The sequence below is a fragment of the Mariniflexile maritimum genome, assembly GCF_009746565.1.
Taxonomy (GTDB): domain Bacteria; phylum Bacteroidota; class Bacteroidia; order Flavobacteriales; family Flavobacteriaceae; genus Mariniflexile; species Mariniflexile maritimum.
This window is the reverse complement of the sequence record NZ_WRPN01000001.1, coordinates 519,043-634,385: the sequence shown is the minus strand read 5'-3', so window position 1 is coordinate 634,385 and position 115,343 is coordinate 519,043. Positions and strand designations below refer to the sequence as shown.

General features: G+C 38.6%; 103 protein-coding genes (1 of these 103 running past the window's edge). 62 read left to right on the top strand and 41 right to left on the bottom strand.

The features are described from left to right. Positions 1–46: 46 nt before the first annotated feature. From deoC to clpB, 3 genes are all read right to left on the bottom strand, one after another. Positions 47–706 carry a deoxyribose-phosphate aldolase gene (gene deoC, locus GQO80_RS02750; protein WP_157206767.1) on the bottom strand — a complete coding sequence of 220 codons (660 nt, stop codon included), beginning with the start codon at positions 704–706 and terminating at the stop codon, positions 47–49. 269 nt (positions 707–975) lie between these two features. Continuing rightward, positions 976–1,383: a hypothetical protein gene (locus GQO80_RS02745; protein WP_157206765.1), complete on the bottom strand. Its 408-nt coding sequence runs from the start codon at positions 1,381–1,383 to the stop codon at positions 976–978. A 221-nt stretch (positions 1,384–1,604) separates the two neighbouring features. Further along, positions 1,605–4,211 (bottom strand): ATP-dependent chaperone ClpB, encoded by a 2,607-nt coding sequence (clpB, locus tag GQO80_RS02740; RefSeq protein ID WP_157206763.1) that lies wholly within the window; start codon positions 4,209–4,211, stop codon positions 1,605–1,607. A 225-nt stretch (positions 4,212–4,436) separates the two neighbouring features. On the opposite strand from clpB, the gene GQO80_RS15955 reads away from it, so the two are divergent. The 4 genes from GQO80_RS15955 to GQO80_RS02725 are packed head-to-tail and all read left to right on the top strand — an operon-like array spanning position 4,437 to position 6,968. Then, entirely contained in the window at positions 4,437–4,679 is a 243-nt protein-coding gene (locus GQO80_RS15955; protein ID WP_317163213.1) for a monothiol bacilliredoxin BrxC family protein, read from the top strand. Then, on the top strand, positions 4,673–4,825 hold the full coding sequence (locus GQO80_RS15950) for a monothiol bacilliredoxin BrxC family protein (RefSeq protein WP_317163212.1): 153 nt from the start codon (positions 4,673–4,675) through the stop codon (positions 4,823–4,825). Before GQO80_RS15955 ends, GQO80_RS15950 begins: the two co-directional genes overlap by 7 nt. A gap of 7 nt (positions 4,826–4,832) precedes the next feature. Continuing rightward, on the top strand, positions 4,833–5,222 hold the full coding sequence (locus GQO80_RS02730; RefSeq protein ID WP_157206761.1) for a gamma-glutamylcyclotransferase family protein: 390 nt from the start codon (positions 4,833–4,835) through the stop codon (positions 5,220–5,222). Positions 5,223–5,282: 60 nt separating this feature from the next. Next, entirely contained in the window at positions 5,283–6,968 is a 1,686-nt protein-coding gene (locus GQO80_RS02725; RefSeq protein ID WP_157206760.1) for an RluA family pseudouridine synthase, read from the top strand. Between the two features lie 9 nt (positions 6,969–6,977). Here the strand turns inward: GQO80_RS02725 and GQO80_RS02720 are convergent, their stop codons facing one another. Then, a complete protein-coding gene (locus tag GQO80_RS02720) occupies positions 6,978–8,159 on the bottom strand; it encodes a hypothetical protein (protein ID WP_232333100.1) in 1,182 nt (393 codons plus the stop codon). A 126-nt stretch (positions 8,160–8,285) separates the two neighbouring features. On the opposite strand from GQO80_RS02720, the gene GQO80_RS02715 reads away from it, so the two are divergent. Next, positions 8,286–8,942, top strand: a complete 657-nt coding sequence (locus GQO80_RS02715; protein ID WP_157206758.1) for a TrmH family RNA methyltransferase — start codon at positions 8,286–8,288, stop codon at positions 8,940–8,942. Positions 8,943–9,010: 68 nt separating this feature from the next. On the opposite strand, the gene GQO80_RS02710 is transcribed toward GQO80_RS02715, so the two are convergent. Continuing rightward, positions 9,011–9,502: an outer membrane beta-barrel protein gene (locus tag GQO80_RS02710; RefSeq protein ID WP_157206756.1), complete on the bottom strand. Its 492-nt coding sequence runs from the start codon at positions 9,500–9,502 to the stop codon at positions 9,011–9,013. A gap of 301 nt (positions 9,503–9,803) precedes the next feature. On the opposite strand from GQO80_RS02710, the gene aroC reads away from it, so the two are divergent. Further along, positions 9,804–10,865 (top strand): chorismate synthase, encoded by a 1,062-nt coding sequence (gene aroC / locus GQO80_RS02705; protein ID WP_157206755.1) that lies wholly within the window; start codon positions 9,804–9,806, stop codon positions 10,863–10,865. A gap of 89 nt (positions 10,866–10,954) precedes the next feature. Here aroC and GQO80_RS02700 read toward each other — a convergent pair whose 3' ends face one another. The 5 genes from GQO80_RS02700 to GQO80_RS02680 all read right to left on the bottom strand — a co-directional run bounded on the left by GQO80_RS02700 (position 10,955) and on the right by GQO80_RS02680 (position 14,650). Continuing rightward, positions 10,955–11,452, bottom strand: coding sequence for a mechanosensitive ion channel domain-containing protein (locus GQO80_RS02700; protein ID WP_157206753.1), 498 nt, complete (start codon positions 11,450–11,452; stop codon positions 10,955–10,957). A gap of 77 nt (positions 11,453–11,529) precedes the next feature. Beyond that, a complete protein-coding gene (locus tag GQO80_RS02695) occupies positions 11,530–11,802 on the bottom strand; it encodes a hypothetical protein (RefSeq protein WP_157206751.1) in 273 nt (90 codons plus the stop codon). A gap of 16 nt (positions 11,803–11,818) precedes the next feature. Further along, entirely contained in the window at positions 11,819–13,123 is a 1,305-nt protein-coding gene (nhaA, locus tag GQO80_RS02690; protein ID WP_157206749.1) for a Na+/H+ antiporter NhaA, read from the bottom strand. Positions 13,124–13,132: 9 nt separating this feature from the next. Beyond that, positions 13,133–13,792, bottom strand: coding sequence for a DUF2490 domain-containing protein (locus GQO80_RS02685; RefSeq protein ID WP_157206747.1), 660 nt, complete (start codon positions 13,790–13,792; stop codon positions 13,133–13,135). 96 nt (positions 13,793–13,888) lie between these two features. Beyond that, positions 13,889–14,650 (bottom strand): carbonic anhydrase family protein, encoded by a 762-nt coding sequence (locus GQO80_RS02680; protein WP_198037715.1) that lies wholly within the window; start codon positions 14,648–14,650, stop codon positions 13,889–13,891. Between the two features lie 166 nt (positions 14,651–14,816). Between GQO80_RS02680 and GQO80_RS02675 the strand changes: the two genes are divergently transcribed. The 6 genes from GQO80_RS02675 (at position 14,817) to GQO80_RS02650 (ending at position 20,198) form a co-directional block, all read left to right on the top strand. After that, positions 14,817–15,491 carry a TetR/AcrR family transcriptional regulator gene (locus GQO80_RS02675; protein WP_157206745.1) on the top strand — a complete coding sequence of 225 codons (675 nt, stop codon included), beginning with the start codon at positions 14,817–14,819 and terminating at the stop codon, positions 15,489–15,491. A 285-nt stretch (positions 15,492–15,776) separates the two neighbouring features. Continuing rightward, positions 15,777–17,225 (top strand): dicarboxylate/amino acid:cation symporter, encoded by a 1,449-nt coding sequence (locus tag GQO80_RS02670; protein ID WP_157206744.1) that lies wholly within the window; start codon positions 15,777–15,779, stop codon positions 17,223–17,225. A 76-nt stretch (positions 17,226–17,301) separates the two neighbouring features. Then, a complete protein-coding gene (locus GQO80_RS02665) occupies positions 17,302–18,120 on the top strand; it encodes a sulfurtransferase (RefSeq protein WP_157206742.1) in 819 nt (272 codons plus the stop codon). Positions 18,121–18,205: 85 nt separating this feature from the next. Next, a complete protein-coding gene (locus GQO80_RS02660) occupies positions 18,206–18,712 on the top strand; it encodes a hypothetical protein (protein WP_157206740.1) in 507 nt (168 codons plus the stop codon). Positions 18,713–18,717: 5 nt separating this feature from the next. Then, complete coding sequence (locus tag GQO80_RS02655) at positions 18,718–19,422, top strand: hypothetical protein (RefSeq protein WP_157206738.1); 705 nt, start codon at positions 18,718–18,720, stop codon at positions 19,420–19,422. Continuing rightward, positions 19,398–20,198, top strand: coding sequence for a sensor histidine kinase (locus GQO80_RS02650; protein ID WP_157206736.1), 801 nt, complete (start codon positions 19,398–19,400; stop codon positions 20,196–20,198). Before GQO80_RS02655 ends, GQO80_RS02650 begins: the two co-directional genes overlap by 25 nt. Here GQO80_RS02650 and GQO80_RS02645 read toward each other — a convergent pair whose 3' ends face one another. From GQO80_RS02645 to GQO80_RS02630, 4 genes are all read right to left on the bottom strand, one after another. After that, complete coding sequence (locus GQO80_RS02645; RefSeq protein WP_157206734.1) at positions 20,199–21,578, bottom strand: aldehyde dehydrogenase; 1,380 nt, start codon at positions 21,576–21,578, stop codon at positions 20,199–20,201. 26 nt (positions 21,579–21,604) lie between these two features. After that, positions 21,605–22,321, bottom strand: a complete 717-nt coding sequence (locus tag GQO80_RS02640; RefSeq protein ID WP_157206733.1) for an RluA family pseudouridine synthase — start codon at positions 22,319–22,321, stop codon at positions 21,605–21,607. Positions 22,322–22,415: 94 nt separating this feature from the next. Beyond that, entirely contained in the window at positions 22,416–23,234 is an 819-nt protein-coding gene (gene panB, locus GQO80_RS02635; protein WP_157206731.1) for a 3-methyl-2-oxobutanoate hydroxymethyltransferase, read from the bottom strand. A 127-nt stretch (positions 23,235–23,361) separates the two neighbouring features. Beyond that, on the bottom strand, positions 23,362–24,786 hold the full coding sequence (locus GQO80_RS02630) for an L-serine ammonia-lyase (protein ID WP_157206729.1): 1,425 nt from the start codon (positions 24,784–24,786) through the stop codon (positions 23,362–23,364). A gap of 355 nt (positions 24,787–25,141) precedes the next feature. On the opposite strand from GQO80_RS02630, the gene dnaK reads away from it, so the two are divergent. Continuing rightward, the gene (gene dnaK, locus GQO80_RS02625) at positions 25,142–27,046 is read left to right on the top strand and encodes a molecular chaperone DnaK (RefSeq protein ID WP_157206727.1); all 1,905 of its coding nucleotides are present in this window, start codon (positions 25,142–25,144) and stop codon (positions 27,044–27,046) included. A 112-nt stretch (positions 27,047–27,158) separates the two neighbouring features. Here dnaK and GQO80_RS02620 read toward each other — a convergent pair whose 3' ends face one another. Next, positions 27,159–27,656, bottom strand: coding sequence for a nicotinate-nucleotide adenylyltransferase (locus tag GQO80_RS02620; RefSeq protein WP_157206725.1), 498 nt, complete (start codon positions 27,654–27,656; stop codon positions 27,159–27,161). A gap of 282 nt (positions 27,657–27,938) precedes the next feature. On the opposite strand from GQO80_RS02620, the gene GQO80_RS02615 reads away from it, so the two are divergent. Next, a complete protein-coding gene (locus GQO80_RS02615) occupies positions 27,939–28,886 on the top strand; it encodes an NAD(P)H-dependent flavin oxidoreductase (protein WP_157206724.1) in 948 nt (315 codons plus the stop codon). On the opposite strand, the gene GQO80_RS02610 is transcribed toward GQO80_RS02615, so the two are convergent. After that, entirely contained in the window at positions 28,883–29,245 is a 363-nt protein-coding gene (locus GQO80_RS02610; protein ID WP_157206722.1) for a hypothetical protein, read from the bottom strand. The genes GQO80_RS02615 and GQO80_RS02610 overlap by 4 nt on opposite strands. A gap of 159 nt (positions 29,246–29,404) precedes the next feature. On the opposite strand from GQO80_RS02610, the gene GQO80_RS02605 reads away from it, so the two are divergent. The 4 genes from GQO80_RS02605 to GQO80_RS02590 all read left to right on the top strand — a co-directional run bounded on the left by GQO80_RS02605 (position 29,405) and on the right by GQO80_RS02590 (position 32,399). Continuing rightward, complete coding sequence (locus GQO80_RS02605) at positions 29,405–30,391, top strand: aldo/keto reductase (protein ID WP_157206720.1); 987 nt, start codon at positions 29,405–29,407, stop codon at positions 30,389–30,391. 137 nt (positions 30,392–30,528) lie between these two features. After that, positions 30,529–30,858, top strand: coding sequence for an ArsR/SmtB family transcription factor (locus GQO80_RS02600; protein WP_157206718.1), 330 nt, complete (start codon positions 30,529–30,531; stop codon positions 30,856–30,858). A 17-nt stretch (positions 30,859–30,875) separates the two neighbouring features. Next, positions 30,876–31,763 carry an arsenite methyltransferase gene (locus GQO80_RS02595; RefSeq protein ID WP_157206716.1) on the top strand — a complete coding sequence of 296 codons (888 nt, stop codon included), beginning with the start codon at positions 30,876–30,878 and terminating at the stop codon, positions 31,761–31,763. 18 nt (positions 31,764–31,781) lie between these two features. After that, positions 31,782–32,399 (top strand): arsenate-mycothiol transferase ArsC, encoded by a 618-nt coding sequence (locus tag GQO80_RS02590; RefSeq protein WP_157206714.1) that lies wholly within the window; start codon positions 31,782–31,784, stop codon positions 32,397–32,399. Here GQO80_RS02590 and GQO80_RS02585 read toward each other — a convergent pair. Continuing rightward, positions 32,367–32,945, bottom strand: a complete 579-nt coding sequence (locus GQO80_RS02585; protein ID WP_157206713.1) for a GNAT family N-acetyltransferase — start codon at positions 32,943–32,945, stop codon at positions 32,367–32,369. The genes GQO80_RS02590 and GQO80_RS02585 overlap by 33 nt on opposite strands. Before the next feature lie 112 nt (positions 32,946–33,057). On the opposite strand from GQO80_RS02585, the gene GQO80_RS02580 reads away from it, so the two are divergent. From GQO80_RS02580 to mnmE, 6 genes are all read left to right on the top strand, one after another. After that, on the top strand, positions 33,058–33,483 hold the full coding sequence (locus GQO80_RS02580) for a PaaI family thioesterase (RefSeq protein WP_157206711.1): 426 nt from the start codon (positions 33,058–33,060) through the stop codon (positions 33,481–33,483). Between the two features lie 4 nt (positions 33,484–33,487). Then, positions 33,488–34,603 (top strand): chorismate-binding protein, encoded by a 1,116-nt coding sequence (locus GQO80_RS02575; protein WP_157206709.1) that lies wholly within the window; start codon positions 33,488–33,490, stop codon positions 34,601–34,603. A 52-nt stretch (positions 34,604–34,655) separates the two neighbouring features. Next, a complete protein-coding gene (gene menD / locus GQO80_RS02570; RefSeq protein ID WP_157206708.1) occupies positions 34,656–36,416 on the top strand; it encodes a 2-succinyl-5-enolpyruvyl-6-hydroxy-3-cyclohexene-1-carboxylate synthase in 1,761 nt (586 codons plus the stop codon). A gap of 102 nt (positions 36,417–36,518) precedes the next feature. After that, entirely contained in the window at positions 36,519–36,857 is a 339-nt protein-coding gene (locus tag GQO80_RS02565; RefSeq protein ID WP_157206706.1) for a DUF2853 family protein, read from the top strand. 145 nt (positions 36,858–37,002) lie between these two features. Beyond that, positions 37,003–37,833 carry a CvfB family protein gene (locus GQO80_RS02560; RefSeq protein ID WP_157206704.1) on the top strand — a complete coding sequence of 277 codons (831 nt, stop codon included), beginning with the start codon at positions 37,003–37,005 and terminating at the stop codon, positions 37,831–37,833. Positions 37,834–37,837: 4 nt separating this feature from the next. Then, on the top strand, positions 37,838–39,250 hold the full coding sequence (gene mnmE / locus GQO80_RS02555) for a tRNA uridine-5-carboxymethylaminomethyl(34) synthesis GTPase MnmE (protein ID WP_157206702.1): 1,413 nt from the start codon (positions 37,838–37,840) through the stop codon (positions 39,248–39,250). 74 nt (positions 39,251–39,324) lie between these two features. On the opposite strand, the gene GQO80_RS02550 is transcribed toward mnmE, so the two are convergent. The 4 genes from GQO80_RS02550 to prfB all read right to left on the bottom strand — a co-directional run bounded on the left by GQO80_RS02550 (position 39,325) and on the right by prfB (position 44,091). Then, on the bottom strand, positions 39,325–41,763 hold the full coding sequence (locus GQO80_RS02550; RefSeq protein WP_157206701.1) for a TonB-dependent receptor domain-containing protein: 2,439 nt from the start codon (positions 41,761–41,763) through the stop codon (positions 39,325–39,327). 101 nt (positions 41,764–41,864) lie between these two features. After that, positions 41,865–42,206 carry an arsenate reductase (glutaredoxin) gene (arsC, locus tag GQO80_RS02545; protein ID WP_157206699.1) on the bottom strand — a complete coding sequence of 114 codons (342 nt, stop codon included), beginning with the start codon at positions 42,204–42,206 and terminating at the stop codon, positions 41,865–41,867. After that, complete coding sequence (locus tag GQO80_RS02540; protein ID WP_157206697.1) at positions 42,203–42,823, bottom strand: HAD family hydrolase; 621 nt, start codon at positions 42,821–42,823, stop codon at positions 42,203–42,205. The genes arsC and GQO80_RS02540 overlap by 4 nt, the downstream gene beginning before the upstream one ends. A gap of 157 nt (positions 42,824–42,980) precedes the next feature. Then, positions 42,981–44,091 (bottom strand): peptide chain release factor 2 gene (gene prfB, locus GQO80_RS02535; protein ID WP_157206695.1). Its coding sequence is split into 2 segments (ribosomal slippage): positions 42,981–44,027 and positions 44,029–44,091, totalling 1,110 coding nucleotides; the frame shifts between segments, so codons are not numbered across the junction. A 95-nt stretch (positions 44,092–44,186) separates the two neighbouring features. Between prfB and GQO80_RS02530 the strand changes: the two genes are divergently transcribed. Beyond that, entirely contained in the window at positions 44,187–45,209 is a 1,023-nt protein-coding gene (locus tag GQO80_RS02530) for a threonine aldolase family protein (RefSeq protein WP_157206693.1), read from the top strand. 31 nt (positions 45,210–45,240) lie between these two features. On the opposite strand, the gene GQO80_RS02525 is transcribed toward GQO80_RS02530, so the two are convergent. After that, a complete protein-coding gene (locus GQO80_RS02525; protein WP_157206691.1) occupies positions 45,241–45,564 on the bottom strand; it encodes a YbaB/EbfC family nucleoid-associated protein in 324 nt (107 codons plus the stop codon). 77 nt (positions 45,565–45,641) lie between these two features. Between GQO80_RS02525 and GQO80_RS02520 the strand changes: the two genes are divergently transcribed. From GQO80_RS02520 to GQO80_RS02510, 3 genes are all read left to right on the top strand, one after another. Further along, positions 45,642–47,702 carry a S9 family peptidase gene (locus GQO80_RS02520; protein ID WP_157206689.1) on the top strand — a complete coding sequence of 687 codons (2,061 nt, stop codon included), beginning with the start codon at positions 45,642–45,644 and terminating at the stop codon, positions 47,700–47,702. An 82-nt stretch (positions 47,703–47,784) separates the two neighbouring features. Beyond that, positions 47,785–48,825: a PLP-dependent cysteine synthase family protein gene (locus tag GQO80_RS02515; RefSeq protein ID WP_157206687.1), complete on the top strand. Its 1,041-nt coding sequence runs from the start codon at positions 47,785–47,787 to the stop codon at positions 48,823–48,825. 248 nt (positions 48,826–49,073) lie between these two features. Beyond that, a complete protein-coding gene (locus GQO80_RS02510) occupies positions 49,074–50,333 on the top strand; it encodes an aminotransferase class I/II-fold pyridoxal phosphate-dependent enzyme (RefSeq protein ID WP_157206685.1) in 1,260 nt (419 codons plus the stop codon). A 58-nt stretch (positions 50,334–50,391) separates the two neighbouring features. On the opposite strand, the gene GQO80_RS02505 is transcribed toward GQO80_RS02510, so the two are convergent. The 5 genes from GQO80_RS02505 to tsaD are packed head-to-tail and all read right to left on the bottom strand — an operon-like array spanning position 50,392 to position 54,505. Beyond that, positions 50,392–51,573, bottom strand: coding sequence for a THUMP-like domain-containing protein (locus GQO80_RS02505; protein WP_157206683.1), 1,182 nt, complete (start codon positions 51,571–51,573; stop codon positions 50,392–50,394). A gap of 12 nt (positions 51,574–51,585) precedes the next feature. Further along, positions 51,586–52,086 (bottom strand): TrmH family RNA methyltransferase, encoded by a 501-nt coding sequence (locus GQO80_RS02500; protein WP_157206681.1) that lies wholly within the window; start codon positions 52,084–52,086, stop codon positions 51,586–51,588. A gap of 14 nt (positions 52,087–52,100) precedes the next feature. Continuing rightward, the gene (locus GQO80_RS02495; protein WP_157206679.1) at positions 52,101–52,745 is read right to left on the bottom strand and encodes a DUF4159 domain-containing protein; all 645 of its coding nucleotides are present in this window, start codon (positions 52,743–52,745) and stop codon (positions 52,101–52,103) included. Between the two features lies 1 nt (position 52,746). Next, positions 52,747–53,451, bottom strand: coding sequence for a 16S rRNA (uracil(1498)-N(3))-methyltransferase (locus GQO80_RS02490; RefSeq protein ID WP_157206677.1), 705 nt, complete (start codon positions 53,449–53,451; stop codon positions 52,747–52,749). A 31-nt stretch (positions 53,452–53,482) separates the two neighbouring features. Then, positions 53,483–54,505 (bottom strand): tRNA (adenosine(37)-N6)-threonylcarbamoyltransferase complex transferase subunit TsaD, encoded by a 1,023-nt coding sequence (tsaD, locus tag GQO80_RS02485; protein WP_157206675.1) that lies wholly within the window; start codon positions 54,503–54,505, stop codon positions 53,483–53,485. 248 nt (positions 54,506–54,753) lie between these two features. Here tsaD and GQO80_RS02480 point away from each other — a divergent pair, with 248 nt between their 5' ends. The 10 genes from GQO80_RS02480 (at position 54,754) to GQO80_RS02440 (ending at position 66,267) form a co-directional block, all read left to right on the top strand. Further along, positions 54,754–59,139, top strand: a complete 4,386-nt coding sequence (locus GQO80_RS02480; protein ID WP_232333099.1) for a translocation/assembly module TamB domain-containing protein — start codon at positions 54,754–54,756, stop codon at positions 59,137–59,139. 276 nt (positions 59,140–59,415) lie between these two features. Beyond that, positions 59,416–60,402, top strand: coding sequence for a 6-phosphofructokinase (pfkA, locus tag GQO80_RS02475; protein WP_157206674.1), 987 nt, complete (start codon positions 59,416–59,418; stop codon positions 60,400–60,402). A gap of 17 nt (positions 60,403–60,419) precedes the next feature. Continuing rightward, positions 60,420–61,421, top strand: a complete 1,002-nt coding sequence (gene gap, locus GQO80_RS02470) for a type I glyceraldehyde-3-phosphate dehydrogenase (RefSeq protein WP_157206673.1) — start codon at positions 60,420–60,422, stop codon at positions 61,419–61,421. Between the two features lie 84 nt (positions 61,422–61,505). Next, positions 61,506–62,375: an N-acetylglucosamine kinase gene (locus tag GQO80_RS02465; protein WP_157206670.1), complete on the top strand. Its 870-nt coding sequence runs from the start codon at positions 61,506–61,508 to the stop codon at positions 62,373–62,375. A gap of 101 nt (positions 62,376–62,476) precedes the next feature. Then, on the top strand, positions 62,477–63,694 hold the full coding sequence (locus GQO80_RS02460; protein ID WP_157206668.1) for an ATP-binding cassette domain-containing protein: 1,218 nt from the start codon (positions 62,477–62,479) through the stop codon (positions 63,692–63,694). A 179-nt stretch (positions 63,695–63,873) separates the two neighbouring features. Further along, positions 63,874–65,031 (top strand): hypothetical protein, encoded by a 1,158-nt coding sequence (locus tag GQO80_RS02455; RefSeq protein ID WP_157206666.1) that lies wholly within the window; start codon positions 63,874–63,876, stop codon positions 65,029–65,031. 185 nt (positions 65,032–65,216) lie between these two features. Then, positions 65,217–65,459, top strand: coding sequence for a transposase (locus tag GQO80_RS15945; RefSeq protein WP_317163210.1), 243 nt, complete (start codon positions 65,217–65,219; stop codon positions 65,457–65,459). After that, positions 65,404–65,652 carry a hypothetical protein gene (locus GQO80_RS15940; RefSeq protein WP_317163209.1) on the top strand — a complete coding sequence of 83 codons (249 nt, stop codon included), beginning with the start codon at positions 65,404–65,406 and terminating at the stop codon, positions 65,650–65,652. Before GQO80_RS15945 ends, GQO80_RS15940 begins: the two co-directional genes overlap by 56 nt. A 60-nt stretch (positions 65,653–65,712) precedes the next feature. Then, on the top strand, positions 65,713–65,946 hold the full coding sequence (locus tag GQO80_RS02445; RefSeq protein WP_157206664.1) for a hypothetical protein: 234 nt from the start codon (positions 65,713–65,715) through the stop codon (positions 65,944–65,946). Between the two features lie 3 nt (positions 65,947–65,949). After that, positions 65,950–66,267, top strand: coding sequence for a type II toxin-antitoxin system RelE/ParE family toxin (locus GQO80_RS02440; RefSeq protein ID WP_157206662.1), 318 nt, complete (start codon positions 65,950–65,952; stop codon positions 66,265–66,267). 217 nt (positions 66,268–66,484) lie between these two features. Here the strand turns inward: GQO80_RS02440 and GQO80_RS02435 are convergent, their stop codons facing one another. Continuing rightward, entirely contained in the window at positions 66,485–67,525 is a 1,041-nt protein-coding gene (locus GQO80_RS02435) for a GMP reductase (RefSeq protein ID WP_157206660.1), read from the bottom strand. 126 nt (positions 67,526–67,651) lie between these two features. On the opposite strand from GQO80_RS02435, the gene GQO80_RS02430 reads away from it, so the two are divergent. Beyond that, the gene (locus tag GQO80_RS02430) at positions 67,652–69,067 is read left to right on the top strand and encodes an ATP-binding protein (protein ID WP_157206659.1); all 1,416 of its coding nucleotides are present in this window, start codon (positions 67,652–67,654) and stop codon (positions 69,065–69,067) included. A 9-nt stretch (positions 69,068–69,076) separates the two neighbouring features. Here GQO80_RS02430 and GQO80_RS02425 read toward each other — a convergent pair whose 3' ends face one another. Continuing rightward, positions 69,077–69,457 (bottom strand): Rid family detoxifying hydrolase, encoded by a 381-nt coding sequence (locus GQO80_RS02425; protein WP_157206656.1) that lies wholly within the window; start codon positions 69,455–69,457, stop codon positions 69,077–69,079. A 109-nt stretch (positions 69,458–69,566) separates the two neighbouring features. Then, positions 69,567–72,317: a putative LPS assembly protein LptD gene (locus GQO80_RS02420; RefSeq protein WP_157206654.1), complete on the bottom strand. Its 2,751-nt coding sequence runs from the start codon at positions 72,315–72,317 to the stop codon at positions 69,567–69,569. 186 nt (positions 72,318–72,503) lie between these two features. On the opposite strand from GQO80_RS02420, the gene GQO80_RS02415 reads away from it, so the two are divergent. The 13 genes from GQO80_RS02415 (at position 72,504) to bshA (ending at position 86,230) form a co-directional block, all read left to right on the top strand. Continuing rightward, positions 72,504–73,478: an N-acetylmuramoyl-L-alanine amidase family protein gene (locus GQO80_RS02415; RefSeq protein WP_317163207.1), complete on the top strand. Its 975-nt coding sequence runs from the start codon at positions 72,504–72,506 to the stop codon at positions 73,476–73,478. Then, positions 73,466–73,657: a hypothetical protein gene (locus tag GQO80_RS15935; RefSeq protein ID WP_317163206.1), complete on the top strand. Its 192-nt coding sequence runs from the start codon at positions 73,466–73,468 to the stop codon at positions 73,655–73,657. Before GQO80_RS02415 ends, GQO80_RS15935 begins: the two co-directional genes overlap by 13 nt. Positions 73,658–73,708: 51 nt before the next feature. Next, on the top strand, positions 73,709–74,662 hold the full coding sequence (locus GQO80_RS02410; protein ID WP_232333098.1) for an MlaD family protein: 954 nt from the start codon (positions 73,709–73,711) through the stop codon (positions 74,660–74,662). A gap of 10 nt (positions 74,663–74,672) precedes the next feature. Further along, complete coding sequence (locus tag GQO80_RS02405; protein ID WP_157206653.1) at positions 74,673–75,986, top strand: (Fe-S)-binding protein; 1,314 nt, start codon at positions 74,673–74,675, stop codon at positions 75,984–75,986. Positions 75,987–76,069: 83 nt separating this feature from the next. After that, positions 76,070–76,864 carry a (Fe-S)-binding protein gene (locus tag GQO80_RS02400; RefSeq protein ID WP_157206651.1) on the top strand — a complete coding sequence of 265 codons (795 nt, stop codon included), beginning with the start codon at positions 76,070–76,072 and terminating at the stop codon, positions 76,862–76,864. A 31-nt stretch (positions 76,865–76,895) separates the two neighbouring features. Then, positions 76,896–77,381 (top strand): ABC transporter ATPase, encoded by a 486-nt coding sequence (locus tag GQO80_RS02395; protein WP_157206649.1) that lies wholly within the window; start codon positions 76,896–76,898, stop codon positions 77,379–77,381. A 93-nt stretch (positions 77,382–77,474) separates the two neighbouring features. Further along, positions 77,475–78,698 carry a phosphoserine phosphatase SerB gene (gene serB, locus GQO80_RS02390; protein WP_157206647.1) on the top strand — a complete coding sequence of 408 codons (1,224 nt, stop codon included), beginning with the start codon at positions 77,475–77,477 and terminating at the stop codon, positions 78,696–78,698. Positions 78,699–78,855: 157 nt separating this feature from the next. Beyond that, entirely contained in the window at positions 78,856–79,299 is a 444-nt protein-coding gene (locus GQO80_RS02385; RefSeq protein WP_232333097.1) for a thioredoxin family protein, read from the top strand. Beyond that, positions 79,299–80,285 (top strand): FAD:protein FMN transferase, encoded by a 987-nt coding sequence (locus tag GQO80_RS02380; protein ID WP_157206645.1) that lies wholly within the window; start codon positions 79,299–79,301, stop codon positions 80,283–80,285. Before GQO80_RS02385 ends, GQO80_RS02380 begins: the two co-directional genes overlap by 1 nt. Next, positions 80,285–80,494, top strand: a complete 210-nt coding sequence (locus GQO80_RS02375; RefSeq protein WP_157206643.1) for a DUF4266 domain-containing protein — start codon at positions 80,285–80,287, stop codon at positions 80,492–80,494. Before GQO80_RS02380 ends, GQO80_RS02375 begins: the two co-directional genes overlap by 1 nt. 12 nt (positions 80,495–80,506) lie before the next feature. Then, positions 80,507–81,949, top strand: coding sequence for a DUF3570 domain-containing protein (locus GQO80_RS02370; RefSeq protein WP_157206640.1), 1,443 nt, complete (start codon positions 80,507–80,509; stop codon positions 81,947–81,949). 117 nt (positions 81,950–82,066) lie between these two features. Continuing rightward, positions 82,067–84,982, top strand: a complete 2,916-nt coding sequence (locus GQO80_RS02365; RefSeq protein ID WP_157206638.1) for a glycoside hydrolase family 3 N-terminal domain-containing protein — start codon at positions 82,067–82,069, stop codon at positions 84,980–84,982. Positions 84,983–85,096: 114 nt separating this feature from the next. After that, on the top strand, positions 85,097–86,230 hold the full coding sequence (gene bshA / locus GQO80_RS02360; RefSeq protein WP_157206636.1) for an N-acetyl-alpha-D-glucosaminyl L-malate synthase BshA: 1,134 nt from the start codon (positions 85,097–85,099) through the stop codon (positions 86,228–86,230). A gap of 166 nt (positions 86,231–86,396) precedes the next feature. On the opposite strand, the gene GQO80_RS02355 is transcribed toward bshA, so the two are convergent. The 3 genes from GQO80_RS02355 to rho form a co-directional block, all read right to left on the bottom strand. Next, on the bottom strand, positions 86,397–87,158 hold the full coding sequence (locus GQO80_RS02355; protein ID WP_157206634.1) for a carboxypeptidase-like regulatory domain-containing protein: 762 nt from the start codon (positions 87,156–87,158) through the stop codon (positions 86,397–86,399). Positions 87,159–87,259: 101 nt separating this feature from the next. Continuing rightward, positions 87,260–89,137, bottom strand: a complete 1,878-nt coding sequence (locus GQO80_RS02350; RefSeq protein ID WP_157206632.1) for a DEAD/DEAH box helicase — start codon at positions 89,135–89,137, stop codon at positions 87,260–87,262. Between the two features lie 386 nt (positions 89,138–89,523). Then, the gene (gene rho, locus GQO80_RS02345) at positions 89,524–91,215 is read right to left on the bottom strand and encodes a transcription termination factor Rho (RefSeq protein WP_157206630.1); all 1,692 of its coding nucleotides are present in this window, start codon (positions 91,213–91,215) and stop codon (positions 89,524–89,526) included. Positions 91,216–91,410: 195 nt separating this feature from the next. Here rho and GQO80_RS02340 point away from each other — a divergent pair, with 195 nt between their 5' ends. Next, positions 91,411–91,821 carry a DUF4293 domain-containing protein gene (locus GQO80_RS02340; protein WP_157206628.1) on the top strand — a complete coding sequence of 137 codons (411 nt, stop codon included), beginning with the start codon at positions 91,411–91,413 and terminating at the stop codon, positions 91,819–91,821. Between the two features lie 214 nt (positions 91,822–92,035). Here the strand turns inward: GQO80_RS02340 and GQO80_RS02335 are convergent, their stop codons facing one another. Then, a complete protein-coding gene (locus GQO80_RS02335) occupies positions 92,036–92,533 on the bottom strand; it encodes a metallophosphoesterase family protein (RefSeq protein ID WP_157206625.1) in 498 nt (165 codons plus the stop codon). A 90-nt stretch (positions 92,534–92,623) separates the two neighbouring features. On the opposite strand from GQO80_RS02335, the gene truA reads away from it, so the two are divergent. Beyond that, on the top strand, positions 92,624–93,367 hold the full coding sequence (gene truA, locus GQO80_RS02330; RefSeq protein ID WP_157206624.1) for a tRNA pseudouridine(38-40) synthase TruA: 744 nt from the start codon (positions 92,624–92,626) through the stop codon (positions 93,365–93,367). After that, positions 93,367–95,136, top strand: a complete 1,770-nt coding sequence (locus GQO80_RS02325) for an ABC transporter ATP-binding protein (RefSeq protein ID WP_157206622.1) — start codon at positions 93,367–93,369, stop codon at positions 95,134–95,136. Before truA ends, GQO80_RS02325 begins: the two co-directional genes overlap by 1 nt. On the opposite strand, the gene GQO80_RS02320 is transcribed toward GQO80_RS02325, so the two are convergent. The 3 genes from GQO80_RS02320 to folP are packed head-to-tail and all read right to left on the bottom strand — an operon-like array spanning position 95,133 to position 97,446. Further along, positions 95,133–95,918, bottom strand: coding sequence for a diadenylate cyclase (locus GQO80_RS02320; protein ID WP_157206620.1), 786 nt, complete (start codon positions 95,916–95,918; stop codon positions 95,133–95,135). The genes GQO80_RS02325 and GQO80_RS02320 overlap by 4 nt on opposite strands. A 36-nt stretch (positions 95,919–95,954) precedes the next feature. Further along, complete coding sequence (locus tag GQO80_RS02315) at positions 95,955–96,620, bottom strand: hypothetical protein (protein WP_157206618.1); 666 nt, start codon at positions 96,618–96,620, stop codon at positions 95,955–95,957. Position 96,621: 1 nt separating this feature from the next. Further along, positions 96,622–97,446 (bottom strand): dihydropteroate synthase, encoded by an 825-nt coding sequence (gene folP / locus GQO80_RS02310; protein WP_157206617.1) that lies wholly within the window; start codon positions 97,444–97,446, stop codon positions 96,622–96,624. 148 nt (positions 97,447–97,594) lie between these two features. Here folP and GQO80_RS02305 point away from each other — a divergent pair, with 148 nt between their 5' ends. The 7 genes from GQO80_RS02305 to GQO80_RS02275 all read left to right on the top strand — a co-directional run bounded on the left by GQO80_RS02305 (position 97,595) and on the right by GQO80_RS02275 (position 103,340). Beyond that, positions 97,595–98,143 (top strand): DUF1599 domain-containing protein, encoded by a 549-nt coding sequence (locus tag GQO80_RS02305; protein WP_157206616.1) that lies wholly within the window; start codon positions 97,595–97,597, stop codon positions 98,141–98,143. 86 nt (positions 98,144–98,229) lie between these two features. Continuing rightward, complete coding sequence (locus tag GQO80_RS02300) at positions 98,230–99,345, top strand: BT_3928 family protein (protein ID WP_157206614.1); 1,116 nt, start codon at positions 98,230–98,232, stop codon at positions 99,343–99,345. Positions 99,346–99,443: 98 nt separating this feature from the next. Continuing rightward, on the top strand, positions 99,444–100,520 hold the full coding sequence (locus tag GQO80_RS02295; protein WP_157206611.1) for an ABC transporter permease: 1,077 nt from the start codon (positions 99,444–99,446) through the stop codon (positions 100,518–100,520). Between the two features lie 43 nt (positions 100,521–100,563). Beyond that, positions 100,564–101,055: a TlpA family protein disulfide reductase gene (locus tag GQO80_RS02290; protein ID WP_157206609.1), complete on the top strand. Its 492-nt coding sequence runs from the start codon at positions 100,564–100,566 to the stop codon at positions 101,053–101,055. Positions 101,056–101,094: 39 nt separating this feature from the next. Further along, the gene (gene tpiA / locus GQO80_RS02285; RefSeq protein WP_157206608.1) at positions 101,095–101,844 is read left to right on the top strand and encodes a triose-phosphate isomerase; all 750 of its coding nucleotides are present in this window, start codon (positions 101,095–101,097) and stop codon (positions 101,842–101,844) included. A 245-nt stretch (positions 101,845–102,089) separates the two neighbouring features. Continuing rightward, complete coding sequence (gene prmA, locus GQO80_RS02280) at positions 102,090–102,926, top strand: 50S ribosomal protein L11 methyltransferase (protein ID WP_157206606.1); 837 nt, start codon at positions 102,090–102,092, stop codon at positions 102,924–102,926. Positions 102,927–103,064: 138 nt separating this feature from the next. Then, entirely contained in the window at positions 103,065–103,340 is a 276-nt protein-coding gene (locus GQO80_RS02275; RefSeq protein ID WP_157206604.1) for an ATP-dependent Clp protease adaptor ClpS, read from the top strand. A gap of 74 nt (positions 103,341–103,414) precedes the next feature. Here GQO80_RS02275 and GQO80_RS02270 read toward each other — a convergent pair whose 3' ends face one another. The 4 genes in view from GQO80_RS02270 to GQO80_RS02255 are tightly spaced (at most 58 nt apart) and all read right to left on the bottom strand, a layout consistent with a single transcriptional unit that may run on beyond the window. Further along, a complete protein-coding gene (locus GQO80_RS02270) occupies positions 103,415–105,328 on the bottom strand; it encodes an OmpA family protein (protein ID WP_157206602.1) in 1,914 nt (637 codons plus the stop codon). A gap of 58 nt (positions 105,329–105,386) precedes the next feature. Beyond that, positions 105,387–107,303 (bottom strand): OmpA family protein, encoded by a 1,917-nt coding sequence (locus GQO80_RS02265; protein WP_232333096.1) that lies wholly within the window; start codon positions 107,301–107,303, stop codon positions 105,387–105,389. 11 nt (positions 107,304–107,314) lie between these two features. Then, a complete protein-coding gene (locus GQO80_RS02260) occupies positions 107,315–108,235 on the bottom strand; it encodes a PorP/SprF family type IX secretion system membrane protein (protein ID WP_157206598.1) in 921 nt (306 codons plus the stop codon). 10 nt (positions 108,236–108,245) lie between these two features. Then, positions 108,246–115,343, bottom strand: the 3' portion of a protein-coding gene (locus GQO80_RS02255; RefSeq protein WP_157206596.1) for a gliding motility-associated C-terminal domain-containing protein. The gene runs 2,595 nt beyond the window's last position; only the last 7,098 of its 9,693 coding nucleotides appear in the window; its start codon lies off the right edge, out of view — the gene reads right to left on this strand; its stop codon occupies positions 108,246–108,248.

Here is a 115,343-nt window from a genome sequence, read left to right as displayed (position 1 = left end):
TTACGCCAATTTTGGTTTGTTTGTTTGTTTGTTGAGCTATATGTTGTTAGCTTACAATGCGAACCGCTCTGGGCGGTGTTTTGGCAACAGCCGATAAACCCACACGGTGCACACCCGCTTCCACAAATTTAATGCTGGTTTCCATGTCTTTAATGTCGCCAGCAACTTGAATTTTAACGGCATCCCTCACGGTTTTTTTAATGATTTTTGTTGCGGTAAGCGTAGCGCCGCTTTTTGAGAAGCCACTGGAGGTTTTAATGTAGTCAATTTGGGCATCCAAGCAAATTTCACAGGCTTTTATAATTTCGTTTTTATTCAATTCTGAAATTTCCAAAATCACTTTCAAAGGTGTTTTTTTTGTGGTTAATCGTACGTCGATGATGTCTTTTAGAACCGACACATAATTTTTGCTTTTAAGGAAGCCTAAGTTCATTACCATTTCAATTTCATCGGCACCATCATCAATGGCCTGTTTCGCTTCATAAACTTTTGCGGCGGTGGACATGGCACCCAATGGAAAACCAACAACGGTACATATTTTTACATTGGAGTTGGTTAATAATTGTTTCGCCAAGGCTACATAGGCAGAATTGATGCAAACGGCATAGAAATTATGTCGTTTTGCTTCACGGCATAAGTCAATAATTTCGCGTTCGGTTGAGGTTGATTTTAAAAGCGTATAATCAATATAGCTCGATATATCCATTATTTTAAGTAGGTTTTAGGGGCTTGTTAAGTTGTTAACAAGATAAATTAATCTTTTTGCTATTATTTTTTTTGTATGGTTTTGGGGACTTACAAGGGCACAAATTTAAGTGTTTTAATCGATATAATAAGACCATTTGTCGATAATAGAATAAATTTTATGAACGAGGTTATTAACTGTTTAACATTCAAAATATTGTCATGGTAAATTTTTATTGCGATGCTGTAAAACAGAACGTTTTTTCTTCTTTTAATTGCTGAATACGTTTTTTAAACAGAAGGTTGGCTGCTAATTTGCGAACGATACTCTGCAACCAGTTGATGCGCCCAAAAAATGGCTTCACCCAATGTTTCAAAAATTTCGTAAGGTTTATCAAAAAAGGTTCTTTCATATTCTGCATTTTTGCGCATGGTGTCCGTTTCTGGTATCATGGCAATAGCAATGAGGTTTGGTATTTTTTCGGTTTCATTGTAAATTAATGGGTTTACCGTATAGGAATTAACGCGGTTGGAGATATATACCATTTCCCTGTTTCTAAAATAGCGGTGAATGATAGTGTTCAATATATCGTTATGGTGCGATTCCACCAGCACACCTTCCTTAACTTGGTTGATAATGAAATTAGGGAAAATGAATAATTCAGAATCTTTTTCATTCAAATAGGTAATAATGCCCATGGCTTCTTCAATTTAATTGTTGCTTATTGCTGGTTTTCAAAACGCGGTTAAGTGATTAAAAACCACATTCGCTTAAAAATAAAAACTTGTTTAGATTGGCATGGGGAACCCTCTAATATAGCAAAAATCAACAAAAAAAGCAACATTGTTTACATAAACAAATGTTGCTTTTTAAAAATGGTAAATCGAGAAACTGATAAATATTTGGGCAGCTTCGGTTGTTATATGTCTTTTGAAACCAAATTATTCTGATTTCTAAACACTAATTTATCATCAAAGGCATCCAATAAAATAATACTATCGGTGGTTATTTTGCCTGCCAATAGTTCCTTGCTCAGTTCGTTTAACACCTCTTTTTGAATGACCCGTTTTATGGGTCGCGCACCATATTCCGGTTGATACCCCTTATCGGATAAATAAGCTATGGCTTCTTGTGTCGCATCAAAAGTGATGCCTTGTTGGGCAATCATTTTCGTAACGTTTTTAAGCTGCAAGCCTACAATGGCCTTAATGTCTTTTTTGCTTAAAGGGGTAAACATAATAGTATCGTCAATACGGTTTAAAAACTCGGGGCGTACACTTTGTTTTAAAAGGGCGAGCACCTCAATTTTTGCTACCTCAATGGCCGAATCTATGTCTTTTGTTGCTTCAAAACGGTCTTGGATTATATGGCTTCCTATGTTTGAAGTCATGATAATAATGGTGTTTTTAAAATCGGCTACCCTTCCTTTGTTATCGGTTAAATGGCCTTCATCCAAAACCTGCAATAAAATATTAAAGGTGTCTGGATGCGCCTTTTCAATTTCATCTAGGAGCACCACAGAATAGGGTTTTCTACGAACGGCTTCGGTAAGTTGCCCGCCTTCATCATAGCCCACATAACCTGGAGGTGCGCCCACCAACCTGCTTACCGCATGGCGCTCTTGGTATTCGCTCATATCGATGCGGGTCATGGCGTTTTCATCATCAAATAAATATTCTGCCAAGGCTTTTGCCAATTCTGTTTTACCAACGCCCGTTGTTCCTAAAAACAGGAAGGTACCAATTGGTTTTTTGGGGTTTTGTAATCCGGCACGACTACGGCGAACAGCATCACTAACTGCAGCAATGGCTTCTTCTTGCCCTACCACGCGCTTGTGTAGTTCATCTTCCAGTTTCAATAGTTTTTCGCGTTCGCTTTGAAGCATTTTGGTAACAGGGATACCGGTCCATTTTGCCACCACTTCGGCAATGTCATCATAAGTAACCTCTTCTTTTATCATGGACGTTTCAGATTGGGCATCCAACTGTTTTTGAAAAACCTCCAATTGTTCTTGGGCTTCCTTAATTTTTCCGTAGCGCAATTCGGCTACTTTGCCATAATCGCCATCGCGTTCGGCACGTTCGGCCTCCAGTTTAAAATTTTCAATGGCCTGTAAGGTATTTTGGATGTTCTCAACCACCTCTTTTTCACTTTTCCATTTTGCATTTAGGTCGTTTCGTTGTTCCTTTAAATTTGCGAGATCGGAGCGCAAGGTTTTAAGTTTGTTTTCGTCTTTCTCGCGTTTAATGGCTTCAATTTCAATTTCAAGTTGCATTACTTTTCGGTCCAGAACATCCAATTCTTCTGGTTTTGAGTTGATTTCCATACGCAGTTTAGAGGCTGCTTCATCCATCAAATCGATGGCCTTATCGGGTAAAAAACGGTTGGTTATGTAGCGTTGCGATAATTCAACAGCTCCAATAATGGCCTCGTCTTTAATACGCACTTTATGGTGGGTTTCGTATTTTTCCTTAATACCTCGTAAAATGGAAATGGCGCTTTCGGTATCGGGTTCTTCCACCATAACTTTTTGGAAACGACGCTCTAAGGCTTTATCTTTCTCAAAATACTTTTGGTATTCGTCCAAGGTGGTGGCCCCAATGGCGCGCAATTCGCCACGTGCCAAAGCTGGCTTTAAAATATTGGCGGCATCCATAGCGCCTTGGCCGCCACCAGCACCAACAAGGGTGTGTATTTCATCAATAAACAAGACGATGTCGCCTTCGCTGGATGTTACTTCTTTAATAACCGCCTTCAAACGTTCCTCAAACTCGCCCTTGTATTTTGCGCCGGCAATTAAAGCGCCCATGTCTAGGGCGAAAATTTGTTTGTTTTTTAGGTTTTCCGGAATATCGCCATCTATAATACGATGCGCCAAACCTTCGGCAATGGCTGTTTTACCCGTTCCGGGTTCGCCAACTAAAATGGGGTTGTTCTTGGTTCTTCGCGATAAAATTTGAAGGATTCGCCTAATTTCTTCATCGCGACCAATCACGGGGTCCAACTTGCCATCCTTTGCCAGTTGGTTTAGGTTTTTGGCGTATTTATTTAGTGAATTATAAGTGTCTTCCTGACTTTGGGAAGTAACGCGTTCGCCCTGGCGCAATTCGTTGATGCTGGCAGTAAGTGCCTTTTCGGTAACACCTTGATCTTTTAGCATTTGTGCTATTTTGCTGTTCGACTTAAAAATGCCCAATATAAGATGCTCAATAGACACGTATTCGTCATTCATTTTTTTGGCGATAATGGCAGCTTCGTTAAGGGTTTTACCGGCTTCACGCGATAGGGTAAGCTCGCCACCGGTTACTTTGGGAAAGCTTTCAATTTGTTTATCCAAAGCTTGTTGGAGCACTGGAATATTAACATTCAATTTTTTCAAAATGAATGGCAATACGTTTTCATCCACTTCAAAAATTCCTTTAAATAGATGTTCGTTTTCAATTTGTTGTTGTCCATACGTTTGCGTTATTTGCTGTGCTTGCTGTATGGCTTCCTGCGATTTTATGGTATAATTGTTTAAGTTCATGGTTTTTATGGTTTTTCATTCCTGCATAGGCAGAAATTTGTTATTGTTTAACTTTACAGTTCTGTGGTCAATTATCTTACCAAGCCGCTGTTAAGGACAAAATGTCAGTCAAATCCCATAAATAAACGACAATTGGGCAGGTTGTAAGATTTTCAATTTTTTCTCGACTTATGGATAATTATGACTTTCTTTGAAAAAGATTTAGAAAAGTAAAATTTACAAAATATGGGATTATTTAACAAGCTATTTAACAGTACATCCGAACCAAAAGAGGAAAAAACACTACCCTGGATAACGTTAACTACGTCGCAACAATTAAGAGATATTGAAGCACAATCTAAAACCAAAACCCAAATAATATTCAAACATTCCACACGTTGTGGTATTAGCAGAATGGTTAAAAACCAATTTGAGGAAGCCTATGATTTAGATAAAACGACCTTGATCTCTATTATTTGGATTTGTTAAATTATCGTGATATTTCCAATGAAATTGCTGCCAAATTCCAGGTCATGAACGAGTCGCCCCAAGTATTGGTTATTAAAAATGGGGTAGTAGTAGCACACCAATCGCATGGTGCCATCAACAACATGAACCTAAGTTTGTTTGTATAGTACCTTTATGGATTCTACTTATTTATTCGTTTATGGTACGCTTTTACAGGATTTTAATAGTGCCATGTCCCGTTTTTTAGAAAAGCAAGCTGTTTTTGTTGCCAAAGGCTACTTTTTAGGTAAATTATTTGAAGTTGATAAATTTCCGGGAGCCATTTTAAGCACCCATGAAAGCGAAAAAGTACATGGAAGTCTATATAAAATAAACGACATCCATAAAACATTTGAAGTTTTGGATGCTTACGAGGGTGTGGCAGACGGCCTGTATAACCGTTTATTAATTGAAGCACATTTGCATAGCGGCAATACCGTAAAAACCTGGGCTTATATTTTTAATCATCCCACGGCCCATTTAAAGCAGATTGTTTCGGGCAACTATTTAAAACAATCAAACTAGCCTACCAGAGTTGTTTTTGCCATTTAAAAATTCGTTTCTTTGCAGCGTTCTTAAATAGCTATGCACCGTTTTTCATCATCTTTGTTTCATCCATTAAACATTGCTTTGGGCAATAGCTTGCCCGAAAAATTCACCTTTCCTTTTTATTACGAACCGCATCCGTTAAGCATTTTGGCTGCAGAAGATTTGCAAACGTATTTAAAGCACCAAACCGATTTTGTTCATAATTTCGGTTTAAATGAACAAGAAAAAGCTGCTCCCATTGGAAAAATGTTTGGTGTTATGGTGGTTAAAAGCCCCCAAGGAACATTAGGCTATTTGGCAGCCTTTTCAGGAAAACTGGCCGACAGCAATTATATAAAAGGGTTTGTGCCAACGGTTTATAACACCTTAAACTCGGCAGGTTTTTATAAAAAAGGGGAGGCCCAATTGAATGTTTTGAATGATGGCATTGAAACGTTGGAAAATGCGTTAATATATCGGCAAGCGAAGCAAAATGTAATAGATAAGAAGGTTGAATATGAAGCGGCATTAAACGCACTTAAAGCTGAAATTAAAGCGGCAAAGCACCACCGAAATAACCAGCGTGCCACCGAAAAACTTAAATTATCCCCCGATGCTTATGCCGTATTTTTAGAACGTTTAAGTAAACAAAGCATTCATTATCAAATACGCTTAAAACATTTAAAATTACACGGGGAAGCGCAGTTACACGATGCTGAAACGATTTTAAACAATTTGAAGCTTCCTATTCAGCAATTAAAACAGGAGCGCGCTGCTTTGTCGGCATCACTTCAAAAGCGTCTTCACGAACACTATCAGTTTTTAAATAGCAAAGGCCAAACCAAAGATTTGCTCGCCATTTTTAAAGATACAGCAACGCCTGTTCCACCGGCAGGATCGGGAGAATGTGCAGCACCCAAGTTGTTTCAATATGCGTATGAAAACAAGTTACAGCCCCTTTGTATGGCCGAATTTTGGTGGGGTGCCTCGCCAAAATCGGAAGTGCGCAAACACCAGCAGTATTACCCCTCGTGCCGTAGCAAGTGCGAACCCATTTTAGCGCACATGATGCAGGGGTTGAAGGTTGATGATAACCCCATGCTACAAGCCACAAGCCACCCGAATGATTTAGAAATTGTTTTTGAAGATGCCTATTTGTTATTGTTAAATAAGCCCAACGAATTTTTATCGGTGCCCGGTAAAACCATTTCAGAATCGGTTTTGACTAAAATGAGGCAGTATTTACCAAATGCAACCGGCCCTTTATTAGTGCATCGCTTGGATATGTCCACATCGGGCTTGTTGCTCCTTGCCAAAACAGAACGCATCCACAAGCAGTTACAAAAGCAGTTTATAGAACGTAGCATTAAAAAACGGTATGTTGCTTTGTTGGATGGCGTGCTGCCATTTTCCGAGGGCACCATAAACCTACCGTTGCGCGTTGATTTAGATAACCGTCCGCAGCAATTGGTATGCTATAATTATGGGAAACCTGCTGTAACGCATTACAAAGTTATCGGCATAGAAAACGGTAAAACGCGTATCCATTTTTTTCCTGTTACAGGGCGCACGCACCAATTGCGGGTGCATGCTGCCCATAGCGAAGGTTTAAAAACGCCTATTGTTGGCGATGATTTGTATGGCACCAAAACCAACCGATTGTATTTGCATGCGGAAGGTCTTGAATTTACGCATCCCATCACAAAAAAAGTTTTATCGGTTACATGCAATGCGCCTTTTTGATGGGGTTTTTTATTTTCTTGGGTTGTAAGCGTTTATAATCTTTTTCAATTGCATCTTTAAGTCTTCAACTGTGTCGTAAATCATCTGTTCCTCGCTTGGAAAAGGAACGCGCTGATTATTTAAAAATGGGAGCAAAGTGGTTTCCAAAGCACGTCTATCACCTCGGGAAGTGGCAAAAACATGTTGAAATACAAACTCGCTACTTATGGGAAACGCATCAACCAATTGCTTGTTTTTTGTATCTATATATTCCACGTTGCCAGCTACTTGAGCCGATTTATACTGGGTGCTTTCGTAATATTCGCAACGTATTGTTATTAATTTATCAACCTGTATTACTTTGCCCAGGCTGTCTTTCACTTTATTGCCATTGGCATCCAATAAATCTTGTTTGCCATCAACAATTTGTTTTTCTTTAATTATTTGGCGCTCCTTAATTTGCTCGGGCGATATGTTTATATCTCGCAGGTTCACGCGCATATTGTAATCGTAGGCTGTTTTTTCAACAGGGTTATTGTGGTAAACAGTCCATAAATTATTGAGGCCGTAGGTACTAAAGTTAAGTAAATCATCTTCCAATCGGGTAGGGATTACTTTTCGGGTATCGTTAATCATGTCAACCAAAACAAAATCGGTGCCTTTGTGGTGTGCTATTTCCATTAAATTGCGCACATCTTTGTAGTTTGGGTTTATGGCTTCAATGTCTTGGAAAATGCTGAACGCCTGCCGGAAATCCATCTTATTCTTCGATTTTAAAAGTCCCGAAGCATTTTGGTACAGGTTTAACGACGCATCATTTTTATAAGTGATGATTTGACTGGAATAATCGTTCATCCCAAATTTTAACGTTTTACCATTAATCGCTAACGGTAACAAGGGTTTTATAAGTTCTTGACGCTTGTTTAAACCCATATACAAATCATAAATGCGCAAATAATTTTCGGGGTTATTATCTTTTTTCAGAAAATTGATGCTGTTTAAATCACGCTCATTGGCTTTGTTGTAAGCTTCTTGAAGCATGGCAATAAAATCGGCTTTCCCTTTTTTGTCCTTATTGGTCTGTAATTTTCCAATGGCATCATAAATGGCTTGGTCGTAATTGCCGGCACTTAACGATTTTTCAATTTGTTTGCTGGTGCTGCACGACACTAAAAAAGTGAATGTAAGTAGTGAAAGTAATGTTTTCATCATGGGTTTCTAGTTTGGTTTATTTGGGCTGTAATTCAATAGTGATGCCAAAAATAACCAAAAAGGGGAAGTATTGGCCGAAATTTTTAAAATTCCACCAAAAACGGAAATCTTTGCTATTTTTGAAACATGATAGATTTAGAACTTTTAGAGCATTTAGAAAGCTTTTTAACCCATTCCAGAAAGGAAAAATTTGCCAAGGTATTGGCGCAACGTACCAAACATTTTACGGTTGCTGTTGAAGATGTGTACCAATTGCACAATACAAGTGCCGTTATACGAAGTTGTGATGTATTTGGTTTACAGGAAGTTAATATTATTGAAGCGCGCAATTCCAAACGTATCGATAGGGAAATAGCCATGGGTGCACAAAAGTGGGTCGATTTAAACAGGTTTCAATCGGCTACCGATTGTATTGCCCATTTAAAACAAAAAGGGTATCAACTAATAGCGACCACGCCCCATGCCAACGACTGTATGCTAGCTGATTTTGATGTTAGTAAAAAATCCTGTTTTTTCTTTGGAAGCGAAACTGAAGGGCTCTCGGAAGAAGTGCTAAAAAATGCCGATGGGTTTTTAAAAATTCCCATGGTTGGTTTTACCGAAAGTTTGAATATTTCGGTTAGTGCCGCCATTATTTTGCAATATGTTACTACTAAATTGAAGCAAACTACCATACCATGGCAATTATTGGAAACTGAAATGCTCGAAAAACGGTTGGATTGGATAAAAAAAACTATTAAAAGTTATGATGAAGTTGTTGCACATTATTATGCCAATCAATAAAAAAGCCCCCAAACAGCAAATACTTTTTGGGAGCTTTACACCATAAAGGCGTTTGTTTATTTGATATTTTAAAAACGGTACCTAATACCTAAAGCAATATCAAAATCCAAGTCATTGTTGTCAAAATCACTATCGCCAAATCCAATTTCTGGTCTAAAATCCAACGATAATTGTAATGGAATATCAAAATTGTATTCAATACCTATATCGCCAGCAGCAAAAATAAACGTATCAGAAACATCTTTACCACCCGGAACATCAAAACTAAAAGAGCCAATACCACCACCAGCACCAGCATACCAGTTAAAAGCACCATCTAAAGGGAAAACCCACTGGTATAAACCTGTAAGTTTAAAACCGTTGTAGTCTTTACCGTCTCTCCATCCTAAATCCAGCTCCAATCGGTTGTCGCCACCCAATGCGTGTTGATACGAAATTTCTGCACCAACCCCATTGCTGTCGCCTAAACGCAAACCAATAGCGTTGTCTGAAATGTCTTGTGCGTTTGATGCCACTGTAAAGCCTAATACTGCCACTGAAAATAAAAGTAGTTTCTTCATAAATTTAAAGTTTTTGTTAATTGTTATATACGATTGTTTTAAAAAAAAAGACCATCACACGGTCTAATTTTAGTTTTGCAAAAATAACGCCAAAAATTGTTATTAATAGCGCAAGATGCAACATTTATACATTTTTTCGTGAAATGTTCTGGTTATCGACACATATTCAGCAACTAAGCACGTCTATTTAAGCTGTAAGCCAAAAACTCAAAAACCAAAACCCAAAATCCAACACTTAAGTTAACCTCTTTTTCATTTTCATATTTCTAAGAATAGATTTACTTTAGCAAAAAATATCGTTATGGCTGGAAATTCCTATGGAAAACTGTTTACCTTAACCACGTATGGCGAATCGCACGGGCCTGCTTTAGGTGGTGTTATTGATGGTTGCCCACCTGGAATTGAACTCGATCTGGAAGCTATACAAAATGAACTGGACCGACGCAAACCTGGGCAATCGGCCATTGTTACCCAGCGTAAAGAACCCGATGTGGTTACATTCCATTCTGGTATTTTTGAAGGCAAAACAACAGGCACGTCCATTGGTTTCGTGATTGAGAATACCAATCAAAAATCGCACGATTACTCACATATAAAAGACAGTTACCGCCCCAGTCATGCCGATTATGTATATGATAAAAAATATGGTTTTCGCGATTACCGTGGTGGTGGCAGAAGTTCGGCGCGCGAAACCGCTTGTCGTGTAGTTGCAGGTGCTGTGGCTAAGCAAATGCTTGCGGGCATCGAATTTTATGCATACGTTTCGGGTGTTGGCCATTTAAAACTCGACAAACCCTACAACGCTTTAGATTTAACACAAATAGAGTCGAACATAGTGCGCTGTCCAGATGCTAAAATGGCAGCAAAAATGGAAAGTTACATTAAAGAAGTGCGCAGTAAGGGCGATACCATTGGCGGTATTGTAACCTGTGTTGTTAAAAATGTGCCTATTGGCTTGGGCGAACCTGTTTTTGATAAATTGCATGCAGAATTAGGCAAGGCCATGTTATCGATAAACGCGGTAAAAGGTTTTGAATATGGTAGTGGTTTTGGTGGATGCGCCATGTTGGGCAGCGAACATAACGATGCCTTTAATCGCGACGGAAGCACTAAAACCAACAATTCTGGAGGCGTGCAAGGTGGCATCAGTAATGGCATGGATATTTATTTTAATGTGGCGTTTAAACCCGTAGCAACCCTTATACAGGAATACGAAACCATCGATAAAGAAGGTAAAGTGGTGGTGATGCACGGAAAAGGGCGACACGACCCCTGCGTTGTGCCCCGCGCAGTACCCATAGTGGAGGCCATGGCAGCATTGGTTATCGCCGATTTTTATTTACGAAACAAAATGTATAGTTAATACAATTCCTGCGAAAGCGGGAATTTTTTTATCGATGCAACTGGCTGATTTATAATAGTCAATTTTTTTCTGCTTTTTAAAATATAACCTTATTCAGATGGTTTCTTTTTAATCATTTTTTGAATAAAAATATTGCTGGGTATGGTTATTTGCTCACCTTCTTTTGTTTTAAGGATAATAAAGAACACCCCTATATCGCTTACGCGTCCTTCAGTTTCGTAATCTTTGTCAATGATGGTAATGGTATCATCCAATTTAACAGGGTGGTTGAAAAATATAATGATGCTTGAAGTAATATTCGATAAAATAGACCATTGGGCAAATAACGCAATTCCTAATACGGTTAATAAAGACCCTATAAAAAGTGCTAACTCCGATTGGTCAACGCCCCAAATAATCAAAATTATTATCAAACACGCCGTAAGATTAATAATGTTTATTACTTTTTTTATGATTTTACCTCTTGCTTTTCTAAGAAAATTAGTTGATACCGTTTTGTTTACCAGTTTGGTAGTTACAAAAAGCGTGAGTAAAAATGCCACAATAACTGTGATGGTTTCAATTATTTTTAGGTGTGTACTATCCATAATTTATTTTTTATAAATCAAAATCAAAAATGGTTAAAAATTGAAACGTTAACTCTAAATGATGAAGTAGATAGTCATCATTTATGCTTTTTCCAAATAGAATCAAGTTTTGTCGAGGTTTCCTTTACTAGCGAGTCGAGTTTTTTTACCTTCAAATCTTCTAAATTTATTACCGAATCTAGCTTGATCACCTTATCCATTTCGGTATTGATTATAGAATCTAGTTGGTTGGCCTTGTTTGTAAGGTTGTTTAATTGGGTCTCAACCTTATTGCTTACGTTTTCACAGGATGTAAAAACCAATATTGAAACTCCAGCAGCTATGAATGTGCGATTAAAATGTTTCATCATACTATATTTTTTTAAGTTACGTGTTTTTTATTTTTGAGGTACGCGACAAGACGATATAACCAATCAAGCCCGATACAAAGGAACCAATGAGTATGCCTATTTTGGCAGCATCAAGATATTCGGGTTTGTTTTCAAAAGCAAGACTCGCAATGAAAATGGACATGGTAAACCCAACCCCGGCAATAAAGGAAACCCCAATGATATGGCGCCTATTAATATCTTTTGGAATTTCAATTAACCGCATTTTTTTTGCCAGAAATATTAACGAGGTTATACCAATGCTGTTTCCGGCAACCAAACAAATTATTATAGTAACTATTAGCGATTGATCGAGCTGAATATCCGTACTCAACACCACGCCAGCATTGGCCAAAGCAAATAAAGGTATGATGAAATAGGCCACCCAATCGTGCAAACGATGTTCCAAATGCTGCAAGGGCGACTGGTATTTTGAAGTCCAATCTTCCAAATTATCTATTTCTTGAATTTGTTTTTTAGTAAGAACCGATTTTTTCTTTTCTGAACTTTTATTTATTTTTTCAGAAATGTTATTTAGGCTAGATATAAAAGTAGCTGTGTTTATTTTTTGTTGTAAAGGCACGGAAAAAGCCAGTAAAACGCCCGCTATTGTTGGATGTATGCCACTTTTTAAAAATAAAAACCAAACCAGGGCACCCACAAAAACCAGCAAAAATTTTGAGTAGAAGCCTTTGTACGAGAGCAAGTACAGCATAGCTAAAAATGCCAATGCCAATAAAAGCATGGTTATTTGTAGGTTGCCACTATAAAAAATGGCAATAATCAAAACAGCGGCCATATCATCGATAATGGCAAATGCCGTGAGGAATATTTTGAGGGCCATTGGTACTTTGTTACCAAGCAATTTTAAAATTGCCAATGCAAAGGCAATATCCGTAGCCATAGGAACGCCCCAACCTTTTGCGGTTTCGGGGTTTTGGTTAATGAAAATGAACAAAATAACGGGCAATGCCATACCACCCAAGGCACCCACCAAGGGGAAAACCATTTTTTTGGTGGTATTTAGTTCGCCCACCAAAAGTTCCCGCTTAATTTCAAGACCAATCACAAAGAAAAAAATGGCCATTAACAGGTCATTAATCCATAACAGAAGCGGTTTGTAAAGTTCAAAACCGGCAAAACCAAAACCAATTTTGCTGTTCCATAATGAAAAATAGCTATCAGAAACGGGTGAATTGGCCCAAATTAAGGCTATTATGGTTGCCAAAACCAATAAAATACCGCTAAAGCTTTCAATTTTAGTAAATTTTTGAAAAGGCGTTAAAATTTTATTGTTTAGCATGGGTATTGTTTAAAAGTTATAAAAGGTGATTAGGTTAAGCTGATCACGATTGGTTTTATTGGCAAGAAATTGGTTCATGTAGCCAATTTCAAATTTCAAAGAAGGGCTTAACCTGTAACCTAAACCTGAATAGAGCCTATTCCTATCAAAGACGTTATTTTTTGTGTTCAGGAAAATTTCATTGTATGTTGACAAATAAAGGGTTTTGTCCACAATTTCGGCATTGTTTAATGGGATGTTGAAAACTAAAAAATAACGAAAGCGAAGTTTGAAGTCGTCTTCAACAAAACGTTGCTCAAAGCGGTACCTGTGCTGAATGCCAACACGATTTATCTGTTGTCTTGTAATGAACTGTTGATAAATGCGGTGCTCGTTTACCGCATTTTTATCGTTTGAAGCTGCGATATAATTTTCGCTTAAAATATAGCCATAGCCCAAAAGCACGTTGTTGTTGTTTTCGGTTAAATTATAGCCAATGCCCGTTCGTAACAAGAGTTGCTCAAGATCGCCAATGGCGTTGTAGTTTCGGTACTGTACTTCGTGGTGCCAGTTCCATTTGGCATCTATTTTTTTGTTACCAAAATAAATAAGCCAATTTCCAAAATTACTGTCTTGTCCAATGGACAACATAGGCCACAGTAATGCTAATAAAAAATAGGTTTTTTTCATTTGTAAATTACTTTTAAAAAAAAAAGAGTGGTCAACAGTGATGATACACAAACAAATAATGAATGTGCTTTTAAGTGACCACTCTTTTGTATTTATTTATTCAAAAAAGTTAACCTTACCAGTAGCAAGGTCATAATTAGCGCCTACTACTTTTATTTCGCCATTTTTCACCATTTCAGCCAAAACGGGGCTTTGTTTTAGTGTTTTTTCAACATTTAACAACACGTTTTTTTCAATAACCGCATCCACAAAATCATCGTTTTTAGAAGTACGGTCTTTGGCATCACCCGGTTCGGCAGTAGCGGCAACAGCGGGTTCAATGTTTTTCAGAAGGGACGTTAAGTTGCCCAATTCTGCTTTATCAATGGCTCCTTTTACAGCTCCACAAGCGGTATGGCCCATGATAACTACCAATTTGGCACCGGCAACTTTGGTAGCAAATCCCATACTGCCCAATAAATCGGTGTTTACAAAGTTTCCAGCAATTCTTCCCACAAATATGTCGCCTATGCCTTGATCAAAAACATCTTCAACAGGTACACGGCTATCCACACAGCTTAAAATAATAGCTTTTGGGTATTGTCCTGTTGCCGTTTGGCGTACTTGTTCACCAAAGTTTCGGTTGGTAGATTGTTGGTTTACAAAGCGTTCGTTTCCAGATTTCAGGTCGTCAATAACCATTTGTGGCGTAAGTTGGGCTTGGTCTTCTTTTGTCATCACATCATCAATAGCTACTGGTTGTTCGGTAGCTTCTTGAACTGTAACGGCTTCTTCTGTTTGTTTAGTCGCCTCTTTGCAAGACATTAGCATCGTGGCGGTTAACATAATTGATAATGATAATGGAAATGTAGTTTTCATAAATTATTGATTTTATTGTTTAATGTTTTAATAATTATTTTTTCAAATATATAAATTAATTTTCAAAATAATAGTAATACTATCATAAAAAAAAGTAAAAATATTTTAATTGATATTTAAACTATTGTTTTAAATTGTTTAACTTTGAGGTTTTAGAACTGGAATTATGTCAATAGAAATTAAAATATCCCTCAATGAAGGCATCTATTTAAAAGATCCGCAAGATTCTCCATTAGGAAGAAATATTATTAAGCACAGCATTTTACTTATTGAAGATGTTGGTTTTGAAGCTTTTAACTTTAAAAAACTGGCGCAGGAAATAAATTCTACCGAAGCTTCTATTTATCGTTATTTTGAAAACAAACATGCTTTGCTCATCTATTTGGTTTCATGGTATTGGGCCTGGGTATCTTATCTTATTAAAATCAATACCATGAATATTGATGACCCAAAGAAAAAACTCGAAATCATCATCAATTCTTTTGTGCTGGCTTCCATGGACAATCCGAGCAACGACTATGTTGACGAAAACAAATTGCACAGCATCATGATTAGTGAAGGCACCAAGGCCTACAGGACCAAGGGTGTTGACGAAGAAAATGGAAAAGGATTTTTTAAAAACTATAAAGAACTCATAACCATGGTTGCTGGTGTTATTTTAGATATAGCCCCTACATTTGAATATCCCTATACGTTGGCGAGTACCTTGTTTGAAATGTCGAACGACCAACTTTACTTTGCCAAACATTTACCAAGACTTACCGATATAAAAGAAAAGGAAAATAAATATGCCGAAGTAGAAAAAATGTTAAATTACATCACGGCAAAACTATTGTATTAATAGCCATTACAGATTTTCTACAGTGTTTTATGAGCTTGTTAATTGTGTTTTTTATTGATGATTCAATGAAATGGTAGGATTTTACAAGGCCATCAAGTTCGATTCTCTAACCCGTATTTTGCAACACTTCTTTTGGTTTACTTATTTATATTTATTGAAATTTATGTTTAAATTATCATCAAACCATAAAAAACGGTTAAAATTAGTATCTTGCTTTTTATTTTGAATTTACTTTTTTGGAATTTAATGGTTGTAAACCAATTTTAAAATATAACGCGCTATTATATGAAAAACAAACTCGCACTCCACTGGAAAATATTAATAGGCATGTCGCTTGGTATTATTTGGGCATTACTATCAAGTTGGTTGGGGTGGAGTACGTTTACTTTAAATTGGATAAATCCTTTCGGTACCATTTTTATCAATCTTTTAAAACTTATTGCGGTGCCTTTGGTACTGTTTTCTATTATTGGTGGAGTAGCCAATATTGGCGACCCTGCAAGTTTGGGGCGCATGGGCGGTAAAACCCTGCTTATTTATTTGGTAACGACGCTAATGGCAATTTCGTTGGGGTTGCTATTGGTTAATGCCATAAAACCGGGTAGGTTGATGGACGAACAAAGCAGGATTGACAACCGCATACGTTATGAAATTTGGGCAGCTTCTGAAGGACATGAGGCAAAGGACGGCATCAATTACCTGAAAGACCCAGCGTTTGTTGAACGTGCTCAAGAGATTACAGAACTATCAAAATCAGAATTAAAGGAAACCACCGTTTCCGATAAAATTGAAACTGCCAATAAACAAACCCAAGTGTCGCCACTGCAACCGTTGGTGGATATAGTTCCCGATAATTTTTTCTTTTCGCTTTCAAATAATGGTTTAATGCTGCAAATCATCTTTTTTGCTATTTTTTTCGGCGTTTGCTTGCTTTTCATTCCCAACCAAAAATCGCAACCCGTTTTAATCCTGGTTGATGGCATTAACGAGGTCTTCTTAAAAATGGTTGATTTGGTAATGCAGGCGGCACCTTTTTTTGTGTTTGCTCTATTGGCGGGCGTGGTTAGTAAAATGGCGGGCAACGATATAGGAAAAGTGCTTGAGATTTTTAAAGGTTTAAGTTGGTATTCCTTAACCGTGTTAATTGGTTTGTTGCTCATGATTTTTGTGGTGTATCCATCCATATTAAAGTCCTTTGTAAAAAAAATATCATATCTGGGGTTCTTTAAGGCTATGAGTCCCGCGCAAACTCTGGCATTTTCCACCTCAAGCAGTGCCGCTACATTGCCCGTAACCATGGAGTGTGTAGAGCAAAATTTAGGGGTCGATAAAAAAATAAGCAGTTTTGTGTTGCCCATTGGTGCTACCGTAAATATGGACGGTACCAGTTTGTACCAAGCGGTTGCCGTTGTTTTTTTGGCCCAAATGCACATGATCGATTTAACCGTTGGTCAGCAAATTACCGTTGTAATTACCACCACGTTGGCATCTATTGGGTCGGCAGCAGTGCCAAGTGCGGGTTTGGTTATGTTAATTGTGGTGCTCAATTCCGTAGGGTTGAATCCGGCGTGGATAGCCATTATTTTTCCCGTTGATAGAATACTGGATATGTTCAGAACCGTGGTAAACGTTACGGGCGATGCCGCTGTTTGTACCATAATAGCCAATGGAGAGAACCTGTTGGATTATAATGAAGAAAAAAACCCGACCGAAACCTTCGATTTGGATTCTTAATTATTGATTTTCAAGTTGTTATATAAAAAATAATAATAAGTTATCATCCTAATTTCATAATTCAAAACTTCATACCATGGCTAAAATCACTTTTTCGCAACCCATCGTATCTGTTTCATGGCTTCACGACCATTTGGAAGCTGAAAATTTGATAGTATTGGATGGCACTATCAATAAAAAGTTTGATGAAACCACGTTTCACATTCCTCATATCCGTTTTTTCGATATAAAAAATAAGTTTAGCGATACGGCTGCACCGTTCCCTTCCACGTTCCCTTCGCAAGAACAATTTCAAACCGAAGCCCGTGCGTTAGGAATTAATAACAACAGTGCCATTGTGGTTTCCGATGATAAGGGCATTTATTCCAGTGCACGGGTTTGGTGGCTGTTTAAGGCTTTTGGTTTTGATAACGTGGCGGTTTTGGATGGTGGCTTTCCGGAATGGAAAAAGGCAGGTTATAAAATTGAGGTTATCAACCAAACCCCTATTAAACCTGGAGATTTTGTGGCGACTTACCAGCCGGAACGGATGGTATTTTTTGATGCCATGAAGCAGGCTTCGGAAACAAAAAGCAATACCATTATCGATGCCCGTTCAGAAGGCAGGTTTAAAAGCCTAGAGCCCGAACCTAGGGAAGGCTTGCGCATGGGCACAATTCCAAGTTCGGTTAATTTACCTTTTGAAACCTTGTTGGAAGACAACAAATTCATCGCTAAAAATGCTATGGAAACGGCGTTTCAAAAATTAGTTAACAAAGAAGAACCTGTTATTTTTACCTGCGGTTCGGGCATTACGGCCTGTGTTTTGGCTTTAGGGGCTACCATGGTTGGTTACCAAAACACGTCGGTTTATGATGGCTCATGGACGGAATGGGGAAGTTTGGTTTCTGGTTAAATTGTATTATCGTGCCGCAATTTCGGTATGGGTTGAATTTTTTTGCTATTTTTAAGAGCTATTATTAATCAATTAAAAAAAACTCATGAAGAATGTTAGTTATCTTATTTTAGGTTTCATTATTGGAGCGGTATTAACCTATTATTTTTGTCCCAGGCAACTTGAAGAACCCATCACTAGAATTGTAAAGCCAAAAGGTGTTATTTCACAGGAACAGGCTAAATTACTGAATGAAGAATGGACTATTTATAGAAAAGCGGCCGTAGATTCCGCAGCACAAAAACAAGGAAGAAAAGAGGATGATCGCTCAACCTATTGGACTTTAGAAGATATTGAAAACTATTTAGTATATGCCAAAAATCAAGCGGACAGTTTGGGTTACGCCATGACGGGTATTCGGGTGTATTTAGGTGTTTATGGTAAAAATGCAGATGAAACAAAGAGAAACTTAACCACCATGTTCTTGGTGCCAACGGGTAAAAAAACGCAATCAAAAGCAAGTACTTTTACATTACCGCCCAGTAATGATGATGATTTGCCAGTAAACCCTTTAAACGATGGCGATGGAGGTCCTGATGGCTATCCAAATTAATTTCTGTGGAACAATTCATTTTAGAAAATTATTCATTATTTACGCGTTTTGTAGAAATTTTAGCGGCAACAACAGGGCTTATACTTTTTAGAAAGTACAAAGATACCGCCGCTAAATATTTTATTTTTTTTCTCATTTACCTTTCGCTAGGTGATTTGTTAAATACTTACACTAAGCTTATTAGAAATAATGGCATTCTAGGTTTTTTAAAAGACACAATTTTAGAGCAAAATTACTGGTGGTCAACTTTATTTTGGAAAATTGGAGCTATTTTGTTTTTTGTTTTCTATTATCGAAAAATTTTAAGAACAGAACTATTTAGGGTTATAATCAAATATGCTGGACTCGTTTTCCTTACGGTTTCAGTATTCTATATTCTCATTCATTTGGATTATTTTTTCTCAAGGTTTTTTCCAATAATAAGCATCATGGGGGCTATAATTATATTTTTGTGTACGGCATTTTATTTTTTTGAAACACTACAAAGTGATAGGATTTTAACGTTTTATAAATCCCTTAATTTTTACATTAGTGCTGCAATTTTTATTTGGTGGCTCATTATTACCCCAATAGTTTTTTATGATATTTATGGCGAGCATAAAGATATAGCATATATCCACTTAAGACGTTATATCTATTTATTTGCTAATATTTGTATGTATTCAACTTTTACCTTTGCTTTAATATGGTGCAAACCAGAGAACAACTAGCTAGTACAGCTTCCGAACGTTATTTGCTAATTTATATGATTGCCGTTTTGGTAATTGTAACCACGCTGGTTATTATATTTTTCGTGGTTTTTTTAAAGCGAAAAAACAAACTTTTACTCGATAAAATAAAACAACAACAACTTTTTGAAGCCGAAATAGCCCAAGCACAAGCTGAAACACAAGAGCAAACCCTAAAAAATATTGGTTGGGAACTGCATGATAATGTTGGGCAATTACTGTCATTTGCCAGTATGCAACTTAGTATTTTAAAAATGCAGGTGGCCGATGATGTGAAAGAAAAATTTAAAGACACTTCCGATGCTTTGAAGGATAGTTTAGCCGAAGTGCGTCAATTATCAAAAACATTGAATAATGAAGTGGTACTGAATATTGGTTTTGAAAAATCGATTATAAACGAATTGAACCGATTGAAAAAAATGAAGTTCAATTCGGCAGAACTTGAAATTATTGGTGATAAGCTTGATTTTAAGGAGCCAAAGCATGAAATCATAATTTTTAGGATTCTTCAGGAATTTTTATCAAACGCCGTTAAATATTCCGAAGCAAAAAACCTGAAAATCATCTTAAATTACCAACCCACACAATTAACCATTACCGCTACCGAAGATGGGAAAGGGTTTAATATAAATGATGTTGAAAAGGGTTCTGGCTTAATTAATATGAAGAGTAGGGCAGCCCTGATTAAAAGTTATTTAGAATTAACCTCGCAACCAAACAAAGGGGTTACCTTGGTACTGAACTACCCCATGCAGTAATCAAGTAAAAATCTTAAAGAGCGTTTTCATCAGTTTTAGTTTGCCTTTGTATGGCGCGTATCTTAAGGTTGGGTCAAACCAAGTGCCGCGTTTTACAATGGGTTTTTTATGCGAAAAGGTAACAAAACCCCACTTGCCGTGGTATGCACCCATACCGCTATGGCCTACGCCACCAAAAGGCAAACGGTAATTGCCAAAATGAATCAACGTGTCATTAACAACTCCGCCACCAAAGCTGAATTTTTTTAGTAATTTTTCAACAAATATTTTTTCTTTTGAAAACACATACAACGCCAGTGGTTTTTCAAAATGCCAGATGATGTTTTCAATATCTGTCTCGGTTTCATAAGTTAAAATAGGTAAAATAGGCCCGAAAATTTCTTCACACATAACAGCACTCTCCAACGACGGTTCTTCAATAAGTGTTGGCGATACATAATTTTCATTTTCATCAACATTGCCACCAAAAATTATTGAAACATTTTTAAGCATTTCAGCCAATCGTTTCGTGTTTTTAGTATTTATAATTCTTGGAAAATCTGCTGATGTTTTGGGGTTTTCACCATAAGCTTTTGTTATTTCAGCTTTTAAAATTTCAATAAAATCTTGTTTAATTTCAGCTTTAATAATCACATAATCGGGTGCAATGCAGGTTTGTCCGCCATTTAAAAACTTGCCCCAAACAAGCCGTTTTGCAACCAATTTTAAATCGATACTCGCATCAACAATACACGGCGATTTTCCACCCAGCTCTAAAGTAACGGGCGTTAAATGTTTGGCTGCTGCTTGTGCAACAATTTTGCCAACGGGCACGCTTCCTGTAAAAAAAATATAATCCCATTTCTGTGAAAGCAATGTGGTGGTCGTTTCAACGCCACCTTGTACGGCAATCGCATAGTCTTTTGGAAAAACGTTTTCAATAATATCGGTTAGTAATTGCGAGGTGTTTTTGGTAAGTTCACTAGGTTTTAAAACTACGGTATTTCCTGCGGCAATGGCCATAATTAACGGTTCCATGGCCAATAAAAACGGGTAATTCCATGGGGCGATAATTAAAATAGTTCCGTAGGGGTTGTAGTAAATATAATCGCTAGACGGAAAGGTTAGTATAGAGGCGGTTACGCGTTTTGGCCGCGACCATTTTTTAAGGTTTTTTATGGCAAGATTTAATTCGGAAATCACCAAACCAAATTCACTGATGAAGGTTTCAAATTCCGATTTTTTGAAATCCTTTTGTAAGGCATCGTAAATAGCCTGTTCATGGGTTATAATCTCGTTTTTTAAAGCTTTTAAATACTTTAATCTTTCAGAAATAGCGATGGTTTTTCCCGTTTTAAAAAATGCTTTTTGTGCCGAAATGATGTTGGGTATAGCTGTCATGATCCGTTTTTTATAAAGATATGAAATTATACGTAACAAGCCTTCCAAACGGCAACCTCGGGCAAAGGCGCGGTTATGGCCATGGTTTCATTTTTAACGGGATGCATAAAGGTAATGTGTCGTGCGTGCAAGTGAATGCTGCCATCGGGGTTGCTCCTATCAAAACCATATTTTAAATCGCCTTTAATGGGGCAGCCAATGCTTGCCAATTGCGAACGGATTTGATGGTGCCTGCCGGTTTCCAAATTCACTTCCAATAAAAAATAGGTGTCTAGTTTTTGTAATATTTTGTAATGAAGAATGGCTTTTTTGCTGTCTTTTACCTCATTTATGTACGCCGTGGATTTGTTGTTTTTAGGATTCTTTTTAAGCCAATGCGTTAACGTGTCTTCGGTTTTTGGAGGTTGGTTTTTTACAATGGCCCAATAGGTTTTTTGAATGTCTTTTGATACAAAAAGGGCATTTAATCGTGGTAATACTTTACTGGTTTTAGCAAAAATAACCAAACCCGTTGTGGGCCTATCCAACCGATGCACCACGCCCAAATACACATTTCCGGGTTTGTTGTATTGGTCTTTTATATAACTTTTTACAACGTCGCTTAAGGGTTTATCGCCCGTTTTATCACCTTGAACAATATCGCCGGCACGTTTGTTTATAATGATGATGTGGTTGTCTTCATATACTATTTGAAGATTGAACTTGTTGGAAAAAACTTTAGATATGTTAGACTGGTTAGACATCTTAGAAAATACCGAAGTTTTGTTTGACTTATAGATTGATAGATTTTTAGACATCTTAGACGTCTAACATGTCTAAAAATCTAAAATATCTAGATTAATATTGCTCAGAATCACTAGGAAAATCGCGGGTTTTCACATCATCCACATATTTTGAAATGGCATTGGTCATATCTTCATACAAATTCATATAGCGACGCAAAAACCGTGGGTGAAACTCGTGCGTCATACCCAACATATCGTGTAGAACCAATACTTGTCCGTCCACACCATTTCCAGCGCCAATACCAATTATGGGAATGCTTACGCTTTCAGCCACTTCTTTTGCTAAAGCAGCCGGTATTTTTTCAAGCACAATAGCAAAACAGCCAATACGTTCTAGCATTTTGGCATCTTTTATCAAATCGGCAGCTTCCTGTTCCTCTTTGGCACGAACGGTATAAGTCCCGAATTTATAGATGGATTGTGGGGTTAATCCTAAATGTCCCATAACCGGAATGCCAGCGTGCAAAATGCGTTTTATGGACTCCTTAATTTCGCGACCGCCTTCCATTTTAACCGAATGGGCGCCACTTTCCTTCATAATCCTAATGGCAGAACGCAAGGCTTCTTTGGGGTCGCTTTGGTAGCTTCCGAAGGGTAAATCGACAACGACCAACGAGCGGTTTATGGCACGAATTACGGAAGATGCATGATAAATCATTTGATCCAAGGTAATGGGCAAGGTGGTTTCATGGCCTGCCATTACATTACTTGCAGAATCGCCAACAAGTATGACATCAACACCGGCACCATCCACAATTTTTGCCATGGAATAATCGTATGCGGTAAGCATCGATATTTTTTCACCATTGGCTTTCATATCCACAAGGGTTTTAACGGTGATGCGTTTATATTCTTTTTTTGCTACGGACATTTTTCAATTTTTTAGAGTGTAAAAGTAAGCAGTTTTGTTAAACTTTTTACGGATTTAAGCTGTAAATGATAGCACATGTGCTGTTTTTGACAAGAAAGTATTCCCTTTGGAAAGTTTTAAATGGATGTTAACAATCGGAAATATGAACCCCAACAGCCAGACCACCTTCTGAGGTTTCCTTGTATTTTGTGTTCATATCCTTGGCGGTTTCCCACATGGTTGCAACCACTTTGTCTAAAGGCACTTTTACGTTTTTGGGGTCGGTTCCCAATGCCATTTCCGCAGCATTAATGGCTTTAATGGCACCCATTGCATTGCGTTCTATGCAGGGAATTTGCACCAGACCACCAATGGGGTCGCAGGTTAAACCAAGATGGTGTTCCATGGCAATTTCGGCAGCAATGAGCACTTGTTCCGGCGAGCCGCCTAAAAGTTCGCAAAGCGCCGCAGCTGCCATGGCAGAAGACACGCCAATTTCCGCCTGACAACCACCCATGGCGGCACTAATGGTAGCACCTTTTTTAAAGATGCTTCCTATTTCGCCGGCAACGAGCAAAAATTGTTTGATGTGCTTAAAGTTGGCTTCATGGTTTTCAATTACAATATAGTACATTAAAACCGCAGGAATCACCCCCGCGCTTCCGTTGGTTGGGGCTGTAACAACGCGCCCTAAAGAGGCATTTACCTCATTTACAGATAAAGCAAAACAGCTTACCCATTTTAAAATTTGCCTAAACTTGACCTCCGTTTTACGGATGGTTTCCAACCATTCTTGGGGTGAGCTGTACGGTAAATCGCCTTTTAAGGTCTGGTAAGTATCAAAAGCACGACGCCTTACATTTAAACCTCCGGGTAAATTGCCTTCGGTATGGCAACCTATGTACATACATTCCAACATGGTACTCCAAATGCGCTGCAGTTCAAAATCGATGGTTTCTATGGGGCGGATGGACATTTCATTTTCTAAAACAACCTCGGAAATGGATTTGTTTAGTTGCTTGCAATATTGTAATAAATCGACTCCTTTTTCAATTGGGTAAGGGAAGGTGCAATAAAAAATGATTTTATTGGCTTTTGCTATTTTTCGTTCTTCCTGTACCACAAAACCGCCACCGATGGAGTAATAAACTTCGGTTAATTTTTTGCCTTTAACCGTTGCTGTAAATTGCATGCCATTGGCATGGTAGGGCAAAAATTTTCTATTGAAAATGATGTCGGTTTCAGGGTTGAACGGCAGTTGTTTTTCGCCGTTAAATAGAAGGGTTTTAGTGTTTTTTATTTTAGAGATGATTATTGGAATGGTTTCAATGGGAATGGTTTGTGGGTTTTCGCCGCTTAAACCTAACATGATGGCATAATCGGTGGCATGGCCTTTTCCTGTTAAGGATAACGAGCCGTAAAGATTGACGGTTATTTTCTCTACGCTATCAAAGGTATTGGTTTCTTTAAGCTGTTTTATCCAGCGTTCGGCGGCGCGCCATGGGCCTAAAGTGTGCGAACTTGAGGGGCCAACGCCAATTTTAAGCATGTCGAAAACTGAAATACAATCCATTTATAATAGTTTAGGCATTTACACAAAGATAGGTTGATTTTTTGGTCGCGCAAAGTTGTGGAGGGGCAAAGTAGCTGAAAACGGTGACCGCTACTTTAAACTTACGCTGCGAGCCAGTGCGCAAGGGATTGCAGCGAAAAGCCCACAGCGACGCAGGAGCGAGGACTTGCAGCGTAAAGCCCGACCCAAGGGGATGCGCCCAGTTTTAGAAAATTTAAAATAGACAAAAGACCGGACAATATGAGAATTTTGCCTTTGGGGCTTATGACACCTTGTCAGTATTTGTGCGTTGGCATAATCATTGACTTATACCTATCGAATTTAAAATGAATTTTCAACACAAATAAAACATATTATGAGTAAAATTATTGGAATCGATTTAGGAACAACCAACTCTTGCGTGTCTGTAATGGAAGGTAATGAACCGGTTGTAATCCCTAACGCGGAAGGAAAAAGAACGACACCATCGGTTATTGCGTTTGTTGAAGGCGGCGAAATTAAGGTTGGTGACCCGGCAAAACGACAAGCAGTAACAAACCCTACAAAAACGGTTTATTCTATCAAGCGTTTTATGGGGAATAAATATTCGGAGTCTAAAAAGGAAGCAGATCGTGTACCTTATAAAGTGGTAAAAGGCGATAACGACACACCTCGTGTAGATATTGATGGCCGTTTGTACACTCCCCAGGAGCTATCGGCCATGATTCTTCAAAAAATGAAGAAAACCGCCGAAGATTATTTAGGAACTACGGTTACAGAGGCGGTTATTACCGTGCCTGCTTACTTTAACGACAGTCAGCGTCAGGCCACTAAAGAAGCTGGTGAGATAGCTGGTTTAAAAGTGCGCCGTATTATTAACGAGCCTACTGCCGCGGCTTTGGCCTATGGTTTGGACAAAAAAGGAAAAGACCAAAAAATTGTGGTTTTTGACTTTGGTGGTGGAACACACGACGTGTCAATCTTAGAATTGGGCGATGGTGTATTTGAAGTATTATCAACAGATGGTGATACCCATTTAGGTGGTGATGATGTGGATGAAAAAATCATCAATTGGTTGGCCGATGAGTTTAACGCCGAAGAAGGCATGGACTTACGCAAAGACCCCATGTCGCTACAACGTTTAAAGGAAGCTGCTGAAAAAGCGAAGATTGAATTATCGTCTTCTGCCCAAACAGAAATCAACTTGCCGTACATTACAGCCACTGCCAGTGGGCCAAAGCACTTAGTGCGTACTTTAACAAAATCTAAATTCGAACAATTGATTGACGATTTGGTTAAACGTACCATTGCACCTTGCGAATCGGCTTTAAAAGCAGCAGGTTTAAGCAAGAACGATATTGATGAAGTGATATTAGTGGGTGGTTCAACCCGTATCCCAGCGGTACAAGCTGCCGTTGAGAAATTTTTCGGAAAAGTGCCAAGTAAAGGGGTGAACCCAGATGAAGTAGTGTCGTTAGGTGCCGGTATCCAAGGTGGTGTGTTAAGTGGCGATGTTAAGGACGTATTGTTATTGGACGTTACACCATTATCGTTAGGTATTGAAACCATGGGTAACGTAATGACCAAACTTATTGAGGCCAACACAACGATACCTACCAAAAAATCGCAGGTATTCTCTACAGCTGCTGATAATCAACCCTCTGTGGAAATCCATGTGTTGCAAGGTGAACGCGCCATGGCTGCCGATAACAAAACCATTGGCCGTTTCCACTTAGATGGTATTCCACCGGCAAGAAGAGGAACCCCTCAAATTGAAGTAACTTTTGATATTGACGCGAATGGAATCATACACGTAACCGCTACGGATAAAGCGACGAACAAAACACAGGATATTCGCATTGAAGCCTCTTCTGGTTTAACTGAAGAAGAAATCAAGAAAATGAAAGCAGATGCTGAAGCAAACGCTGAAGCCGATAAAAAAGCAAAAGAAAAAGCTGAAAAATTAAATGCTGCCGATGCCATGATTTTCCAAACGGAGAGTCAGTTGAAAGAATTTGGCGATAAATTATCGGATGATAAAAAGAAACCCATCGAAGATGCTTTAGAGGAACTTAAAAAAGCGTTTGAAACCAAAGACATCGCAGTTATAGACCCTGCTTTAGAAAAAATAAACGAAGCATGGAAAGTGGCAAGCGAGGAAATGTACAAAGCACAAGCCGAAGCACAGCAAGGTGGTGCAAGCGCGCCAGGGCCAGATGCGAACCAAAGTAAGCAAGAAGGCAGCGATGTTGAAGATGTTGACTTTGAAGAAGTTAAATAATAAATACGTGAGCTGAAAATAAGGCTCCACCCTTTTAAAACTAAAAAAACGCAACCAGAAATAGTTGCGTTTTTTTTTAGTTTAGTTTGGTAAAATAGTTTGTTTGGTAAAGTTACATAAAATTGCCTTTATCGTCGGTTTTTATATCAACGGTTTTATCGGCGTTTGCTAATTGAATTTTATAATGTTTTTCGGTAATGCCTTTATCACAGTGGTAATTTACATGATAGGTATCTTCAACAATCGTCCAATTTGGAAAACGGCTTACAATGGCGCGAAGCACTTCCAAAGGCAATCTTACGTTTTTATAATGTTCGGTAGTTTTTAGTATTTTACCAGTGGTATCGTAAGAAACAATTATCTTGCCATCGCTATTATTGAAATATACATTATACGATACGCCATCTTCATATTCCAAAACCCCTTTGTCATCTTTAAATTCTAAAACCTTAGCTTCAAGATTTTTAACGGGCAACGCTATCTTTTCAACATTTGTTGCTTGTATGTATTTATAATTTGCAACAACTTCAACTTCTGCTAATGCAATTTCTTGTGCATACATTTGGGAGGTTAATCCAACAATTAATAGACCAAAAATTATTCTTTTCATAATATAAGTATATAAATTATGGATGAAAATTAATGATTACTTACTGCTATAAACATGATAAATGTCATGTAATCAACCTCTTAACCTTTTTTAAATTATTATGCACGCATAACATATTGATTATCAGTTATTATGCACGCATAATAAATATGTTAAATTTTTATTTTTTTTGAAATTTTTTTTAAAAACTATAAAATTTCAAAACTTGCAGAAAACCAAATGATTATGATTTTAAACTATGCATGCATAATAATTGCTATATTTGTTGAAATCCTTAAAAAAATGCAAACTAAGCTCACGCAATTACTTAATATCAACTATCCCATCATTCAAGCACCCATGTTTTTGGTTTCAAATACCGCCATGGTTATTGAAGCCATGCACAGTGGAATAGCAGGTTGTATTCCTGCACTAAATTACCGCACCCTCGACGCGCTTAAAAAGGCCATTCACGAGTTAAAAAAAGCAAAAGTTGCGGGCGGTTCGTTTGGCTTCAATTTAATTGTGAATAAATCGAACATAAAATATAAAGAGCAATTGCGGGTGCTGTGTGAAGAAGGGTGCGATTTCATTATTACCTCATTGGGTAGCCCCGAAGAAACCATCAAACAAGCGCATCAAGTAGGAATCAAGGTTTTTTGTGATGTGGTCGATTTAAAATTTGCCCAAAAAGTGGAAGCCTTGGGTGCCGATGCCATTATAGCGGTGAATAATGAAGCCGGTGGACACCGCGGTAATGTGTCTCCCGAAGTTCTTATTAAAGAGCTGGTAAGCCATTGCAACATCCCCATTATTTCTGCCGGTGGTGTGGGGTGTAAAGCGGATGTGGACAAAATGCTAGGTTTTGGTGCCGCTGGTGTTTCGGTGGGAAGTCCGTTTATAGCTTCTACGGAAGCCAATGTTACCAACGAGTACAAACAGGCCTGTGTTGATTATGGAGCCAAGGATATTGTAATGACCGAACGTATTTCGGGCACACCCTGTACCGTAATAAATACGCCCTATGTTCAAAAAATTGGCACCAAGCAAACGTGGCTGGAAGCGATTTTGAACAAGAACAAAAAGTTAAAGAAATGGGTAAAAATGATACGTTTTTCAATAGGGATGCGGGCCACTGAAAAAGCTGCCACCCAAGCCACCTATAAAACCGTGTGGGTTGCAGGCCCTAGTATTGAGTTTACCAAAGATATTCAGCCAGTAAAGGCTATTGTAAAACGGTTAACGCATTAATTAACCAAAGCAACGGTTTTTAACCTGCGTCTTTTGTTTTTACCAACAAATAGGCTTAATGTAGTGCATGCTGCTAAACCGCCCACAACGGTAGCGGCAGCATCGGCAGCATCAAATTTGTTAAGCGGTTTTGTGCTGTCATAAACTTCCTTGGCAATGCCAGCAATAGCCGAAGCCCCTAAACCGTACCAAAACGCCTTACTTTTGTTTTTGGTTTTAGAATACACCAACGCATAGGTTCCACTTGAAATGATTGCACCAGAAGCCACATGAAATTCCCCATCATTTGAGATAAATTGGGCATGACTTGTGCCCGAAAAGGCAAAAAATAACAATACAACGGGTATGAGTGTTTTCATTTTGTTTTGGTTGTAAGTGGTTTTCAAAAATTAAAACTATATATTTAAAAAGCAAAAATGTTATATATTCGTTTTTGATATTATTATTACCGTTAAAGTGAATTTTTTACGAAGTAGATCATGTAAATCTAATATTTTCAGTTTAATAAATGCTTTTTTATGAAATACAGATTGTTGGATGCCAAGGGTTTTACTGTTAGTGAAATAGGTTTAGGCTGTTGGCAATTGGGAGCCGATTGGGGGCAAGACCTTTCAAAAGAAACCGCTTTTGATATTTTAAATGAAGCCGTTAAAAACGGGGTCACTTTTTTTGATACGGCCGATGTATATGGCAACGGAAAAAGCGAATCCTTAATTGGAGAATTTCTTAAAACCTGTAACACACCCATACGGGTAGCCTCAAAATTTGGTAGGGCAGGAGACGCCTATCCAGATAAGTATTCCAAAGATGTGCTAAGGAAATCGGTGGAAAACGCTTTGAACCGTTTGGGGGTTAATACCTTGGATTTGTTACAACTACATTGCATCCCAACCCATTATTTAAAGGATGGTGCCATTTTTAATTGGTTACGGGCATTACAGCAGGAGGGTCTCATAAAACATTTTGGTGCAAGTGTGGAAACCGTTGAAGAAGGCCTGATTTGCATGCATCAAGAAGGGTTACTGTCATTACAGGTTATTTTTAATGTTTTCAGACAAAAATTGGTAACAGAATTATTTCCGCAAGCGGAAGCCAAAGGTGTAGGTATCATTGTACGTTTGCCTTTAGCAAGCGGGTTGCTTTCCGGTAAGTTTAGCAGCCATACCGTTTTTGCAGAAAATGACCACCGTAATTATAATAAAAACGGGGAAGCCTTTAACGTGGGCGAAACTTTTGCAGGTTTACCTTTTGAAAAAGGATTAGCATTGGTTGATGCCATAAAACATTCTGTATTGCCAGAGCATTTAACCATGGTGCAACTGGCTTTACGCTGGATTTTAGACCACAAAGCAGTAAGCAGCATCATACCAGGAGCGAGTTCTGCAAATCAGGTATTTTCAAATGCAGCAGTTTCAAATTTAGAGGCTTTAACACCCGAAACACATCAAGCGTTGAGTGCGTTGTATAAAGAACAGGTTCACAATTATATACGAGGCGGATATTAGTTCAGTTTACCTTTTTTCAACCTAGCTATTAAAAACATTCAAGTTCGTTACGTGCAATAAAATTCAGGAATTCGTGGTTCCATATTTGGTCTTTAATTCTATTTATCGTAATATTGCAATAATATAATATAACAATCATGGGTATCACCAAATCTGAAATCTTTACCGACCACCAAAACGAAATTGCCTTGTTTGCCAAAGTATTGGGGCATCCCGCTCGGGTAGCTATTTTACAGCATTTATTTAAAATTAACGCCTGCGTTTGTGGCGATTTGGTTGATGAAATTGGTTTGGCGCAACCTACCATTTCGCAGCATTTAAAAGAACTAAAACAGCTAGGGCTCATTAAAGGTACTATTGAAGGTACCAGTGTTTGTTATTGTATTGATACCAAAAATTGGTCGGAAATGAAACGACTCATGAAGCTGTTTTTAGACCAAGACCTAACCAATACCAATTGTTGCTAATACTTAATTATAATCAGATGAAAAAAGAACACGAATTAAAAGACCTGGTGAAAGCCCGTTATGCGCGCATTGCAGAACAAGGAAAGGCCGAAAACGCTTCGTCTTGCTGCGGTGCTACCACACCATCCAATAAAGTTTATAACATTATGATGGACGATTACTCGGAAACCAACGGCTATGTGGCCGATGCCGATTTGGGATTGGGTTGCGGACTCCCAACGCAATTTGCAAACATCAAAAAGGGCGATACCGTGATCGATTTAGGCTCGGGTGCCGGTAACGATTGTTTCGTAGCGCGCCATGAAACAGGGGCAGAAGGCAAAGTAATTGGTATAGACTTTACCCCGATTATGATTGAAAAAGCGCGTATAAATGCAGAAAAATTGGGCTATAACAATGTAGAATTTAGAGAAGGCGATATCGATAACATGCCAGTAAGTAATGCGGTTGCCGATGTGGTAGTAAGTAATTGTGTGTTAAATTTAGTGCCCAACAAACAAAAAGTTATCGCCGAAATTTTTAGGGTTTTGAAACCGGGCGGTCATTTTAGTATTTCTGATATCGTGTTGGTGGGCAACCTTCCGGAAGCCTTGCGAGGCGATGCTGAAATGTATGCGGGTTGTGTAGCGGGCGCCATTCAAAAAACAGACTATTTAAAGTTGATTGAAGCGCAAGGATTTAAAAGTTTACAAATCCAAAAAGAAAAGCCCATTACCATTCCAGATGACATTCTTGGTAAATATCTTTCTGAGGAAGCTGTAAGTGCCTTTAATAAAGGCGGAACGGGTATTTTTAGCATAACCGTTTACGCAGAAAAACCCGGAACTAAGCAAGATAAACCCAAACTTCAATTGAAGGATTTGGAACCATCATCATGTTGTTCGCCAAAAAGTGGCTGTTGCTAAATTGATTGAAACAAAACTATGCCATTATTTAATAACCTTGAGCGTGCTATAGTGTCGTTAAATCAGGAAACGATTTCAAACGAACGCAAAAATACGTTGCAACCGCTTATTCATTTCATTCAAGAAAAAGTAACGGGCAATAAACAGATAAGGCTCCATTTTATTTGTACGCACAATTCGCGCCGTAGTCATTTATCGCAAGTTTGGGCCCAAGCACTGGCATATTATTTTAACATAAAAAACGTGCTGTGCTATTCTGGAGGTACAGAAAGCACAGCACTTTTTCCCATGGTTGCAGAAACGTTGCAGAATTCCGGATTTGAAATAGAAAAACTTTCAGAAGGCAACAACCCCATTTATAGTATTAAATATGCTGAAAATGAACATCCCATTATGGGCTTTTCAAAAAAGTTTGATGCCCCGTTCAACCCAAAGTCTGGTTTTGTTGCCATTTTAACCTGTTCGCAGGCCGATGCGGGATGCCCGTTTATTGCAGGTGCCGAAGCTCGCATTCCAATAATGTTTGATGACCCCAAAATATTCGACAATACACCGCAACAGGCAAGAACGTACAACGAAAGAAGCATCCAAATAGCCAATGAACTATATTATGTTTTTTCCCAAATTCAACTTTAGGTCTAAATCCCATTCTTCTTTCAAAATGCCATAGCAACAGGTGTTTCGTTTAAAACCATCAAGCATTAACGTATCTTTTCGTAAAACACCTTCCAGTTTGGCACCTAATTTTTCAACGGCTTTGCGCGATTTTAGGTTGCGCTCATCAATTCTAAATTCAACTTTATCAAAATTTAGGGTTTCAAAAGCGTATTCTAGCATTAAAAACTTCATGTTTGTGTTCAATCCGCTTCCATGATAGGCCGTTCCAAGCCACGTCCAGCCGATATGTAACACCTTATTGTTCCAATTAATAAGTCCGAAACGCGTACAACCCGCATAACTATTGGTTTGTTTGTCAAACACAATAAATGGGATGGCGGTTTTTTGGTAATATGCATCAACAGCTGTTTGAACATAGGTTTTTAAGGCTTCGGGCGTATCAATTTTACTGGGCGAATATTGCAATAAATGGGGTTGTTGTGCTATGGCGGTTAAGTGCTTGTAGTTGCTAACATCCAATAACGACAATTTTACACGTTGGTTTTCTAAAATTGGTGCTTTCATAATTATTTTATCCTTGTGAAGGCTCGCATCTTGTTAATTTAAGGCGGAATTTCAATTTCAATTGCTTGTCATTTCGTACTTTTACAACCGCCATTAAAATTACATAATTTCTATGCCATTATCCAAAGAAAACATCATCGCAAAAGCCAATGCCGTCTGTAAAAATACCTTAATGGAAACCTTAAACATTGAGGTTGTAGATTATGGCGACGATTTTTTAGTAGCCCGAATGCCCGTAAACGCCCGTGTTTACCAACCCGATGGCGTGCTGCACGGTGGCGCAACGGCAGCTTTGGCCGAAAGTGTAGGTAGTTTTGCGTCGCATATTTTTATTGATACCGAACAGTTTTTTGTTCGGGGCATAGAAATTACCGCAAACCATATTAAAAGCGTTACGGAAGGGTACGTGTATGCCAAGGCAACCTTTATTCACAAAGGAAGAACCACGCAGTTGCTGGATATAAAAGTGACCGATGAAGCCCATAATTTAATATCCGTTTGTAAGCTTACAACCATTTCATTACCCAAAAAGCGTTAATTTAATGACTTCGGAATCCTTTTTTAAGCGTATTGAAACCCATTACGGCCACCAATTACCATTTGTTATTTACAGAAAACCCCGAGAAACCAATGTTCAAGCATTGCTTCAGCAAACAAACGATTTGCATCTTGTAAACGATTTTACTGAAAACGGTTTTGTATTTGCACCTTTTGATGATGCCGAATCTTCCGTTTTAATGCCAATCGACCACTCTGAATCCTTGATTGTTTCTGCGGTGTCGTTCAACGATGTTGTAACTGCGCCTACCAATACAGGTTTTTCAGATGAAGAGAAAGCGCAACACATTCTTTTGGTAAAAAAGGGAATTTCAGCCATCAACGAAAAGTATTTTGAAAAGGTGGTGCTTTCCAGAAAAGAAACGGTTCCACTCACAGATGCATCGCCACTATCCATTTTTAAAAACCTGCTTAAAAACTATCCGTTGGCATTTGTATATTGTTGGTACCACCCCAAAGTAGGTTTATGGTTGGGCGCAACCCCAGAAACACTAATAAAAATACATGGCGACCAATTATCGATTATGGCATTGGCAGGTACCCAGGTTTACAAAGGCTCATTGGATGTTATTTGGAAAGAAAAGGAGCAGGATGAGCAAAAATATGTCACCGATTTTATAGTCGATACCTTAAAACCCTTGGTGGAAAGTTTACATGTTTCTGGTACCGAAACCGTTAAGGCGGGCGCTCTGTTACATTTAAAAACCATGGTTTCGGCACGTTTAAAAGCAACGGCTACCTTAAAGAAACTTATTTCTAGAATACATCCTACGCCTGCGGTTTGCGGTTTGCCCAAAGACCCTGCAAAACAGTTTATTATAGAGCATGAAAACTATAACCGCGCGTTTTACACCGGTTTTTTGGGCGAGTTAAATTTTGAAACTACCAAATTACCTCGCACCGGCAAGCGTAATATTGAAAACCGAGCGTATGCCATAACCCAAAAAAGCACCCAATTGTATGTTAATTTGCGTTGCATGCAGTTAAAAGAAACCCAGGCCATTATTTACGTTGGCGGCGGCATTACGGCACATTCCAAGGCAGAGGCCGAATGGGAAGAAACCGTTTCAAAATCTTTAACAATTAAAAACATTCTGTAATTAGCTAACTTTAAGAGCTATTTATTACTTTTACGAGTTCATTTTAAGTTACATGATTTATCCAAAAATTCCACTTGCACAAACCCTTATTGAGCTTTTTAAAGCCAAGGGCATCAAGCATATTGTTATTTCGCCAGGTAGCCGTAATGCACCGTTAACCATTGGTTTTACCAACAATCCGTACTTTACCTGTTACAGTATTGTTGATGAGCGTTGTGCCGCTTTTTTTGCCTTGGGCATAGCACAGCAGTTAAACTTGCCCACGGCGGTAGTGTGCACCTCGGGAAGCGCCTTGTTAAACCATTATCCGGCTGTGGCCGAGGCTTATTATAGCAATATTCCATTGGTGGTGGTTTCGGCAGACAGACCCAAGCATTTAATTGGTATTGGCGATGGGCAAACCATCAACCAAAAAAATGTCTTTGAAAACCATATTTTATATTCGGTAAATTTAAAACTCGATTTAAAGGATGAAAAAAATATTCCTGCCAATGAAGATTTACCCATATTTAAAAACCTAGAAGATAAATTCGAGCGTTTTTTGGGCTTGCAAAAAGACATTCAAACCCATAATGAGGAGGAAATTAATGAAGCCATCAATTTTGCCTTGTTAAAAAATGGCCCAGTCCATATCAACATTCCTTTTGATGAACCCCTTTACGAAGTTGTTGAAAAACCCATTGTTGCCCCCAAAGCCACAAAACCGGTTGTTAAGACCAAGGTTATTGAAGATTATGTGCTGAACGAATGTTTGGAAGATTGGAATTCGGCATCAAAAAAAATGATTTTGGTAGGGGCCAACCTTCCCAACCAAATTGATAGAAAGTGGTTGAATGAACTGGCGGAAGACGATAGCGTGGTGGTATTTACCGAAACCACGTCCAATTTGCACCATGAAAGTTTTTTTCCAGCCATCGATCAAATGATTGAACCTTTAACCGAGGCAGAGAAAAAAGCGTTGCAACCAGAAATCCTGCTCACTTTTGGCGGCTTGATCGTTTCAAAAAAAATAAAGACCTTACTGCGTAAATACCAGCCAAAATACCATTGGCATATTGATGAAAAAATGGCAAACGATACGTTTTTCTGCTTAAGCAATCATATTGATGTGTCGCCCAACCAATTTTTTGAGGCCTTTCTCCCAAAAATAACCCATTATGTAAAAAGCAATTACCACCTTACCTGGAATGCGGTTAAAAACCAACGATTGCGCAAACACGCCGAGTATTTAAGAACGGTGCCTTTTTCCGATTTAAAGGCCTTCGATGTGTTGTTCAAAAACATTCCAAACCATCACATTTTGCAAATTGGCAATAGTTCGGCCATTCGGTATTCGCAATTGTTCAGTATCAACAAAACGCTCAAGGTTTTTTGTAACAGGGGCACAAGTGGTATTGATGGCTGTACCTCAACCGCAGTGGGTTGCGCTGTTGTTAACGATAAGCCCACAACCCTTATTACCGGCGATTTGGGCTTTTTGTACGATAGTAATGCCCTTTGGAACAATTATATTCCTAAAAGCTTCAGGATTATCGTGGTAAATAACCAAGGCGGAGGTATTTTCAGGATCCTTCCGGGGCATAAAAACACCAAGAACTTTGAAACCTATTTTGAAACTACCCATAATTTAGATGCGCGGCATTTGTGCAGAATGCATGGTTTTAGCTACAAAAGCGTTTCAAAAGACAAACAGTTGGAATATTACTTAAAGGAATTTTTCGAGGAAGACGAACGCCCGAAACTTCTTGAAATATTCACGCCAAAAGATATTAATGATGAAGTGCTTTTAAATTATTTTGAATATTTAAAGTAATTTTATAATTGTGACTTTTTTTTGTTTTGTGTGTCTAAAAATTGTTATCTTTCTGATACTAACTATTTAACTATTTTTATTAACACATTAAATAAAACAATTATGAGTAAACGTGATGAACTTATTGCAAAGTATGCCGCCGATCTAAAAGAAAAATGTGGTGTAACAGCAGACATGGATTTATTGACCAAAGTAACCATAGGTTGTGGCCCGTCCATTTATAATGCCGACTCTTCAACTGTTTCCGGTTTGGATGATGCTGAATTGGCTACCGTAAAAAACAACTTTCTAATTAAAAAATTAGGATTAAAGGATAGTGCCGATTTAGATAAAGGCCTAAACGCTGTGATGGAGCAATATGGTAAGTCTAACCGCAATAAGTACAGAGCGGTTGTTTACTATTTATTGACCAAGCATTTTAAAAAAGAATCGGTTTATTAAACCAAACCATTTATTATAAAACCAAACACCACCTTTTAACGTGGTGTTTTTTTATTCCAAATGGTTATCAAATAAGCAGTTTATTCTTAAATCCATACTATAAAATCTATATTCGGGTATCTATTAAAAATAGTATCTTTGCGGCATGATACAAATAGGTAAAATCAATACATTGGAAATCTTGCGTGAAACCGATCACGGGGTGTATTTGGTAGATGCGGATAATGATGAAGTATTGCTGCCAAACCGCTATGTGCCCGAAACATTTAAAATTTGGGACAAGCTCGATGTTTTTGTGTATTTGGATAATGAAGAGCGCCCAGTGGCCACTACCGACATGCCCTATATTAAACTGGGTGAATTTGCTTTATTGCGCTGTAATGCCGTTACCCAACATGGTGCTTTTTTAGATTGGGGCTTGGTAAAAGAACTGTTTTGTCCGTTTAAGGAACAGGCCTTTCCAATGAAGCCCAAAGGGTGGTATTTGGTATATTGCTATTTAGATGAAAAAACAGGTAGGTTGGCGGCATCCAGCAAAACCAATCAGTTTTTAAGCAACAAAGAACTTACAGTTAATGCGTTTGATGAAGTCGATTTAATCGTTTCCCATCCATCGGATATTGGTTTGAACGTTATTGTAAACAAAGTACATACAGGATTAATTTACAACGATCATCTATTTACCCAATTAAGCGTGGGCGATAAGCTAAAAGGTATCGTAAAAAAAATCCGCCCGGGAAATAAACTGGATATTGTTCTCGGTCAAATTGGTTATAGAAGTATAGAACCCAATGCACAGCGAATTTTACACGAACTGCACGATAATAGTGGCTATTTAAACTTGACCGATAATTCAAGTCCCGAGGCCATTAAAGAGCAACTTCAAATGAGCAAAAAAAACTTCAAAAAAGCCATAGGTTCGTTGTATAAACAAAAACAGATTGATATTAAACCAGACGGTATTTACTTAGTTTAATCCCATGAACCATCAAGATACCATTGTCGCTTTAGCAACACCCTCAGGAGCTGGTGCCATTGCCGTTATCCGTTTATCTGGTAACGAGGCTATTACCATTGCCGATGCGTGTTTTAAATCGGTAAAAAGTAAAAAGACGCTTAGCGTTCAAAAAACGCATACCATCCATCTAGGTTATTTAATGGATGGGGCTAAAACCATTGATGAGGTGTTGGTTTCGCTATTTAAAAACCCCCATTCCTATACGGGCGAGGATGTGGTTGAGGTATCCTGCCATGGTTCTCCGTACATTCAGCAGCAAATTATCCAGTTATTTTTAAGGAAAGGCTGCCGAATGGCCACTGCGGGCGAATTCACCTTACGGGCTTTTTTAAATGGGAAGCTCGATTTAAGTCAGGCCGAAGCAGTAGCCGATTTAATTGCATCCGACAATGAAGCGGCGCACCAAATAGCCATGCAACAAATGCGAGGTGGTTTTTCATCGGAGATAGCCAAACTTCGTGAGGAATTATTAAATTTTGCTTCCTTAATTGAGCTAGAACTCGATTTTGCCGAGGAAGATGTAGAATTTGCCGACCGTACCCAGTTTAAAGCCTTAATTGAGCGCATTGCATTGGTTTTAAAACGTTTAATCGATTCGTTTGCCGTGGGTAACGTTATTAAAAACGGTATTCCCGTAGCTATTGTGGGCGAACCTAACGTGGGGAAATCAACACTTCTAAACGCACTTTTAAATGAAGAACGCGCCATAGTTTCTGAAATTGCCGGCACCACGCGCGATACCATTGAAGATGAGATTTCCATTGGCGGTATTGGTTTTCGGTTTATAGATACCGCAGGCATTCGGGAAACCCAAGATGTGGTTGAAAGCATAGGTATAAAAAAAACCTTTGAAAAAATTGAGCAAGCGCAAGTGGTTGTATATATAAGCCCACTAACCCCAGAAGGGAGAATTGCCCACGGTACGCTCATTGAAATTGAAAAAATAAAAAATAAATACCCGCTTAAAAATCTTATCGTTGTTTTTAATAAAATGGATTTATTATCTGAAGAACAGATTGAACAACTTAAATCAACCTTCGAAAATCGGAATTCTAACATAGAAAATATTCAATTTATTTCAGCCAAAACAGGACAAGGTGTAACCGAGTTTAAAGATGCGTTGCTCCATTTTGTAAACACGGGCGCGTTAAGAAACAACGACACCATAATAACAAACACACGCCATTACGATGCCTTATTAAAGGCCTTGGAAGAAATTGATAAAGTGAAACACGGACTGGATACTGGGCTTTCGGGCGATTTATTGGCTATTGACATTAGGCAGGCCCTGTTTTATTTTGGTGAAATAACAGGGCAAGTATCTAACGATGAACTACTTGGGAATATTTTTGCAAATTTTTGCATCGGGAAGTAATTACGTTTTCTAGGGTGTTTAAACCCTTCTTTACTTGCTTTACTTCTTTAAACTTACATTTTTATAAAATCGTTTTATCCTTCAATATCAAAATTTTGTCCGCCGCCATTGTTTGGGCGCTCTGGTTTCTTTTTCTGGTTAAACCTATATGTGAACGATAGGTTGAAGGTTTGTCCACCTCTAAATTGCATGTCTCTTTTGGTGAAAAAGGTAGGGGTATTTACTTCGCCTTTATACCTTCTGCTATCAAATAAGTCGTTGATATTGAAGGCTATTGAGGCTTTTTCATCAAAAAAGTCTTTGCTAAACGCCAAATTTACAGAAGCAATGGCATCTCTTTTGTTTTGGGCATCTTCACTTGGACCTCGATAGTCTATATTGGTTTGCCAATCTATTTTCCCCGGAAGGGTGTATTTGTTGCTTAAACGAGCGTTCCAGCTAAAGTTGTCGGCATCATAATTAACACCGTTATAATCGCCCCTTGTAGTGTTTTTAAACATATTCAGGTCGGTATTGATACGCCATTTTTTGGTAGGGGTGTAATTCAAATTAAATTCAAATCCAAAGCGGTCCTCGGTTGCCAAATTTACGGGCGTTCTTTGTATTACGGGTATTTCTTGGTTGTTTACCAAAACGGTATCGCCGGTTTCAAAACTTACCCAGTTGCTATCGTCCTTTTCATGTTGGTAAAATAGCGATGTACTAAGGGTAACCTTGCTGAACTTGTTTATATAGCCTAAGTCGTATAAACCAGAATAACTGGGGTCTAAATCTGGATTTCCTTGAAAAATATTGGTAAGACTGGTTCTGGAAGGAAATGGGTTTAGGTAAAATCCGCGTGGTCTTTCTAGCCTTCTACTGTATCCTAAAGTGATGCTTTCATTTTCATTTAACTCATAACTTAAATTAATAGTGGGAAACAAGCCTGTGATGTTTTTCTTTTTAAAATCGCCCGAGGTTGGTTGGTCTATGGTGGTTTGGGTGTTTTCCATTCTCAACCCAAACAAATAGGAGAATTTATCGATTTTGCTACCAAATTGTGTGTATAATGCATTGATATATACTTTAAAATTAAATAGGTTCGATAAGTTAGTGTCTATCTCAAAATTATTGCTTGTTGTATTAAAAAGTTCCACCGTATAATCTGTTGATCGGGTATTGAAGTTACCGCGGTAACCAAGTTCAAACTGACTGTTTTCGCCAAGTGGAAGCACATAATCTGTTTGCAAGAGTATCTCTTTTTGGTTGTTTAAGGTTGCAATATTTTCGCTTTTTAGGCCATCATTGGTTATTTGCGATGTTTCGTCCTCATCACTGTTTTCATACTGAAAATCGGCTGTAAACTTATGGCCACTGGTTTTGAAATTTTTAGTGAAATTTGCAGCGTACTGAATGGTTTTGTTTTTTCCGAATTCAGGTTCCAATCGATTGCTCTCACCCACAAAATTCAGGTTTTCGTCATATTGCAATGTTCGGTTTTTTGAATCGCTTTCATTATCGGAGTCCCTGTAAAGCAAGGAGGTTGTTAATGAGGCCGAATCGGTTATATACCATTCCAAACCAAGGTTTGAGGTCAATCCTTTGTTTGTGTTATCCCAATTGCCCCTTTCATCAACAAAATTCCCTGTTGTTTTATATCTGGTTTCTGTATAGGAATGGCCAACCGATTCCCGGTAATTATAGCCTGTTGTGTTGAAAAAATTAACGTCGCCGGTTCTGTAATTAATATTTCCTGAAACACCTGCGGCATTGGGGTAACCAACATTGGTACTAATGGCACCGTTAAAGCCCTGTAACTTGCTTCGGCGTAAAATGATATTTAAAATACCTGCGGTCCCTTCAGATTCGTAACGTGCTGATGGTGAAGTGATAACCTCTACTTTTTCAATGGCATCGGCGGGAAGTTGGCGCAGGGCATCGGTAGAATTTAAACCAACCAACCCAGATGGTTTTCCGTTGATAAGGATTTTTACATTGTCGTTCCCCCTAAGGGCCACATTGCCTTCTACATCAACCGAAACCGAAGGGATGTTGTCCAGTACATCGCTTACGGTACCGCCACTTACGGTTAGGTCCTTGCCCACATTGTATATTTTTTTGTCCAGTTTAATTTCAACGGTGGTTCGTTCTGCAATAATTTCAACTTCTTCCAACGAGGCATAATCAATCTGTAAAAAAATAGTGCCCAAATTGGTATCGGCCTCTAGTTTTTTGTTGGAAAGTGTTATTTTTTTATAGGAAATATATTCTATGGAAATATCGTAAACGCCATTGGGTATTTTAATGCTAAATTGGCCTTTGGCATCGGTAATGCCGCCATCAACTATTTTGTTTTCTTTTTTGCTGAAAAATGCGATGGTTGCGTATTCTAGCGGTGTATTGGTGTCCTTGTCTATAACCTGTCCGGTTACAATAATGGTTTTATCTAATGGAAAAGACGTGTTGTTTGAAAAAACGTTTCCTGGAAAAGCTAAAAAGGATACTAAAAGAAAAAAACCGAAAAATTTTGTCATGAGGAATGTTTTTCAAAGTTAGACGTGCAAAAATAGCTATGGTTTAATAGTGTTTTGTTAATTAAAAGTTAATTAACCTATTAAAATCCTCATGGGTGTAGTTAAATAATGTCCCTTATTTTTTCGGTAGGGCGTCCAATTACGGCTTTGTTACCATTAATTACAATGGGGCGTTCTATCAACTTGGGGTTTGTAACCATCGCATCGATAATTTGTTCATCGGTTAAGTTTTTATCCTTAAAGTGGGTTTTCCAGATGGTTTCGTTGGTTCTAACCAAATCGATGGGCTTTATGCCTAAAAGCTTGATGATGTGTTTTAATTCTTCTGCTGTAACGGTATTTTCAAGATAATTTACAACTTCAAAAGGTTTTGCCGATTGTTCCAAAAGTTCTAAGGCGCAACGCGATTTACTGCACCTATTGTTATGGTATATTTTAATCATGGTATATAAATGTTGAAGGTTTTTAATTGTTGGATGAGTTCGTTGGCATTTTTAAAGTGAATGCCATGAATTGCTAGGGCATGGGCAGCTTCAATGTTTTTTATATTGTCGTCAATAAAGAGGGCTCTTTCTGGAACAATATCAAAGCGGTTTAGCAAAATTTCATAAATTTCCTTAAACGGTTTTCTGGTTTTTTCTTCCCCCGAAACCACAATACCATCAAACCATTTTAAAAAATCGAAACGCTTTTGTGCGATTGGGAAAGTTTCATGGCTCCAATTGGTTAAAGCGACTACTTTAAATTTTTTTGATGCAATAAGGGCTTCAAGGATGTTTACGGTACCAACAATGGCACCACCAAGCATTTTTTCCCAGTTTCCATAGTACAGCCTAATGTACTGTTCATGCTCTGGAAAGGTATCTACCAAATCTTGGGTTGCTTGTGCTAAAGGGTAACCGGCATCTTGATTTTCGTTCCAATCGCTCGTGCAAATAGTTTCAAAAAACCATTGCATTTTTTTTCGATCGCCTTTAAACGCTTCTAAAAACACATATTCGGGATTCCAGTCTATTAAAACGCCGCCAAGATCGAAAATTATGGTATCTATTTGGTTCATAAGCCTTCTAAAAAGTATAATTTCAACCTGCAAGGTTTCAAAAATCTTGTAGGTCTTTTTAAAGTAATGTATTTGTGAAAAGTTATTAGGTTTTTTAGTCCTGTTCTCAATACATGTTATTTACTTAATAACCCAATAACCGTCAACAATCTATTTTCTACAACGCTGATGTGTCCTCCTGTTTTTGCCCCATCATCATTAAATAGGCTTTTAAAAACGGCCCAATATTACCATCCATTACCGCATCGACGTTACTGGTTTCGTGCCCTGTTCTTACATCTTTTACCAGTTTATAGGGCTGCATGACATAGTTTCTAATTTGGCTTCCCCATTCAATTTTCATTTTGCTGGCTTCAATATCTTCACGCTGTGCCATTTGTTTTTGCAATTCAATTTCATACAGTTGCGATTTAAGCATTTGTAAGGCCCGAGAACGGTTGTCGTGTTGCGAGCGGGTTTCCGAGCATTGAATTTGGATACCGGTTGGTTTATGGGTAAGCTGTACCTTGGTTTCAACCTTGTTTACGTTTTGTCCGCCTGCACCGCTTGAACGTGCGGTAGTAATTTCAATATCGGCAGGATTTATTTCAATTTCAATGGTGTCATCAACCAAAGGGTACACATATACCGAGGCAAAACTGGTATGGCGTTTGGCATTACTATCAAAAGGTGAGATACGCACCAAACGGTGCACACCATTTTCGCCTTTTAGCCAACCAAAGGCAAAATCGCCTTCAATCTCTAATGTTACGGTTTTTATGCCGGCCACATCGCCTTCCTGGAAGTTGAGTTCCTTTACCTTAAATCCGCTTTTTTCGGCATACATTAAGTACATACGCATCAGCATACTTGCCCAGTCGCAACTTTCGGTGCCACCAGCGCCCGCAGTTATTTGCAATACGGCACTTAAACCATCGCCTTCATCGGAAAGCATGTTTTTAAACTCAATATCTTCAAGTAAGTTGAAGGCTCTATTGTACTGTTCCTCAACATCTTCAGCGGAAGCTTCCCCTTCTTTATAAAACTCATAAAGAATTTCCAGATCTTCGGTATGGGTTTTGGCGCTATTGTAATCTTCAACCCATTTTTTGGTAACACGAAGCGATTTCATAATGGCTTCGGCAGCTTTGGCATCGTTCCAGAAATTAGGGTCAAACGTTTTTTCTTCTTCGTTTTGTATTTCAATAAGTTTTCTATCTACGTCAAAGATAGTGCCTAAGTTTGTCTAGGCGGGTGTTAAGGTTTTTAATCTGATCGGAAGTTATCATAGTCTATTTATTTTTGAACAAAAATAGGATTTATAGCAGGAGCAGAAAACAAATCTTGATTTAATTTTATAGTTTTACCTTATATTTTTATACCAATGATAATTGACCTAAGAAGTGATACCGTTACCAAACCATCGAAAGAGATGTTGCAGGCCATGATGGAAGCCAAAGTGGGCGATGATGTTTTTAGAGAAGACGAAACCGTAAACCAATTGGAAGCTCGCATTGCAAGCATGTTTGGCAAACCAAGTGCCTTGTTTTTCCCAAGCGGGACGATGGCCAACCAAACGGCCATAAAATTGCATACCAACCCTGGCGACCAGGTTATATGCGACAAACATGCCCATATTTATAATTATGAATCTGGTGGCGCTGCGTTTAATAGTGGCGTGTCTTGCAAATTGATTGATGGTGAAAGAGGCATGTTTACTGCAAAACAGGTTCTGGAAGCAATCAATCCAGGTGCTTATTATTACAGTCCGTCGCGATTGGTCGAAATTGAAAACACAGCCAATAGAGGAGGTGGTTCTTGTTGGGACTTTAATGAAATTTTAAAAATAAGAACCGTTTGTGATGAAAAAGACTTAGGATTTCATTTGGATGGCGCCCGATTATGGAACGCATTGGTAGCAAAAAATGAAACAACCATGCAGTATGGTCATGTTTTCGATACCATTTCGGTATGTTTAAGCAAGGGGTTGGGTTGCCCTGTGGGATCTGTTTTAGTTGGTGACGAAGCTATTATGAAAAACGCCATTAGAATCCGTAAGGTGTTTGGGGGCAATATGCGACAAGCAGGATATTTAGCCGCAGCAGGACTTTATGCCTTGGACAATAATATGGAAAGATTGGTTGACGACCATAAAAAGGCCAAAAACATAGGCGAAGCTTTGATTGAATTATCAATAATAAAAACGGTGGAACCTATTGAAACCAATATCGTTATTTTTGAACTGAATAAAGATGTAAATGAAACCGAGTTTATACAGAAGCTAAAAGATAAAAACGTTCACATTATTGGTATGGGCACCAATAAGTTACGCATTGTTACGCATTTAGATTATACCGATGCGATGCATGAAAAATTTCTAAAAACCCTGAAAAATCTAGCCGTCTAAAACTCTAAGAAGTCTAAAAAATCCAAGAAGTTTACTTAAATAAATCCAGCCCCGGAATATTCGGCATACCTTCTTTGGCAACGGCAGCAAGTTCCGCTTCGTTTACACAGGTTGCTTTTTCAATGGCCTTGTTTAGCGTTAAAACAAGGTAATCTTCCAGTTGTTCTTTATCTTCAAGCAAACTATCATCAATGGCAACCGACTTAATGGTTCTATTGGCGGTAAGCGTTACTTTCAGTTTGTGGTCGCTACTGTTCTCGTCAATTAAAACCGTATCCAAGCGCTTTTTGGTTTCTTCTACTTTTCGTTGGGTTTCCTTCAGTTTTCCCATCATGGCCATCATATCTCCAAACATAATTTTATAAATTTTAAATCGCCACAAAGCTATTTAATTTTTATATTTTTGCCCATTAATTTTAGAATAAAATACCGTTGAAAAACATTCTTCAAGTACCCCGGGCAGCAAAAAAGCCAAAAAAATTAGTAAAACACAAAGATATTCGTATTGATAATTACTATTGGTTAAACGATAGGGAAAACCCGGAAGTTATTGAATATTTGAATGCCGAAAATGCCTATACCAAACAGATGATGCAACATACCGAGGCGTTTCAAAAGGCATTATTTGAAGAAATGAAAGGCAGAATTAAGGAAGATGATGCCTCCGTGCCTTACAAATTGAACGGTTATTGGTACATAACCCGATATGAAACAGGGCAGGATTACCCCATTTATGCCCGTAAAAAGGATAGTTTGGAAGCTCCTGAAGAGATTTTGTTCGACTGCAACCAAATGGCCAAAGGGTTGGCGTTCTTCAATTTAGGGAGCATGTCCATCAGTCCCGATAATACCATGGCAAGCTTTTCCGTTGATACCTTAGGGAGAAGGCAATACACCATTCAAATTAAAAATTTGGTAACCGGTGAAATTTATCCCGATAAAATTCTCAATACAACCAGCAGTTCTACGTGGGCAAATGATAATAAAACCCTTTTTTATTGCATGAAAGAAGAAGGAACGTTGCGTTCGCACAAAATTTTTAAACATAAACTGCATACCGATTTTAGTGAAGATATTGAGGTTTTTCACGAATCTGATGACACCTTCAACACGTTTGTATATAAAACAAAATCGAAAAAATACATCGTTATTGGGTCTTCAAGTACGGTTTCCTCGGAATACAGGATTTTAAATGCCGATACACCCGATGGGGATTTTAAACTTTTCCAAAAACGTAAACGCGATTTGGAATATAGTATCGCGCATTATGGTGATAGTTTTTATATCATTTCAAATGGCGACGGTGCTACCAATTTCAACCTATTAAAAACAAACGAGCATAAAACCGAGAAGCGCTACTGGAAAGAAGTGATACCTTACAGAGACCATGTTTTATTGGAGGATATTGAGATTTTTAAGGACTATTTAGTGATTAATGAACGCGAAAACGGATTGAACAAACTACGCATCATGAGTTGGGATGGCGGGGAAGATTATTATTTGCCTTTTAAAAGCGAAACTTATACAGCATACATAAGCGTTAACCCAGATTTTGATAGTGATGTATTGCGATATAGCTATAATTCATTAACATCGCCAAGTGCGGTAATCGATTATAACTTCAAAACAAAACAAAGCGACATAAAAAAGGAGCAAGAAGTTTTGGGGGGTAAATTTAATAAAGAAAATTATGAATCGCAGCGTATTTGGGCAACCGCTCGCGATGGTGTGAAGGTGCCAATATCATTGGTTTATAGAAAAGGAACAAAATTGGATGGTTCAAGTCCGTTGTTACAATATGCGTATGGCTCGTATGGCTCCACCATCGACCCCTCATTTTCAACAGTACGTTTAAGTTTGCTCGATCGTGGGTTTATTTACGCCATCGCTCATGTTCGGGGTGGCGAGTATTTGGGGCGCGATTGGTACGAAACGGGCAAATTGCTTCATAAATTAAATACCTTTTACGATTTTATCGATTGTTCAAAACACCTAATTCAGCAAAAATACACAACACCCAGCCATCTCTATGCTTATGGCGGTTCTGCGGGTGGTATGCTTATGGGGGCCATCATCAATATGAACCCCGAACTGTATCATGGTGTTTTGGCGGCAGTACCTTTTGTTGATGTGGTTACAACCATGTTGGATGACACCATTCCACTTACAACTGGTGAATATGATGAATGGGGAAACCCCAATAAGAAAGCCTTTTACGAGTACATGAAATCGTATTCGCCCTACGACAACGTAGCAGCAAAAAACTACCCACACATGCTGGTTACAACAGGTCTGCACGATTCGCAGGTGCAATACTGGGAACCCGCCAAATGGGTAGCTAAACTAAGGGAATTAAAAACCGATACCAATAGATTGCTGCTTTTTACCGATATGGATGCGGGCCATGGCGGGGCTTCAGGACGTTTTGAAAGCCTAAAAGAAGTCGCTTTGGAATACGCCTTTTTGTTAGATTTGGAAGGTATTCATGGCTAATAAAAAAAAAAAGTTTTACTTTTGTCAAGTTTTAAGTTGCCCATATTTTTATGAATGGTATGGTAGCTTTTAAAAAGCATGTATGAAACACAAAAATCAAGTCTTTGATAGTGTATTAGATTTAGTAGGCAATACACCACTTATTAAACTCAATAAAGTAACTTCAAAATTCAAAGGGAACTTTTACGCCAAGGTAGAATATTTTAATCCCGGACAATCAACAAAAGACAGGATTGCCACTTATATAATTGAAGCGGCCGAAAAACAAGGCATTTTATCGCCCGGAGATACCATCATTGAAACTACTTCGGGCAATACAGGCTTTAGTCTTGCCTTGGTAAGCATCATTAAGGGGTATAATTGTGTGTTGGCGGTAAGTTCAAAATCTTCAGCCGATAAAATAGATATGCTTAAAACCATGGGTGCTAAGGTATATGTATGTCCTGCCCATGTGAGTGCAGACGACCCAAGATCGTATTACGAGGTTGCCAAACGTTTGCACAGTGAAATAAAAGGGTCTGTTTATATCAACCAATATTTCAATCAATTAAATATCGATGCCCATTATAATTCTACGGGGCCAGAAATTTGGAACCAAACCGAAGGTAAAATTACGCACCTTATTGCGTGCAGTGGTACTGGCGGCACCATTTCCGGAACGGCAAAATATTTAAAAGAACAAAATCCAAATATTAAGGTAATAGGCGTTGATGCTTATGGTTCGGTTATAAAAAAGTACCACGAAACCAAGGAGTTTGACGAAAATGAAATTTACCCATACAGGATAGAAGGCCTTGGAAAAAACCTGATACCTACCGCTACGGATTTTGAGGTTATTGATGAATTTGTAAAAGTTACCGATGAAGATAGCGCCCATACTGCCAGATTATTGGCACGCACCGAAGGTCTTTTTGTAGGCTATACTTCCGGGGCTGCAACCCAAGCCATCATGCAATTGGGCGAACAAGGCATGTTTAAGCAAGGCGACAACGTGGTGGTTATTTTTCCCGACCATGGCTCGCGCTACATGAGCAAGGTTTATAGCGATAAATGGATGCAGGAACAAGGTTTTTTTGATAGCTTAAACGAGGCCACAGTACAAAAAGTGGAATATATCAAATAACAAAAACGGCATAAAAAAGAGAGGTGGTATTTGTGATATAAGCAAAAAAGCATCTCTTTTTTTATTTTGTAGATAATTGAACACCAAAAATTATGTACAAAGAATATAAATAATTAATTTTGCACGAACTAACCAAAAACAATAAAAGCTTTAAAGAAAATTATATTACATGGTAAACGTGTATTTAGCTTTCATAAATCGTTTGTGTTATTGGTTATGTCTTAATTTTAATAGCAATAAGATTTTAAATGAAAGATTTATTTGAAAAAATTTATAAAGACAAAGGGCCGTTAGGAAAATGGGCTTCGCAAGCGGAAGGGTATTTTGTGTTTCCAAAATTGGAAGGTCAAATATCCAACAGGATGAAATTTCAAGGAAAGGATGTGATCACCTGGAGCATCAACGATTACCTAGGATTGGCAAATCATCCTGAAATTCGTAAGGTGGATGGTGAAGCGGCCATAGCGTATGGTTCTGCTTACCCAATGGGAGCTAGAATGATGTCTGGCCATACCGATCTTCATGAAACCCTTCAAAATGAACTCGCAGCGTTTGTTAATAAAGAAGCTGCTTATTTATTGAATTTCGGTTACCAAGGCATGGTATCTACCATTGATGCATTGGTGAACAAAAACGATATTATTGTCTATGATGTTGATGCGCATGCGTGCATTATCGATGGGGTACGCCTGCACATGGGCAAACGCTTTACATACAAGCACAACGACGTTGAAAGTCTTGAAAAAAATCTTGACAGGGCTACTAAAATGGCAGAACAGACTGGTGGCGGTATTTTAGTAATTTCCGAAGGTGTTTTCGGTATGCGGGGCGAACAAGGAAAGTTAAAGGAAATAGCTGCACTAAAAAAGAAATACAATTTCAGGTTTTTGGTCGATGATGCCCACGGGTTTGGCACCCAAGGAAAAACAGGTGCCGGAACAGGCGAGGAGCAAGGCGTTCAAGATGAGATAGACGTGTATTTTGCAACCTTTGCAAAATCGATGGCCGGAACAGGCGCCTTTATTGCTGCCGATAAAGAAATAATAGATTTTTTAAAATACAACTTGCGTTCGCAAATGTTTGCAAAATCGTTGCAAATGCAATTGGTGGTAGGTGCCAGAAAGCGTTTAGAAATGCTTAAAACCATGCCAGAGTTAAAAGATAAACTTTGGGAAAATACCAATGCCTTGCAAAACGGACTTAAAGAACGCGGATTCGATATTGGAACCACACAAAGCTGTGTAACGCCTGTTTATTTAAAAGGAAGTATTCCTGAAGCGATGGCCTTGGTTAAGGACTTACGCGAAAATTTTGGCATTTTCTGCTCGATCGTGGTGTATCCTGTTATTCCTAAAGGCATGATTTTATTGCGTTTAATACCAACGGCAACCCATACTTTGGAAGATATTAAGATAACTTTGGATGCTTTTGATTCTATAAGAACTCGTTTGGAAAATGGCACGTACCAACGCTTGTCTGCTGCCGTTATGGCCGCAATGGGCGAATAATAGTAACCGTTTTTAAACAATAATATGAAGGAGCCGTTTTTCAAAACGGCTCCTTTTTTTATGCGGTTTTTAAAGCAACTATCACAATTTTTTGGTTTTCAATATCCGTAGAAAAAAACAGATAGGTTTCGCCACCGTCTTTAATGTTGAATTTTTTCCGTAATCCATCAACCGTTTCCGGAAAATTGCGCACGGTAACGTTGGCTTGCGTTATCCCTAATTTTTTGAGTTCCTTTTTGTTATAGGGAACTACTTTTTTAATGATAAAGCGCCTTCCGGGAAACTCCAACAACCTGTCGCTTGTATATAAATGCGAATGTTTATGTAGTTTAAAAACAGGCAGTTGTTGTGTTATGGCATCAAATCCTCCTGCTTTTAAAATGGCACTGTTAGGTTCGTATAAATAGGTTTGGGGTTGCTGGTATGATGAAGTTGACGTTTTTTCTTTGTTAAACGAAAACATAAAATGCTCATTCACCTCTTTTTTAATATTCACTGTTTCAACTGTAATTTCAGCTTCAAAACCAGCTTCCAAAATCCATAAAAGTTCCTTAACTTCATTGTTTACGGCAACAACGTGAATGGTTTTTACGTGCTTTAATTCGTTAATGCCCAATGAAATATCGAGTAAAGGCGACGTTTTTATCAGAATATTATTTGAATGTTTGAAAAGCAAATCGATATGTTTTGGCACGTTTGGCAAACAATCGCTTAGGAAAAACACTTTCCCTTTGCTGTCGTGTCGTCTCGATGGGTCTAAATAAATCCAATCGTAAACTGTTTTATTGGTTTCCAAATACGAAATGCCATCGATTGCCAGTGTGTCAATGTTGGAAACGTTTAACTGCGTGTAGTTATGTTTTACGATTTTAGATAATATACCGTCCATTTCGCAATGCACCACCGTTTTGAAGTTTTTTGAAAAATAAAAGGAGTCAACACCAAAGCCTCCGGTTAGGTCGATTATGGAAGCACCATGAATTAAATTGGATTTATATTTGGCGGTTATTTCCGAAGAGGTTTGCTCAATATTCAGTTTATTTGGATAATAGATCTTTTCGGTATTGAACCATGTTGGCAACTTTTTTTCACAGCGTTTTTTAGCTTCAATTTGTGTTATGATTTCTTTAGTTTCAACAGAAGAAAAAGACGTTCCTTTTAATAGTAACGAGGTTAAATGAGATGTTAGATTTTCATTTATAAATTGCTGAATATCAATATTTAAAATGTGTTCGTTCAAAGAAAAAAGGCGTTATAAAAGCTGTTTGGTTATTTCGTATAGGGCAATATTGGTGGCCTGCACCACGTTCATGCTGCTGTTTTGTCCGAACATTTCTATATGGATTATGGCATCTGAATTATTTAAAATAGCTTCCGCGATTCCAAAATTCTCATCACCAATAATGAGCGCCATGGGTTTTTCTGAGGAAAACTTGAATTGATGAATGGGTTCACTGGCAGCAGTAATTTCCAAGGAAATGATTTGATAGCCGCTAGTTTTTAAACTTTCAACCACCTGTGAAGCAAATGCAGAAACTTCATAATTCACGAATTTTTCAGTTGCGCGTGCTGTTTTTGCCATTTTTCTGCCCAAAGGAATATGTTCACCACAAAGTATGAGTTTTTCAACACCAAATGCATCAGCAATTCTGAACAAACTGCCCAAATTTGGCGCATTGGTAACGTTGTCGCTTACCAATACAATGGGGAAGGTGCGTTTTTTAAAGTTGGAGTTGTAATGTGTTAATTGCAAAAGGTTTACGATTTTTAATTTTCAAATACATATTTTACAATATTGGCACCCATTTTCAGGGCTTTTTCCCTAACATCTGCTGGGTCGTTGTGTACGTCTGGGTCTTCCCATCCATCGCCCAAATCGCTTTCATAAGTAAACAGCAGCACTAAACGGTCTTCACTAAAAATACCAAAAGCTTGGGGGCGTTTGCCATCGTGCTCGTGTATTTTGGGTAACCCGTTTGGAAATGTAAAAGCAGAATTAAAAATAGGATGGTTGGCGGGAAGTTCAACCAATTCTTTGTTTGGAAACACTTTTTTTAGTTCGCGCACAATGTAGGGTTGCAAGCCATAATTGTCATCAATATGCAAAAAACCCCCGGAAATTAGATAATTGCGAAGGTTTTCGGCATCGGAGTCGCTAAAGAATACGTTACCATGCCCCGTCATGTGCACCAACGGGAATTGAAAAATATCATTACTGCCAACTTCAACTTCTTGGGGTTTTGTTTTAATTTTCGTGTTGATGGTTGCATTGCAATAGGCTATTAAGTTGCGTAAAGCCGTTGGGTTGGCATACCAATCGCCTCCACCATTGTACTTAACAAGGGCTATTTCTTGCGAAAAAGACACATACGATAAGAGACAAAGGGCAAAAGTTAAACCGGCTTTCTTCATGTTACTCATTTATAAACGCTACGCTGTGGCACGCTGCTATGGCAGCCGTTTCGGTTCGTAGGCGGGTGTTGCCCAAAGTTACGGGAATAAACTTGTTTTTTATGGCCAATGCAATTTCTTTGCTGCTAAAATCGCCTTCAGGACCAATTAAAATTGTGATGTCTTGTTTTGGTTTTAGTTGTTGTTTTAACGATTTCCTATCGGTTTCTTCACAATGTGCTATAAACAGGTTTCCTTTAAATTCTTGTGAAATAAAATCCTTAAAAGTGGTTGCTTCATTCAATGTTGGCAAATAACAGCTTAACGATTGTTTCATGGCCGCTTGTAAAATTTTTTCAAATCGCTCAGGTTTGATGATTTTACGTTCGCTGTGGTCGCAAATTATGGGGGTAATGGTATCAATGCCAATCTCGGTAGCTTTTTCCAAGAACCATTCGTAGCGATCGTTCATTTTGGTAGGCGAAACGGCCAAATGTAAATTGTAATGGCGTTTTGTTTTTTTTTCTTTAGAAACGATGCTCGCTACACATTTATTACTATCAGGAATTACAATTTCAGCGGAAAACAACCAACCATCGCCATTAGTTATATGCATAATAGCGCCAACCGATTTGCGAAGCACTTTTACAATATGTTTGCTTTCTTCTTTTTCAAAAGAAAATTGCGTGGTGGTTTCGTTTATTTCTGGATTGTAGAAAAGTTGCATTTGATGGATTTACGATTTTTTATGGCTGCGACTAAATCTTCAACCGTGCCGATGCCGCCACATGTTGTTCAGCAAAATCTGCTTCTAAATATTTTAAATAGCCCACAATGGCAATCATAGCGGCATTATCGGTGGTGAACTCAAATTTTGGCACATAGGTAGTCCACCCAAATTTTTGTTCGCCATCCTTCAATGCTTGTCGGATGCCCGAATTTGCCGAAACACCGCCACCAATGGCAATATGTTTGATGCCCGTTTGTTTTGAGGCCAGCTTCAGTTTATCAATTAATATCCCGATAATGGTATGTTGTATGGAAGCGCAGATATCGTTAAGGTTTTCTTCAATAAAATGCGTGTTTGCTTTGGTTTCGTGCTGTATAAAATACAAAATGGCTGTTTTTAATCCCGAAAAACTAAAATTCAGCCCATCTACTTTAGGTTTGGTAAAGTTGAACGCTTTTGGGTTTCCTAATTTGGCGCGTTTATCAATTTCCGGACCGGCAGGATAGCCCAAACCCAAAACTTTTCCGCTCTTATCGAATGCTTCGCCAACGGCATCGTCGATGGTCTCGCCAATTACGGTCATATCAAAATAATTGTCAACTCTAACAATTTGGGTATGTCCGCCCGAAATGGTCATGGCCAAAAACGGGAATGGCGGCTTGTTGTAGCCTTCTTCATCAATAAAATGGGCCAGAATATGACCTTGCATGTGGTTTACATCAATTAGCGGGATGTTGAGCCCATAGGCCATCGATTTTGCAAACGAGGTACCTACCAATAGCGAGCCCATAAGCCCTGGACCTCTGGTAAAAGCAATGGCATGCAAATCTTCTTTAGAAATTTGGGCTTTTTTTAATGCTTCATGTACCACCGGAACAATGTTTTGCTGGTGCGCCCGCGATGCCAGTTCGGGCACCACGCCACCATAGGCTTCATGTATTTTTTGGTTGGCCACAATGTTGCTCAATATGCGCCCATTATGTATCACGGAAGCCGCTGTATCATCGCAGGACGACTCAATTCCTAGAATATAAATATTTTGTTTACCCATTACTTAAAATAAGGCATAATAATTGTTAATTTTGAAAACGGTTAAAGTCTGTTGCCATACTTTTTATCGTAATTACAAAACTACTTAAATAATTTTTTAATGGATGTTAAAAAAAGGTTTATCTAGTTTTTCTTGGGCGATGGTTTTAAAAGTCCATTTTTAACAGCAAAAGGCGCCAAGTTAATAAACTCAAAATTTAAAAAAGTATTAAAAAAGCATTCAAAATAGCATATAAAATAGCAGGTATTTTGTTACTGCTTTTCATCATTTTGGTGCTTGTGCTTTCTATTCCCGCCGTTCAAACAAGCTTAGGCAATTATGCTACAAAACGGCTTAACCAAGCGTTTAAGACCAATATAAATATCGATAAGGTTAGTTTGCAATTTAATGGCGATGTAGAACTGAAACATATTTATATTGAAGATTATAAAAAGGACACCTTAATAAATATTGATGAGTTGAATACCTCAATTATCAACCTTCGAAATTTAATGAATGGCCGATTGACATTTGGCGATATTGATATTGAAAGCCTTGTTTTTAACATCAAAACCTACAAAGGCGCCACTGAAACCAATTTGGATGTTTTTGTGCATAAGTTTGAAGATGATAACCCGAGAAAATCGGAAAGCAGCTTTTTGTTGTCTTCAAGCGACGTGTCAATTTACAATGGGACATTCCGACTTTTGGACGAGAACAAAGAAACCAATAAGTTGCTGGAATTCACCAATCTAAATATAAACGCTACCAATTTTTTAATTAACGGAAGCGAGGTAAGCACACGCATAAATACCTTGGCCTTTAATGATAGCCGCGGTTTGGTTATGAAAAATTTAATGACCAATTTCTCATACACCTTAACCAGCATGACCTTTGCCAACCTAGATGCACAAACCCAGCACTCTACTTTAAAGGGCGATTTAAAGTTTTCGTACGCCCGCGAGGATCTGCAATATTTTACCGATAAGGTTTTGGTGAAGGCCAATTTTAAGGATTCGCACCTGTTTTTAAATGAGCTCAACATTTTTTATAACGAGTTTGGCAAAAACCAATCGGCTACCTTTAATGTAAACCTGTACGGTACATTAAATAATTTTCAGGCTACCAATTTGGAGCTAAGCTCTGGTTCAACAACTAAAATTGAGGGCGATTTAGTTTTTAAGAACATTTTCAATAAGGAAAAGGGAAATTTTTACATGAACGGAAGTTTTACAAATTTAACTTCTACCTATAAAGATTTAAAAGCATTGTTGCCCAATGTTTTAGGAGCTACAATACCTTCTTCCTTCGATAAGTTGGGTTTGTTTAACATCGTTGGAAATTCTCAAATTACCGCTTCAAAAGTTATTGCCAATGTCCAAATTGATACCGAGTTGGGCTATGTTGATTCCAATTTACAAATATCGAAAATTGACGATATTGATAATGCATCGTACAACGGGAAAATAGTATTTGAAAATTTTGATTTTGGCAGCTTCCTAAACGATCCCTCGGTAGGGAAGGCCTCGTTGAATTTTGATGTTAAAGGTTATGGCTTTACCGCGGCCAATTTAAACACCCAAGTTAAGGGCGACGTTTTTGAGGTTGAGTACAACAACTACAATTACAGCGATATAAAAGTGGTGGGCAACGTTCGCAACAAGATTTTTGACGGAAACCTAATTGCCAACGATAAAAATTTAAAATTGAACTTTTTGGGCCTTGTGGACTTTTCGGAAAAAGTAAAAAAATATGATTTTGAGGCAAATATTGATTATGCTAATTTGAATGTATTGAACTTTGTAAAAAAAGATTCCATCTCAATTTTTAGGAGCGACGTTAAAATGAACATGAACAGTAGCAGTATTGACGATGCCTACGGAAAAATTTCATTTAAAAACACATCGTATAAAAACCAAAACGACACCTACTATTTTGAAAAATTCGATTTAACCTCCCGTTTTGAAAATGATGTACGGTTTATTGAAGTAAACTCCCCCGATATCATTGAAGGGGAACTAAAAGGACAATTTTTATTCAACGATTTTAGAAAGCTTTTTGAAAATGCCCTGGGGAATATTTACACCAATTATTCACCCTCTAAAGTTAAAGGCAACCAAACCATCGATTTCAATTTTAAAATTTACAACAAAATTGTAGAAGTAATCTATCCAGAAATTGAACTGGGCAAAAACACCTTCTTGCGTGGGCATATAGAAAGCGACCAAAAACAATTTAAGCTCACCTTCAAATCGCCAAAAATTAAGTACCATAATTATTTTGTGGATAATATTGAACTACAGGTTGACAACAATAACCCACTGTTTAACACATATATAGAGGCCGATAGCTTAAACACAAAATATTACAACGTTTCTAAATTCAATTTAATTAATGTAACGGTAAAGGACACGCTGTTTATGCGTTCGGAATTTCGTGGTGGCAAGCACAACAACGATATTTTTAACCTAAGTTTTTACCATACCATCAATAAAGATAAGGAGTCGGTTATAGGCTTTAAAAAATCGGATGTAACCATTCAGAACAACACCTGGTACATTAATGGCAAGAAAGATGGTTTCAATAAAATAGCGTTCAATAAAGAATTGACCAAATTCAATATCGATAAATTTGTTATCAACCATAAAAATGAAGAAATAAAATTTTCGGGCTTTCTTAGGGATTCTACCCAAAAAGATATAGAGCTCGATTTCTCCAACGTCGATCTTGCTAAAATTATACCAGAAATCGATAGTTTAAAATTGGCAGGCAACGTAAACGGTAAACTTAATATTTTGCAAAAAAACGGCAATTATTTGCCAACTTCCAATGTGGTAATCGATAATTTTAAGGTGAACAACCTCAATTTCGGAACGTTTGATGCTAAAATATCAGGCAATCAAAACCTAACCAATTACAATGTGGACGTTACCATAAAAAACAACGAACAACGATTTGCCCGAGCCTTGGGAGGCATTCACGTTGAAGGTAAGCAATCTACCATGGACGTAGATTTAGAATTGGATAATTTTAATTTACAGCCCCTAAACCCGTTCTTGCACGACGTATTGTCAAATATTCGCGGTCTTGCCACCGGAACGGTAAAGGTGTTTGGCAATCTTAATCGTCCGGACATCAATGGTATTCTTAGTTTAAATAATGCGGGCTTTAAAATTCCATACCTTAACGTCGATTACCAATTTGATAATAAATCGTCGGTTACCCTTAAAGAACAAAGTTTTGTTTTCAATAAAATTCAGTTAACCGATACCAAATATAAATCAAAAGGGCAACTTAATGGGTCGTTAAGCCATGTAAACTTTTCAAAATGGCGATTGGATTTAAACCTAACCACGCCAAAGCTGTTGGTTTTAGACACCCAAGATGCTGAAGATGCCCTGTATTATGGAACAGCTTTTGTAGGCGGAAGGGCTAGCATTTACGGCCCCACAGATCAATTGGTGATAAGCGTGAACGGTGAAACAAAGCCAGGGACCGTTTTTAAGATTCCTTTAAGCGATTCCGAGTCGTTTGGCGATAATTCTTATATTCATTTTGTAACAAAAGAAGAAAAGCGGGCCAGAAAACAGGGCGCCGATGTTACATTCAATGAAATTAAAGGCCTTGAGCTGGATTTTGATTTAGACCTCACCGAAGATGCCGAAGTTGAAATAATCATCGATAAAAACTCGGGCCATTCCCTCAAAGGAAGAGGGCGTGGAGGATTGTTGGTAGAAATAAACACCAACGGTAAGTTTAATATGTGGGGCGATTTTTCGGTATTTGAAGGCGTTTATAATTTTGCCTATGGCGGTCTTATCCAAAAAGAATTTAGTGTACAGCCCGGTGGCACCATTGCATGGGAAGGCGACCCACTTGATGCCTTGTTAAACATGCGTGCCATTTATAAAACACAGGCAAACCCTTCGCCATTACTGGATAACCCCATTAATAGAAGTATTCCAGTAGAACTCAATATTGCACTTACAGGAAACTTGGAACAGCCCAAACCCGAGTTTACCTTCGAGTTCCCTAATGTGAATTCCACGGTAAAATCTGAACTTCAATACCGTTTAGAGTCTGAAGCCGATAGACAAAACCAAGCACTTTATTTACTGTCAACCGGCTCTTTTTCCAGAGGTTTAAGCGAACTTAATTTTTCGGGCACCATCGCCGAACGGCTTAATGGCATCATAAACAGTTTCTTTACTTCGGGCGACAGCAAGCTTAATATAGGATTGAATTATGAAGCAGGTCAAAACAGGCCCGATTATCAAACCGACGATCGGGTTGGGGTTACCTTACAGACCCAAATTAGCGACCGCGTTCTTATAAATGGTAAAGTTGGTGTGCCCGTTGGGGGTGCCGGTGCGAGCGAAACCGTTATTGCGGGCGATGTGGAAATTAATTTTCTACTAAATGAAGAAGGTACCTTAACCGCCAATGTTTTTAATAGAGAAAACAATATTCGTAATTTTGGAGAAGCCATTGGCTATACGCAAGGCATTGGGCTATCGTACAGTGTCGATTTTGATACTTTTAGGGAGTTAATTCGGAATTTTTTCAAAAGTGCCAAAAAAGAAGACGAAATAACTATTGAAAAACCTAAAGACGAACCAGATACGACCCTGCCAGATTTTATAAAAATCAAATAAAAGCGATATGTTGAAGGTACAATATTAGAAGTACGATATTAGAAGTACAATATTTGAAGTACAATATTTGAAGTACGATATTAAAAGTTTCTAATGTTCCAGGTACACGTTCATAATTCAATAATCGTTAGTCGTTAAACGCAAATCGTCAATCATAAATCATACCAATTCATTCAAACTAAATCGTTATAGTTTCCCAAGTACAATTAAATTTAAAAATGGCATAGATATATGGTTTTTGTTTACTAATTTTACCTTGTAAAAAATAGAATATTAATGCCAAAAACAATAAAAAAATTAGCTGTTTTAACATCGGGTGGCGATGCCCCCGGAATGAATGCCGCCATTCGTTCGGTAGTTAGAACTTGTGCTTACCATAATATAAAATGTGTTGGAGTCTATAGAGGCTTTGAAGGACTTATTGAAGGTGATTTTAAAGAAATGGATGCACGCAGCGTTCGTGGTATTCTTAATAAAGGAGGTACCATTTTAAAATCGGCACGTTCAAATGAATTTAGGACAAAAGAAGGTAGGGAAGAAGCTTACAAAAAGGTAATTGAAGCCGAAATAGATGGTCTGGTAGTTATTGGTGGCGATGGTTCATTTACCGGTGCCATGGTTTTTAACAAAGAATTCGATTTCCCTGTAATGGGTATTCCTGGAACCATCGATAATGATATTGTTGGTACCACGCACACCCTTGGTTTTGATACCGCTTTAAATACGGTTGTAGATGCCATCGATAAAATTAGGGATACCGCAAGTTCGCATAACCGCTTATTTTTTATTGAGGTTATGGGGCGCGATGTGGGGCATATAGCCTTAAATGCAGGAATAGCCGGTGGTGCCGAGGAAATTTTAATACCAGAGGAAGATTTAGGGTTGGACAGACTTGTTGAATCTTTGAACAAAAGCAGAAAATCCGGTAAATCCTCAAGTATCGTTGTCGTGGCCGAAGGCGATAAAATAGGTAAGAACATCTTCGAGCTTAAAGACTTTGTCGATCAAAACATGGAAGGCTACGATGTGCGCGTATCTGTGCTTGGGCACATGCAACGTGGTGGTTCGCCATCTTGTTTCGACCGCGTTTTGGCCAGCAGAATGGGCCTTAAAGCAGTAGAATCTTTGCTTGAAGGCAAAACCAATTATATGGTGGGCCTTATAAACAACAAAATGGAATTAACCCCATTTGAGAATGCCATTAAAGGAAAAACAAAAATAAATTTAGAATTATTGCGTGTCTCAGATATTATGAGCACTTAACTTTTACAACAAAGATTATGTCAAAATTAAAATTAGGAATTAACGGATTTGGTAGAATTGGTAGAATTGCATTCAGAGTTGCAGTTGGAAGACCAGACGTTGAAGTTGTTGGTATCAACGATTTGTTAGATGTAGAACATTTAGCATATTTATTGAAATACGATTCTGTTCACGGTCGTTTTAACGGAACGGTTGAAGTTAAAAACGGTCACTTAGTAGTTAACGGAAAAGAAATCAGGATTACCGCAGAGCGTAACCCAGAAGATTTAAAATGGGATGCCGTAGGCGCAGAGGTTATCTTAGATTGTACAGGAATTTTCACTACCTTGGAAGGTGCCCAAAAACACATTACTGCGGGCGCTAAAAAAGTGGCTATTTCTGCACCATCAGCCGATGCTCCCATGTTCGTTATGGGTGTAAACCACGATAAAATCACTGCAAAAGATACCATTGTATCCAACGCATCATGTACCACAAACTGTTTGGCACCTTTAGCTAAAGTTATTAACGATAACTTTGGTATTGTTGAAGGTTTAATGACCACCGTGCACGCCACAACAGCAACCCAGTTAACCGTTGATGGCCCTTCTAAAAAAGATTGGAGAGGCGGCCGTAGCGCGTTGGCAAACATCATACCTTCTTCAACCGGAGCTGCAAAAGCGGTAGGTAAGGTAATCCCAGAATTAAACGGAAAATTAACCGGTATGGCCTTTAGGGTGCCTACTCCAGATGTTTCCGTGGTCGATTTAACCGTTAGAACCGAAAAAGCGGCCTCTTGGGCTGAAGTAAAAGCTGCATTGAAAAAAGCATCTGAAAACGAATTAAAAGGTGTTTTAGGTTATACTGAAGAAGCTGTGGTATCACAAGATTTCGTATCAGAATCCATGACCAGTATCTTTGATGCTGATGCAAGTATTGCACTTAATGATAATTTCTTTAAATTAGTATCTTGGTACGACAATGAATTTGGTTATTCAACTAAATTAGTTGATCTTGCACAACATATTAGCAAAATTTAAGTAAAAAACAAGTAGTAATGAGCTCCACAGATTTATTGTAATGATAATACAACTATCTGTGGAGTTTTTTTTATATAAAAAAATATGATTTTAATTGTTGATAGTGGTTCTACAAAAAGCGATTGGATCGCCGTAGATAGTAATGGTAAACAACTTTTGGAAAAGTTGAGAACAAAAGGGCTCAATCCTGAAATTTTAAAGGAAGATAAGCTAGTAAAAACAATTAAAAAAAATCCAGATTTAAAAGCCAACAGAAACAACGTTACGCATGTATTCTTTTACGGAGCCGGTTGTGGTACCGATCGTGGTAAGGAGTTGGTTTATAATGCGTTAAAAGAAGTATTTGTAAATGCAGCCATAAAAGTGGAAGAAGATACCATGGCTGCGGTTTACGGCACCATTAGCCATGACACGGAAGCTGCCGTAGTTTGTATTTTAGGTACAGGCTCTAATTGCAGTTATTATGATGGTTCGCAATTGCATCAAAGTGTTCAATCGTTGGGCTATATTATTATGGACGATGCCTCTGGAAACTACTACGGGAAACAATTGATCAGGGATTATTATTTCAACCAAATGCCCGAAGATATTAAAGTATCCTTTGCCAGTAAATATAACATGGAAGCCGATTATATCAAATACAATATTTACAAGCAGCCCAATCCCAATGCCTATTTAGCAAACTTTGCCGAATTTATGTTTTTAAATAAAGATTCGGAATATATTGTAGAACTCATCAAAACAGGCATTCGCTTGTTTGCAAAAAACATGATTTTGCAGTATAAAGAAGAAATCAAAACAGTGCCGGTACATTTTGCAGGTTCTATTGCTTATTTTGCCCAAGATGAAATTAAGGTAGTCGCTCAAGAAATGGGCTTTACCGTTGGAAATTTTGAACGCCGACCAATAGAAGGTTTAGTAGCGTACCATACCAAAAAATTAGCTAATAGTTAGTAATTTGAAAATAAAATAGTTGTTAAGTTGTTGGTTATTATAATTTTACAAACGTTAATAACTTAGTAGCGCAATAACGAAATTCTTTTTCAACGTATTCAATGCATACTGCAATATACATTTCCAATAAAGATGATAAACCGCAACTTATTGAGCACATCATACATGGAAATAGTATTGTAAATCTCTCGAATTTAAAAGGGGCGCTTTTTTCTGAAATAACCCTGGGTTTGTTTATTGAAGAAGAAATAATACACGGGTATTTTGATGTGCAAACCGCCACCAAAAATAGTTTGTTACATTCTTCCGAGGGCGAACGAAAACAAGCTTTATTGCAACATCTCATTTCTAAAAAGCCTGAATACCTTATAGTTGATAATGTTTTTGGGAATTTAGATATTTTGAAACAAGCCGCCATTCAAAAAACGCTAATCGATTTAAGCGCTTCGGTAAAAATCATTCAAATTACCAATCGCATTGCTGAAATTTTACCTTTTATTGATAAAACCTATCAACTTAAAGATGGTAATCTGTTGGAATTCAACACCATTGAAGCTTCAAAATCAAAAAATGCCATAACATTTGTGGAAGCTTTGCCAAAACCATACCAACCCGTTTCAGAACCTATAAACCCGTTAATCAAATTCAATAAGGTTTCCGTAGCCTATGGCGAACGCCCCATTTTAAACGCTATTTCATGGGAAATTAAACATGGTGAGTTTTGGCAACTCATTGGTGCCAATGGTTCGGGCAAAAGCACTATTTTAAGCATGATTTACGGCGATAACGCAAAAGCCTACGGGCAAGATATAACCCTATTTGGCATAAAAAAGGGCAGTGGCGAAAGTGTTTGGGACCTAAAAAGGAAGATTGGATATTTTTCCTCGGAAATGTTACGCGGTTTCAAACGTTTGGATGCTGTAGGGAATATGATTGTTTCTGGTTTTTTCGATTCCGTAGGCCTGTATAAAGAACCCACCAACGCGCAAATTAAAATTACCGAACAGTGGTTGCATGTTTTGCAACTGTTCCATTTAAGAAAACAACCTTTTTTGTCCTTATCAAAAGGGCACCAACGTTTGGTGCTTATTGCACGGGCCATGGTGAAGCAGCCCCCATTACTTATTTTAGACGAACCCACCAATGGTTTAGACGATTTTGACGTGGCCCTTTTTACCGCACTCATCAACAAAATTGCTAAAGAAACCGACTCTGCCATTTTGTATGTTTCCCACCGAAAAGAAGCTGGTTTAACCCCCGATTTTATTTATGAATTAACAACCAGCGACCAAGGTTCTACGGGAAAAACAATAAAATAATTAAGACATTTTTAGTGTTAAAAAAGCAGATTAGTTTTCTATTTTCAGTAGGAAAAATTAATTATATTTACAGGATAGTAGCAACAATAAAACTAATTATTTACTGACGTGTTTTTTGGTTATGGGGAATGGATGTTGGGATATAAAAGGATTTGTTCATAATTTTGACAAAAAATCGAATGAAGAAATTACCTGAAGATATAAAGGTTTTAAAACGTATAGGCGAAAGATTGGATTCGTTAATGAAAGACGCCTACACATCTGTTGAGATTAGGTCAAATGAATTATATGAATACGCAATTAAAGACAAATATCTATCTTCTAAATTTTATAATCAGAGAGAATTTAATCAATTTTTAAGAAAGCAACACGACAAAGGCTATCTTAAACAGATAATTCCAAATTGCAGAGTTGACGATACAAATAGAGAATTTTTTCAGTGGCATTTTAGAAAAAAAAGCCAACCAAAAAAAGAAAATAAAGTTAAAAGTGGAATCAATGGGAATTACATCCACTTTAGAAGTAATTTAAATATTCAAACTTCGGATAATACCTTTGTTCGGTCAGAACAGGAAAAAATGATTTATGAAAGTTTGATTAAGCACGAAGAATTAAATATTGTCTATGACTATCCTTTGGTTTATAAAGGAAAAAGAAAAAATGTTGATTTTTTTATTGAGAATCTTAAAGATAATACGGAATATTATTGGGAACATCTTGGAATGACAAATGATGAAGGTTATTTATCTAAAATACCAAAAACTATAAACTGGTATCAAAATGCTGGATTTAAAAATATTGAGGAAGAAAACGGAAATTTAATCTTCACTTATTACAAAAATTTAAATATTTTTCAGAGAGAAATTGTTAAATACATTTCCAAAATACTAAACACGAATCTATCTTTCTCCAAAGACAAAACTGAAAACGGAAATTCTGATATTCCTTTAGTTGAAATTTATTTAAGTGTCAAACTTGACGACTCAAATGGTAAAGGAATGTATGCTTTGTTATTAAAACACGAAAGAAACAATTTAAAGCACCAAAAGAATTTTACAAAATCATTTTATTTAGCATCAAAAGAAAAAATAATTTTAAGTGCAATTTCAGATGGATTATCTAAACTAAAAAAGACAGCAAATGTCAAGATTTATCTCAATTCAGATAAATTGATTAAAGTTTTAAACCAAGAAGAAACAATAAGTAGTGAATATTCAGAATTAATTGAGAATATTATTAAATTCAGTTGTAAACATCAATTATCATTTAGAAAAATAGTTAATCCATTGAAAAATAGATATTATTTAGAAACAGAAGAATTATTAATAGTAGAATAAAATAACTGTGGGCAACCCCCCCCGCTACCGCACGAATCCTTTCGTGTGGATTTAAAATAATAATTTCCTGCTATCATTATGAAAAAAAGCATAAACCATGAGTAGAAATTACAAGTTTCATAATCCTAAAGGTTTATATTACAGTAGGATGGCTAGATGTTTTCACGAGAAATGAATATAAAGATTTGTTTTTGGAGAGTTTGTCGTATTGTCAAAAAAATAAAGGGTTAGAAGTTCATGCTTGGTGCATTATGAGTAATCATGTTCATTTAGTATTTAGGAGCATAAATAATCAAAAACCAGAAGTATTGATAGGCGATTTAAAACGGTTTATCAGTAAATCCATAGTGAAAAATATACAAGAAAACCCAAGTGAAAGTAGAAAAGAGTTCAAATGTAAAACACTATCAATTTTGGAGACACAATAATAAACCAATTGAGCTTTGGAGTAATAAGGTTATTCAACAAAAAATAGATTATGTACATAATAATCCAGTAGAAGCAGGATTGGTTTATAAACCAGAAGATTATGTTTATAGTAGTGCTATTGATTATGCAGATCAAAAAGGGCTTCTAGAAAACGTAGTCGTTTTTAGAATGTTTGATTGCGGTAACATTTGAAATGTGCAGATTAAAACAAATCGCAAAGAATATTTTCGTAATTTTGAAAAAACGAAGCTTATGGATTTACAAACAAGAAAACTGAACTTGATATCTTACCTTGCTCAACTGCAAGACGAAAAATTCATTGAACGAATAGAAAAGTTTATTTTAAGAAAACAGGAGCACACATCTGACTTTAAGCCATTTACAGTTGACGAGCTAATTCACAGAATTGAACAATCTGAGAATAATTTTAAAAACGGAAAATTTAAAACTCAAGATGAGTTAGAACGATTATCTGCAAACTGGTAATAAATGAAAATAATTTGGACTGATTTTGCTATCGAAAATCTTAAAGATATTTTTGATTATTATTCAAATAAAGTGTCTAATAAAACTGCCCACAAAACAAGAAAACAGATTCTTAACGCAACCAAACAACTAATCAAAAATACTGAGTCTGGTCAATTTGAATTAAATCTAGAAAATTTAAAGCAAAATCACAGATATTTAGTTAGCGCAAACTACAAAATAATTTATCGAATTAATCAAAATCAAATTATCATTAATGACGTTTTTGATACTAGACAAAGTCCAATTAAAATGAACGATGAAAATCGTAATAAAAAATAAAACTATCGCCAGCAATGGCTATAAGTAATTGCTTGTACTCGCCATCTTCTGAAATTCCCCCGCTACCGTACGAATCCTTTCGTGTGGTTTGCATATAAAAAATCCCAATCTGAATGTAATATTGTTATGAGTGGTCAAATTTAACCTCATTTTACATTGAGTTTTATAAATTATCCTAAATGATTTGTTTCATAGCAATCGTTTTTTTCAAACAAAATCATTCTGAATACACCCTATTTTCCTGCTCGTTAACCCTAATAAAGGTGGTGCGTTTGGTTAGTTCTTTTAAGCGTTGTGCGCCCACGTAGGTACAGGTGCTTCGTAAACCTCCTAAAATATCCTGTACGGTCGCTTCAACATCACCTTTATAGGGAACTTCAACGGTTTTGCCTTCGCTCGCTCTATATTCTGCGACACCGCCCACATGTTTATCCATAGCCGTCGATGAGCTCATGCCATAAAACTTCCTATAGGGTTTTCCTTCTTTTTCAATAATATCGCCGCCGCTTTCGGTATGGCCAGCAAGCATGCCACCCAGCATAACAAAATCGGCACCGGCACCAAAAGCCTTGGCAATATCGCCAGGAATGGCACAACCACCATCGCTAATTATTTGTCCGCCCAAACCATGTGCAGCATCGGCACATTCTATAATGGCAGAAAGTTGCGGGTAGCCAACGCCAGTTTTAATACGTGTGGTACATACCGAGCCCGGACCAATACCAACCTTAACAATATCGGCGCCCGAAAGCAAGAGTTCCTCGACCATTTCACCCGTTACCACATTGCCCGCTATAATTACTTTATCGGGGTAGCGGTCGCGGGTACGTTTCACAAATTTTGCAAAATGTTCGGAATAGCCATTGGCTACATCAATACAGATGAATTTTAAATAGGGATGCTGCTTAAAAATTTCTGCCAACAGCTCCGAATCGTTTTTACTTATGCCCGTACTTACGGCTATATAGTTCTCGATATCAAGTGGTTTGTTTTTGGAAAACACATTCCAATCTTTCATGCTGTAATGTTTATGGATGGCCGTAAACAGTTTTTTTTCCGCAAGGGCACGCGCCATTTCAAAGGTGCCAACGGTATCCATATTTGCAGCCATTATCGGGATGCCTGTCCATAAAAACGGACTGTGCAAAAACTTAAAATCGCGTTCTAAATTAACTTCCGCCCTGCTTTTTAATGTGGAACGCTTCGGACGAATCATTACATCCTTAAACCCTAATTTTATATCATATTCTATGCGCATGCCTTATTAATTTATCGTTACTTTGTAGGCGTATTTTTTATATGATAAAGTTATAAAAACAAAACACATTATAAAGGTTAATTATTATATTTATAAATATGTTTGTTATAAAACCGTTCCAAATCCATGAGATTTTATCTGCAGTTTCTAAAATCCATTAAAACCAAAAAGCTATTATCGGCAATTATTTTAGCGTCTATATTTTTTGTTTTGTTGTTGGGCTTTTTTTTCCTTAAAAACAAACTAAGCCCTAGCAGTTTAATTGTGTTTTTGTTTGCATTTGCCATTGTGCAAATTTTGGTCTTGCAATATTTTTTTAAGAACCAGTTAAAGAACGATGTTGTAAAATCGCATTTAAGAACACGGATAGAGGAGTTGAAGCTAGATTTGGAAGAAGCCAACAAGCTTACCGATTACAAATCGGTGTATTTGGCAAATATGAGCTACGAAATCCGCACTCCGCTCAATACGGTAATTGGGATGCTGAACATGCTGAAACAAACCGAATTGGACGCCGACCAAACTGCGCAGGTAGAAATTGCCGAATATTCCTCACAGCATTTGTTGCAACTTGTAAATATGGTTACCAATAATACCGATGTTGAAACGGGCGGTGCGGTGTTAAACTTATTGGCAATTGATCTGAAAGCAGATTTGTCGCATCTTTTTAAGGTTTTTGAATACCAAGCCTGGGAAAAAGGCTTGCAGTTTGAATACCGATTTTTGGAGAACGACAAACAAAAATTTTCACTTTTGGGCGATTCGGTGCGAATTCAACAGGTGCTTATAAATTTAATAAACAACGCCATAAAGTTCACCAATGCAGGAAAAATTTCCATTATAATCGACCAAACCGTTAATATCGACGATTACCAAATGGTAACCTTCTACATCAAGGATACGGGCATTGGCCTGCGCCCTCACGAGGTGAAACAAATTTTTGACGACTCGAAAAATAGTGAAACCACTTCTTTTATAAAAGACTTTAGAGGCGGTGGCATGGGGCTTTCCATTTCGCACCAACTTGTAAAGCTAATGGGTGGCGAGCTTAAATTGGAAAGTAAGGAAAACGAAGGCTCTACCTTTTATTTTACCTTACAGCTCAAGAAAACCCTAAACATTCAAGCTGAAAAAGTAAATTTAAAACCTGTTTTGCTCGATAAGTTTAACGTTTTGGTGGCCGAGGACAATAGAATGAACCAAAAGGTAATTAAATTTTTACTGGAACAACAAGGTGCCGATTGCACCTTTGCAAAAAATGGTTTGGAAGCGGTTGAACTGTACAAAATACTGGATTTCGATATGGTATTCATGGATATTTACATGCCAGATATGGATGGTTACCAAGCCACAATGGCCATTAAGGAAACCGATAAATATTTAGAGTTAAAAACCCCCATTATAGCGGTTTCAGCCAGTGCTTTTGAAGACGATATTGAAAAAGCCAAACATGCAGGAATCAACCACTTTTTGGCAAAACCCATTGAAGTATCAAAACTTAAAGCGTTGTTGAAGACCTATTCAAAAAAAAACATGCCATGACAGCATCAGTTACTTAACTGCAATAAGGCTAATTTCAACATGTACGTTTTTGGGCAAACGGGCTACTTGCACGGTTTCGCGCGCTGGGGCACTAGCCTCCTCAAAAAAGCGGCCATAAACGTCGTTTATTTTGGCAAAATCATCCATGTTACTAATAAAAATTGAGGCTTTTACCACATTTTCAAAAGTCATGTTGGCAGCTTCTAAAACCGCTTTTAAATTATGCATAACTTGCATGGTTTCCGTTGAAATATTATCCAAAACAAGTGCGTTCGTTATAGGATTAATGGCAATTTGCCCCGAAGTATATAAGGTGTTTCCGCTTAAAATAGCTTGATTGTATGGCCCAATAGGAGCAGGGGCGCTTGGTGTGTTTATTATTTTTTTCATATTGAAGTTTTTTATGTCACGAATGCAGGACTACATATTGATGAATTCTAACAGCATCCTTAATTTTCTAATGCCTCATGCCTCATGCCTAATGCCTAATGCCTAAACCTTAAAGCCGTAAATCAGGCTGGTTGCGTTTCTCGTATTTTAAATCCTTTAAGATACTCGATTTAATACCTATAAAGAAATTCCATGAACTTCTATCGCTAAATGGCACCCAACTAAAATTCATGCGCCAGCTCATTAAATCGCGTTCAAACCGCAATTGGGTATAGGTGAAGCCGGCGTTTTTTAAATCGTAGCCCGAAGAAGCGCCTATGGACCATTTTTCGGATAATTTAATATCCCCCGAAAACATGAGCGAATGTGATGATATTTCGTTTTCCCGCCTGTTATTCGAATAATTTAGAGCGTAGGCAATGCGTAAGTTCCAAGGGATGTTGCTATGGTAAAACTCACTGGGTTGTTCTTCCTCTTCTTCATCATCCGGATTCATTTGTTCGTTTGCAAAGTCTTCCGAAACGCCAAACAAATCATCGGCCCGTCCGCCACTGCGTAGGTTTTCCTCTATACCCTTTTTGTTTTTTTCTTTATCGCCCCCTTTTTTGCTCGATAAGGACCAACTGGTGGTTAAATTGGCACTGGTTAATCTAAAAAGGCTTCCACCGTTTTCAATGTTATATTTATCAATGCGGTTATTGTTGTTGTCTAGGGCATAGGGGTCTAGGGTAGCACCAAAATTGATGCTCATTTTATTGTCGAATATTTGTGTGCCGCCACTCATTCTTACGGGGCTCCATTGCAACGAATCGCCCGCAAAGTTATAGGAGGTACTAAAATTCAAATTATTCAATAAAATGATTTTTTTGGCCTCGGTAGCGGTGGTGTCCTTATCGCGAACCTTGGCTTCAATGTTGTTGGAAACCGAAATGCCCATAGCGCTGGAAAAGGCATTGCCGGGGCTGCCAAAAATGCCTTGTTCAAATCGGGTGTATTCTGCTTCACTTTTAGTTACTCCGTCGGCACTTACCACTTCAAAACTATCATAATATTTATCAAATGCAGGATTGATATTGTAGCTTATGGAAGGGCGAATGATGTGTCGGATGGCCTTGATTTTTCTGTCGGTGCCTTCTTTTTCAAAATTAAACATCCCGTAAATGGTGGTTCCTAAACTGGTACTGAAATTGTAGGTTCTAAAGGCGTCAAAACCTTTTACATCTTCGGTAATTGTTTTTTGGGTGGTGGCATCAAACGATTTTTTTATCGTGTTAAACGTCCAAACCTCATTAAAACTACTACTCGCACTTAAGCTAAAATATTTGAACAATTTAAAATTGGTACTAAGCGGGATACTGTGCTGAAAGCCTGCCAATGCATCGTTAAACATTTCTTTTTTGAAGAAGATGGAATCGCTGGTATTGATTCTGTTTTCACCGCGCACGCTATATTGCAAGTTAATATTTTGAATGATGCCCTTTTTTGAACCTGTTTTTGATGCAAAAGGGTAAATTCTGCCCAAACTTCCCTGAAAGGTTGGAAGGGTCATGTTTATTTCTTGGGTGTTGGTGTTTTGCGAATGTGTTGCCGTTAAACTAATGTTCGCCTCGGGTACTGTTTGGAAGGTTTTTGAATATGATACCGACGACGATAGGGTGTTATTTAAAAAGGCCCCCGAGTTGATCTGGTTTACCGAATTGCGGTAATATTTGCTGCTCCCTAAGTTTACCGAAGCGGAAAACCGCGAGTTGGGATTCGATTTTCCGTCTTGGCTGTGCGACCAACGGATATTGTAAATAGTCGATTTTGAATAATCGGGAAAACCACGTTCACTGTTTATCAGGTTTTCATATCTAAAACCGAAATTTCCACGAAACTTATAGCGCTTGGCATAGGTGCTTTCGGTACGCAACCCATAGCTGCCATTGGTGTAATAATCGCCCAAAATGGCCAAATCCACATAATCGTTAATGGCAAGATAGTATCCACCGTTTTGTAGAAAGTAACCACGGTCGTTTTGTTCGCCAAAACTGGGAATTAAAATACCTGAAGTTTGTTTTTCAGACTGTGGAAAAAAACTGAACGGCAACCAAACGGGTGTTGGTATATCGTAAATATATAGGCCCGCTGCCCCGGTAACAATTTTTTTTCCGGGTACAATTTTAGCTTTTAGCAACCTGATATAATATTCCGGATCGTCTAAGTTTTCGGCAGTAGTATATTTGGCATTCTTTAAAAAATAAACCGAATCGTTTTCCTTTTTGGTCAATGAAGCTATGATGGTGCCTTCGCCCTGTTCCGATTTTGAATTGTAAATAAGGGCTTTTTTGCTTTTGGTGTTAAACAGAATGGAGTCGGGCTCAACCACGTTACTGCCCTGAGTAAATACGGGCTTTTGGGTGTAGCCACCAATGGAATCGATTATTCCCTTGGCATACACCGTGTTTTTGGAATAATCGATGGTGATATCGCCGGCAGCAATATTCATGTCGCCATAATCAATGGTTGCCTCGTTGCGCAGGTACAGTTTATGTTCTTTTTGGTTAAACTTGGTGTAGTCGGTAGCGTGGTATTTTACCGTATGCTCCAAAAGTTCTTTTTTGGGTTTTATGGAATCCTTAAGCGTAGAATCCTGTGCCTTTTCTGAAGTTTGTGAAACCAACAAGCTATCGGCCCTCACAACAATACTGTCCTTAACGCTTTTATTAATGGCAGCATCGGGTTTTGGGGTGTCTTGTGCGAAGCTTAACGTGTTAATAAACACTGTAAAACTAAATGCAAAAAGTATTTTAAAGTTGTTTGTGTGCAACGCTTTTAAATGTATTTTTGTAAAAGTATGGCTCGATTTTTGAAAAGCCAAAATTACATATATTTTTCTGTGATTAATTTATTATTCAATTAAAATTTAAAATTAAACTAGGGTCGCTTGTTAACACTAAATAAACCACGTTTTTAATTTTTAATTTTACGCGATGTTTTTAAAACTTAAATAATGACTTAAAACCCGAAGGTATATTAAAACCATTAAAACCCTATAATTTATCCCATGAGAACGAACAGCGTATCACTTTTCGTATTATTTATAGTCGCATTAACATATTCCTCATTAGCAATAGCAAACAATAGCCCCCTAGACCATCAATTTGTGGTGGTTTTGGATGCTGGCCATGGCGGACACGACCCGGGCAATACAGGAAATGGTTACAAAGAAAAAGATATAGCACTAAAAATTGTATTGGAAATAGGAAAGCAACTGGAAAGAAACCCCAATATAAAGGTTGTTTACACACGTGAAACCGATGTGTTTGTCGATTTGTTTATGCGAGGTCAAATTGCCAACAAGGCCAAAGCCGATTTATTTGTGTCGGTACATTGTAATTCCCACCGCTCTGAAGCACATGGTACCGAAACGTTTGTGTTGGGTACGCACCGAAACCAAACCAATTTTGAGGTTGCCAAAAAGGAAAACTCGGTAATATTTCTTGAGAGCGATTATAAAAGTAAATATGGTGGTTTCGACCCCAATTCCCCAGAATCTGTAATGAGCATCTTAATTAGCCAAGAAGAATATTTAGATCAAAGCATCATGTTGGCAAGTTTCATACAAAATAGTTTCACAAATAAACTTAAACGAACCAATAGGGGCGTAAAACAAGCAGGATTTATTGTTTTGCACCAAACCGTTATGCCTAGTGTTTTGATAGAAGTGGGCTTTTTAACCTACAAAGAAGAAGGAGCTTACCTAAATTCCGCAAACGGACAAATGCAAATGGCAACTTCCATAGCCAATGCCATACTGGAATACAAACATAATTTGGATGGCAATGTGGGCGATTTTAAATACAGGATGTGCCCGATACCGCTTCAGCCCAAGAAACCAATACGAAATTACCCGATATTCCTGAAAATAAACCTAATTTGGTTACCGCAAAGGAAGGCGTTACCTTTAAGGTGCAAATTGCAGCCACAGCTAAAGCCATTGAAACCAAACCAAATAATTTTAAGGGCTTGCGGAACATAACACGTGAAAAAGAAGGCGGTTTGTATAAATATTTCTACGGAAATACTACCAATTATGAGAACATCAGAACGATGGAAGAGGAGGCTATGAAAAAAGGATACAAAACCAGTTTTATAGTTGCTTTTAAGGATGGAAAAAAAATAAGCATTACCGAGGCATTAAAAACAACCACCAATTAAAGAGTTTCTTTTTTAAATTTATTTTAAATTTGTACATCTAAAACCATTATTTTGAAAATATCAAAAGAAGTTAAAACGGGCATACTAGTAGTATTGGGAGTGTTACTTTTTATTTTTGGGTTCAATTACCTAAAAGGCATAAACCTACTGGAACCAACCAATGTATTTTATACCGAATTCGATTACAATGCCCTTGATAAATCCTCGCCAGTTACCGTTATGGGCAATACCGTTGGGAAAATTCAGGATATTGTTTACAATTATGATACAGGTAAAACAAGGGTGTCCTTTACCGTTAGCGAGCAATTAAAATTCTCTAAAAACAGTACCATTAAAATGTACGAAACCGGTTTAATGGGCGGTAACGCTTTGGCCATTCTTATTAGTAACGAAGGAGAACAGGCAAAACCGGGCGATTTTTTAAAATCTACCGTCGAATTTGGTTTGGTAACCAATCTTTCCAAAAACTTTTCTGGAATAAGCGATAATTTGGATGCTACCTTAAAATCAACCGACACTTTAATGGTTAGCTTGAACAAGTTGGTAACCGACAATTCCGCCGAAGGTTTAAAACAAACCATTGCAGAATTGAACACCACCTTAAAATCCTTTAAAAACACTTCAAATGCCGTTAATAGTGTTATCTTAAAAAACGACAAGAACATTGCAGAGGTTTTAGAAAACTTTAAAACTACCAGTAAAGATCTAGCCGTTTTAATCGCTCAATTAAAGGATGCCAATATGGGCGAAACCGTAGCATCGCTTCACAAAACCCTCGATAATCTAAACGCGGTGCTTGCAGCTGTTGAGCGCGGTGAAGGTTCTGTTGGAAAACTTTTAAAAGACGATGCCGTTTATAATAATTTAGAAGGGGCAACTTTACAATTAGAACAACTTTTACAGGACATGAAGCTGAACCCCAAACGCTATGTGCATTTTTCTTTATTCGGAAAAAAACCAAAACAATACGATGCCCAGGGCAATGAAATTAAAAATAAAGGCTAATTAATATCCTATGAATTACCTTTTCAATCTCCTTTTTCTAGCAGTCCTCGTTATTGGCATAGGTTATTTTGCAAAAAACGTAAAAAAGCTTATTCGGAACATTCAATTGGGGCAGCCAATAAATGTAAGCGACAACAAATCGCAACGTTTAAAAAATATGGCAATAATAGCTTTAGGGCAGAGCAAAATGGTACGTCGCCCCATTGCCGGCATTTTGCACCTAGTTGTTTATGTAGGCTTTATCATTATTAATATTGAAGTTTTAGAAATCATTATCGATGGAATATTTGGAACGCATCGAATAGGTTTAACTATTTTGCCAACAGCGGTTTACGGATTTTTAATTGGCACTTTTGAGGTGTTGGCGGTATTGGTTTTTGTATCGGTTATCATTTTCTGGATGCGAAGAAATTTCATAAAACTGGCCCGTTTCTGGAAAAGTGAAATGACCAGTTGGCCAAAAAACGATGCCAATTACATTTTGTATTTTGAAATGGTTTTAATGGGCCTGTTTTTAATCATGAATGCTACCGATGTTCATTTTCAAAACATCCATTCTGGCAATGTAATTAGTCAATTTATAGCGCCATTGTTTGAAGGTTTATCCGCAAACACACTTCATATTATCGAGCGAAGTGCATGGTGGCTGCACATTACCGGTATTTTGGTATTTTTAAATTACCTGTATTTTTCAAAACACCTGCACATTTTACTGGCGTTTCCAAACACATATTACGGCAAGATTGCGCCCAAAGGTCAACTAAACAATGTCGCTTCGGTTACTAATGAAGTCAAATTAATGCTCGATCCCAATGTCGATCCGTTTGCTTCACAACCTGAAGGAACGCAACCTGATGTACCGGCAAAATTCGGTGCCAGCGACGTTCAAGATTTAACCTGGGTACAACTTTTAAACGCCTACAGCTGTACGGAATGTGGCCGTTGTACCAGCGAATGTCCTGCAAATTTAACGGGCAAAAAACTATCGCCCCGTAAAATTATGATGGATACCCGCGACCGATTAGAAGAAGTTGGGAAAAACATCGATGCCAACAAGGGTACATTTAAAGACGATGGTAAACAGCTGTTGGGCGATTATATTACCCCTGAAGAGCTTTGGGCCTGTACCACCTGCAATGCCTGTGTAGAAGCATGCCCCATAAGCATCGACCCGTTATCAATCATCATCGAAATGCGTCGTTATCTGGTTATGGAGCAAAGTGCTGCCCCTACCGAACTTAATAGCATGATGGCCAACATTGAAAACAATGGTGCCCCTTGGCCTTACAATCAAATGGATAGGTTAAATTGGAAAGACGAATAATAGTATAATTTGGGCGTTACCAATCCCGATTGCTATCGGGACAAAATCCCTAACGCACACAAAATAACAAACAAAAGCACGCTATGAGTGAATTACTTAAAGTGCCAACCATGGCAGAATGTATGGCAGAAGGCAGGCAACCAGAGGTATTATTCTGGGTTGGTGCAGCTGGAAGTTATGACGATCGGGCCAAAAAAATAACCAGGGCATTTGTGAAAATCCTAAACAAGGCAAAGGTAGATTTTGCAGTATTAGGCACCGAAGAAAGCTCAACCGGCGATGTTGCCAAACGCGCAGGAAACGAGTTTTTGTTTCAAATGCAAGCCCTTTCAAACATAGAATTGTTAAACGCTTACCAAGTTAAGCACATCGTTACGGCCTGTCCACATTCATATAATACCCTAAAAAATGAATATCCAGAACTTGGGGGCCATTATAACGTGCAGCATCACACCCAATTTATTGCCGATTTAATTAAAAATAAGCGTTTAACCATTGAAGACAATTCAAACTTAAAAGGCAAGCGCATCACATTCCATGACCCGTGTTATTTAGGTCGTGCCAATAATGAATACGAAGCCCCAAGAACCCTATTGAAAAATTTAGGCGTTGAATTGGTTGAAATGAAGCGCAACCGAAGAACGGCCCTATGTTGTGGCGCTGGTGGCGCACAAATGTTTAAGGAACCAGAAAAAGGCGATAAAGATATTAACGTGCTTAGAACCGAGGATGCCCTTGAAACCCAAGCGAGCATTATCGCAACGGGCTGCCCGTTTTGCAATACCATGATGACCGATGGTGTAAAGGCCAAGGAAAAAGAAGCATCGGTGAAAATATATGATATTGCGGAATTAATCGCAAATGCCCAAAATTTATAAATTCTGAATTCAAAAATCGTAAATCAAATAAATGTTAGTAGATTTTAATACCCTGCCCGAAGAATCACGTGTTTGGATTTACCAAGCAAATCGCTCGTTTTCCGAAGAAGAAATTGAAGAAATACAATCAAAATTAGATGTTTTTATTGAAAACTGGACAGCACACGGCAGTGATTTGTATGCAGGCTATCTCATTAAATATAAACGGTTTATCATTATTGGTATCAATCAAAACTTAAATAAGGCTTCGGGTTGTTCCATTGATGAGTCGGTACGTTTTATTCAGCAATTGGAAAGTCAATATAATGTCGATTTATTGGATAAAATGAACGTTTCATACAAACAGGGCGATTTTGTAGCTTACAAAACGCTGATTGATTTTAAACAAATGGCAAAAGATAAGGCCGTTTCAAAAAACACCATTGTTTTTAACAATTTAGTAACCACCATTGCCGAATTTAACGAAAGTTGGGAAGTACCCGCAAGCGACAGTTGGCACAGTAGGTTTGTAAAATAAAGTATGCAATCCTTTATCGCAAAACTTAAAATTAAACGTTCATATATTAAATAAAATAAGCAGTTTTACAGCTCAAAAAAGGTATAAAATAATATGGCAAAGGAAATTTTCCTATTAAATATTTCTGGACAGGACAAGCCAGGGCTAACATCAAGTTTAACAGGCGTTTTGGCCGAATATGGTGCCAAGGTACTCGACATAGGGCAGGCAAATATTCACGATACTCTCTCATTGGGTATTTTATTTGAAATACATTCCGGCGCAAAATCGGCCGCCGTTTTAAAAGATTTGCTTTTTAAATCGTATGAACTTGGCATCAAGGCAAAGTTCACACCCATCACACTCGAAAATTACGAAAAATGGGTTACGCTTCAAGGAAAAGACCGCTATATTGTTACTATTTTGGGCGAAAAACTAACGGCTGAACAAATTTCGGAAGTAACAAAAATAATCTCAGAGAAAAACCTGAATATCGATTCCATAAAACGGCTTACGGGTAGAACATCTTTACTTAAAAAAGAAGAATATCCACGAGCTTGCATCCAACTTTCAATTAGGGGGCATATTGATGATAAACGTGAGTTTACCGAAAAATTCATGCAAATTTCAAGAGATTTGAATGTTGATATTGCTTTTCAAGAAGATAATATTTACCGCCGAAACCGTCGTTTGGTGTGTTTCGATATGGATTCAACCCTAATTCAAGCCGAAGTTATTGATAAATTGGCAGAATTGGCAGGAGTTGGCGATGAAGTAAAAGCCATAACCGAACAAGCCATGCAAGGTGAAATAGATTTTACCGAAAGTTTTACCAAGCGCATGAAGCTGTTAAAAGGGTTAAGTGAGGATGTGTTGCATGATGTTGCCGTAAACCTGCCACTTACCAAAGGCGCAAAAAGATTGATAGATACCTTAAAAAGTTACGGTTTTAAAACCGCCATTTTATCGGGTGGATTTACTTATTTTGGCCACCATTTACAAAAGGAATTGGGCATCGATTATGTATTTGCCAACCAACTTGAAATTGTTGATGGCGTATTAACGGGCGGCTATTTGGGTGAAATTATTGATGGCAACAAAAAAGCCGAATATCTTCAAAAATTAGCACAACAGGAAGGCATTGATATCAGTCAAACCATTGCAGTGGGCGATGGCGCCAACGATTTGCCCATGCTCAATCTTGCAGGTTTGGGCATCGCCTTTCATGCAAAACCTACCGTAAAGGAAAATGCGCAAAGTTCCATTTCAAGCATTGGACTTGATGGTGTTTTGTACCTGTTGGGCTACCACGATAGGCATATCGATTTATTGGAATAACCTGAGCTTATTCGTTAATTGTTGAAGCGACTGTTTAATTGGATTTAATATAAATTACAATCCTTCAAAATATTAAATATTATTTCGCGTTATTTTTTAATGGTTTCTTTTTTTATTTAGTGGTTTTTTAATGTTTCAATTATAAATTTTTAGCCGTTTGAAAACAAAAGCCTATTTGCTATACGTTGCATTTTTTAGCTTGTCATTTTTTGTTGGTGCACAAGAGTGGACCACAAATTTTGAAGAGGCAAAACAGGTTGCATCAAAAACCAACCAACATATTGTGCTGGTTTTTCAAGGTTCCGATTGGTGTGCACCCTGTATGAAATTAGACAAGGAAATTTGGAACACCAAGGAATATCAAGATTTAGCAAAAAATCATTTTGTAATGCTAAAAGCCGATTTTCCCAGAAAAAAAGCGAACAAACTTCCTTCAAACTTAGAATTACAGAACCAAAAACTTGCCGAAACTTATAACAATCAAGGCTATTTTCCTTTTGTGGTTGTTTTAGATAAAAACGGAAAAGTACTAGGAAACATGGGGTACGAAAAAATAACCCCAACACAATACTACACTAAGTTAGCTTCATTTATAAAATAATGTTAAAAAGTATCTGTAATGCCCTGCTTATTTTAATGACACTTGCTGCCACTTCTCAAAACGTTTATGAACGAACGTTGAAACTTATGGGAAGCCGTTTTGATATTACGGTGGTTGCAAATTCTGAAACGGAAGGCAATCAGTATATAGATTTGGCAGTTAATGAAATAGCAAGAATTGAAAAATTGATTTCTTCATGGGATGCCCGTTCCCAAACTTTAGAAATCAATAGAAATTGTGGAATAAAACCCATTATTGTTGATGAAGAACTGTACCAATTAATCAAGCGTTCCTTAAAAATATCAAAACTTACCAATGGTGCTTTTGATATTAGTTACGCTTCAATGGATAAAGTTTGGCATTTTGATGGTAGCATGACTGAAATGCCTTCGGAAGAAGCCATTAAAAACTCCGTTTCAAAAGTAGGTTACCAAAACATTATTCTAAACGACGAAAATCATTCTGTTTTCCTAAAGTTAGCAGGTATGAAGATTGGTTTTGGTGCTATTGGTAAAGGGTATGCAGCCGATAAAGCCAAAGCGTTATTACAGCAAAAAGGGGTTGTGGCAGGTATTATAAATGCTTCTGGCGATTTGAACACATGGGGAAAACAGCCCGATGGCAAAGATTGGATGGTAGCCATAGTGAACCCGTTAAATAAAAGCAAGGTTTTTTCATGGTTACCGGTGCATAATAGTGCGGTAGTAACTTCGGGCAATTACGAAAAGTATGTAACCCTAAACGGTACTTTATATACGCATATCATCGACCCCAGAACGGGTTACCCAAGTACTGGCATATTAAGCGCTACGGTTTTTGCGCCAAACGCCGAAGTGGCCGATGCCTTGGCAACCTCCATTTTTGTAATGGGTGTAGAAACGGGTTTGGATTTTGTAAACCAACTTAAAGGTGTAGAATGTGTTATTGTTGATGCTGATAATAAATTACATACCTCCCAAAATATTAATTTAAAACCTATTGATTAATGAAAAAGTTAACAATGCTTGTTCTTATAGCAATGGCATTTACATCGTGCACCGCTGTTAAAGAATACGAAAAAGTAAATTTGAGCGACCCCGATATGGTGTTGTCGCAAAAAAAAGTCAATCGGTTTGAAACAAATTTCCAAGTGTATCGCGAAGGTGCATCTGGCGCAAATGGTGGTAAATCTGGCGGTGGCTGTGGTTGTAATTAAATAATTATGAAGATGAAAAAGCTTATATACTTGCCAATTTTACTTTTTGCTGCACTAGGAATTGCTCAAGAAAACCAAGCCACTTTTAAAAAGCGTGTTTTAGAAACTACGGAAGTCGATTTTTTAACAAGCTATTATACCCAAGATGGAAATAACGCCTCTGTAACGGGTGGTATTGGAACAGAAAAACTTTCCGATTTTACGCCCACCATTGTAATAAGCATGCCTTTAAATGCCGATGATGTGCTTACAATAGATGTGGGAATTTCGGCATACACCTCGGCTTCTTCAAGTAACCTAAACCCGTTTGATATTAGTGGGGCCTCACGAAATGGTGGTGGTGATGACGACGATGAAGATGATGACAGAAATGCTGCAGGGAATGTTGTAGGAAGTCCATGGGTGGCTTCTTCTGGTGCTTCGCGACAAGATGTTTGGAGTAATGTGAATTTGGATTATTCCCATAGTTCGGATAATAGAAACACGGTTTGGAACGCGGATGTTTCATTAGCAACCGAATATGATTATTTTTCATTGGGTTTTGGTGGTGGCATACTTAAACAGTTCAATGAAAAAAACACTACACTAGGTGTTAATACAAAAATATATTTGGACACATGGATGCCAAAATACCCAACCGAGTTAGATTCGTATCTGGAAGTAAACGGTAATTTAAACCAAGGTTTTTTTGAAGGTATCACAATTTTAGATCAAAATGGTAATGCAAGTACAGGTTGGAACCCTATTTCGGGTTTTAAACTTATAGACAATAAGGGTAGAAATTCCTATTCACTATCTTTTAGTTTTTCACAAATATTGAATAAAAATGCACAGGTTTCGTTGTTTTTTGATGTGGTTCAGCAAAAAGGCTGGCTTTCAAACCCAATGCAACGTGTGTATTTTGCTGATGTTGCCAATTATTTTATTGGAAATGCCTCAAGTATAAACAACTACACGTCGCCCAACAATAAAGATGTTTTTCAATTGGCTGATGATATTGAGCGTTTACCCGATACGCGATTTAAGATGCCATTTGGCCTGCGCTTTAATTATTATTTCAATGAAGTCGTTACCATGCGAACCTATTACCGCTATTATTTTGACGATTGGGGTATAAAATCGCATACTGCAAGTATCGAATTGCCCATTAAAATCTCATCAAAATTCACCCTTTATCCAACGTATAGGTACTATAACCAAACTGCTGCCGATTATTTTGCGCCTTTTGATGAGAATATTTCCACAAATCAGTATTATACGTCCGATTATGATTTGTCTAAATTCAACGCCAATCAATATGGTTTCGGCATTGGTTATACCGATATTTTTACAAAATCGCACATTTGGAAACTGGGTTTAAAAAGCATCGATTTAAAATACAATAACTATAAACGCAACACCGGGTTAAATGCCAATATTGTTTCTGCTGGTGTTAAATTTGTTATGGACAACTAGTGTTTATAATCTTTTATAAATCTATCTTAAAGTTTTTTAATCTTCATCTTAAAAGTAGTATTTTGGCATGATTATTTATGTTGCTATTGCAATATATTGCTTAATCCATCCTTAAATATGCGTCAAATTCTATTATCAGTAGTTTTTCTATATACAAGCCTTTCAACCTTTGCACAAATTTCAGTCAACCCATTAATTTCTATTGATGCCAAAGCACAACAAAAATGGGTTGATAGCGTGTATGCATCCATGACTTTAAAAGAACGGGTAGGGCAGTTATTCATGGTACAGGTTATGTCCAATCAAGATACGATTGCCAAGAATAAAATTGTAAAATTGATACGCGATTACCGTATTGGGGGCTTGATTTATTCGTTGGGTGGCCCAGTAAGGCAAGCTAAATTGAATAATGAATTGCAGTCACTTTCTAAAATACCGTTATTGATTGGTATGGATGCGGAATGGGGCTTGGGCATGCGCTTGGATTCTACCTACTCCTTCCCTTGGAACATGACGCTTGGTGCCATAAAGGACAATGCTTTAATTGAACGCGTGGGCAAGCACATAGGTGAACACTGTAAACGCCTAGGGGTTCATTTTAACTTTGCCCCGGTAGTTGATATTAACACCAATCCGTTAAACCCCATAATTGGCAATCGGTCGTTTGGGGAAGATAGGGATAATGTTACCGAAAAAGCTGCGGCATTTATGAAAGGCATGCAAAACGCGGGTGTTTTGGCAAGTGCGAAACATTTTCCCGGACATGGCGATACCGATCAAGATTCCCATAAAACCTTGCCAACCATCAGTTTTAACGAAAAACGGATTGATTCGGTTGAATTGTATCCATATAAAAAATTAATCAACCACGGACTTTCAAGTGTAATGGTAGCCCATTTAAACGTACCTAGCTTGGAGCCATCGGGCTATCCTTCTTCCTTATCAAAACAAATTGTTACCACCATTTTAAAGGAACGATTGGGTTTTAACGGTTTGATTTTTACCGATGCATTAACCATGAAGGGCGCATCCAATTTTAAAGAAAAAGGAGCTATCGATTTGGCTGCGTTTCAGGCAGGAAACGATGTGCTGCTCATGCCAGAAGATGTTGGCGTTGGCGTTACCGCACTCATGGATGCCTACACCAATGGCACCATTACCGAAGCCCGTTTGGAACATTCGGTCAAAAAAATTCTACTAGCAAAATACAAGGTAGGCTTAAACCGCTACGAACCTGTTGGCTTAAGTAATTTGTCGGGCGACTTGAATCGATTGGAAGATAATATCCTTTATGAAGAACTGTTGGAAAATGCCATTACCGTTGTAAAAAACAAACAAGAGGTATTGCCCTTGAGTCATTTGGAAGAAAAAAACATTGCTTATGTTAAGATGGGAAGTGATGATGGCAGCGCTTTTTTGGATGAACTGAAAAAATACACCAAAGTACATGTGGTTGAAGCGACCATGTTGGACGAGCTTATGGCGAAATTACAGGATTATAATACCGTGATTGTAGGTTTGCACAATTCCAACGAAACACCTTGGAAAGCGTACCAATTTACAGAAACCGAATTAACCTGGTTATATGAAATAGCCAGAACGCACACCGTTATTCTTGATGCGTTTGTGAAACCTTACGCACTTTCTGATTTAGCAACGATTGAAAATATTGAGGCTATTGTGGTGAGCTACCAAAACAGTATTATCGCTCAACAAAAATCGGCACAACTTATTTTTGGCGGCATAGAGGCCAAAGGGGTGTTGCCCGTTTCCATTGGTACCTATTTTAAAGCGGGCGAAGGGATTTCAACCAAATATTTAGCTCGTTTAAGCTATACCATTCCCGAACGTGTTGGTATGGATTCTGAAAAATTAAAAAAAATAGATGCCATGGCGCAATCGGCCGTAGATGGTATGATGACGCCCGGTATTCAATTGGTTATAGCACGAAAAGGGAAGGTGTTTTATAGCAAAAACTTCGGAAAACCCACTTACGAAGGGAAAGAATTGGTTACCGACGATGCTATTTACGATGTAGCTTCCCTTACCAAAATACTGGCTACCTTGCCGTTGCTCATGGAACTGGAAGAAAAAGGGGTGGTAAGTTTAGATACCAAGCTTTCACAAATGCTACCAAGCTATAAAAAATCAAATAAGGCAAACATCACATTAAAAAGCATGTTATCGCATTATGCACGCCTAAAACCATGGGAACCTTTCTATTTGCATACCTTGGATGGCGATACAAAACTTCCCAGCGAAAAATATTATAGAAAGGAACGTAGCCAAAAATTCAATATTGAAGTGGCCAATAATTTATATTTACGCTCCGATTATCAAGATTCCATTCAAAAAATCATCAAAGATTCCAAACTATTGGATAAGCTTGCCTATAAGTATAGCGATTTACCTTATTACATTTTAAAGAAATATATTGAGAACTATTACGACCAAACATTGGATGTTCTTGCTGAAGATCATTTTTATAAATCGTTAGGCGCAAACCATACTATGTACAACCCATACCATAAAATAAGCAGCAGTAAAATTATTCCCACCGAAATTGACGATTATTACAGGCATCAAGAGATTCGTGGTTATGTGCACGATATGGGTGCTGCCATGCAAAACGGTATTGGCGGGCATGCAGGTATATTCAGCAATGCCAACGATGTTGCTAAAATTATGCAAATGTACCTTCAAAAAGGCTTTTATGGTGGAAAACGCTATTTTAAACCAGAAACACTCGATAAATTCAATACCTGTTATTTTTGTGAAAAAGGCAACAGAAGGGGCATCGGGTTTGATAAACCACAGTTAGGCGAAGATGGCCCAACCTGTGGCTGTGTATCGCTTAGCAGTTTTGGGCACTCAGGTTTTACGGGAACCTATGCTTGGGCAGACCCTGAAAAAGAAATCGTGTATGTGTTCTTAGCCAATAGAACCTACCCCAATGCAGGAGATAATGCCCTATTGAAATCGAATATTAGAACAGAAATACAGCGCTTAATTTACGAAGCGATTATTGAATAAGGACAATAAACAACAGAATATAGACAATAGACATGAGATGAAAGACGGAAGATAATTGGGTAACGCTTCTCACTATTTTCTCACGATAACATCTTTAAATTCAGAATAAAATATATGAAAATAGGAATAGTGTGTTACCCCACTTTTGGGGGAAGTGGCGTGGTTGCCACAGAATTGGGCTTGGAACTTTCAAAACGCGGGCATGAAATCCATTTTATAACCTACAACCAACCGGTGCGTTTGGAACTGCTAAGCAATAACGTGCATTACCATGAAGTGAACGTTCCCGAATACCCGCTGTTTCATTACCAACCCTACGAACTGGCCTTGTCAAGCAAATTGGTTGACATGGTTAAACTCCACAAAATAGAGATTTTACATGTACACTATGCCATTCCGCATGCGTATGCCGCTTATATGGCCAAAAAAATGTTGGAAGATTTAGGTATTTATATCCCCATTGTAACAACCTTACATGGTACCGATATAACCCTTGTGGGCAGTCATCCGTTTTATAAAACGGCCGTTACGTTTAGCATCAATAAATCGGATGCGGTAACAGCGGTATCACAAAGTTTAAAGAAAGATACCATGCGTTTGTTCGATATAAAAAATGAAATTAGTGTTGTACATAATTTTATAGATTTAGAAAAATACGCCCATAAATTTTCAGATTGCCAACGTGGAATGATGGCGAAAGAGGATGAAAAAATCATTACGCACATCAGTAACTTACGTCCCGTGAAGCGTTCGCAGGATGTTATCAGCATTTTCTATAACATTCAAAAGGAAATGCCCGCAAAGTTAATGCTTATTGGCGAAGGGCCCGAGCGGGAACAGATAGAATACCGCTGTCAGGAATTGGGCATTTTGGATAAGGTTATTTTCTTCGGAAAAAGTAACGAAATCGATAAGATATTGTGTTTTAGCGATTTGTTTTTATTACCATCGCAAACAGAAAGCTTCGGTTTGGCCGCTTTAGAAGCCATGGCATCTGGCGTTCCTGTTATTTCTAGCAACACAGGGGGAATTCCTGAAGTTAATATTCATGGCGTTTCGGGGTTTTTAAGCGATGTGGGCGATATAGGCGATATGACCAAAAACGCCCTATATATTTTGAGCGATCCGGAACGCTTGGCAACCTTTAAAGCCAATGCAAGAAACACTGCAAAAAAATACGATTTGCATACCATTGTACCGCAATACGAAGTTATTTATGAAGATACCTTGGCAAAATGCATGGTTTAACTGTATTTAAGATATATCTGGAATACATCACTAAGCAAGTTCATGAAATCAATAAAAATTTGAGATTTTTGGAAATGGCATCTAAATTACTTTAGGTGCCATGATGATTATCTTGCTGATTCTGTTTGTTCTATAGGAATAAATTTTTTTTCCAGATTACAGATACTTAATTTCTACTGCGGTTTAGTATTTTAAACTCTTCGTAACATTCGCTTATGGCATCTAAAATCTGCAAATCGTTGGCCGTTTGAATAAAACTTTTTGAATAGTTGCACTGACTTACAATTTCATCCAGGTCTATTCGGTCAACTTGTAGCAAAACCATAAGCATTTCACGGTCAAAACGGGTAGCCAACAGGTTTCTAATTTCATCATCCTGTTTCATTTTTTTCAATTTTCGCATCTCGTTGGGGTTTTTGCCAAACATGCGGTGCAAAAAATCGACCGGATTAAAAATGGAACCCATAATTTTGGTCACCGCTCCCGGTGAAGATGCCTCATAACCCGTACTGGGCAATCCGGAAATGCTATAACGGTAATTGTTATTGATAATGGGCACTTGCTTAATGTCAACTTCTAAATACCCCGTTAATTTTAGTTGGTTTACAACTACTTCTTCAAGCGCGAGTGCTAATTCGGTTAGTTCAATTTTGGAACTTCCAAATTTAAGCCAGTCGTTGGTAACCCTAACTTTTATCGATTTGAAACCCAAGTACGAAAAATGCAGGGTATCGTTCGCTTTTGCCGAAATTTTAAATTCACCTTTACTATTGGTAGCGGTACCAACCACTTGGTTAAGGTTTACAATGTTTACGCTCTCCAATACATCGCCGGTAGAAGCATTTACGACCACTCCCGTAGCTTTATCTAAATCTTGTGCCACTGCAGCGGCCGAAATAAATAAAAATAAATATAGGAAGTACTTCATATCATGAATTGGTTAATGCTTCGTGGGTTATAAAAGTACTAAACAAAAGATTAATAATAAATTTCTGAGTTTATTTTGACTTAATATTAACAAAAAGGCGATTAACGTCGGGAACGTCTGGGTTTTGAAATGGCCGAATCGGTTGGTTTGAAGTTGCCTCCAGCACGTCTTGCAGCCCTATTGGGAGCGCCATTGGTGTTGGGTTTGAAATCGCCCGAGCGCCTTGGTTTGGCGTCGCTACTGCTTCTTCTGTCGGGTCTGTTTCCCGAATCGCCTCTGGAACCTGAGCGTCTGTCGTCACTTCTTCTTTCACGTTTTCCACCGCTAAACCTGTCTGAACGTTTGCCACCGCCGCCGCGGTTTTCAGAAACTTCAACATTTACAAAGCGGCCTTCATGCTTATAATCGGTAAAAAATGCCAACACTTTGTCTTTTAATTCATTTTCTGTATTGAAAAACGAGAAGCTATCTTTAACTTCCACCTTAAAAACGTCGTCCCTACCCAGTTCAAGCACTTCTTTTAAAAAGTCTTTTAATTTCATCCAGTCAAAACCGTCCTTACTCCCCACGTTTATAAAATAACGGGTAGAATCGGAGCCCCCTTTAAACTCGCGACCGCCATCACGTGCGCCATCCCTATCACGGAAATCGGCATCGGAAACGTTCAGGTTTTTGGATTTTTGGTAATAGTTGAAGAAACGCGTGAATTCAACTGAAAAGAATTTCTTGATAAGTTCTTCCTTGCTGGTGTCTTCAAACAATTCATTGATGCTGGACAGGTATTTTTCAATTTCGGGATTAATCGCCGTGTTATGGATTTTATTGGCAAGCGACATTAATTGCACTTCACAAATTTCCATGCCATCTGGGATGTCTTTTTTCTGGAACGCTTTATTGATAATGCGCTCAATACTTTTTATTTTACGCACTTCACTTTTTGAAACGATAACCATGGAAACGCCTGTTTTTCCAGCGCGTCCTGTACGCCCTGAGCGGTGGGTGTAGGTTTCAATTTCATCGGGAAGTTGGTAATTTATAACGTGTGTAATGTCATCTACATCAATGCCACGTGCTGCCACATCGGTAGCGACAAGCATTTGGATTTGGTTTTTCCTGAAGGAATTCATCACCAAATCGCGTTGGTTTTGACTTAAATCGCCATGGAGGGCACCGGCACTGTACCCGTCTTCAATTAAACGCTCTGCTACTTTTTGGGTGTCGTTTTTTGTGCGACAGAATACAACCGAAAAAATATCGGGGTTGGCATCTGCCAAACGTTTTAAGGCATCATAGCGGTCGCGTGAATTCACCAAATAATATTCGTGCGATACCTGATTGGTACTTTCGTTTTTGTTGCCCACCGTAATTTCCTGTGGCTTGCGCATAAAGTTTTTTGCGATGGCAGCAACTTCGCGCGGCATGGTTGCTGAAAATAGCCAGGTGTTTTTTTCTTGGGGCGTGAAGGAAAGTATATCGGTAATATCTTCCTTAAAGCCCATGTTCAACATTTCGTCGGCTTCATCTAAAACAGCATACTCAATTTTTGAGATGTCAACCAATTTTCTGTTAATCATGTCTTTCATTCGGCCCGGTGTAGCTACAATAATTTGTGCCCCTTTTTTTACTTCCCTTGCTTGGTCGGTAATACTGGAACCACCATAAACAGCTACCACGTTCAGGCCTTTATAGTACTTGCCATAAAGTTTCATTTCGTTGGTAATCTGTAGGCAAAGTTCGCGGGTTGGCGAAAGAATTAAGCCTTGTGTGGTGCGGCTATCCACATTTATTTTGTGCAGCATTGGGAAACCAAAGGCCGCTGTTTTTCCGGTGCCGGTTTGGGCAAGTGCTACTAAATCGGTATCCGATTCCAGTAAAATGGGAATGGCTTTGGTTTGTACTTCGCTGGGGGTTGTAAAGCCTAAATCGGTAATGGCATGTAAAAGGTCGTCATTAAGACCTAAATCTTGGAATGTGTTCATTCGTTTATAAGTATTCGATGGTTTATGTCGTGTTAAACAAGAAGCGTATCGACTTAATAAACCTAAACTTCTAGTAACACATCCTCACCCTGAGGAATTTCAAGCGGCAAAGGTACGTTTTTATTTGAAACTACCTAGTGCTGAATTGATTATTTTGCTATTAACCCTTTCAGGGTTTAAAAACCTGAAAGGGTTAACTATGAGGTAAAATTTTGAATTGGAAGCGATAGTTGCGTTAGCGATTGTAGTGGTTAGCTTTTGGCGAGCGGCCGCATCGAGCCAAAACTATGAACGTAAAGCGAGACCCTTGTGGTAACGCCATAAAAAAAGCCTTAACTATTTGTTTGTTAAGGCTTTTTGGTTTAGTTTAATGTTTAGTTAGTGTATTATCCGTTCATGGATATTAAAAATTCTTCGTTGTTTCTGGTTTGTTTGAAGCGTTCGTTTATAAATTCCATAGCCTCAACGGGGTTCATGTCTGCAAGGTATTTGCGCATTACCCACATGCGTTGTATGGTGTTTTCGTCCAGTAGTAAATCGTCGCGACGGGTGCTTGAGGACGTTAAGTCGATGGCAGGGAAAATACGGCGGTTGGATATTTTTCTGTCCAATTGAAGCTCCATGTTACCGGTGCCTTTAAATTCCTCGAAAATAACCTCGTCCATTTTAGAGCCTGTTTCGGTAAGAGCGGTTGCGATAATGGTTAACGAACCACCATTTTCGATGTTACGTGCGGCGCCAAAAAAGCGTTTTGGTTTGTGCAGTGCGTTGGCATCGACACCACCACTCAATATTTTGCCCGATGCGGGCTGTACGGTGTTGTAGGCGCGTGCCAAACGGGTGATGGAGTCTAACAATATTACCACATCGTGCCCACATTCAACCAAGCGTTTGGCCTTTTCAAGAACGATATCGGCAATTTTAACGTGCTCGTGCGCTTCTTTATCGAAAGTTGATGAGATTACCTCGCCTCGTACATTGCGTTGCATATCGGTAACCTCTTCGGGGCGTTCATCGATGAGTAAAATCATTAAATACACTTCCGGATGATTGGCGGCAATGGCGTTTGCCACATCTTTAAGCAACATGGTTTTACCTGTTTTTGGTTGCGATACAATCATACCGCGTTGGCCTTTTCCGATGGGTGAAAACAAGTCCATGATGCGCGTGGAAATAGTGCTTTGTTTTTCGGCAATGTTGAATTTTTCTTTTGGGAATAAGGGTGTTAAGTGCTCAAAAGAGACGCGATCGCGCACCACTTCGGGTTTTTGTCCGTTAATTTTGGTTACCTTTATTAGTGGGAAATATTTTTCGCCTTCTTTTGGTGGCCTTACGTTGCCCAGAACGGTATCGCCCTTTTTTAGTCCAAACAATCTTATTTGCGACTGTGATACATAAATATCATCGGGCGATGATAAATAATTGTAATCGGATGAGCGCAAAAAGCCGTATCCATCTTGCATAATATCTAAAACGCCTTCGCTCTCAATAATGGCATCAAACTCAAAATCGGGCTCGCGGTAGCGGTTTCTAGTATCCTTATTGCCTGCATCAACGTTTATATTACCATTTTTTTGGTTTTTATGTTGGTTTGGATTTTGGTTTTGGTTAGGATTTTGATTTGGGTTTTGGTTCTTTTGGGGCTGGTTATGCTCTCTTTTTTGAGGCTGCTTTTGTTGGTTGTCGTTTTGGCGCTCGTTTTGGTTTTTTTGCTTTGGTGTGTTTTGGGGTTTTGGTTCGGTCTTGTTTTCGGCGGTAGGCGTATTGGTTGCTTCAGTTATTTCAGCTTTTGGTTCTTTTGCGGCCTTTGGTTCTTGTTTAACTGGAGTGTTCTTTACAGGTTTGATAACGCGCTGCCGTGGTTTTTTTGGTTCTTTTTTTTCTGGGGTACTTTCTGCGGCTTCAGGTTTTGGCTCTATAACGGCTTCAACCGCTTTGGGGTTTGCTGCTTGGTGATCTAAAATTTGGTAAACAAGATCGGATTTTTTTAGGGAACGAAACTTTGGGACGTTCAGTTTTTGTGCTATCTCTTGTAAATCAGACAGCTTTTTTTCGTTTAATTGAGAAATTTCAAACATAAATGTTTATTGAATGTGTGTTTTGAATATAAATTTTGAGTTGTTCTGAAAAAAATTGATTTTATTCTGAAGAATTAACAACCTCTACTTGTGGGTGTTGAGAATTTTATGCAATTATACAACTTTAATTTTATTTTTTTACACTAATTTTATAAAAGAAACTATTATTTTTGTGCACCGGCATTATATAGCAATATGTTACAGCGCATCCAAACCGTCTATCTTTTAATTGCAGCCCTAGTTTCGGCTGGCTTTATATTTGTATGGCATTTATGGGTTACCAATAACGAGGTTGTAGTGTATGCCAAGGATAATTTGCTGTATTTAAGTCTTTTTTTAGGCTCTGCATTATTATCTTTAATTGCAATTTTTAAGTATAAAAACAGGAAGTCGCAGTTTATTTTGGGGCGACTCAACATCATATTAAACTTTATTTTACTAGGATTTTTTGTGTATCAATCTCTAAATGTATCTGGAGAAACGGCGGTTTCTGAGAAAGGTATTGGGATGTTTCTTCCTATTGTTTCTATCGTGTTTTTGGCCCTAGCCAATAAGGCCATCAAGAAGGATGAAGATCTCGTAAAATCTGTAGATCGATTGCGATAAAACCTTATATCTTAGTAGTATTAGTGCGTTAAAACCCAGAGTGAAAGCTTTGGGTTTTTTAGTTTTATTGTTTGGGCGTTACCACAAGGGTCGGGCTATACGTTACAAGTCCTCGCTCTCCCGATAGCTATCGGGAGAGCTGTGGGCTTTTCACTTCTATCCCTAACGCAAATTAAACAACCAATAAAAATTGGTTTTTAAAAAAATGATGGTATCAATGGCGTTTTTCAAACTCAATTACTTCTAAGTTATCAATTTTAGAACCATCAATAGTAAAACGAAGCATGGTTCTAACCTTATGGAACCCATGTTTACCAACCGCACCAGGGTTCATGTGTAGTAAATTCAATTTTTTGTCAGGCATCACTTTTAGTATATGCGAATGTCCGCAGATAAACAGTTTTGGTGGATTTATTCTAATCTCCTCACGAACCCGAATGTTATAAGCACCAGGGTAACCGCCAATGTGCGTTATCCAAACCTCTACATCTTCACAAATAAACCGATTGTTTTCTGGGAATTCCGAGCGTATTTCGGTACCATCAATATTCCCGTAAACCGCTCTTAAAGGTTTTAGTTTTTTAATGGCGTCGGTCACTTTCAAATCGCCAATATCGCCCGCATGCCAAACTTCATCGGCCTGTTGTACATATTTTAGTATGTTGGCATCCATGTAACCGTGCGTATCCGAAAGAAGAAGTATGTTTGTCATATAAAATGTTAATCGTAAATTTAATCCCGATAGCTATCGCGACGTAAATCTACTTATCTTTGCACTTTCAACAAAAGTATAAAAAACAAATTGCGATATTTTATAGAATTTTCTTATCATGGTGCTGCTTATAATGGTTGGCAAAATCAGCCCAATGCCTTAACCGTGCAAGAAGTTCTTGAAAAAGGGCTGTTGTTGCTTTTAAAAACGCCCATAAGTACCGTGGGCGCTGGCAGAACCGATACAGGCGTGCACGCTAAACAAATGTTTGCCCATTTTGATACGGATGTTGTTTTTAATGAAGCAGATTTGATCTACAAACTAAATTCATTTTTGCCGAACGATATTGCCATACATGCTGTTTTTAAGGTGAAAGAAACCGCACATGCCCGATTTGATGCGATAAGTAGAACGTATCTGTACCGAATTTCGTTGCAAAAAAATGTGTTTAATTTTGCTTCGGCGTATTATGTGAAACTGAATTTGGATGTTGAAAAAATGAAGGAAGCTACAAAAATATTATTTCAGTATCGCGATTTTCAATGTTTTTCAAAAGTAAATACCGATGTGAAAACCTATAATTGTGAATTGATGCAGGCCGAATGGTTTTTTGAGGACGACGAACTTCATTTTACTATCAAAGCCAATCGTTTTTTAAGAAATATGGTACGTTCCATTGTAGGTACCATGGTACAAATAGGTTTAGGCAAGTTGCAGGTTGAAGATTTGCATGCCATTATTAAATCTAAAAACAGACGGGAAGCTGGGTTTTCGGTACCTGCCCATGCGCTTTATTTAACCAAAATTGAATATCCAAACGCTATAAAATTATAATGGCCAAAGAAAAAGAAAATATTTTCGATTATAGATTGTTTAAACGCTTGTTTCAATACATAAAACCCTACCAGGGCATCTTTTATGGGTTGTTGGTACTGGTTATACTTTTGGCCATATTTACAACGGCAACACCTTACATTACCAAATACGCCATAGATAATAGCATAGCCGTTAAAGAACCCAAAAGTTTTCTGTTTTATGTAATGGTTATGTTTGCGGTTTTAATTCTTCAAACCATATTCCAGTTGGCTTTTATTTATTATGCGGCTTGGTTGGGGCAAAATTTGGTGATGGATGTACGCGTGAAGCTGTTCAACCATTTGCTTAGTTTTAAAATGAAATATTACGACAATTCCTCGGTTGGTGTGCTCATTACCCGGGCAGTTACCGATATGGAACGAATCGCCGATATTTTTGGTCAAGGATTATTCACTATTTTTAGGGATTTACTGGCCATGGTGGTGGTTTTTGGGGTGATGGTTTATATTAATTGGCGCTTGAGCTTCATCGTGTTCATCATGTTGCCTTTATTAATGTACGCCACCCGTATTTTTCAAAAATATATGAAAGTTACCTTTGAAGAGGTTAGAAATGAAGTATCCAATTTGAATTCATTTGTACAGGAACGCCTTACAGGGATGAAGATCCTGCAATTGTTTACCCGTGAAAAAATTGATTATAAAAACTTTACCGTTATAAACGAGCGCCATAAAAAGGCCTGGTTAAAAACGGTTTGGTATAATTCCATTTTCTTTCCGTTGGCCGATTTGGTTTCCTCCATCAGCATTGGTTTGGTGGCATGGTACGGCGGTTTGAACATTGTATTGAAAGGCACCGAAGTTTCGCAAGGTGATTTAATTGCGTTTGTGATGTTTATCCCGATGTTATTCAGGCCTTTACGCCAAATGGCCGATAATTTTAATACCCTGCAAATGGGTATGGTGGCGGCAAACCGTGTATTTAAAATTTTAGATACCACTTCGCAAATTGACGATAATGGCACCCATATAGCCGAACATTTTAAGGGCAACATTACCTTTGATAAGGTTTTTTTTAATTATGTGGAAGATGAAGCGGTTTTAAAAGGCATTTCGTTTGAGGTGAAACCGGGTGAAACCGTTGCCATAGTTGGCGCAACGGGAGCCGGAAAATCGACCATCATTAATTTGCTGAACCGTTTTTACCAAATTAATAAAGGCGTTATTGCTATTGATGGTATGGATATCAAACAAGTTACCTTGGCATCCTTACGCACACAAATTGCTGTGGTTCTTCAAGATGTATTTCTGTTTGCCGATACCATTATGAATAACATCACGCTAAATAATCCTAAAATAACCGAAGCCCAAGTAATCACTGCCGCCAAAGATATAGGCGTACACGATTTTATAGCCAGTTTACCGGGTGGCTACCACTACAATGTAAAGGAACGCGGGGTGATGCTCTCTTCGGGCCAGCGGCAGCTCATTTCGTTTTTGCGGGCCTATGTAACCAACCCCAGTATTTTGGTTTTGGATGAAGCGACCTCGTCCGTCGATTCGCATTCGGAACAGCTCATTCAAAATGCCACCGATAAAATGACCAATGGCAGAACCTCCATTGTAATTGCCCACCGACTGGCTACCATAAAAAAAGCAGACAAAATAATAGTTATGGATGCCGGCAACATTGTTGAGGAAGGTACCCACGCCCAACTTCTTAAAAAAGAAAACGGCTATTATAAAAATTTATATGAAGTGCAGTTTTTAAAGGAGGAAGCGCTTTAGGCCAAATCCTTTTTAATCATTAGGTTAAGTTGGTCTATATCGTCAAACACCACAAATTCCCCATCCTTAAAATAGGAAATATGGCCTGTTTCCTCACTTACCGCAATGGCCAAGGCATCGGTTTTTTCGGTTATTCCAATGGCAGCCCTATGGCGTAACCCAAAGCGTTTTGGAATGGTTTTTTCATTGTTAACAGGTAATATTACGCGGGTTGCCTTTACAATATTGTTGCTAACAATAATAGCACCGTCGTGCAATGGACTGTTTTTAAAAAAAATACTTTCAATAATAGGCTGGGTTACTTTTATATTCATTTCATCGCCCGTAGTGCTTAAAAAGTCTAAATTGTTATTCCGTTCAAAAACAATTAAGGCCCCTGTTTTAGAACTTCCCATTTTAACACACGCCGATAAAATGGCATCTACATTGGTTTCATCGGTGTTTTCGGTTTTTAAAAATTTAAGCTGTTTTAAAAACTTACCGCGTCGGCTAAAATTAGTAGAGCCCACCATCAACAAAAACTTACGGATTTCCGGTTGAAATACCACGATGAGCGCGATAATGCCCACCTTCATAAAGCCCCCAAAAATGCTGGACAGCAATTCCATGTTTAAAAAATTGGTAAGTCGCCACACCAAATAAATGATGATGATACCAATAAAAATGTTAATGGCAACAGTACCTTTTATAAGCTTGTAGATGTAATAGAGTAGGAGTGCTACCAGGATAACATCAATGACATCAACTACCGAGAATTTTAAGAGGTCGTTAAAAATTTCCAAAGTATTGGGGTTTTGGTAAATTTAATAAAATATGTGTTATGGCGCGTTAAAAATATATTCGTGGTTTGAAATGGACACGTTTTTAGCATCCCATTTAGAAAGTTCTGATTTTATCGTGATGTAATATTGAAATGATAACTGGGCATTGAAAGAAAGATGGTAGATTTTGTTTTCTTCATTTTGGGAACTTTTTTTATTAAGAACCTTCACTAAATTTTTGATATTGGTTTTATATTCATATTCATCTGGCGAGAAAATTATAATGTCGCTCAAATCCATAACGGCGATACTGTATTGGTCTTCAAGTACTGTTTCGGCCTCTTCGGTATGGTAAACAACATGGGTAAACTCGATAAATCCAAGATTTTTCTTACTAACATCGTTGCACGTAAAGTAGTTTTTGGCACTTTCATTCTTATGGCCTGCGTTTCCTTTTTTCTCCTGTAAAAATTGAATGTGTGGAATTACTTGTTTTAACGTAAATCGTTTGTCTACGTTAATTAACCAATTGGTGGTAGTAATCAAGTTTTTTCTGTTCAGGTCCACTTTGTCCGTTTTAGTATCATCATAAAACAGATAAGCCGCAGAAACATCCTCCAATGTTGAAACATCAGCATGGTGTATTTCGGGCAGTTGAATTACTTTTTCTTTTCCACAGGAAAAAATAAAGAGTACCCAACATAAAAGTAATGTAGATTTCATTTTAAGGTTTTAAAGATTCTACTAATTTAATGGTTTCCATGGCTTCTTTTACATCGTGCACCCGTAAAATGGCCGCTGCTTTTTGCAACGCTATGGTATTTAAAACGGTGGTGCCGTTTAAGGCATCGTTTGCTGTAACCCCCAATTTTTTATAAACCATCGATTTTCTGGAAACCCCAACCAACAGGGGCTTGTTTACCATTTTAAATAATTCCAGATTGTTCAATAGCTCAAAATTTTGCTCCAATGTTTTTGAAAACCCAAACCCCGGATCTATAATAATATCTAGCATCCCCAACGCTTGGGCTTCCCTGATGCGTTCAGAAAAATAAAACAAGACTTCTTTTGTAATGTTTTCATAATTAGTGTGTTGTTGCATGGTTTGAGGTGTACCCCTAAGGTGCATTATAACATAGGGCACGCGCAATTTGGCAACGGTTGGCAGCATATTATCGTCTAATTTTCCGGCCGAAATATCATTAATCAAAGCAGCACCTGCTTCAACGGTTTGTTTTGCAATTTCGCTTCTAAAGGTATCTATTGAAATTAAGGCATTAGGAAACGACTTCAAGATTAACTTTACAACAGGCAAAATGCGGTTTAATTCTTCAGTTTCGCTTACATGGTCTGCGTTTGGGCGCGAACTGCAAGCACCCATATCAATAAATGTAGCGCCTTCAAGAAGCATTTTTTCCACTTGCTTTAGAATGGCCGTTTCGTTTAAAAACTTACCGCCATCGTAAAAGGAATCGGGGGTGAGGTTTAAAATTCCCATCACTTTTGGCAACGACAGGTCGATGAGTTTTCCTTTGCAATTAATGGTCATAACGCTAAAATTCCAATAGTTTATGTTCTAAATTCCAAACCTAATACTTTAAATCTGAAACATCAAAAAGAGTTATGAAAACTTTAAACATTAAACTTTTGAACTTTAAACAATTTAAACGAAATTTACGCAAAATTCAATACATTTCATGCAAGATACTTCAAAGCAATATGATGCCGTTATTGCAAACTGCAAAAGTTTATTTGTTAAAAAAATGGCCGATTACGGTTGTGCATGGCGCATCTTGCGGTTGCCTTCGCTTACCGATCAAATTTTCATAAAAGCACAGCGTATTCGAGGACTACAACAAAATGCCGTTAGAAAGGTAGATGAAGATGAAGTGAGCGAGTTTATTGGTATCATTAATTATTGTATTATGGCCCTGATTCAGTTGGAAAAAGGGGTGGTTGAAAAACCGGATATCTCATCCAAAGAGGCCATCGCACTATACGAAAAACAGGTGGCTGCCACCAAAAAATTAATGGAAGACAAAAACCACGATTATGGCGAAGCATGGCGCGATATGCGGGTAAGCAGTTTAACCGATTTGATTTTGCAAAAGTTGTTGCGCGTTAAATCCATTGAAAATAATGCAGGAACCACCCAAGTTAGCGAAGGGGTTGATGCCAATTACCAGGATATGGTAAATTATGCGGTTTTTGCTATGATTTTGCTGGAAGAAAACCAGGCTAAATGATAGTATTTCCTGCAAAGTCAGGAATCCATTATAAAGAGTGAGTTTCAATTTAAAAGATTCCTGCTTTCGTAGGAAAGAAAAAAGTTATGAAATATTTAGTAAGCATATCCAGAATCTTTGTAGGTGTTTTATTCATCATTTCAGGATTGATAAAATTGAACGACCCACTTGGTTTTTCATATAAACTGCAAGAATATTTTAGTGTTGAAGTTCTAAACATCCCGTTTTTAGAGCCTTATGCACTCATGATTTCGGTATTGGTGGTGGTGTTTGAGGTTATTTTAGGGGTGTTTTTACTTATTGGCTACAAACCCAAGTTCACGGTGTGGAGTTTGTTGCTTATGATTGTGTTTTTTACGTTTCTAACCTTTTACTCTGCCTATTTCGATAAGGTTAAGGATTGCGGATGCTTTGGCGATGCCCTAAAGCTAACTCCTTGGGGAAGCTTCACCAAAGACGTGGTGCTCTTGTTTTTTATACTCATTTTATTTTTTGGGGTTAAGCACATTAAACCGGTGTTCAACAACTTACAAATCACTATTTTAGCATCTCTAAGTTTTATCTTTAGTTTCTGGTTGGCTTACCACGTATTGATGCATTTGCCTGTTATTGATTTTAGAGCGTATAAAATAGGCAACAACATACGAGAAGGGATGAGCATACCCGAAAATGCACCAAAACCTGTGGTAGAGTATTATTGGAAATTTAAGGTGGACGGAAAGGAAAAAATTATCACCACAACTGGCACTTACCCATCGGTTGATGGCGAGTTTTTAAGTGTGGACACTAAGGTTATAAGTGAAGGCTATCAACCACCTGTTGTCGATTTTTCGATTGAAAATTCAGATGGGGACGATTTAACGCAACAATTCCTTTCAGAACAAAATCTCATCATCATTGTTTCATATAGCTTGGAGCACATGGAAAAAGCCGGAGCCGATAAATTAAAAACCTTTTCAGATGCTGCATTGAAAAAAGGCTATAAAGTAATTGGTTTAACAGCTTCGGGCGATGCCGAAAAAGAACGTATAAAAAAACAGTACCAGTTAAATTTCGATTTTTATTTATGCGATGAAAAAGCCCTTAAAACCGTGGTACGCTCCAACCCCGGAATTTTAGAATTGCACAAAGGTACGGTAAAGCAAAAAGTGCATTGGAACGATCTTGAAGATTTGAAGCTACTGTTAAAAGTTAAAAGTTAAAAATTAAAAGTTAAAAGTTACTTCGTACAACTAATCTGTTAATGATAAAAGATTTGCAGTTGAGCAAATAACCCATAACCAAATAACCATTCTACAAACTGATAAGCTATCTATTAAATAAAATCACTTATGCAATGCTCACCTTGTTTGGAGTGGTAAGCGTTATTTTCTTTTTGTTTAATGTACTACCGGGCGATCCGGCACAAATGATGTTGGGCCAAAATGAAGATAGTGCCCAATTGGCCATCGTAAAACAAAAATATGGTTTCGATAAGCCGGTAAGTACCCAATATTTTTATTATTTGAATGATTTATCGCCCATTTCCCTTCATTCAAAAAATACCGGGGATTATACCTATTTGAGACCGGGAAAATATAGCGCGATAAAACTATTCGCGATAGGAAACACAACCCTAGTTTTAAAATTTCCTTATTTGCGCGAATCGTTTACCAAACAGGGCAAAAAAGTAAGTGCGGTTTTGGCTGAAACCTTGCCAAATACCTTTGTTCTGGCGGTTTCAGCAATTGTAATAGCCATGCTATTGGGCATTTTTTTAGGTATTATCTCAGCACTTTTTAAAGACCGATGGCTCGATAAAACCATCCAGATTTTCAGTACCTTTGGTATGAGCGTGCCTTCCTTTTTCAGTGCCATTTTATTTGCGTGGTTTTTTGGTTTCATACTGCATAAATACACCCATTTGGAAATGACGGGCAGTCTTTACGAACTCGATGATTATGGCGAATCCAACCATTTAAAATTAAAAAACCTGCTACTTCCAGCCATTGTTTTAGGCATTCGCCCGTTGGCGGTTGTTATCCAACTTATGCGTAATTCGTTACTCGAAGTTTTCAATCAAGATTACATCCGTACCGCAAGGGCCAAAGGGTTAAGTGAGTTTCAAATTATAAAACGGCATGCGGTTAAAAACGCCCTAAACCCTGTGGTTACGGCTATTTCGGGGTGGTTTGCATCCATGTTGGCAGGTGCCGTTTTTGTGGAATATATTTTTGGTTGGAATGGTTTGGGAAAAGAAATTGTAAATGCCCTAAACACCTTAGACTTGCCCGTAATTATGGGTTCGGTTTTAGTGATCGCGTTATTATTCATCATTATTAATATTTTTGTCGATATAATTTACGTTTGGTTAGACCCTAAAGTAAAACTTCAGTAATTTTGCAGTTCCTGCGAAAGCAGCAAACTCTAAAAAAAGGAAAATGAAAATATTCAAATACATACTAATCTTCTCATTCAGCTTTTTAGGCTGCAAAGCACAGGAAAAACCCACCCAATTTTCCGAAGCAGCTTTAAACGACACTTTTATAACGCTTGATGGTGCTACTACAACATTTAAAGCTATTTTGGAAACCAATAAAGGCAAAACAACAATCGTTGATATTTGGGCATCCTGGTGTAGCGATTGCATTAAAGGCATGCCAAAAGTTAAAGCATTGCAACAACAATTTCCTAATGTAAATTATGTGTTTCTATCTTTAGATAAAACCCAAGAGGCCTGGAAAAAAGGTATCGAAAAATACGATGTAAACGGCGAGCACTACTTTATGCAATCGGGTTGGAAAGGCCCTTTTGGGGAATTCGTGCAATTAGATTGGATACCGCGGTACATGGTTATCGACCAAAACGGGAACATAAAATTATTCAAGGCCATTGAGGCTGATGATGAGCAACTTATAAAATTTTTAAAATAACTATTAATAAATTCCCTCGCAAATAAGGGTAAATTCAAAATGAGACAACAAATTGTAGCAGGAAACTGGAAAATGAACAATGATCTGGCACAAACCGAAACATTGATTACAAGTTTAAAAAACCAAACAAAAACATCAAACGCCGAAGTGATGATAGCGCCAACTTTTACCAATTTATGGCAAGCCTACCAAACCTTAAAGGACGATACCATTGAAGTAATTGCACAAAACATGCACTTTGCCGAAAATGGCGCTTATACAGGCGAAATAAGTGCCAGCATGTTAAAGAGCGTTGGTGTAAAAACCGTTATTTTAGGTCACAGCGAGCGTCGTGAATATTTTGGGGAAACCGATACCATTCTCGCAAAAAAAGTCGATACCGCCCTAGCGCATCATTTGCGCGTTATCTTCTGTTTTGGCGAGGTTTTGGCCGATAGAAAATCTGGAAACCACGAAAACATTGTGGAAGGCCAAATTAAAAACGCCTTATTCCATTTAGAAGCTTCTGCATTTAAAAATATCGTGTTGGCTTACGAACCTGTTTGGGCCATTGGCACGGGCGAAACCGCCACTCCGGAGCAAGCACAGGATATGCACGCTTTTATCCGTAAAACCTTGGCAAACAAATACGGCAACGATTTGGCAAACAGCGTGTCCATTTTGTACGGTGGCAGCGTAAAACCCAATAATGCCCAAGAAATTTTCTCGAAACCAGATGTAGATGGGGGCTTGATTGGCGGTGCAGCATTGAATGCTAACGATTTTTTCGCCATCGTAAACGCGTTCTAAATTCAATTAATTTATCAGTTCCTTAAAGAAGTGAATTTTTTTGGCGTTACCCAAGGGTCGGGCTTTACGTTACAATCTTTTTTAAAAAACCATCGTATTGCCTCAGTAAACATGTATTTATTGAGGCAATTTCTAAAAATAGTCACAGCTATTTAGTATTTTTAAAAAAGGATTTTCACTCCAATCCCTAACGCAAACGCACAACTTCAATCAAAAATCCGTAAAACAAAAAATCGTAAATAATCATGTCCAATTTAATATATATCGGCTACGAGTTTAAAGTAACACCCTTGCAACCCGGTACCGAAATACTTATTGCAGAACTTGGTTACGCAGGTTTTGAAAGTTTTGTTGAAACAGATGAAGGCGTTACGGCCTACATTCAAAAAAACGTATGGAACGCCTCCATACTCGACGATGTTCAAATTTTAAATTCAGAAGAATTCAAAATAGATTTCACGTTCAGCGAGATTGAACAAACCAACTGGAACGAAGAATGGGAAAAAAACTTCAACCCAATTGTTGTTGATGGCATTTGTACCGTTCGCGCACCATTCCACGAAAAACCCAATACCAAATACGATATCATCATCGAACCAAAAATGAGTTTTGGAACCGGGCACCACGAAACCACGCACATGATGATTCAGCATATCTTAAAAAATGATTTTACCAATAAATCGGTATTGGATATGGGTTGCGGCACGGGTGTTTTAGCGATTTTGGCCGAAAAAAAAGGCGCAAAACCCATTGATGCCATCGATTATGATAATTGGTGCTATTTGAACAGTATTGAAAATGTGGAGCGTAATAAGTGTAGCCATATTACGGTTATCGAAGGCGATGCCAGCGTTTTAAAAGATAAAAAATACGATATTATCATAGCCAATATCAACCGTAATATTTTGTTGAATGATATGGAAGCCTATGTGGCTTGTTTGAACAAAAACGGACTTCTATTTTTAAGTGGGTTTTACAACGACGATTGTTCCGTTATACAGGAAGCGTGCGAAAATTATGCGTTAAAATTTGTTGAAAAATTAGAAAAAAACCATTGGGTTGCCTTAAAATTTTTAAATTAGTGGGTAGTTTTTTGAAGTTAGAAATAAAATATTAGAAGTTAAAAGTTAATTTAATTCTCATAACCCCATAAAATTTCAACTTTATAAAACTATAAACCGATAAACAACAGGGCAACAAACGTTTTAAGAATAGAAACCATGAGCACTAAAGAAAAAACCTTAGAACAATTACTGGTAGAAGAAGGGTTATTGACCCAAAATGAAATTGTGTTGTATAACGACGACGTAAATACCTTCGACCATGTTATCGAAACGCTAATCTATGCCTGTGATCATACGGCAGAACAAGCCGAACAATGCTCACTTTTGGTGCATTATAAAGGGAAATGTACAGTAAAAACAGGTCTTTACGACGATTTAAAACCGCGTTGCAGCATGTTGCAGGAAGCAGGTTTAAGTGCCGAAATTATTTAATGGCCTAAGCATAATAAAAAAACCACCAAAATCCTAAATTTTGGTGGTTTTTTTATTGCTAATTTTCAAGGGTGTTACTCCATTTTAATAACTATAAATTGGGTGCGTCTGTTAAGTTGATGTTGTGCTTCGGTACAAGGTATTGAACCATCGCAGCCATTTGTTAATTTTTGTTCCCCAAAACCTTTATATGCTGTTATTCGCGAAGGGTTCACTCCTTTGTTAATTAAATACTCATAAGTGGCTTTGGCGCGTTCTTCGGATAAGGCATGGTTGTATGCTGTTGAACCACGAGAATCGGTATGCGACTCAATTTTAATGACCATATTTGGGTAGGTGGTTTTCATCAGACTTACAATGCGATCCAATTCTAACGTACTATCATGGCGAATGTCGTATTTATTAAAATCAAAATAAATAGGTTCCAGTTCTGCAATAGGCGTAACCGTATTTTTTTCTGGATTTATTGCCACGTTTTTAGAGATACTTGTAACGTTTTTTGCAATATTTTTCGACGTTACTGGCACGGAAGAATCAAGATATGCATCCTTTTTAACATTCAAAGTATAGTCGGCGTCTCTATCAATGGTAATGTCGTAGTTTCCATTAACATCGGTCTGTACAGTTGCAACGGGGTTATTGGCGGTGTCAAACAAAGTAACGGTTGCGTTTTCAATTGGCATGTTTGTTTCTGCATTGGTAACCACTCCTTCAATTTTTAATTGTGGCGTTCTGTTGTAAGCATAAATATCGTCGCTGCCCACACCTCCATCTCTGTTTGATGCAAAATATCCGGATAGGCCGTCTTCATTCATAAAAAATGAAAAATCGTCTTTACTGGAATTTATAGGCATTCCTAAATTGATAACACTTACTATTTTGTTGGCATCTGAAACCGTTCCGAATACATCCAACAAGCCCAAACCAGGATGTCCATCAGAAGAAAAGAACAAGGCATCTTCATTATTTAAAAAAGGGAAACTTTCATTTCTATTGGTGTTTATAACGTTTCCTAAGTTTTGAGGCGTGCCGTAAGAACCATCACTTTTTATGTCAACGTAATAAATATCGGTGCCACCAAAACCTCCGGGCATATCGGATGCAAAATATAGCTTTGTATTGTCACTATTTAAAGCGGGATGGCTTATGGAGTAGGAGGGACTGTTGAATGGTACTTCCTGAATGTTTTTCCATGCGTCATCAACGAGGGTGGCCTTGTAAATTTTTAAGTTGGTAACGCCTGCATCGGTTTTTCCTAAAACCCGTTTATTGAAGTCGTTTCTTGAAAAATAGAGTGTTTTTCCGTCTTTTGAAATGGTTAATGGCCCTTCATGGTAAAGGGTGTTGATGTCGCCTTTTATCTTCGATTTTGTGTTTACCACCGTGTCGTTTTTTAACTTCACGTACATATCCAAAAAAGGTTCATTGTTCCAGCCGTAGTTGTTCTTTGTTAAAACGCCTTCATCCCTAGAGGATACAAAATAAACGTTTCCGTTTTTTTCATAGGCTCCAAAATCGCTGTACTTTGAATTGAATTTTACTTCTTTTAAGCTATATGGTGGTTTTGCGCTAAAGATGCTGTTTATAAAATCGGCATCCTTTAAAAATTTAGATTCATTTATTTCGCCGCCAGTATCTTTAAAGCGTTTTAACCATATTCGCGATTCTTTATAATCTTTGGTTCCACGCAATGCTTGTGCATAATTATAGAAATAGTAATTGGGCACGTTGGGTTGTTGAACGGCTTTTTTATAATAGACCACCGCGCTGTCTGGGTTGCGCATGTAGGCATAACAATCGGCCAATTGGCGGGTTGCATAATCGGCATTGTCATTTTTTGAGATAAGTTCCTTATAGGCTTGGGCAGCATGAACAAACGAAAATTTGTTAAATAGGTTATCTGCCTTTTTTTGTAAACCAGATTGCGCTGAAGCAGAAAAACTAACTGCTAAAACGATGCTGGTTACTATGTAGTTTTTTAATCTCATGGGGTCTTTATTTTAATTAAAAATCTAAATAGCGTTTGCTATCAAACGCTGGTGCTTCTTATTCCATTTTAACTACGATGAATTGGGTACGACGGTTTAATTGATGATCGGTTTCCTCGCATTTAGCACCATCTTCGCAACCATTGGTCAATCTACGTTCACCAAAGCCTTCGTGGGCTGTAATGCGTTCGGGCTTAATGCCTTTAGAAATTAAGTATTCATAGGTTGAGTTGGCCCTGTCAATAGATAACTTATCATTGTAGGAAAGTGCGCCTCTGGAATCGGTATGCGATTCAATACGGATTACCATTTCAGGATAATCGACATTCATCAACTTAACAATTTTATCAAGTTCCAAAGCGGCATCTTTACGGATGTTGTGTTTGTCGTAATCAAAATAAATGGTGTTCAATTCGGCAAGTTTAACAACGTCGGGTTTGGGGTTCAACAGTAAATTGGCTTTGATGGTTGTTAATTCCGTTTGTAAATGTTTTGAGGTGAAATTTCTATAATCGTCTATATATTTATTCTGTCCTGCAACAATTTTATAATCTTTGTTCCTGTCTATGTTAATTTGGTAAAAACCATTTTCATCGGTAACCATATCTGCAATTTTATTGCCTTTGTCATCAAATAGCGTGATGAGGGAGTTGGCGACGGGCTTAGTGTTAATGGCATCGGTTACAACCCCTTCAACTTGCAATGTGGGCACTCGGTGGAAGGCATAAATATCGTCATCACCACGTCCGCCTTGTCGGTTGGAAGCAAAATAACCGGTTATTCCGTTGGGGTTCATCGTGAATGAAAAATCATCTTTATTTGAGTTCACGGGAACGCCCAAATTTATAACATCAACAATTTCATCGTTTTCACCTTTAATGGTGCCAAAAATATCGAGTAGGCCCAAACCGGTATGTCCATCGGATGAAAAGAATAAGGTGCCTTCATTATTTATAAAAGGGAACCCTTCGGCACTTTCGGTATTAACAACACTTCCAAGATTTTGCAAATCCCTAAGGGAACCGTCGGGATAAATGTTAACTACCCAAATATCCGAGCCGCCGTGGCCTCCCGGTCTGTCGGATGCAAAATACAGTTTGGTATCGTCAACGTTTAATGCAGCATGTTGGGTTGAAAATTCATCGCTGTTTATTGATAGATCTTCAACATCGGTCCAGATGCTATCGCGTAGGGTCGCTCTGTAAATTTTCATGTTGGTAAGCCCTTTTTTGTCCTTCGCCTCAATTTGGTCTTTATAATTATTTCGCGAGAAATACATGGTACGGCCATCTTTGGTAATGGTTACGGGGCCATCGTGGTATATGGAATTTACATCGCCCTTTAATTTGGCACTATGGTCAACATTTCTTTTGGTTTTGGCATCGGTTACATAAACATCCAAAAAAGGTTGTTCGTTCCAGCCATAAAGGCGTTTGATGGCAACACCTTCATCGCGGGAAGACGTAAAATAGACTTTTCCGTTCTGTTCAAAAGCACCAAAATCGCTAAATTTTGAATTGAAATAGACCTTATCGAGGAAATATTGTTGTTTTGCATTGAAAATGCTAGTGATAAAATTGGCGTCTTTTGAAAAATCGTTGGCATTTACAACACCCCCGGAGTCCTTAAAACGCTGAAGCCAAACTTCAGATTCCTTATAGTCTTTGATGCCTCGAAGCGATTGTGCATAACTATAATAATATTCAATGGGCACTTTTTCTTGTGCCACCACTTTTTTATAGTAGCGCGACGCATTTTTTGGGTCTCTTAAAAGGGCATAGCAATCGGCCAGCTTTCGGGTAGCATAGTCTTCGTTGTACTTGTTTGCTATGAGTTCTTTGTAAACTTCCGCAGCTTTTACAAACGAGAATTTATTAAACAAGGTGTCTGCCCGTTTTTGCTTTCCTTGTTGTGAAAACACAGAAACACTTAGCATTATTGTGATACAAACTAATATGTAATTTTTAACGTTCATAAAAAAAAGTATTAGAAATATCGAGGTGATTTTAATTTAGAACTTAAGAATTTGAATTCGTACATCAATAAAATCTCGTGCGTTCCGGTGGTGTACCGCGCAATTTCAGAGATTGGTTTTTCATAGGCATAGCCTATGCGCAACTGTCTGGACACTTGAAAATCGGCTATACCACCAATGGCGGCTGTTTTTTCGTTGATTCTATACGAACCTCCAATCCAAAACTTTTCGTTGTACAAGAAGTTTGCCGTTAAATCGTAAGATACGGGTGCACCATTGGTTGCTTTTACTAAAAATGCAGGTTTGAATTTGAAGCTGTTGCTTAAATCGACTACTACGCCACCAGTGAAATAGTAACTTAATCTATCTAAGGCCTCGAACCCTTCTTCGGTGTTTTTATCGGTATTTAACACTCGAGGTGTTGATAGACCGAAATATACCCGGTTTGTGCTATAATAAACACCAAGCCCAATATTGGGGGTCCAGCGGTCTTCAATGCCATAAATTGATGGGTCGAAACTTTCGGCTTCGCGAAAATCGGGATCTAAACTATATTGTGTAAATCCACCTTTAATACCAAACGCCAGTTTTCCTGTTTTTCCTGTTGGAATTGAATACGAGAAATCGCCATATAAATAGGTGAAGTTTTCGGGACCTAAATCATCTTCAATAAAAGATAACCCCAAACCAATGCGGTCGTTTCTTAACGGCGTATGGATAGAAAGTGTTTGTGTAATAGGACCGCCTCTAAAACCAACCCATTGGCTTCGGTGCAAGCCCACAATACTTAAAGCTTCCCTGCTCCCTGCATAAGCGGGGTTTATGGATATTGTATTGTACATATACTGGGTGAACTGCGGTAACTGTTGCGCCATTCCAACCGTACAGCCAAACAATGCCATTGCGATTATGTGATTTTTAATAAATTTCATAGGTTAAGTGTTATTTGGTTCCTAAGTAAACTGGTCCAGTAAATGGTGCCAATCCGCTATCTTTTATAGTTACTATGTAATAATATGTTCCGTTTGGTACTTTGCCGGCATTACCTATGGACGATTTACTGGCGTTTCCTTTCCAATCGCCTAGATTTTCTCCAACGGTGTAATTATCAGATTCATATATTAAAGCGCCCCAACGGTTGAATATTTTAACTTCAGCCTTGAATCCACATAATTCAATGCCCGATATGTCGAAAGATTCGTTATAAGCATCACCATTTGGCGTAACCGCTTTTGAAATAACCACGTCGTTTTCACCACAGGGCAGTACTTTACAATAGTTAACAGTCATTGCAATATCGTTGATACTGATGCAGCCATTATCGGTTGTAGTATATCTAAATTTATAGTCTAAACCTTGTAATACCGTGTTTTTGTCCCATATTACATTTTTGGCATCAAATATATTTCCATTGATTGTGGCACTAGGATCACCTTCCAATAATTCCCAAGTTCCATCGGTGTTTAGGTTTTCAGGAGTTAAATTGTTCAGGTTAATGGCACCTTCATCAAAACACAGATCAGGAGCAACAATGTCTGTTATAATTTCATCAAGAGCCACATTGAGCGTTTGTTTATAATCTTTTTCATTGCCACATTCATCTTTAACTGTCCATGTTCTAATAATTTGGTAATCTTTGTAAACGTTTGCAACATAGGTGCTTGTTTCTGCAAATGTTACGGTTATTGCCGATGCAGATGAACAATTGTCGGTAAATGTTAGGGCGGGCACTTCAGGGATGTTAGTACAGCTTACATTTAATTCTGGATTGAATGTTGATGCAGGAACAGGTGCTTTGGTGTCTTTAACAGTTATGATTTGTTCGTATTTACTTGTTAAACCACATTCGTCAGTAGCGACCCAAGTGCGCACAATGGTATAATTATTTGGGCAATCACCGGTCGTTTTTACATCTTTTACCGTTACGGTAGCATCTCCACAGTTATCAATAGCTGTTAATATGTCAGCAGTTGGTACGGCATCACATTCAGCAGTTAAAGTTTTAGGAGGAAGTGTTCCTACAAATGTTGGAGCTTTGGTATCGCGAACTACAATAATTTGGGTATGTTTTGCTGTTAAACCACATTCATCAGTCGCTGTCCAAATACGCGCTAACGTATAGCTATTTGGGCAACTGCCATTGGTTCTATCATCTTTTACCGAAACTGTTGCAGAACCACAGATATCTGTTGCTGTTAATGTTTCAGCAGTAGGAACTGCATCGCACTCTACAACCAAATTTGTGGGAGGTAACGCTTCAACAAATGCTGGAGGCGTGGTATCTTTAACCGTTATGGTTTGAGTGTGTGATTTTGTTAAACCACATTCATCGGTAGCAGTCCAAGTACGCTTAATGGTATAATTATTAATGCAACTACCATTAATTTTCTCTTCAGTTATAGAAACTGAAGCTGTTCCGCAATTATCGGTGGCTGTTAGGATCTCCGCAACAGGAATAGCATTACATTCAACAGTAATATCGCTAGGAAGGTTTGTTTGAACAAACTCTGGTGCTGTTGTATCTGCAGTTGAAATTATCTGATCGGCAGTAGAGAAATTGCCACAGGTATCGGTTGCTTTCCAGGTACGAGTTATTATATAACTACCAGGACATGCTCCATTTGTTGTAACATCCTCATAGGTAATTGTTGGATTTGGGTCACAATTATCGGTTGCTGTGGCGTTTCCAAAAGCGATTGTTGATAAATCCGCACTACATTCAGCGGTCGCATTTGCAGGCAAAGTTAGTACCGGAGCGGTTGTATCTTTAACAGTATAAGTATAAGTGTAAACAGATACATTACCAGCACAATCGGTATAGGTAAAGGTATATACTTTTGTGCCTTCACAAATTGGATCGGCACTTTCTGTAATCACAGGGATAATGGTGTTATTACAAACATCCGTTACAATTGGAGCGGTTGGTTGGATAGCATCTGCAATACATTCCACAGTTGAACTACCATTTGCCGGTACAGTTGGTACTGTTGAAACATCAATGGTATAAGTGTATGTGTAAACCGATTCATTTCCAGCACAATCTGTATAAGTAAAGGTATATACTTTGGTGCCTTCACAAATTGGATCGGCACTTTGAGTAATCACGGGTATAATGTTGTTGCCACAGGCATCGGTTACAATTGGAGCGGTTGGTTGTGTAGCATCTGCAATACATTCTACAATTGAATTTCCACTTACAGGCACTACTGGTTTTGTTGTTAAATCGATGGTATAAGTATAAGTCCAATCCTTTGTATTGCTGGCACAGTCGGTATATGTAAAGGTGAACACCTTGCTGCCGGAACAGGTAGGGTCCGCACTTTGTGCCATTGTAGGCGCAATGGGGCTGCCATTGGCATCCGATACCGTTGGCGGTGTTGGCGTTGTGGCATCTGCAATACAGTTTACGGTAGCGCTACCATTGGCAGGTACTGCAAAAGGAGCGAGCTCAATGGTATAGGTATAGGTCCAATCATGGGTATTGCCCTCACAATCGGTGAAGTTGAAGGTATATACCACGGTTCCCTGGCAATCGGGGGTCGCTGTTTTTATGGCAGCGGCAGGTATAATAGCGTTACCACAGGCATCGCTCACTGTAGGGGGTGTTGGCTCCACGGCATCCGCTAGGTTGCCGACAGTTTGCAAACCGTTTGCGGGTAAGGTGAAGTCAGGGACGTCGATGGTATAAGTGTACGACCAATCGTGGGTGTTGCCTTCACAGTCGGTATAGGTATAGACCCATACCATGTCACCGGAACAGGCGATGTCGGTAGGTGTTGTTTTTAGAACAGGGATTAAAGCATTGCCACAAGCATCGATTACGGTAGGCGTTGCAGGTGCTACTTTGGCATCAACTAAACAATCGACGGTGGAGCCGCCGTTTGCCGGTAGCGCAAAATCGGGCACGTCGATGGAGTAGGTGTACGACCAATCGTGTGCGTTCCCTTCACAGTCGGTATAGGTATAGACCCATACCATGTCACCGGAACAGGCGATGTCGGCAGGTGTTGTTTTTAGAACAGGGATTAAAGCATTCCCACAAGCATCAATTACGGTAGGCGTTGTAGGTGCTACTTTGGCATCAAATAAACAATCTACGGTAGAGCCTGCGTTTTCAGGTGCAGTGAAGTCAGGGACATCGATGGTATAAGTATAAGTCCAATCCTTTGTATTGCCGGCACAGTCGGTATATGTAAAGGTGAACACCTTGCTGCCGGAACAGGTAGGGTCCGTACTTTGTGCCATTGTAGGCGCAATGGGGCTGCCATTGGCATCCGATACCGTTGGCGGTGTTGGCGTTGTGGCATCTGCAATACAGTTTACGGTAGCGCTACCATTGGCAGGTACTGCAAAAGGAGCGAGCTCAATGGTATAGGTATAGGTCCAATCATGGGTATTGCCCTCACAATCGGTGAAGTTGAAGGTATATACCACGGTTCCCTGGCAATCGGGGGTCGCTGTTTTTATGGCAGCGGCAGGTATAATAGCGTTACCACAGGCATCGCTCACTGTAGGGGGTGTTGGCTCCACGGCATCCGCTAGGTTGCCGACAGTTTGCAAACCGTTTGCGGGTAAGGTGAAGTCAGGGACGTCGATGGTATAAGTGTACGACCAATCGTGGGTGTTGCCTTCACAGTCGGTATAGGTATAGACCCATACCATGTCACCGGAACAGGCAATATCGGCAGGTGTTGTTTTTAGAACAGGGATTAAAGCGTTGCCACAGGCATCGATTACGGTAGGCGTTGCAGGTGCTACTTTGGCATCAGCTAAACAATCGACGGTAGAGCCTGCGTTTGCAGGTGCGGTGAAGTCAGGGACATCGATAGTGTAGGTGTACGACCAATCGTGGGTGTTGCCTTCACAGTCGGTATAGGTATAGACCCATACCATGTCTCCTGAACAGGCGATGTCTGCGGGCGATGTCTTCAGCACAGGCGTTATGGCATTGCCACAGGCATCGGTCACGTTGGGCGTTGCAGGTGCTACCTTGGCGGCCGCTAGACAATCGACGGTGGAGCCGCCGTTTGCGGGAGCCGTAAAATCGGGCACGTCGATGGTGTAGGTGTACGACCAATCGTGTGCGTTCCCCTCACAGTCGGTATAGGTATAGACCCATACCATGTCACCGGAACAGGCGATGTCGGTAGGTGTTGTTTTTAGAACAGGGATTAAAGCATTGCCACAAGCATCGATTACGGTAGGCGTTGCAGGTGCTACTTTGGCATCAACTAAACAATCGACGGTGGAGCCGCCGTTTGCCGGTAGCGCAAAATCGGGCACGTCGATGGAGTAGGTGTACGACCAATCGTGTGCGTTCCCTTCACAGTCGGTATAGGTATAGACCCATACCATGTCACCTGAACAGGCAATATCGGCAGGTGTTGTTTTTATAACAGGGATTAAAGCGTTGCCACAAGCATCGATTACGGTAGGCGTCGCGGGTGCTACTTTGGCATCAACTAAACAATCTACGGTAGAGCCTGCGTTTGCGGGAGCCGTAAAGTCAGGGACGTCGATGGTATAAGTGTACGACCAATCGTGTGCGTTCCCCTCACAGTCGGTATAGGTATAGACCCATACCATGTCTCCTGAACAGGCGATGTCTGCGGGCGTTGTCTTAAGCACGGGCGTTATGGCATTGCCACAGGCATCGGTCACGTTGGGCGTTGCAGGTGCTACTTTGGCATCCGCTAGACAATCAACGGTGGAGCCGCCGTTTGCGGGAGCCGTAAAGTCAGGTACGTCGATGGTGTAGGTATATGTCCAATCGGCAGTATTGCCGGCACAGTCGGTATATGTAAAGGTGAACACCTTGCTGCCGGAACAGGTTGGGTCAGCACTTTGTGCCATTGTAGGCGTAATGGGGCTGCCATTGGCATCCGATACCGTTGGCGGTGTTGGCGTTGTGGCATCTGCAATACAGTTTACGGTAGCGCTACCATTGGCAGGTACTGTAAAAGGAGCGAGGTCAATGGTATAGGTATAGGTCCAATCATGGGCATTGCCCTCACAGTCGGTGTAGTTGAAGGTATATACCACGGTTCCCTGGCAATCGGGTGCCGCGGTCCTGGTAGGTGCCGCAGGCACGATGGCATTGCCACAGGCATCGGTCACGTTGGGCGGTGTCGGCGCTACGGCATCCGCTAGGTTGCCAACAGTTTGTAAGCCGTTTGCGGGTAAGGTGAAGTCAGGTACGTCGATGGTGTAGGTGTACGACCAATCGTGTGCGTTCCCTTCACAGTCGGCATAGGTATAGACCCATACCATGTCTCCTGAACAGGCGATATCAGCAGGTGTTGTTTTTAGAACAGGGATTAAAGCATTGCCACAGGCATCGATTACGTTGGGCGTCGCGGGTGCTACTTTGGCATCAGCTAAACAATCTACGGTAGAGCCTGCGTTTGCAGGTGCGGTGAAGTCAGGGACATCGATGGTATAGGTATAAGTCCAATCCTTTGTATTGCCGGCACAGTCGGTATATGTAAAGGTGAACACCTTGCTGCCGGAACAGGTAGGGTCCGCACTTTGTGCCATTGTAGGCGCAATGGGGCTGCCATTGGCATCCGATACCGTTGGCGGTGTTGGCGTTGTGGCATCTGCAATACAGTTCACGGTGGCGCCACCGTTTGCGGGCACCGCAAAAGGAGCGAGCTCAATGGTATAGGTATAGGTCCAATCATGGGCATTGCCCTCACAATCGGTGTATGTGAACGTGTATACCACGGTTCCCTGGCAATCGGGGGTCGCTGTTTTTATGGCAGCGGCAGGCACGATAGCATTGCCACAGGCATCGGTCACGTTGGGCGGTGTTGGCTCCACGGCATTGGCAAGGTTGCCGACAGTTTGCAAACCGTTTGCAGGTAAGGTGAAGTCAGGGACGTCGATGGTATAAGTGTACGACCAATCGTGTGCGTTCCCCTCACAGTCGGTATAGGTATAGACCCATACCATGTCTCCTGAACAGGCGATGTCTGCGGGCGTTGTCTTTAGCACGGGCGTTATGGAATTGCCACAGGCATCAGTCACGTTGGGCGTCGCGGGTGCTACCTTGGCGGCCGCTAAGCAATCTACGGTAGATCCGCCGTTTGCGGGAGCCGTAAAATCGGGCACGTCGATGGAGTAGGTGTACAACCAATCGTGTGCGTTCCCCTCACAGTCGGTATAGGTATAGACCCATACCATGTCACCTGAACAGGCAATATCGGCAGGTGTTGTTTTTAGAACAGGGATTAAAGCGTTGCCACAAGCATCGATTACGGTAGGCGTCGCGGGTGCTACTTTGGCATCAACTAAACAATCTACGGTAGAGCCTGCGTTTGCGGGAGCCGTAAAGTCAGGTACGTTGATGGTATAAGTGTACGACCAATCGTGGGCGTTGCCTTCACAGTCGGTATAGGTATAGACCCATACCATGTCACCTGAACAGGCGATGTCTGCGGGCGTTGTCTTTAGCACGGGCGTTATGGCATTGCCACAGGCATCGGTCACGTTGGGCGTCGCAGGTGCTACTTTGGCATCAGCTAAACAATCTACGGTAGAGCCTGCGTTTGCAGGTGCGGTGAAGTCAGGGACATCGATTGTATAAGTATAAGTCCAATCCTTTGTATTGCCGGCACAGTCGGTATAGGTATAGACCCATACCATGTCACCGGAACAGGCGATATCGGCAGGTGCTGTCTTTAGAACAGGGATTAAAGCGTTGCCACAAGCATCGATTACGGTAGGCGTTGCAGGTGCTACTTTGGCGGCCGCTAAGCAATCGACGGTGGAGCCGCCGTTTGCTGGAGCCGTAAAGTCAACTTGGGTTATTGTTATAGTTTGTGATGCAGTTGCTGTATTTCCACATCCATCAGTAATAGTAAAAGTTCTAGTTACCACTAATGGACAACTTGTGTTAGTATCAATAACATCGATATACGTTATGCTAGCTATGGTTTCATCATCTGAAGCCGTGTAACCTGTTGTAATAAAGGTGTCTTTTATATCGGCAGACTGCGTAGAACTGTAAGGATATCTAGCAGTTGACGCGGTAATATT

What these genes read in the sequence shown, in the direction of transcription:
- deoC (WP_157206767.1), bottom strand. Translation starts at nt 706, where the DNA reads ATGGATATATCGAGCTATATTGATTATACGCTTTTAAAATCAACCTCA.
- GQO80_RS02745 (WP_157206765.1), bottom strand. Translation starts at nt 1,383, where the DNA reads ATGGGCATTATTACCTATTTGAATGAAAAAGATTCTGAATTATTCATT.
- clpB (WP_157206763.1), bottom strand. Translation starts at nt 4,211, where the DNA reads ATGAACTTAAACAATTATACCATAAAATCGCAGGAAGCCATACAGCAA.
- GQO80_RS15955 (WP_317163213.1), top strand. Translation starts at nt 4,437, where the DNA reads ATGGGATTATTTAACAAGCTATTTAACAGTACATCCGAACCAAAAGAG.
- GQO80_RS02730 (WP_157206761.1), top strand. Translation starts at nt 4,833, where the DNA reads ATGGATTCTACTTATTTATTCGTTTATGGTACGCTTTTACAGGATTTT.
- GQO80_RS02725 (WP_157206760.1), top strand. Translation starts at nt 5,283, where the DNA reads ATGCACCGTTTTTCATCATCTTTGTTTCATCCATTAAACATTGCTTTG.
- GQO80_RS02720 (WP_232333100.1), bottom strand. Translation starts at nt 8,159, where the DNA reads ATGATGAAAACATTACTTTCACTACTTACATTCACTTTTTTAGTGTCG.
- GQO80_RS02715 (WP_157206758.1), top strand. Translation starts at nt 8,286, where the DNA reads ATGATAGATTTAGAACTTTTAGAGCATTTAGAAAGCTTTTTAACCCAT.
- GQO80_RS02710 (WP_157206756.1), bottom strand. Translation starts at nt 9,502, where the DNA reads ATGAAGAAACTACTTTTATTTTCAGTGGCAGTATTAGGCTTTACAGTG.
- aroC (WP_157206755.1), top strand. Translation starts at nt 9,804, where the DNA reads ATGGCTGGAAATTCCTATGGAAAACTGTTTACCTTAACCACGTATGGC.
- GQO80_RS02700 (WP_157206753.1), bottom strand. Translation starts at nt 11,452, where the DNA reads ATGGATAGTACACACCTAAAAATAATTGAAACCATCACAGTTATTGTG.
- GQO80_RS02695 (WP_157206751.1), bottom strand. Translation starts at nt 11,802, where the DNA reads ATGATGAAACATTTTAATCGCACATTCATAGCTGCTGGAGTTTCAATA.
- nhaA (WP_157206749.1), bottom strand. Translation starts at nt 13,123, where the DNA reads ATGCTAAACAATAAAATTTTAACGCCTTTTCAAAAATTTACTAAAATT.
- GQO80_RS02685 (WP_157206747.1), bottom strand. Translation starts at nt 13,792, where the DNA reads ATGAAAAAAACCTATTTTTTATTAGCATTACTGTGGCCTATGTTGTCC.
- GQO80_RS02680 (WP_198037715.1), bottom strand. Translation starts at nt 14,650, where the DNA reads ATGAAAACTACATTTCCATTATCATTATCAATTATGTTAACCGCCACG.
- GQO80_RS02675 (WP_157206745.1), top strand. Translation starts at nt 14,817, where the DNA reads ATGTCAATAGAAATTAAAATATCCCTCAATGAAGGCATCTATTTAAAA.
- GQO80_RS02670 (WP_157206744.1), top strand. Translation starts at nt 15,777, where the DNA reads ATGAAAAACAAACTCGCACTCCACTGGAAAATATTAATAGGCATGTCG.
- GQO80_RS02665 (WP_157206742.1), top strand. Translation starts at nt 17,302, where the DNA reads ATGGCTAAAATCACTTTTTCGCAACCCATCGTATCTGTTTCATGGCTT.
- GQO80_RS02660 (WP_157206740.1), top strand. Translation starts at nt 18,206, where the DNA reads ATGAAGAATGTTAGTTATCTTATTTTAGGTTTCATTATTGGAGCGGTA.
- GQO80_RS02650 (WP_157206736.1), top strand. Translation starts at nt 19,398, where the DNA reads ATGGTGCAAACCAGAGAACAACTAGCTAGTACAGCTTCCGAACGTTAT.
- GQO80_RS02645 (WP_157206734.1), bottom strand. Translation starts at nt 21,578, where the DNA reads ATGACAGCTATACCCAACATCATTTCGGCACAAAAAGCATTTTTTAAA.
- GQO80_RS02640 (WP_157206733.1), bottom strand. Translation starts at nt 22,321, where the DNA reads ATGTCTAACCAGTCTAACATATCTAAAGTTTTTTCCAACAAGTTCAAT.
- panB (WP_157206731.1), bottom strand. Translation starts at nt 23,234, where the DNA reads ATGTCCGTAGCAAAAAAAGAATATAAACGCATCACCGTTAAAACCCTT.
- GQO80_RS02630 (WP_157206729.1), bottom strand. Translation starts at nt 24,786, where the DNA reads ATGGATTGTATTTCAGTTTTCGACATGCTTAAAATTGGCGTTGGCCCC.
- dnaK (WP_157206727.1), top strand. Translation starts at nt 25,142, where the DNA reads ATGAGTAAAATTATTGGAATCGATTTAGGAACAACCAACTCTTGCGTG.
- GQO80_RS02620 (WP_157206725.1), bottom strand. Translation starts at nt 27,656, where the DNA reads ATGAAAAGAATAATTTTTGGTCTATTAATTGTTGGATTAACCTCCCAA.
- GQO80_RS02615 (WP_157206724.1), top strand. Translation starts at nt 27,939, where the DNA reads ATGCAAACTAAGCTCACGCAATTACTTAATATCAACTATCCCATCATT.
- GQO80_RS02610 (WP_157206722.1), bottom strand. Translation starts at nt 29,245, where the DNA reads ATGAAAACACTCATACCCGTTGTATTGTTATTTTTTGCCTTTTCGGGC.
- GQO80_RS02605 (WP_157206720.1), top strand. Translation starts at nt 29,405, where the DNA reads ATGAAATACAGATTGTTGGATGCCAAGGGTTTTACTGTTAGTGAAATA.
- GQO80_RS02600 (WP_157206718.1), top strand. Translation starts at nt 30,529, where the DNA reads ATGGGTATCACCAAATCTGAAATCTTTACCGACCACCAAAACGAAATT.
- GQO80_RS02595 (WP_157206716.1), top strand. Translation starts at nt 30,876, where the DNA reads ATGAAAAAAGAACACGAATTAAAAGACCTGGTGAAAGCCCGTTATGCG.
- GQO80_RS02590 (WP_157206714.1), top strand. Translation starts at nt 31,782, where the DNA reads ATGCCATTATTTAATAACCTTGAGCGTGCTATAGTGTCGTTAAATCAG.
- GQO80_RS02585 (WP_157206713.1), bottom strand. Translation starts at nt 32,945, where the DNA reads ATGAAAGCACCAATTTTAGAAAACCAACGTGTAAAATTGTCGTTATTG.
- GQO80_RS02580 (WP_157206711.1), top strand. Translation starts at nt 33,058, where the DNA reads ATGCCATTATCCAAAGAAAACATCATCGCAAAAGCCAATGCCGTCTGT.
- GQO80_RS02575 (WP_157206709.1), top strand. Translation starts at nt 33,488, where the DNA reads ATGACTTCGGAATCCTTTTTTAAGCGTATTGAAACCCATTACGGCCAC.
- menD (WP_157206708.1), top strand. Translation starts at nt 34,656, where the DNA reads ATGATTTATCCAAAAATTCCACTTGCACAAACCCTTATTGAGCTTTTT.
- GQO80_RS02565 (WP_157206706.1), top strand. Translation starts at nt 36,519, where the DNA reads ATGAGTAAACGTGATGAACTTATTGCAAAGTATGCCGCCGATCTAAAA.
- GQO80_RS02560 (WP_157206704.1), top strand. Translation starts at nt 37,003, where the DNA reads ATGATACAAATAGGTAAAATCAATACATTGGAAATCTTGCGTGAAACC.
- mnmE (WP_157206702.1), top strand. Translation starts at nt 37,838, where the DNA reads ATGAACCATCAAGATACCATTGTCGCTTTAGCAACACCCTCAGGAGCT.
- GQO80_RS02550 (WP_157206701.1), bottom strand. Translation starts at nt 41,763, where the DNA reads ATGACAAAATTTTTCGGTTTTTTTCTTTTAGTATCCTTTTTAGCTTTT.
- arsC (WP_157206699.1), bottom strand. Translation starts at nt 42,206, where the DNA reads ATGATTAAAATATACCATAACAATAGGTGCAGTAAATCGCGTTGCGCC.
- GQO80_RS02540 (WP_157206697.1), bottom strand. Translation starts at nt 42,823, where the DNA reads ATGAACCAAATAGATACCATAATTTTCGATCTTGGCGGCGTTTTAATA.
- GQO80_RS02530 (WP_157206693.1), top strand. Translation starts at nt 44,187, where the DNA reads ATGATAATTGACCTAAGAAGTGATACCGTTACCAAACCATCGAAAGAG.
- GQO80_RS02525 (WP_157206691.1), bottom strand. Translation starts at nt 45,564, where the DNA reads ATGTTTGGAGATATGATGGCCATGATGGGAAAACTGAAGGAAACCCAA.
- GQO80_RS02515 (WP_157206687.1), top strand. Translation starts at nt 47,785, where the DNA reads ATGAAACACAAAAATCAAGTCTTTGATAGTGTATTAGATTTAGTAGGC.
- GQO80_RS02510 (WP_157206685.1), top strand. Translation starts at nt 49,074, where the DNA reads ATGAAAGATTTATTTGAAAAAATTTATAAAGACAAAGGGCCGTTAGGA.
- GQO80_RS02495 (WP_157206679.1), bottom strand. Translation starts at nt 52,745, where the DNA reads ATGAAGAAAGCCGGTTTAACTTTTGCCCTTTGTCTCTTATCGTATGTG.
- GQO80_RS02490 (WP_157206677.1), bottom strand. Translation starts at nt 53,451, where the DNA reads ATGCAACTTTTCTACAATCCAGAAATAAACGAAACCACCACGCAATTT.
- tsaD (WP_157206675.1), bottom strand. Translation starts at nt 54,505, where the DNA reads ATGGGTAAACAAAATATTTATATTCTAGGAATTGAGTCGTCCTGCGAT.
- pfkA (WP_157206674.1), top strand. Translation starts at nt 59,416, where the DNA reads ATGCCAAAAACAATAAAAAAATTAGCTGTTTTAACATCGGGTGGCGAT.
- gap (WP_157206673.1), top strand. Translation starts at nt 60,420, where the DNA reads ATGTCAAAATTAAAATTAGGAATTAACGGATTTGGTAGAATTGGTAGA.
- GQO80_RS02465 (WP_157206670.1), top strand. Translation starts at nt 61,506, where the DNA reads ATGATTTTAATTGTTGATAGTGGTTCTACAAAAAGCGATTGGATCGCC.
- GQO80_RS02460 (WP_157206668.1), top strand. Translation starts at nt 62,477, where the DNA reads ATGCATACTGCAATATACATTTCCAATAAAGATGATAAACCGCAACTT.
- GQO80_RS02455 (WP_157206666.1), top strand. Translation starts at nt 63,874, where the DNA reads ATGAAGAAATTACCTGAAGATATAAAGGTTTTAAAACGTATAGGCGAA.
- GQO80_RS02445 (WP_157206664.1), top strand. Translation starts at nt 65,713, where the DNA reads ATGGATTTACAAACAAGAAAACTGAACTTGATATCTTACCTTGCTCAA.
- GQO80_RS02440 (WP_157206662.1), top strand. Translation starts at nt 65,950, where the DNA reads ATGAAAATAATTTGGACTGATTTTGCTATCGAAAATCTTAAAGATATT.
- GQO80_RS02435 (WP_157206660.1), bottom strand. Translation starts at nt 67,525, where the DNA reads ATGCGCATAGAATATGATATAAAATTAGGGTTTAAGGATGTAATGATT.
- GQO80_RS02430 (WP_157206659.1), top strand. Translation starts at nt 67,652, where the DNA reads ATGAGATTTTATCTGCAGTTTCTAAAATCCATTAAAACCAAAAAGCTA.
- GQO80_RS02425 (WP_157206656.1), bottom strand. Translation starts at nt 69,457, where the DNA reads ATGAAAAAAATAATAAACACACCAAGCGCCCCTGCTCCTATTGGGCCA.
- GQO80_RS02415 (WP_317163207.1), top strand. Translation starts at nt 72,504, where the DNA reads ATGAGAACGAACAGCGTATCACTTTTCGTATTATTTATAGTCGCATTA.
- GQO80_RS02405 (WP_157206653.1), top strand. Translation starts at nt 74,673, where the DNA reads ATGAATTACCTTTTCAATCTCCTTTTTCTAGCAGTCCTCGTTATTGGC.
- GQO80_RS02400 (WP_157206651.1), top strand. Translation starts at nt 76,070, where the DNA reads ATGAGTGAATTACTTAAAGTGCCAACCATGGCAGAATGTATGGCAGAA.
- GQO80_RS02395 (WP_157206649.1), top strand. Translation starts at nt 76,896, where the DNA reads ATGTTAGTAGATTTTAATACCCTGCCCGAAGAATCACGTGTTTGGATT.
- serB (WP_157206647.1), top strand. Translation starts at nt 77,475, where the DNA reads ATGGCAAAGGAAATTTTCCTATTAAATATTTCTGGACAGGACAAGCCA.
- GQO80_RS02380 (WP_157206645.1), top strand. Translation starts at nt 79,299, where the DNA reads ATGTTAAAAAGTATCTGTAATGCCCTGCTTATTTTAATGACACTTGCT.
- GQO80_RS02375 (WP_157206643.1), top strand. Translation starts at nt 80,285, where the DNA reads ATGAAAAAGTTAACAATGCTTGTTCTTATAGCAATGGCATTTACATCG.
- GQO80_RS02370 (WP_157206640.1), top strand. Translation starts at nt 80,507, where the DNA reads ATGAAAAAGCTTATATACTTGCCAATTTTACTTTTTGCTGCACTAGGA.
- GQO80_RS02365 (WP_157206638.1), top strand. Translation starts at nt 82,067, where the DNA reads ATGCGTCAAATTCTATTATCAGTAGTTTTTCTATATACAAGCCTTTCA.
- bshA (WP_157206636.1), top strand. Translation starts at nt 85,097, where the DNA reads ATGAAAATAGGAATAGTGTGTTACCCCACTTTTGGGGGAAGTGGCGTG.
- GQO80_RS02355 (WP_157206634.1), bottom strand. Translation starts at nt 87,158, where the DNA reads ATGAAGTACTTCCTATATTTATTTTTATTTATTTCGGCCGCTGCAGTG.
- GQO80_RS02350 (WP_157206632.1), bottom strand. Translation starts at nt 89,137, where the DNA reads ATGAACACATTCCAAGATTTAGGTCTTAATGACGACCTTTTACATGCC.
- rho (WP_157206630.1), bottom strand. Translation starts at nt 91,215, where the DNA reads ATGTTTGAAATTTCTCAATTAAACGAAAAAAAGCTGTCTGATTTACAA.
- GQO80_RS02340 (WP_157206628.1), top strand. Translation starts at nt 91,411, where the DNA reads ATGTTACAGCGCATCCAAACCGTCTATCTTTTAATTGCAGCCCTAGTT.
- GQO80_RS02335 (WP_157206625.1), bottom strand. Translation starts at nt 92,533, where the DNA reads ATGACAAACATACTTCTTCTTTCGGATACGCACGGTTACATGGATGCC.
- GQO80_RS02325 (WP_157206622.1), top strand. Translation starts at nt 93,367, where the DNA reads ATGGCCAAAGAAAAAGAAAATATTTTCGATTATAGATTGTTTAAACGC.
- GQO80_RS02315 (WP_157206618.1), bottom strand. Translation starts at nt 96,620, where the DNA reads ATGAAATCTACATTACTTTTATGTTGGGTACTCTTTATTTTTTCCTGT.
- folP (WP_157206617.1), bottom strand. Translation starts at nt 97,446, where the DNA reads ATGACCATTAATTGCAAAGGAAAACTCATCGACCTGTCGTTGCCAAAA.
- GQO80_RS02305 (WP_157206616.1), top strand. Translation starts at nt 97,595, where the DNA reads ATGCAAGATACTTCAAAGCAATATGATGCCGTTATTGCAAACTGCAAA.
- GQO80_RS02300 (WP_157206614.1), top strand. Translation starts at nt 98,230, where the DNA reads ATGAAATATTTAGTAAGCATATCCAGAATCTTTGTAGGTGTTTTATTC.
- GQO80_RS02290 (WP_157206609.1), top strand. Translation starts at nt 100,564, where the DNA reads ATGAAAATATTCAAATACATACTAATCTTCTCATTCAGCTTTTTAGGC.
- tpiA (WP_157206608.1), top strand. Translation starts at nt 101,095, where the DNA reads ATGAGACAACAAATTGTAGCAGGAAACTGGAAAATGAACAATGATCTG.
- prmA (WP_157206606.1), top strand. Translation starts at nt 102,090, where the DNA reads ATGTCCAATTTAATATATATCGGCTACGAGTTTAAAGTAACACCCTTG.
- GQO80_RS02275 (WP_157206604.1), top strand. Translation starts at nt 103,065, where the DNA reads ATGAGCACTAAAGAAAAAACCTTAGAACAATTACTGGTAGAAGAAGGG.
- GQO80_RS02270 (WP_157206602.1), bottom strand. Translation starts at nt 105,328, where the DNA reads ATGAGATTAAAAAACTACATAGTAACCAGCATCGTTTTAGCAGTTAGT.
- GQO80_RS02265 (WP_232333096.1), bottom strand. Translation starts at nt 107,303, where the DNA reads ATGAACGTTAAAAATTACATATTAGTTTGTATCACAATAATGCTAAGT.
- GQO80_RS02260 (WP_157206598.1), bottom strand. Translation starts at nt 108,235, where the DNA reads ATGAAATTTATTAAAAATCACATAATCGCAATGGCATTGTTTGGCTGT.